An 88,839-nucleotide genomic window follows, 5' to 3' on the forward strand; every position below is an offset into this window, starting at 1 on the left:
GAGGTTCATGAATACCTTATTCCAAAATAAACAGGCAATGAATAAAACGAAACAAAAGAAAAGACCCTTCTTCACTATGTGGTCCCTAAAATCTCGGGGTTTTAAGGACCGATGCCATGGACAAAGACCCGCCCAACAACAGGCCTCGCCGGCCGTATTCAAAGGTATTCATAACGGACAAAGATTTTGGATGCTATGCAGGTTGACCGAACAAAGAAAAGGCCTATTTTCAAATTTAAATCTAACTTTTCAGATTGATCCAAAGGAGGCCATGAATATAAAAACCCCACAATAATGCGGGGTTCTATATACTGAAACCTATCCATAACGACAGGAATTTTATTTAAAACTTATATGTTCAACGCCTAAATTGCGCCTAGTTGTTCAGGGCCTCAGCTCCACCAACAATTTCAAGGATCTCGCCGGTGATGGCAGCTTGTCTTGCTTTGTTATAGGTAAGTTTCAACTGATTTCTCAACTCAGTTGCATTGTCCGTTGCCTTGTGCATGGCGGTCATTCGAGCACCATGTTCACTAGCAAACGAATCACGCACCCCTTTATACAACTGTGTCTTTAACGATTTTGGAATCAACTGTTCCACAATCTCTGCCTTTGATGGTTCAAAAATATAATCCGCAGCCGAATTGGCTTCACCTTCCACCGGAACAATTGGCAAAAACTGCTCTGTCATTACAATTTGCGTAGCCGCATTCTTGAACTTATTATATACAATATCAATCCTGTCATAGGCCCCAGTGGTAAATAGGTCCATTAGCTCCTCCGCAATAGCAGCAACATTATCAAAGTTCAAATCATCATAAACCGCACTATGGTTTGCAATAACCTTGTTCTTTTTCTTTAAAATATCATTGGCCTTTTTACCAATAGCAATAAAATCTACCTGTTTCCCTGCATAGGTCTCCTTTGACAACAATGCACTTTGCTTTAAAATATTGGTGTTAAAGGCCCCACATAAACCACGGTTAGAGGTTATGGCAACGATCAAAACCTTTTTTACTTCACGGTTATCCGCAAACTTGCTTCCGGAATCTGCATCGAGGCTAGCGCTAAGACTTTGTAAAAGCTCCGACAATTTATCGGAATATGGACGCATTGCAGTAATGGCATCCTGAGCCTTCTTCAATTTCGCGGCAGATACCATTTTCATGGCACTGGTAATCTGCATCGTTGAAGATACCGAGGCAATCCTATTACGTATTTCTTTTAAATTGGCCATAGGCTACACTTAAGCTCCCCAAAGAGAGGAATACTGTGTTAGACATTCATTTATGAAATTTCCTCTGCCCTTTTTGGTCCAAAAAGACAGAGGAAAATACTTTATTAATATTTCGCGGATAGATCTTTAGCTACTGTGCTTAAAACATCTATCACCTCATCTGTTAATTTTCCTGCCTTCAACTGATCCAATACGTCTCTGTGCTTGGCATTCAAATACTCGATATAATCCCTTTCAAACTCCTTAACCTTCTCAACAGGAACTTTGTTCAACAAGTTCTTAGAACCTGCATAAATAATAGCTACCTGATCTTCTACTGTAAAAGGATCATTCTGTGCCTGTTTAAGAATTTCAACGTTTCTACGTCCTTTTTCAATAACATTCAATGTAGCGGCGTCCAAATCTGAACCGAACTTGGCAAAGGCTTCCAATTCACGGAACTGTGCCTGGTCCAATTTTAAGGTACCTGCTACCTTTTTCATTGATTTTATCTGAGCATTACCTCCAACACGCGAAACCGAGATACCAACGTTGATTGCAGGACGAACCCCTTGGTTGAAAAGATCTTGTGTTAAGAAAATCTGACCGTCCGTAATAGAAATTACGTTGGTAGGAATATATGCCGATACATCCCCAGCTTGGGTTTCGATTATAGGCAAGGCTGTTAAAGATCCACCACCTTTTACCATAGGTTTCAAAGCCTCTGGCAAATCGTTCATATTTTTTGCAATAGTATCATCGGCGATTACCTTTGCAGCACGCTCCAATAATCTGGAGTGAAGGTAAAATACATCCCCAGGATATGCCTCACGTCCCGGTGGTCTTCTTAACAACAATGATATCTCGCGGTAGGCAACCGCTTGTTTTGACAAATCATCATAGATAATCAATGCTGGTCTACCAGTATCCCTAAAATACTCCCCTATAGCCGCTCCGGCAAAGGGTGCATAAACCTGCATAGAGGCAGGATCGGAAGCATTTGCAGCTACAATGGTAGTATAGGCCAAAGCTCCAGCATCTTCCAATGTTTTGGCAATGTTTGCCACCGTAGAGGCTTTTTGACCAATTGCAACATATATACAATATACAGGTTCCCCTGCATCATAGAATTCTTTTTGATTCAAAATGGTATCCACACAAACGGTAGTCTTACCCGTTTGACGGTCACCAATAACCAACTCACGCTGACCTCTACCTACCGGAATCATGGCATCGATAGCCTTGATACCCGTTTGTAGCGGCTCGTTTACCGGCTGACGGAAAACAACCCCAGGTGCCTTACGCTCCAACGGCAGCTCATATAAATCTCCCGTAATTGGTCCTTTACCGTCTATAGGAGTTCCCAATGTATCTACAACACGCCCTACAATACCTTCACCAACTTTAATGGAGGCAATGGTCTGGGTACGCTTTACAACTGATCCTTCCTTTACATTTCTGGACGGGCTCAACAATACCACACCAACGTTATCTTCTTCCAAGTTAAGAACGATCCCCTGAAGTCCACCTTCAAATTCAACTAATTCTCCGTATTGGACATTAGACAATCCATAAACCCTAGCGATACCATCACCTACTTGTAGAACGGTACCTACCTCGTTTAGTGAAGCTGATGCTTCAAACCCCGATAACTGCTTCTTTAATATTGCTGATACTTCAGCGGCTTTTACTCCTGCCATTTGTTATAGATATAAGATTAGGACCACATTGAAAACCAACATCGTCCAAAAAAATTATTTATAGACTATTTGTAAACTCTCTTTTCAAATTACTCAATTTGTTGGCTATACTTGCGTCGTACTGCAAATCCCCAACTCGCAAAATAAACCCTCCAATAATGCTCTCATCCACTTTATTCTCAATGGCAGATTCATTACCGGTAAGTTGAACTACTTTGCCCAATATTTTTTTCTCAAGATCGGCGCTAAGTGGTACCGCCGTAGTTACCAAGGCTACACCCTGACCTTTACGTGCTTCATTTAGAATGATGAACTTCTCGGCCACATCGTTCAAAATAGAAATACGCTTATTATCCACCAAGGTTGAAATAAGTCCCTCCGTAACAGAGCTGCTCCCCTTGAAGATTTCCGTCAACGCCTTCTTTTTTAGTTCGCCTTTTAAAACAGGGCTACCCAACATTTCCTGAAGTTCGGTACTATCGTTTATAGTAGATAGAATATTTCGAAAATCCTTTTCTACCTGTTCAGTAGCTTTATTTTCTACCGCCAGGTCCAATATGGCCTTTGCGTAACGTACGGCTGCTCTAGCTTCGTTCATATCCCAGTTCCTAATTTAGCTTTATGTCCCCGATCATTTCCTCGACCAACTTCATTTGTTTGGCTTTATCGGAAAATTGTCCTTTAATAACTTTTTCCGCAATCTCCAAGGATAGGGTAGCTACTTCGTTCTTTATATCGGCTACGGCAGCTTTCTTTTCGCTTTCGATAGCAACTTGTGCCTGCTTGATCATTTTATCTGCCTCCGCCTGTGCCAATTCCTTGGCATCGGTAACGATTTTCTCCTTCATTTCACGGGCCTCTTTAATCATTGATTCACGTTCAACACGTGCTTCCTGCAAAAGACGTTCGCTATCGGCAGTAACATTTTGCATTTCTTTTTTGGCGTTCTCAGCTGCGGCCAAGGCATCCTTAATTCCTGATTCACGATCTTCAACCGCATCAAGAATAGGCTTCCACGCAAATTTACGCAACAAAAGAAGCACTGCTATAAACAATAACAATTGCCAAAAAAACAATCCAAATGAAAACTGCTCTATTAATTTTTCCATGTCCTAATATATGAAATGTAAACGTTTAATTTTTAATTGTAAAAGAACAGCTATAACCAACCGTTATAGCCGTTCTTTATTTTGTTTGACTATGATGCGAAAAGCGCAGCAAAACCAATACCTTCAATAAGAGCCGCAGCAATCAACATTGCTGTTTGAATCTTACCTGAAGCCTCTGGCTGACGAGCGATGGCATCCATAGCAGAACCACCAATTTTACCAATACCTAAACCAGCACCGATAACGATCAAACCAGCTCCTACAATAGTTGGGATTTCCATAATATATATAATTAATTATTAAACATTCTACTCTTAGTGATCGTGATGTTCCTCAACGGCCGAACCAAAATACAGGGCGGACAACATCGTAAATATATACGCCTGTAAGGCAGCTACCAACAACTCCAACAAAGAAAGTGCAAATGCCAAACCAAATGACAACGGACTTCCTATCCAGTTTTTGAAGATAAACATCATTCCCAAAATACTCATCAAGACAACGTGACCGGCCGTAATGTTCGCATACAAACGAATCATTAGGGAGAAAGGCTTTATAAAGGTTCCCAAAAGCTCTATCGGCGCCAAAACAATCTTCATAAACACAGGCACATCGGGCATCCAAAAAATATGCTTCCAGTAATTCTTATTTGCGGTAAACGTAGTAATCAAATAGGTAAGTATGGCCAAAGCAAAAGTTACCGCTATGTTGTTGGTAACGTTTACCCCTAGCGGAGTAAGCCCTAAAAGGTTAATGATCCAAATAAAGAAAAACACCGTCAACAAATAACTCATGTATTTCTTGTAATGCTTCTCGCCTATATTTGGAATAGCAATATCATCCCTTATATACAGTATGATAGGCTCCAACAGGCGACCTATACCCTTTGGCATAGAACTGGTTTTGTACGATTTGGCCATTCTGCCAAATAAAAACAACATCAAGGCAGACACCAAAAATATAAAAACGACGTTTTTGGTAATGGAAAAATCCAATGGTTTTACATTGGTCACATGATGATCTTCATCATAGTTAATGGTTCCTTCAGCATCGGTCTTCACTATTTTACCATGATAAAGGGCATAATAATTACCATCTACCTCAGCTACAGATTCCCCATGGTGGAATTTGGAGGAAGAAAACACCTTTAAGCCGTTATCCCATAAAATTACTGGCAATGGAAAACCTACGTGTTCATTTTTTTCTTCATCTATAGTAAAAAGGGTAAAATCGTGGGAATCCAACAGGTGATGGTCAATAAATTCCTTGATTTCGGTTTTTAGGCTTCCTTTTTCTTCGCTGGACGAATGGTCCTTTTCTTGTGCGAAAGCATTGATACCCAGAAGAAGTGTAACAACTAAAAGAACTTTGACGTAAAATGGTTTTTGCATATCGCTTAAAATATCGGTCTCAAAAAATCCGTGCAAATGTACGCTTTTATCTCAAAAAGAAAAAAGCATTAAACGGTTTATTTTAAGCCACAACTTAAAAGTAATATGGAAAACAAAATTGAGGTTAACTATTTAGCATTCTGGCTGTAAAGAATGTCTCCAAAAGCAGGCACAACAAATAGGGAACAAAAAAAGTGGTAAACTCCAAGGTTTCCATGTTCCCATCCGCGTTGTAGAAAGGATAAAAAACAATAAAGAAAAATAGAAACTTGAGCATGCTTCCCCCTAGAAAAAGAAATCCGATCTGATCCCTCCATTTCTCTCGGAACCAATAAAGCACAGAAAATATGATCAAAGCCAGTACCACATTGAGCAAATAGGCCAAAACGATCATATGGTCCAATAAAGGAAACCCGAACAAATAAAGTATGAGGATATGAAGACAAAAAACCAATAGGCTCAGCAGTACTAGAGAAAGGTAAAAAGCAATTGGGAATTTTTGTTCGGACATTAAGAAACTGTTTAAGTTTTATACAATAGCATCAATAAACAACACTTAGACAGTTTCTAATACTTTATGCGTTTCAATTGCTGCAAAACCAAGTAAATTGCAACGGCCACTCCCAGCAATGTAAGCACAATAACAAAGGTTTTGGACTCCATTTCAAAATATTCATCCAACCACTTTCCTCCCTGGGCCGCCAAAAAAATAATCCCTCCCATTTCCAAGGCAATGCCGGAAAGTATGGCAGCATTTTTTAATCCATTATTATTTTTAGGAGGCTTTTGCTGGCTCATTAGTGGTTGCTGAATGTTTAGTTGGGCTATTTACAGCGCCTTTTCCTTCCTTGCCCTTCATGGTACAGGCAGCATTAAAGGTAGCGCCGGGTTCAACCGCTAATTTGGATACGATTACTGTTCCTTCGATAACAGCGGAAGATTTAAGGGACAAGAGGTCGGCCACGATCAACTCTCCATTAAAATTACCCTCTATATCGGCATTGACACACTCTACTTTCCCATGGATATAACCATCGCTTCCGATGACCACTTTTCCTGAAGTTTTTACGTTGCCGTCCAATTTTCCATCGATTCGAAAATCAGCTTCGGAGACGATGTCCCCTTTGATTTTTGTGTTTTTTTCAATTCTGTTGGGTTGTCCGCCTAATTCTGTCATAACACGAGGTTTTTTGTTATCTGAAAACATTTTGCTAAGGTTTTGGGGTTTATTGCTGAGCTTTATAATCTGCTATATTCTTATGTACTTGAATTATTTTATAGTTGTTGGATAAAATTACGAAATTCTCATCATCGATTCGGTAATCCTTATTGTTTTTTATCAGTTCTGCATAGCCTAAAGCATAGTCCTTGGATTTAAAGCCATGCACCACTACAAATTGATCCTCTAGATTATAGATGTCTTTGGACACCATATTCCTATACTTCAGATCCTTTATGGATTTTTCCAATAGTTCCTTGAGCCTAAGGGCCTTTTTATCGTCCCTAATTTTTAGTGGAAATACTACCTTCCAATTTCCAGAACCTGTAGATTCGGTTTCGGTGGAAAAAACCTTGGGCTCCAACTTAGGTAATTGTTCCGCTACCATGGTTTGTGCTTTTTTCCCTTCAGGATTATTGGGATAGTTTAGGGCTACATAATTCAATGCCTCCTTAAAATCCTCAAACCCCTGTAGTCTGCCAATGGCATTAGCTTTTAACATTTCAAATTTTGGAACAATGGGATCTCCGGTGTATTTGCTGATATTTTCCTCTGCCCCTGTAATCACCTGCAGAAATTCTTGATTTTGGAACATTTTATACAAGCGCTGATACTTGGCATCCGGACTATCTGCACTTCCTGTTAGCACGGCCTGTGGGTTTAAAAGAATTTCCGCATATCTGGATTCGGGATGATTCTTAATAATATCATATTTCATATCTGTTGCCAACGAACTTCCAGATGCTTCATAAATTTTATAAAGATTATATTTTGATGGAATTATGAGCCTTTCCTCAGGATTGGATTTTAGAACGCTTTCCAATTTACCAGCTGCCAAAAGATTTTCCTTAAATTTTTCCTTGTAGATCAGCCCCAATTGATAATTGGCAAAGTTCCGTTCAGTTTTTAAACTGTCTATCAGCTCTGGATCCGTGGGTATTTGACTTAAGTAAAACTCAACACTGTACTTTTCCTCTTCACCAACAGCAGCAACATTATTCGCTCCGGTATTGGCCGCATTTTCACCGCTTACCTCAAGATTTTGAGCTTTGGATTTATTGGACCATCGCCAATCGTCTTCTAGGCTTCGCTTGCCCCACCTAGTTTTAAAATCGTTCTTGCCATAACCCAAGGTAGTTATATTATAAAAATAAAACTTGCCTTTGTTTTCCTTTCCACCCTTTGTTTTACCAAAAGCTGCAAAACCGGCATTGGCCATATTTTCTTCCTTCTTTTTTACTTTCTCGGCAATCGCTTTTAATTCGGCAATATAATCCTCGAAATAGGTTACCCTATCATCAATAGAAAACTCATATAAAGTAATGACGCTATCCGTATACTGAACCACCTCCTCATACTTGATGACATCTTCCAAGTTATCCAGTTTTTTCTTGACCTCCCTATACTTTTTGGTATTTTCCTTTAAATTCTGTAGTACGCTGTCATAATATGCCCCGGAAGGTTTATACTTGTTCTGGTCAAAATTATAGATCGCCAAATTTTCATAGTTCAGGGCATTCAATTGAGGCATATTTTGGGTAGCCCTCAAGGATTTGTTATAATACAGCAAGGCCAAACTGTCGGATTCATTGGCCAAATGGAACTCCGCTACCTGACGGTATATTTTGTTCAAAAAGGGCCTATTTTCCCGATCTTCCTCCAATTCGGTAAGGTACTCGTACAACTCCTCCCTAATGTCATCGGTAAGTTCGGTATTCTGGATTTTTTGTAAATGCGCATTGATCATATATACCCTGGGCGATTTCCTATTTAAGTCGATCACCTTATCAAAGGCGTAATTGGCACTGTCCTTATGGCCTAATTGATTGTACAATTGACCAATAATATACAAGTAACGACCTTTTTCAGGATTTTTTTTGGTATATACCGATGCAATCTTCAACTGCTGAATGGCGGTATCTGGAATATTTAGGTTGATGTATGCCTGACCCATCATGGAACGGGCATCGGCATATTCCTGATCGCTTAAATACTCCAGTTTTATTAAACGCTTTAAGTTCCTAAGTGCTAGTTCTTCATTTTCCAGACGAATATTTACCTTCTCCCTCCAAATGGTTGCTTCATTAAGCTTATCGCTCTGAGTATATTTATTTAGGATATAATTAAAGGATTCCAAAGCGGGCATATAACGCTGGTCAAAATACCTGGCCTTCCCTAATAGCAAAAAAGCCTCATCGGTCTGGGGATTGCGCTCCTCATCCTTAATGTCCATACTGTGTTTCTGTATAGCCTTGGTAGCCTTTTCCTCGGCAATAAGAAAATTGGGGTTATTATCTTCAGAATCCAGCTTTATGTCTTCAGTGACCTCCAGTCTTTCCACTGGCAATATTTCCCAATAGTTATCCTGATATTCAGCATTGAGACCCTCCCGCCCTTCTTCAAAAGCGATATTACCGTTGTACAAGGTATTGAACTTGGTATTAAGTGCATGCCAATTACGGTTTAGCATGGCGTCTTTCTTGGTAGAACAGGCATTAAAAACCAATCCTCCTAAAACAACTGAAAATATAAGTCTATTGCGAAGCTTCAAAATTCTATGTATTCGTACGTATCCTTAACTGAAAAACAATAGGATTATTATGCAGTTGGTCGACAAAAACAGTATTATTTTTAGTTGATGGATTATTCCGAACCTGCCCAATGCAACGATTAGGGGGTAAACCCTTTTGAGAATAGATGGCGAAAATTGTTTAAATTGATTAGCCCGGCATGGGCCCCGGGAAAATTATCCTCCAAAAAAAACTTCCAACTCTTTCAAGGTTTCTGCAGAGGTCTGTATATCTTTTACCTGCTCTCCCTTGTTCAACACTACAATTCGCTCACAAACCTCTGTAACGTGCATAAGATCGTGACTGGATACCAAGACGGTAACTTCTTTACCGGCCGATAAACTCCGGATAATGGCTTTTAGCCTAATTTGTGTTGTTGGATCCAAGTTGGCAAAAGGTTCATCCAATATTATTACCTCTGGATTACCAATGAAAGAGGCCACAATACCTACCTTTTTCTGATTTCCCTTGGACAGATCCCTCAAGTATTTTTTCTGACCCAAAATTTCCCCGTGAAAAAAATCCTCGAATCCCTCCAAAAGCTTGTCTACATCGGCCTTGTTTTGGCCTCTTAGTTCCCCGATAAAATAGAAGTACTCCTCAGGTGTTAAATACCCGATCAAGAAAGTTTCATCTATAAATGCCGAGGTAAAAGGTTTCCAGGCCTCACTTGTATCTACCTGCACTCCGTTATTCATAATATGTCCAGTACTCGGCTGAATTAAATCGAGCATCAAACTAAAAAACGTGGTCTTTCCAGCGCCATTATTGCCTACCAAGCCAAAACTTTGACCCTTGGGGATTTCCAAATTTTCAATATTCAATACCATGGATCCACCGTATTTTTTTGTTAAATTTTGGACTGTAATCATAGCTGTTTTTTTAAGCTTTTTGTTTGTAGGCTGCAAGCGTCTTATACTTTTCCTTTTTGTAGATGCCCTCTATCATAGAAAAAACTTTATTTTTAAATGCAAAACCGATAACCCCCGCCATGCCAACAAAAATATAGCCTGTGGTTGGACTTATTAAATAGTGGCCTAGAGCATAGACCCCCAAAGGTAAAATTAACTTGGGCAAGGTTAACATTAGTGTTTTTGTGTTGAAAGCCTGCTTGTCTCCAAACGCCTTTTTGTTGGATGTAAGATCAATAGGTGTTTTAATATAAGCTCCGCCCCATAATACTAAGTAGGAGTTGACGCCAATATTATAAATGGCCCCTACAAGGACCGCCAAATAGGCATCCCATCCGAAATAAATATAAAAGGAAGCCAAAATCGTACTGAAAATGGTGGCTATGGTAATCAGATACCATTTGGAACTTAAATATTCCCTATACCTAATGTTCTGACTCATCATAAGGGGATAGTAAGAACTGTCCCAACTGGGCACGAACTGGCCAAAACTAAACAAGAACCCTCCAGAAATAAAAATACCTGCAAAAATCTTCCAAACAGGTCCGTCGTAAACCTCCACTGCGCCCGTAAAAAAGAACAGTCCATAAAAAATAAAGAAAAAACTCATGATTACGGAAGTCCTTGATCGCTTGTTCCTTCTAATCAATTTTATATCGTTCTTTAAAAAGGTGCCCAGATTCCCAAAACGGTTCAACCATGCATAGTCCTCAGTTTTGGCGGTGGATTTCTTTCCGGCAAGTCCGGCATCCAGATACATATGCTTTTTAAAATAGGCAAAGGCCCAAGTAATAATTGCCATCAACAATCCCCATGTCAAGAAGGCCATCCAAGGCAAGGCATAAAGAGTTTCAAAAAATGGCGAGGTGTAGTGCGTTATATTAAAAAGCTCGTAATACTGACAGATTCCAAGGACAGAAAAGAGGCCGAGTAGCGCATAAAAAACATTGTCTTTATTATTGACCAGTACATTTATGAAATTATTGCAAAAAAACAGCGCCATGATTCCCAAATGCCAACCAATGACACCCATAGGATCATAGCCCTCTTTTAATAAAACAATTGAAAAAGGAACAAAGAAAAAGGCATGTGACCAATTAAAAAAAGAAACCACCGTTTTCCCTAGGGAGTATCCTACTACCTTACTTTTACTCATTGGAAGGTAGAGCAAAGGTTTAATATTGGTTATCGGCATTTTCTGTAGCATGTACCTTATATATAGATCACCCACCAAGTAGTAGATCATAAACTGGTTGACAATTAAAAGTGGATCTCCCCAACCTTGTTTTTTGATGATATAAAAAGCCCCTATTCCAAGCCCTAGGAATACGGCCATAAAATAAAGAGCCCCAAAAACCATAAAAATCTTTATGGCAAGATTTGCTTTAAAAGAGGCGGATCTAAAAAAGGATTTCCATTCAAGCGTAAGAAAGTGCTTTAGCATTCTTTTGGATAGTTAAACCTGACAGATTAGTGCCTAATTTAGGGTATTTGTTACAAACAGCTGGTATTTTTTTAATTTCCCGTTTTAAATCCTCCCCGCTTTGCTTAATTTTGCACCAAAGATTTAATATGGCCCACTTTCATTCGCTTACCGTTCAAAAGATTAAACCGCTTACCCCTAACTCAGTTGCTATTACTTTTGCCATTCCCAAAGAACTGATCCAGACCTTTGCCTTTACCGCCGGTCAGTACATCACCATTAAAAAGGAAATAAAAGGCAAGGAGCTACGTAGGGCATACTCCATTAGTTCCTCTCCTAAATGTGAGGGCATTACCATTGGTGTCAAGAAAGTGGACAAGGGGGGCTTTTCAGATTTCGCGCATAACAAACTTAAGGTAGGGGATGTATTGGAAGTAATGCCTCCGGAAGGCCGATTTATTTTTAAACCCTCCTCCAATCCAAAAAATATAGTAGCCTTTGCTGCAGGTAGCGGAATTACCCCTATAATGAGTATTGCCAAAACTGTCTTGGAATCCAATTCCAAGAATAATTTTGTTTTAGTATATGGGAATAAATCCTATAAGGAAACCATGTTCTATACCGATTTAGTGAAGCTTCAACTGGAATATACCAATAGGTTTCATATCTATTTTATCTTGAGTCAGACCCAAGAGGACGAATCCATTTTTGGACGTATCGAAGCTTCCACGGTGAACTATGTCCTTAAAAACAAACATAAAAATCTAGAATTCAACGATTACTATCTATGTGGTCCCGAGGCCATGATAGAGTTGGTGACCGAAAATCTCAAAAACAAGGGTATTACTGAGGATAAGATACATTATGAACTTTTTACCTCAACGGAAATCAAGGACGAACTTCCCGAAAAGTTGGATGGAAAAACCCAGCTGAAGGTTATTGTAGATGATGAGGAATTCTCCCTATCTATGGATAAAAACAGTTTGGTACTCGATGCCGTTTTAAAAGAGAATATAGATGCCCCATATTCCTGTCAAGGAGGCGTTTGCAGTAGTTGTATAGCCCGTATCAAAGAAGGCAAGGCCGATATGGTAAAAAATCAAATTTTAACTGATGGTGAAATTGCCGAAGGTTTGATCCTAACTTGTCAGGCGCACCCTACAACCCCCACACTAACGGTGGATTATGACGATGTGTAAATGGAGGTTTTGATTCCTACTATTACCTTAGCAGTACACAGTAGGCAAAATTAAAAATTCTACATCCCTATTCGGAAATCAAGAAAAATTTGGACAACTGTGTCAAGTTTTAAGATACACTAAAAGTTTGTTCCATTAGCCTTACCGCATGTTCGTAACCAATGGAATAGGCTTTTTCGATTCCCTTTTTGTCCAGTATCCCAATAAGCTCCAAAGCTTTTGGTTCAAACAATAGATCGCATTTGTTTACTTTGTCCCTATTAATGGCGTATATCATTAAAGAAGTGGTTCTATTGGCCAGCTGTAAGGACGATTTTATCCCTTCCTTGGGAATTTCCCTGATTCCGGAAACATTACTCCCGATTACAAAATCTGATGTCGAGGCAACTTCATCATAGGGAAAATTGTTCATAATACCCCCATCAGCGTATAAGCGTCCCTGAATAGCAACGGGACTAAAAACAGGTGGTAAGGCCGCAGAGGCCAATAACGGTTTGATCAATTCCCCTTCAGAAAATATTTTTTCATCCCCCTTTTGCAAATCGGTAGCTACTACATAAAGTTTGCGCTTCAAGGACTCAAAGGTATTTCTCGGAAAATAATTTGAGAACAAATCGAAATACCTATCCGTGTCCAACAGGCCCGGTTTTAAAATAGTCATAAAATTATAGCGGAATAGCGGAGTTTCCTTAAAAAACTGAAGCATTTCGGAAACCGTGTTACCGTTGGCATACAAGGCTCCGATGAGGGCGCCTACACTAGTGCCCGAAACTGCATGGGTACTTATTCCAAATTCATTCAGCGCATGGATCATCCCTATATGAGCCATCCCTTTTACGCCTCCTCCGGATAAAACCAGCCCAACCGATTTTGATTCCAATTCCGATAAGTCCATTTCAATGGTTGTTTATAAAACCTGTTTACAGCATAAAATAATCGCCAAACATTGGATCAAAATTACCTATAACCCTTCGAACTTGAAAAAATTCAATCAAAATTGTACAATGTTTTACAAACTATCTGGTAGGTATCTTCCCTAAAGCCCGACCGTAATTTCCATTTAATTACTTTTCATCGATATCATATATCCCTAGATCCCATTTTCAGCACCCGAACCCCATCCTTAACCGACAATAAACCGACCAAGACGTATGTTCTGCCCTAATATAAGGAAATTCCAAAAAAGTAGTTTCTAAGGCGTAAAAGAATTGAAACCAGGGCTAATTATTCAAATTTATTCCATCGTTGCCCATTCCATTGAAAGACAGCACAATCAAAATCCAACACCAACATATCGGTGTTTAGGAATGTAGCAAAAACACTAGAAAAACAGCCGGCACAAAATAAATGGCTATGGTTCTTGCCCCATCGTAATCCTTTGCCATACGCTGCCCAAAAAGCAACATTAACAAAGCGAGACAAGACAGAATGGCTCCTACTTGGGCAATTGAGCCATCCCCCTCTGTGGTAAGTAAATAAAATCCTGTTGTGCAAAAAATAGCTGCCACCATTTCCGTTACCAGCACAGTCCCTAATAACAAGGGCACTATATTCTTAAAAGGTGTTTGGGAAAAATGCCCTGTTAACCATGATAAATTGCCCTTCCAATCCAAAATTTTATCCAATGCACTTTGAAAAAAAGTAATGATTAAAAAAAGAAGTAGAAGTAGTTCCGTAGGATAATTTAGTACGTTGGTCATACAATTAGTTTATAGTGATACCATTTATCTAGGCTGCTTTTTTGTGCAGCAATCGGGTTAATTTTATGGATAGATCCATCAGAATAAGTTTGGAATTACCATTTCTTTCAATGTGATAAATAGCGTCCTCCAATTCCTTCACAATGGAAAGAATATTATTTTCATGTACGAACGGCGCAAACTTTTCCAATTGAAATCCTTCGACATGAATCCTCATAAATGCCAATTCCCGGGTATTATAATTGATCAACAGCGCCTGCCTCATAACGGACATGCAGTAATTTAAAAACTTTTTTTGGGTTTCCCTACCCGTTTTGGCCACAACTTCGCTCCAAGAAATGAGATCATGGATCGCAGCTTTGTTGCCCTTGGCCTTAAAGGCGCTTCTAACCCATTGCACAAACCACTTCTCAAATACCAAATCCTCGGAATCGTTGTTCATGAAATCGAGGGCCTTATTGAAATTACCATTGGCTTCATGCGATATTCTATGGGCATCCTCCTTGGAAACTCCCCTGTCTATCAAGGCTTGTGAAATAGCCTCTTCTGCCAACCTAGGGAAATGTAATATTTGGCACCTAGATCGTATCGTCTGAATTATTTGTTCTTCATCCTCTGCGATTAAAATCAATACCGTTTTGTCCGGTGGCTCTTCTATCAATTTCAGAAGTTTGTTGGCTGTAGAGGTATTCATTTTCTCTGCCATCCAAATAATCAAAGCCTTATACCCACCTTCATAGGACTTAAGGGACAATTTTTTTACCACATCCTGGGCCTCATCTACACCGATCTGTCCCTGTTTATTTTCAATCCCTATTAATTTATACCAATCAAAGAGATTTCCATAGGGCTGTTCGGTTATGAATTGACGCCATTCCTCCAAATAATGGTCGCTTACAGCGTGACTTTTTACCTTGTCCGAATTTGACACTGGAAAGGCAAAATGCACATCCGGATGTGCCAAGGAGTTAAATTTGGCATTGCAGGCACTATTGCCATTATTATTTTCCCCCTCACTGTTGCCACAAAGTAAATACTGCACATAACACAAGGCCATAGGCAAGGTGCCACAGCCCTCTGGACCAACAAATAATTGGGCATGGGGAATGCGTCCTGCATCCGCGCTAGATACCAGATGATTTTTAATATGGGAAAGTCCTAAAATATCCTTGAATAGCATGGCCCAAATATAGCGGTTTTTTATCTGAAAATTAATTGTACGAGGTCTTTGGAAAATATAGGAATGCACGGCATTGATTTTTCGAAATGCAAGTTCAAATTTCCCCTGACCAGCAACCTGTTATAATTTTAAAACCAAAATTAGACCATTAGCCGGGCAAATAAATGGAATAGTCTCTTTAAACACTACCTATAAATCTTTACATTTGTCACTCTCTAAAAATAAGTGGCAAATGAAAACCATCAACGATTTTAATTTTAAAGGTAAAAAAGCATTAGTAAGGGTAGATTTTAATGTTCCATTGGACGCGGATTTTAATGTAACCGACGACAATAGAATTGAAGCTGCAAAACCCACTATAATCAAAATATTGGAAGATGGCGGAAGTGCCGTGTTAATGAGCCATTTAGGAAGGCCAAGCGGAAAAGTAAATCCGGATTTATCCCTTAAACATATCTGCAAAAAGGTATCTGAAGTGCTTGGGGTGACTGTAAAATTTTCAAAAGAAAGCACAGGTCCCGTAGCCGAAGCAGCTGTGGCTAATTTGAAGAGTGGCGAGGTCCTTTTGTTGGAAAACCTCAGATTTCATGCCGATGAAGAAAAAGGAGATAAGAATTTCGCACAGCAATTGTCCAAATTAGGTGATATATATGTAAATGATGCCTTTGGAACTGCGCATAGAGCCCATGCATCTACCACCATAATTGCCCAATTTTTTCCAGAAAAGAAATGTTTTGGATTCTTGTTGGCTAAAGAAATAGAAGCAATAGAAAAAGTAATGCGAACAGGTGAAAAACCGGTGACTGCTATTTTGGGAGGTGCCAAAGTATCCTCAAAAATTACGATTATCGAAAATATTCTGGATAAGGTAGACCATCTTATTATTGGCGGGGGAATGACCTATACCTTTGTTAAAGCCAAAGGCGGAAAGGTCGGGGATTCCATCTGTGAAGACGACAAAATGGAATTGGCCTTGGAAATACTTGAGCAAGCCAAGAAAAAAGGGGTAGAAGTTCATATCCCTGTAGATGTTTTGGCTGCGGACGACTTCAATAACAATGCCAATACTAAAATTGTAAATTCCAACGAAATTCCTGATGGTTGGCAAGGTTTGGATGCAGGACCTAAAACCTTGGAAATTTTTAAGGAAGTAATCCTAAAATCGAAAACAATTCTATGGAATGGGCCTATAGGAGTTTTTGAAATGGAAAGCTTCGCCAAGGGCACCATTGAAATCGGTAATTTTATTGATGAAGCCACTAAAAAAGGGGCCTTTTCATTGGTAGGCGGTGGAGATTCTGTTGCCGCTGTAAAACAATTTGGTTTTGAAGACAAGGTTAGTTATGTTTCTACTGGTGGAGGGGCCATGTTGGAAAGCCTTGAAGGTAAAACACTGCCGGGAATAGCAGCAATATTGGCCTAAATACACCGTTATATGGTATGGGTTAATCGATTTTTGATCTGCTTCTAAAAATTAAATTTTAAAGTTTAGAAAAAAATCACGATTTTAGTTTGCCCCGCTTAATAAAACAAACCTTATGAAAACATCCAGATATATTTTATTGGGCGTCTTGTCTATGGGTTTCTTGGTTACAGGCGTAGCACAGGAATTTGATTCGATCCCCAGCACCAAGCATGACCTTAAGGCCTTAAAGGCACAAGAAATTGCTGTGGATACCACAGCAATGGACATGGAAGGTGCCGAGCAAATGGAAACAATGGAAGCCAAGGATGATATCCAAGACAATCCCTTGCTTTTGGTTAAAGGTCAAAAAAAATACGATTTAAAAGACCGTCCTGAAACTGCCAGATTCGATAGCCTATGGATGAAGGAATTGTACGACAGTTCCTCTTTATTCGATTCCATTTATAATGAAATTACCTCCCTGGAAATAGATTCCGTATATCATTTTAACGTAGACACGGACACCTTAAAGGCCAGATTAAAAATCTTAAACCAAAAAACACCATTTAACATTGTTTACAATCCTTCTTTGGAAAATGTAATACGCTACTTTCTGACGCGTAAAAGGGATATGATGAGTAGGATGCTGACTATTAGCCAGTTCTATTTTCCCTTGTTCGAACAGGAATTGGACAATCAAAATGTGCCATTGGAACTTAAATATTTGGCCATTGTTGAATCGGCCTTAAATCCGAGGGCCCGCTCCAGGGTAGGCGCCACTGGGTTATGGCAATTTATGTACGGTACGGGTAAAATGTACGACTTGGATGTAAGCAGTTATGTTGATGAACGCAGCGACCCCATTAATTCTACCAAGGCGGCAAGCTTATATCTTAAAAAACTCCACGATATTTTTAATGATTGGGATTTGGCCCTAGCGGCTTATAATTCAGGGCCTGGTAACGTAAACAAGGCTATTAGAAGATCAGGAGGCTACAAGAATTACTGGAATATAAGAAGAAACCTTCCCAGGGAGACTGCCGGATATGTCCCTGCGTTTTTAGCTACCATGTATATTTTTGAATATGCCGAAGAACATGGATTTACAAGGCAAGTACCGGATCGTCCATATTTTGAGACCGATACAATACATGTGAAGAGCACGATCACCTTTAATCAAATTTCGGAATTGGTAGATGTGAGCGAAGAGGAATTGCTATTATTGAATCCCGCATACAAATTAAAGGTAATACCCTTTGTAAAGGGCAAGAATTATGCTCTTAGACTTCCTGTGGATGCGTTGGGGAAATTTGTAGCCAATGAGGAAGCAATCTATGCCCATGTCCAGAATCAACTCAAGTCCAAAGAAGAGCCCTTGCCACGAATAGTTCAATCCAAAGATCAAATAACATACAAGGTCCGCAGTGGTGATTTCCTAGGGAAAATTGCTGAAAGGTACGGAGTAGGAGTAAGTCAGATCAAAAATTGGAACGGCCTGCGCAGCAACAACCTTAGAATAGGACAAAGATTAACAATTTATCCAAGAAGAATTCCTTCAAACGTGAGTACTGCCAACACAGGCAAAAACTCAACAAATTCAGTGGCTGCGGCGGGTGCCAAGATACATACGGTTAAGAGCGGGGACTCCCTCTGGACCATTTCCAAAAAATATCCCGGAATTAGTATAGATAATTTACGAAAATGGAACGGTATTAGTGGTAATGACATAAAACCGGGCACAAAATTAAAATTGTGCGATTGTTCTTCGTAAATAAATAACTATATGAAAAAAATTGGCGCAGTAGTACTATTAATTTCTTTGATGATTGTCTCTTGTGGGGAAAGAGAAAAAAAGAAATATCTGCCAGAATCCATCGGTGCAATAAATTCCTTGGCCGTTGTAATGGAAAATGAGCTATGGGAAGGGAAAGTCGGAGACCGGGTAAGACAGCATTTTGCGGCGCCCGTTTTGGGTCTTTCTTGGGAGGAACCACTTTTTACCATTAATCAAATGCCCCCAAAAGTCTTTTCTGGATCTATATTACAAACCAGATCTGTACTATTTGTTGCCAAGGATACGTTGAGCCTTGGGCACATTAAAACTGATGTCTATTCAACTCCTCAAAAGGTAGGGGTCATAAAGGGAAGCACGGATGAAGAAATTATTTCGAATCTGGATGCCATGGCCGATGAGATCATTGAAGCCTTTAAAAAAGTTGAGATCCAGGAATCCCAAAAACGATTTTTAAAGTCGCTTAGCAAGGAAACGGTATTGAACGACAAGTTGGGCATAACATTATCCCTGCCCTCAATTTACACAGTAGGCAAACAGGAGAATAATTTTATTTGGATCGATAGACAGATTCAAAAAGGAAGTATGAACATCATAGCTTATGATATCCCCAATGATTATTTTAAGAACGACTCAACCTTTGTTAAAGATATAATATCAATGCGAGATTCTATAGGAAGGCAATATATTCCAGGCCCTGATGTGCCAGGTAAAATAACCTATATGATGACTGAAAAGGCTTTTGCCCCTTATGTCTTCCCTGTGGAGATTTCCGGTAGAAAGGCTGCTGAGGTTAGGGGAATATGGGAAATAAGCGGTTATCCTATGGCCGGACCTTTTCTAACCTATATTATCAACGATGATACAAATAATAGAAAAGTGATTATAGAAGGGTTTGTATTTGCTCCTGCTACTGAAAAAAGGGACGATATGTTCCAGCTTGAAGCCATTTTAAAAACAGTAAAGTTCTCGGACGTCAAATAATCCCAATTATCGACAATAGTATTACAGGGGCCTTATTAAGGCCCTTTTTTGCACCCAGTTTTCCCATTATATTGTTTGCATATAAAATTGATTGCTATACTCCACCTTTCCATGGAACACCATATTTAAGACGTGCCCCACTTTAACTTAAAAATGAACGATAAACATTCTAATGACCTTTAACCAAAAAACGCCCTCTCGGGCGTTTTCTGGTTTGGTTGGTTTGTATGGTTTTAATCGAAGGCGAAGCCCGTCGTAATTCTGAATATAAACGCATAGAGTACGATTAATAAACTCGCAAAACAAAACCAGCTCATTAGCTTAAAAAAGGATTTTGCAAAAGCATGACCTAGGTTTGTAAAGGCCTCTAAATAAATTTCTCGGATTAGTAGAACGTTTTTCATGATATTATGGTTTGGTTAAAAGGTTGGTTATTATACATATATAACTCAAAATCCGATAGTTAGGTATTTCATCGGACTTTTTTGTTGTAAATAGGTACTAAGACGTTGTGAAAATGGGTTTGACGATTGGATACACCCCTAATTGGGATGCCGCCACAAGCCTTACCAATTATCCAAAGTCCCACGAAAATGAACTAGTAGGATATTCTAGGTCCATAATGGGATAGAAAATCCAATGACCTAAGTAAAACAGTTAATCTGTTCAATGTCCACGATACAGGTTAGACTAACAGCTTGTCCTTTTTGCGAATCAGGATCAATTGTTGTCTTTGTGTAGCTTATCATTAGGCTAAAAGATAATTTCATAAGTTCCTTAAATAAATCATTAAATAATTTAAGATTATAGAAACCGACGAAGGAGGTCCATAAAATGTATATTCTTTGCTTGTCCAAAAAATGATCAGAACATAAAACGAATTACCCTGTGTTGTCATTTAGTCCAGACGCAACCTATGGGGAGAATCCCTATATAACGCGTTCGGGCGATCCATTAACAATACTTAATGGTATATTGGTAGGTTTTGTAAAAAACAAAAAGCCGCCTTTTCTAGATAGGAAAGGCGGCTATAGCTTAACTGATTAAGTCTAAGTCTCAAATTACATCTTTACTATTATAAACTCTGAACGCCTATTCAGTTCGTGTTTGTCCCTGCTACAGCGAACCCCATTTCCGCATTCATTGATTAAACGTTCCTCACCATACCCGATGGCGCTCTCAATACGGTCCGCAGAAATACCTTTGGAAATAAGATAGGCCCTTGTTGACTTGGCTCTTTTGTCCGATAGGTATTTATTGTAGACATCCGGACCTCTGGAATCGGTGTGGGATTCGATCTTTATCACCATATCCTTATACTCGGTCATGACGGCTACCAATTTATCAAGTTCCAAGGATGCGTCTTTTCTTATGTACGATTTATCAAAATCGAAGAAGATCATATCGGTTTTAAGCTTTTTAATACCGTCTTCAATTATTATTAGCTCTTTTAACTTCTTCATGGTCACCTCCACATTCACAACCTCATTCTCCTTAGTTTCGGCTGTTACCTCATTCTCAAAGAATTCGTTTTTGGTGGTTTTAATAGTGTACTTGGTATTTGAATCCAAATCCTCAAATACAAAGGAGCCGTCATCTTCAGTCACCATTTCTTTTAATTTTATATTATTCTCATCCAACAGGGTCACCAAGGCCTTGGGCATAAAATCGCCCGTAATCAATTCCGTAACTACACCAGAAATAGCATTCTTTACCACTTCTTCCAATACCAGTCTTTCAAAGGAATAAATATCATCGTCCCCTTTTCCGCCACGTCTATTGGAGGCAAAATATCCTTTTTGATCCTCTTCATTAACGATATATGAAAAATCATCCTTGTTACTGTTAATGGGCTGACCCATATTAATTACCTCTTTAAAACCTTCCTCATCATAAGCTACTTCGTATACATCCAGTCCTCCAAGTCCAACATGACCATTAGAGGCAAAGTATAACTTCTTATCATTGATAAAAGGAAACATTTCTTTCTGTTCAGTGTTAATTCCAGGTCCCAAATTCTTAGGTTCCGAATAACTCCCATTGTCCAAAACGTCTACCACAAATATATCCGTATCCCCAATGGTTCCCGGCATATCCGAAACGAAATATAGTTTTTTCCCATCTGGACTCAAAGCTGGATGTCCCGTAGAGTAGTCATCACTGTTAAAGGGTACTTCTTCAGCTTCCGTCCATTCCCCATCAATTTTCTTGGATACATATATTTTTAAATGGTTAACTCCGTTTTTGTCCCTTTTTAGTTTTTTACCATAATTATTTCTAGTGAAATACATGGTTGAATTATCCGGAGTAAAGGTTACTGATGCTTCGTGATACTTGGAATTTATTTTCTTTGAAAACCTAATCGCGGCCTTTAAATCCTGGGATTCCTTATTTACTTTAGAGACATATAGGTCCAAGTAAGGTTGGTTATTCCACTTATACCGTCTGGTACTAAAAATGGAGGAGTCTTTGGCCGATGCAAATACTATTTCGTCTTCATTGTAGAACATGGGCGAAAACTCTGAATACTTGGTATTTATGGCCAAGTTTTTAAGTCCAAATTTAAGTTCCATATTTAGAATTTTGTCCAAGACGGCTTCTTTTTTGCCCGCCTTAAAATCCAATTTAGAACCCACATTACCTTGCTCCACCTGCTTGTCGTAAAGACGCATCATTCTCTTGGATTTGGAATATTTACCGGTACCCTTTAAGGTATGGGCATATTTAAAAATTTGATCAGGAGACACTTCCTCTTCATATCTTTCAAATATGATATTGTAATAATAATAGGCCCGCTCCATATTCGTATTGTAATAATGGGAGTCTCCAGCCTTTTGAAGAATTTCCAGGGAATAATTGTTGGCGTCTTTATTAAGTGCCTCCTCATATAGTTCGGCAGCTTCTGCATACCACATTTTGTTAAAGTATTCATCCGCTTTTTTAATTAACCTTGCCGAATTGGCATTTATTTTATTCTTTGAATTAGCTTCCTTACCCTTCATATTCACTATATCACCTTCCTCAACTGGACTCAGCATATCATAAGTCACTTCTTCTAAGGATAATTCCTCTTTGGGCGTAGTATTATTGGTTTTCGGCTCGGGTTTTTCATCTTGATCTGGAGTTTTAACCCCTTTGGGATAATCCTTTACCTCTTGATCTGAGTTATTATCCATTGCTGTTTTGGGTAAAGGCAAATTTGAAACAATGCCATTCCCATTTATCTCAAGTTTCTTGGATTTTCCACCATTATCCACGTTCATTAACCAAAATGGATCGGTATAAGTACCATCCAACTTGGAATTACAAGCCGCTATAGCGCTATCCAATGTATCATATCTACTCAAATAAACATAGTTGAGACCATTACTAGGATTACTAATATATCCTGCAGCAAAACCCTTAACCTTTAATTTCTGTGCCAGATTTTGAACATTTCCCAAATCGGAGAATACTCCAGATACAATATAAAAGCCTTCATCCGCTCCATTTATATTTTTAAATGTTCTGCTTTTTATGTGGTTTGCCACAGCCCTCTTTCTAAACATTTCAGGGGTAACCCGAGCATTAGAAGACTTAGGTACTTTACTGGTGCTTAGATCTATATCCGAAAACCGTTTATCCATATCGGAGGCAACGTTATTCCTAATTCCTTGGGCACTGCCAATAAGAGCAAGAAAGAGCAAGCAGGCTGTTAGAAGTTGTTTCATGTTTATTCTATTAAAAATCTTGGGGGTCTAATATTCTAAAAATATAATGGCATATGTAATATTCATCATTAACTTCACTAGGAAACTACAAATACCTTATATTTTATTACCAACGCTAAAACTAGAGCGGTTAGTGCCGCGAAAAAATTATTTGTTGTGAATCCACTGTTTTCAATGGTGTAACATGCTTTTAATGGGATTTATTGGGCATTTAGTAGAATAGTATTGTAGTGCATTGAAAAGGAAATGACCTAAGGAAATACGCATTTAAATATATCCCAAAACTCAAAGATTAGGTTTATAATGTCTACTTCTTTGGTAGATGAACACACAAAAAAATGGATTGCTTGTACAAAATGGATTAAAATTCCAAATGGTATTTTATGGTTTTGTGTAAAAATGAAGAACGAACTCTTTATACACAAGAAATGCCATGCATCGAAAAAAGAAACAGGGAATTAAACTATATTATAATTCCGGTGAAGAGAACTTATTTAATAAGAATATTTAATTTGGACATATGTATAAACAAAAAAACATCTACACAGCGGTAGATGTCCTTTGTATAAGTAAAATATAATCTATTTTTCTTTTTTCTCTTCCAATTTATCGTCGTCTTTGGAAGCATCTTTAAATTCCTTAATGCCGCTTCCCAATCCACGCATCAATTCCGGAATTTTTTTCCCTCCAAATAATAATAAGACGATGGCCACTACCAAAGCTATTTGCATTGGTCCTATGGCTAAAAATGTGTTTAAAGTTATCATGGTATAATAATTTAAGAACAACAAAGGTACTAAAAAAGATGTTAGAATGCTGTTAATTTTAACGCCTATAATATATTTTAATTATTCTAAATTAGAATATATTTCTTAATAGATACTTTTGCAGAGCAATAATTGTTTAAAATCAAATTCAAAAATAAAGGATTTAAAGTTAAATAGTAACCTTATCTTTGTTCATTATGGCCAAAAAGGTAAAGAAAAGAAAGGAAATTAAGCAGAAACTTTTGCATAAGTATCGTCTGGTAATTTTGAATGAAAGTACCTTTGAGGAAAAAATTTCATTTAAGCTAAGCAGAATGAATGTTTTTGTGACCGGATCCCTGTTCATCATTGGGTTGATCGGCTTCACCATTTTACTAATAGCCTTTACTCCATTAAGGGAATATATACCAGGATACTCTTCCACTAAATTGAAGCGGCAAGCTACAGAGCTTACTTATAGGACGGATTCCTTGGTGGCAACCTTAAACTATACCAATAGGTATTTAGATAATATTAGAAAAGTACTTAGAGGTGATGTAGAGAATAACGAAATCAACAGGGATTCGTTATTTGAGCAATACAAATTGGATCCATCCACCATAGATTTAACCCCTATAAAAGAAGATTCTTTATTAAGGGAGCAGGTAGCTTTGGAAGATAAATACAATTTGTTCGAAAGAAACATTAACAATTCCGGGCAGGTTCTGTTTTCTCCCCTTAGTGGAACTGTATCCCAGGGTTTTGATGCTGAAAACAAACATTTTGCCGTGGATGTAGTTGCCCCAAAGGACAGTCCAATTAAAGCTGTGGCCAATGGTACGGTAGTTTTTGCCGAATGGACAGCGCAAACGGGTTATGTGATCATACTAGAGCATGTGGACGGACTTTTAAGTGTTTATAAACATAATGGTGCATTAAATAAAGGACAGGGAGATGTAGTAAGGTCAGGAGAGGTTATTGCTTCGGTAGGAAATACAGGGGAGTTGACCACAGGACCACACCTTCACTTTGAACTTTGGAGTAATGGCAGCCCAATCAATCCATTAGATTTTATAGATTTTAAATAAAATTAAATGAGTTTAAAATCAATTGCAGCAAAAATATTTGCCAAGAATATCGCAAAGAAAACTGCCAAATGGGTAAATAATCCCATTGAAACCCAAGAAAAAGTATTTAAGTCACTCATTAGGGAAGCAAAAAATACCGACTTTGGTAAGGATCACAATTTTTCACAGATAAAATCGCATTCCGACTTCGCCAACAACGTTCCCATAAGGGATTATGAGGAATTAAAGGGTTATGTGGAAAAAGTGGTTGCCGGGCAATTGGATATACTATGGCCAGGCAAACCGGCTTATTTTGCCAAGACCTCTGGAACCACCTCAGGAGTAAAATACATCCCCATTACCCACGAATCCATAAAATATCAAATTGAAGCTTCGCGAAATGCCATTTTAAACTACATCCATGAAACTGGAAATGCGGATTTCGTAGACGGCAAAATGATATTTCTTCAAGGAAGTCCGGAAATGAAGGAAAAAAATGGGATTAAGATTGGTAGATTATCCGGAATATCTGCCCACTATGTTCCCAATTATCTGCAAAAAAACAGATTGCCAAGTTGGGAGACGAATTGTATTGAAGATTGGGATACCAAAGTGAATAAAATTGTAGGGGAAACAGTGAACCAAAACATGACGGTGATTGCGGGGATACCTTCCTGGGTTCAAATGTATTTTGAAAAGCTGAATGCAAAGACGGACAAAAAAATAGGAGATCTCTTCAAAAATTTTCAGCTCTTCATTTACGGCGGGGTAAACTATGAGCCTTATCGCGCAAAATTTGAAAATCTCATCGGCCGTCGAGTGGACAGCATAGAACTATTCCCTGCCAGTGAGGGATTCTTCGCCTACCAAAATTCGCAAAAGGAACAAGGAATGCTTCTGTTATTGAATTCGGGTATTTTTTACGAGTTTGTTAAGGCTGATGAATTCTTTGTTGAAAACCCTAAAAGAATTACCCTAAACGATGTTGAATTGGGCGTTAACTATGTGATGATCATCTCTACCAATGCCGGTCTCTGGGGATACAATTTAGGGGATACCATTCAGTTTATTTCTGTAAAACCCTTTAAAATAGTAGTTTCCGGAAGAATTAAACATTTTATATCCGCCTTTGGGGAGCATGTTATAGGTAAGGAGGTTGAAGAGGCAATGAAACAAGCTATAGCAGCAACCGATGCCCGGATAAACGAATTTACAGTAGCACCACAAATCAATCCGGAAGAAAAGGAACTTCCCTATCATGAATGGCTGATCGAATTTGAACACCCCCCATCAGACATCAAAAAATTCATCAGTATATTGGATTCCGCCCTACAAAAACAGAACAGTTATTATTTTGATCTAATTGAAGGGAAAATTCTTCAAACTTTAAAAATTACCCAAATAAAAAAAGACGGATTTCAAGAATATATGAAGTCTATTGGAAAGTTGGGAGGACAGAATAAAGTGCAGCGTTTATCCAACGATAGAAAAGTAGCCGATGGATTAAGAAGCTGGTCAATAATTAAAAACTCACAATAATACCGACTATTATTTTTCAATATTTATAATTATTGATTGTCTAAAAGTCTAAATTTATAATTTTAGTACCAGGTAGAAACTGAGAAAAGCTCCACAGGAAAAAAAATAAACAATATAAATTGTAGTTTTGCACGAAATCTGCTTATGAGTAAATCCGTTAACACTACTAGGGCACAAGATTCCACCAATGCCATTGAGCGCTTGTATATTACAATGCGACATCTCTTCAATCGTGGATTTTACAAGCCTTCAGGTATCTCCGGGGCTACTCTTAGACAATCCCTTTTACAGTTGCGCCCAGAAATATACGGTTCCATTGCCGAGGAAAAAGCCGAGCTAAACGGCCTTATGTACGTTTTAGAAAGGTTACCGGAAGGCATAGAACAGTGTCGGTTTATAAACCTAACATCCGATGAAGGATATGCCGGTTCTCAATTCAAACCTATTATTCCCCCAAAAAGGCGAAGAAACTGTTACAGGATAGATGACGAACAGATGAATATCGAGATTACCCGTGGCAGATCGGACATTTACGATATACTAACCCATCTCACCTTTTTGTTCATCGAATCCGAGAAAATTAGCAAAAAGGTCCTTATAGAGGACACGGATAAGACCATAAGGGACTGGGTAAAATTGGAACAGGCTGCGAATAAAGATGAACTTAGCCAAAGGGAAAGGGAAGTAGCCTTAATACATATGGCCAATATTTTGGGAAGACCCTTTATTGAGGTAATGGCCATTCACAAAAAACTTTCTACGACAGCCAATCCGGAACGATTTTTAAAAATTATCTATTGGCTGGGCAAGCTGGCTATTGAGGAGGAAACAACTGGAAACAAAAGGGCCATCACTTTTAGTCCTATGTTACGGGAGCGCCTGGGACACCATATTCATGGGGAACGTTGGGCCAATAGGATTAAAGAAGCCTTACAGAATCAGGGATTATTGGAGCGACCTATTCACATAATAAGTGCCAATATGCACAGCGTTATGAATTCTTTGTTTGCCTCCAAGGCCTTATCCAATACCTTTAAAGGAAAGACAAAATTGGAAATCTTTGAAGCCTTAAGCATTCCCAAAAATTCAGCATTACGGGAAAAAGTCATTGACTACGCTCAAAAGAACGGCATGATTTCTATAGACGATGTTTCCGGTACCAATATAGATGTACAAATATTTGACATGGCCAAGTTGGGAAAAGGGGCTTGCTGTTATGAATTACCCGCAAACTGTCCGGACATTGAAAAACCAGTTATATTTGTAATGGACTATGCCTTTGGGGAACAGGCCTATGAAACGATAGATGAATTATTAAAGCCATATAAATCTAAAAAACACCAAAAGGTATTTTTAAATGTGGCTTCCATAACCATAATGGGAAAAGCAGGTATTCTGGAAGGAGGAAAAGGGGACATTATGATTCCTGATGCCCATATTTTTGAGGGAACCGCAGATAATTACCCCTTTAAAAATGAATTACGTAAAGAAGATTTTGAAGGTAACGGACTTAAGGTTTTACAGGGAGCCATGGTAACCGTATTGGGAACTTCCTTGCAAAATAGGGACATCCTAAAATTCTTCCATGAATCTACATGGAACGTAATTGGGTTGGAAATGGAAGGTGTGCATTATCAGAAGGCCATACAATCGGCTTCCAAAATTAGAAAAAGTATAAAGGAAGATGTTAAAGTGCGTTATGCCTATTATGCCTCCGATAATCCTTTGGAAACGGGGAGCACCTTAGCATCTGGCGGTTTGGGGACCACAGGAGTTAAGCCCACCTATTTAATAACCGACAAAATACTAACACAAATATTTAATTCCTAGTTTATGGCTAATCAACAACCGACAAATAGTAGCTCATCCTCTTCCGATGAAGTAGATTTGGGGCAACTGTTTCAATTAATTGGAAACGGATTCAAGAAATTTTTCCGTTTTATAGGTAATATTTTCAAAGGTATTTTCCATACGATTATCCTATTCCTACTTTTTTTACAGAAGCATTTTATAAAATTTGTGGTTGCGGCTGTTATAGGTTTGGCATTGGGCATCTATTTGGACATGATTAAAAAGCCGAAATTTATTTCCACTATGGTAGTGGAACCTAATTTTAATAGTGTGCAACAATTGTACAACAACGTAAATTTTTACAACGAGTTGGCGCAGGCAGAGGACTCCACCGCCTTGGCAGAAGCCTTGGATGTTGGAGTCTCCGAGGCTTCAAAATTAAAGAAGTTTGTAGTGGAGTCCTATTCGGATGAAAACCAAAAGGTACAATTGTTCGATAAGTTTGTACGCAGTTTGGATTCGACCACCAAAAAAGCCATCGATATGGAGAATTATTTGAAAAATTTCAACTCCATGGATGCCAGATTCCACACTATCTCAGTAACCGCAACGAACAATACTGTCGCCAAAAAGATTCAACCCTCCATTATTAAATCCATTTCCAGAAACGAATATTTTCAATTGCAACAGAGCATAAGTGACCAAAATATAAGCTTACAAGACAGCCTTTACAAGAAGCAATTAATGGAAGTGGATTCCCTTCAACATTTGTATAAACGTGTTATGGAAAAGGAAGCGGAGAAACCACAGCAGGGCACTAACATTAGTTTGGGAGAAAATGGAGGTCAAGAAAATAAAGAATTGGCCCTGATCAACCAAGTAGATAAGTTAAAAGAGAATTTGGTATTGCTCAATGAGGAAAGAGCCAATAAGTCCAGTATCCTAAATGTAATCTCTGCCTTCCCTAGACGTGGAGTAGAGGTTAAGGGAATACTGAATAGCTATAAATTTTGGATTCCGCTTGGATTCATTGGAATTACCTTGTTATTTTTAAGTCTTTTGGACCTAAACAGCTATTTAAAAAACTATAAAAAAGAATAGTTTATGAACATCTTGGTTACCGGTGGGGCAGGTTTTATCGGCTCCCATGTGGTTAGGAGATTGCTCACCAACTATCCAAATTATCACATCTATAATTTGGATGCTCTTACCTATGCCGGTAATCTTGAAAACTTAAAGGATATAGAATCTGCCCCCAATTATACTTTTATAAAAGGGGATATAACGGAGTCCAGTTTTATTCATACTATTTTTAAGAAACATAAGTTTGATGCGGTCATTCATTTAGCTGCCGAGTCGCACGTAGACCGGTCTATATACGACCCAATGGCCTTTGTAAAAACCAACGTTCTGGGAACAGTACATCTTTTAAACGCGGCCAAATCCACTTGGGAAACGGATTATACGGGAAAACGCTTTTATCACATCAGCACGGACGAAGTATATGGAACCTTAGAAGATACCGGCTTGTTTACCGAAACAACGGCTTATGATCCCAGTTCTCCTTATTCAGCCTCCAAGGCTAGTTCGGATCATTTTGTCAGGGCCTATGGAGAAACTTATGGGCTTCCCTATGTAATCAGTAATTGTTCCAACAATTACGGCCCCAATCAGTTCCCGGAAAAACTGATTCCCTTGTTTATAAACAACATAATTAAAAATAAACCATTGCCTGTTTATGGAGATGGCAATTATACCAGGGATTGGCTATATGTATTGGATCATGCCTTAGCGATCGATTTAGTGCTCCACAACGGAAAAAATGCTGAAACCTATAATATTGGAGGCTTTAATGAATGGAAGAACCTTAAATTGGTAAAATTGCTCTGCAAACAAATGGATAAAAGACTGGGAAGAGCAGTTGGTGAAAGTGAAAGTCTTATTAAATATATAAAGGACAGACCTGGGCACGACCTGCGCTATGCCATAGATGCATCAAAAATTAAGAATGAATTAGGCTGGGAGCCCTCGGTTACTTTTGAAGAAGGGCTGGAAAAAACTATTGACTGGTACTTAGCTAATGAAGAATGGTTAAAGAATGTTACCTCTGGGGAATACCGTGAATATTATGGGAGGCAATACAAATAATGATATGATGGATGAATCAGTTATGAATTATCCAACAAAATTGTTGCATACAAATCCCCCTTTGAAGGGGGATATAGGGGGATGTAAAAAACTTACTATTTGAAAAACAGAATTATTCCATACAACCGTAAACTTAAAGCATTCGCTAGAGAGCTAAGGAAAAATAGTACCTTATCCGAAAAACTGTTGTGGAACCAAATCAAGCGAAATGCTTTAGGGGTTGGGTTTCATCGACAGGTACCGATGTTAAATTATATTCTTGATTTTTATTCACATGAGATCAGGTTGCCCATTGAAATTGATGGAAATAGCCATAATCACAAACAACATTATGACAACAAAAGACAATATGAACTAGAACAATATGGTGTAACCTTTCTTAGGATTTCCGATATTGACATAAAGCAACAAATGTTTAGCGTTTTATTGGTGTTGAAAGCTAAAATAGATGAACTAAATATGATGGATAAATAACATCCCCCTTGCCCCCTTCAAAGGGGGAATAATTTGTGACAAACAGATAACTAGATAACTCCATAACTACAACCCCATGAAAGGTATCATATTGGCAGGCGGCTCCGGAACAAGATTATACCCAATCACCTTGGTGATGAGCAAACAGCTAATGCCCATATATGACAAACCAATGATCTACTACCCCCTGGCCACCTTGATGTCTGCCGGTATTCGCGAAATACTGATTATAACCACTCCGAAAGACCTTGACCAATTTAAAGCCCTTTTAGGCGACGGTTCGCAATTGGGGTGCACCTTTACATTTGCTTCCCAAGAAAACCCTAACGGACTGGCGGAAGCCTTTATTATTGGCGAAGAATTTATTGGTGGCGACAAAGTGGCCTTGATCTTGGGTGATAATATTTTTTACGGCTCAGGACTCGCAGCCCTATTACAAGCCAATAACGACCCCGACGGCGGTATTATATACGGATATCACGTACAGGATCCGGAACGCTACGGGGTGGTGGAATTTAATGAGGGGGGAAAGGCCATTAGTATAGAGGAAAAACCATCAGAGCCTAAATCGAACTACGCAGTACCCGGCATCTATTTTTACGATAATGAGGTAGTGGCCATTGCCAAAAATATTAAACCCAGTAAAAGAGGGGAACTGGAAATAACCGATATAAATAAAGCTTATTTGGCAAAGGGAAAATTACAGGTTAGCATTTTGGATCGGGGAACGGCCTGGTTGGATACCGGTACCTTTGCTTCCCTAATGCAGGCCTCACAATTTGTTGAAGTTATAGAGGACAGGCAGGGTCTTAAAATAGGATCTATAGAAGAAGTGGCTTATACCATGGGGTATATTTCCAAAGAACAGTTAAAAAAGCTAGCAAGTCCATTATTAAAAAGTGGGTATGGGGAATACCTAATTGGCCTCATTGGAGAATAATTAGATAGTCAAAGTATAACTGCTGGCGTTGTTATGCTAAGAAAAAGACATTATTTAACTAGATAATAAAAAATAAATATTGAAAATCACAGAAACACAGCTAAAAGGCTGTTTTATTTTAGAGCCAACGGTATATGAAGATGAGAGGGGAATTTTTTTTGAATCCTACCATAAAACAAACTTGGAGAAAGCCCTTGGGGAGACAATAAACTTTGTTCAAGACAATATTTCGGTTTCAAAAAAGAGGGTTTTACGCGGCTTACACTTTCAGGCAGGAAAGCATGCCCAAGCAAAACTGGTACAAGTGGTGCAAGGTGAGGTTTTGGATGTGGTGGTAGACCTGCGTAGGCAGAGCAATACTTACGGACAGCATTTTAAACTTAAGCTGTCTTCTAAAAACAGAAAATCCCTTTTTATACCTAAAGGTATGGCGCATGGATTCTTGGCACTGACACCAGAAGTGATTTTTTCCTATAAGTGCGATTCCCATTACCAAAAAGAATCGGAAAGAGGGATCAGATACAACGACCCTGAACTGGATATCGATTGGGAATTGAAAGGCATGCATGTCATCCTATCCCCCAAAGACTTACAACTACCCCTATGGCAAGATCTACAACTATAAAGCGTGTCCTGGTCACAGGGGCATCGGGGCAATTGGGGCGAAGCCTTCAAGATTTGGCTCATGAATACCCTAAGTTGGAATTCGTTTTTATGGATTCCAAGGACCTGGATATAACCGATTCAAAAAAAGTGAACAAAACTATTGAATTGGGCGCCTTTGATCACTGTATAAACTGTGCGGCCTACACCAACGTGGAACAGGCCGAGAAAAGTCCGGAAATGGCCTTTAAAGTAAATGCAGAGGCTGTAAAGAATTTGGCTTTGGTCTGCAAGAAATATCATGTAACACTAACACACATCTCTACGGACTACGTCTTTGATGGGAAAAAAGGGTCTCCGTATACCGTTTATGACCGACCCAACCCCATCAACGAATACGGAAAAACAAAATGGGAAGGTGAAAAATATATTCAAGAAATAATGGACCAATATTATATTGTACGCACTTCCTGGCTATACCATAAAAAATATGGCAAGAACTTTTACAGGACCATATTGGAAAAGGCCAATAAGGGAGAGGAATTACGCATAACGGACGCGCAGTTAGGCTGCCCTACCAATGCAGTCAACCTTGCCAAATATCTATTGAACCTAATAGCCAATAGCAATCAGCAATATGGCACTTACCATTTTACGGACGGTAAAGCCATGAGCTGGTACGGGTTTGCCCTCAACATCCTGGAAGAAAATGGGTTGAAAAATACTACAACTATTGTGAAGGACAATAATTATCGTAGTTTTGCCAACCGACCTAAATTTAGTGTGTTGCAAAAAATGTAACATTAATATTAGAAGAATGAAAATTAAAAACCTAATAATTTTTGGAACCCGTCCAGAAGCCATAAAGATGGCGCCATTAGTAAAGGAATTTCTTAAATTTCCTGATAATTTTGACACAAAGGTCTGTATTACTGCACAGCATAGGGAAATGTTAGACCAAGTCCTAGATTTTTTTGAGATTAGACCGGACTTTGACTTAAATCTAATGAAGCCCAATCAAAACTTATATACCCTTACTGCTGATATTATCACCAATTTAAAATCGGTTTTGGAAGAATTCAAGCCAGATTATGTTTATGTACATGGAGATACCACAACTACTATGGCTGCCAGTTTGGCTTCATTTTATGCCGGAGCTCAAGTCTGCCATATAGAAGCTGGTTTAAGAACCTTCAATATGCAGTCGCCATTTCCAGAGGAAATGAACAGAACTGTAACCGGAGTAATAAGTAACTTACATTATGCTCCAACGCCTACCTCCAGGGACAATTTACTACGAGAGAATAAAAAGAAAGAAAACATTGTAATAACTGGTAATACGGTTATTGATGCCCTTTTGTTTAGTGTAAATAAAGTAAATAGTCAAGAATTTGAAGATAAAGAAGTATCTCAATTAAGGTCACTTATAGATACTGACAAAAAATTAATATTAGTAACTGGACACAGAAGGGAGAATCACGGTCAAGGCTTTATTAATATATGTGGTGCTTTAAAGCAGATAGCATTGGACAATGCAGATGTACAAATTGTATACCCGGTTCATCTCAACCCAAATGTACAAAAACCAGTTTACGAACTTCTTGGGGACATCGCTAATATTTCCCTTATTTCACCACTTTCCTACCCCGCCTTTGTTTGGCTCATGGAAAAGTCTTATATGATCATCACGGATAGCGGTGGTGTTCAGGAAGAAGCACCTAGTCTGGGTAAGCCTGTTTTAGTGATGCGGGACACCACGGAGCGTCCTGAAGCCGTAGATGCTGGTACGGTAGTACTGGTCGGCACCAGTTTGACTAAAATTGTTTCGGAAGCTTCGAAACTTCTAAACAATCCCGAGGCTTATGAGCAGATGGAAAAACTTCACAACCCGTATGGAGATGGAACAGCATGTACCAGAATTGTGAACCATATTCTGGAAATAAATTCCTAACAAAAACAGAACATAGCGCTCACAACCAATAATACCAAGTATTTACCCAGCTGAGTTAAGAACTATGGAGCGTTGGGCCTGATAATAAGAATCATTCAATTGAAGAAATACGATTAAAAATGAATAAACCAGAAGTAGTAATGATAGGCTTGGGCTATATTGGTCTTCCTACTGCCGCATTAATAGCACAAAACCAAACCCATGTCCATGGTGTAGACATTAACCCAGTGGTAGTAGAAACGATTAATGCAGGAAAAATTCATATCGTTGAACCTGAATTAGATAAAGCTGTAGCAAATGCAGTAAAAGATGGTTTTTTAACGGCATCCACTACACCTGTGGTGGGCGGCACCTACTTAATTGTAGTGCCTACACCCTTCAAGGGAAAAAACGAACCGGATATTTCATTTGTTGAAGCAGCTACAAATGCAATATTACCTTTGTTAAAGGAAGGTGACCTATATATTATTGAATCCACATCCCCAATTGGAACAACGGAAAAGATGATGGATCTAATATATAATGAACGGCCTGAGCTAAAAGGGAAAATCTATATAGCGTATTGTCCTGAACGTGTCCTGCCCGGTAATGTCATGTATGAATTAGTGCATAATGATAGAGTAATTGGCGGTGTGGATCAAAAATCAACTGATAAGGCTATGGCATTTTATGCCAACTATATAAAAGGAGAATTACATAGCACCAATGCGCGTACGGCAGAGATGTGTAAATTGGTAGAAAATTCCTCTAGGGATGTACAGATTGCTTTTGCCAACGAACTATCACTTATCTGTGATAAAGCGGACATCAATGTTTGGGAATTAATTGCTTTGGCCAACAAACACCCTAGGGTTAATATTTTACAGCCCGGTTGTGGGGTAGGTGGACATTGTATAGCGGTAGATCCTTATTTTATAGTTGCTGATTACCCTATGGAATCCCAAATTATTGGTAAGGCTAGGGAAATAAATAATTACAAATCCTTTTGGTGTGCAGAAAAAGTTCAAACCGCTAAACTACAATTTGAACTAAAGCACGGTCGTAAGCCTAGCATTGCCATAATGGGCTTGGCCTTCAAGCCCAATATTGATGATCTTAGAGAGTCTCCTGCAAAATACATTGCGCAAAAGGTGCTACAAAATGCCAATAATGAAGAGTATTATATTGTAGAACCCAATATTCACGAACATAAGGTGTTTAAATTAACCCCATACCAAGAGGCCGCAGAGAAAGCGGATATCCTTGTGTTTTTAGTGGCTCACAAGGAATTTAAAACATTAAAATTGAAAAAGGATCACATTGTATTGGATTTTTGCGGGATACGTTAAATCATGGCTGATTGAAGAAAATAAAGGAACTTATTGGAAAAGTTAACAAATCGGAAGATTTAAGGGAGTTCTCCGTTAATTCCTTTTGGTCATTCTTGGGCTCTGCAATTTCAAAAGGATTGCTTTTTGTGGCTTGGTTAATGGTCGCGAAAATATTGGGGAAAGAAGGCAATGGTGAAGTAGGAATTGTACGTTCCACCATCAATGTATTTGTTATTTTCGTAGGATCTGGAATAGCACTAACAACTACTAAGTTCATTCCGGAATTATTGGAGAAAAACAAAGAAAGGGTGGGTAAAATTATTAGCCTAACCTTAACTGTTTCTACACTTATTGGTTTTATTTTAAGCTTACTTTTGTTCATAGGGGCCTCGTTCATTGCCAATCATATTTTAAGTGCTCCTGACTTATTGGTTACATTACAAATAAGCTCTTTCCTTTTATTTTTAAGTGCCCTGAGTAGCCTTTTATCTGGTTGTTTAAGGGGTTTTAAGGACTTCAAGTCATTGATGGTTATTAACTTTTTCTACGGTATAAGCTTGCTTGGACTTTTGTATTTTGGGACTATTGAATACGGGGTAGAAGGAACTTTTGCAGGGTTTACAATTAGCACCTTAATCTTGGTAATATTTGGAGTTTTTTATTTAAGAAAAAACCTTGTTCATAAGGAGATAGCACTTTCTTTTAATTTTAAGGGAGAATATCCAATACTCAGACAATTCACCCTACCAGCCATTCTCACTGGTATTATGGTCATGCCCTTTAAATGGGGCATTGACACCATCATGGTAAACCACCAAAATGGCTTTAAGGAACTAGGCCTATTTACCGCACTAATATTGTTTCAGAATTTGGTAATGATGGTCACAACAACTCTAGATGCACCTTTGATCACTATCATGGTTAAAGAGAAAATCAATAAAAAAATAGAACGGTTAAACCTTATAATCCCCTGGGCCATTGGCATATTTATGGTCTTGCCCGTATTCTTTTTCCCAAATATCTATGGAGTTTTATTAGGAAAGGAGTATATGGAGGACGCGAATTATAAAGGCACTTTGTTCCTAATACTTATAACCACCACCATAATGCTGTATAAACAAGGCATAGCCCGGATTATGATCGTAAATAATCTTATGTGGTTAAGTTTTTTAAGTAATTTAATTTGGGGGATAATACTACTATCCGTATTCTATTTCACAAAAATCAAGGACGCCGAGTCAATGGCTTTTGCATATTTTATTGCTTATATAGTTAATACGGTAATTATCATACCCATATATGTAAAGAGAAAGATAATTCCGTTGTCATTGATCAAATCCAAATTATCCATCCTAATTTGGATTATTTTTTCTATCCTTGTGGTTACACTTTACCAATTTAATGTTGTCAATGTTGAAATTAGAATTTTGGGCCTAATAACGGCATTAGGGATCTTTACATCTTTATTTTATAAATTATTGTTCACGGATTAATGAGAAAATACAACAATGTAGTTAAAAATGTAGTCGACAACAATTTGTGTGTTGGTTGTGGGATTTGTGAACCGGTCTGCCCCACAGACAGCCTTAAAATTAAATTGAACCAAGAAGGAACCTATGAACCTTATATGGAAAACAATGAGTGTGATGAAACCGGTAATTGCCTCAAAGTTTGTCCATTTAATCCATTCCCGGATAAAGAAGTAAGAACAGAGGACGAAATCTCTGATAAGATAAATATTCAGGAGGATAATTTTAATCATTCCAAAGCCTTTGGAAAATATCATTCCCTCCATGTAGGTTATGCCAGTGATTATCGCGAAGAAGCTTCCTCAGGAGGAATTGCAACTTGGTTATTAAAAAAAATGCTCCGCGAGAAAATTGTAGATGCGGTTATTACCACCGTTGAAGAAACATCGGACAACAATAGGTATTTTAAATATGTTATAATCGACAAACCTGAGCAATTAGACTTATCTTCTAAAACCAAATACTACCCGATTGAACTAAGCGAAGTATTAAGACTATCCCAAAAGAAATCCGGTAATTTTGCCTTGATAGGTTTACCGTGTTCCATTAAGGCGATACGTCTGGCCCAAATAAATGACCCAAGCAATTGGCATCATATAAAATTTACGATTAGCATTTTTTGCGGGGGATTAAAAAGTTCATTTTTTACGGAATATTTGGCTTCCAAAATTGGGGTTGGACCTAACCAAATCACCAAACCGCAGTATAGGGTCAAAAATGTAAACTCCAACGCAGGTGATTATTCCTTTTCTTGTGTTAAAAAAGGAGAACAAACTCCTCGTGTATTGCCGATGAAACAAGTTGGGGATATGTGGGGAACCGGTTACTTTAAGCCAAACCCCTGTGATTTTTGTGAAGATTTATCAGGAGAATTGGCCGATATCTCATTAGGTGACGCCTGGATACCACCATATAATCAAGATGGTCGAGGAAATAGCCTCATAATTACAAGAACCATTTTAGCCAAACAACTAATAGCAGATGGCATTGGGGATAAACAATTATTATGTGATGTAATCAGTAAAAAGCAAGCATTTCTTTCTCAAGAAGGAAACTATAACCATAGAAGAAAAGGGTTGTCATATCGCCTCAAATGGGCCGACAGAGATAACCAAATAGTTCCTCCCAAAAGAACAAAAAAGGTTTTTATAGAAAACCCAATTAAAGCTAAAATTTTTAGGCTAAGACAAAAGATTCAAATTGAAAGTACGATTTTTTGGGGAATGGAAAGAAATAAAATGGAATCCAATTTTGAAAAGAACATTTCAGCAACTAAAAATAAGCTTATGTTTTATACTAAATTGGATCATTTATATCGAAAAAAATATTGGATAAGAAAACTGAAAGGAAAATGAAAAATATATTATTGTACGGTATTTGGGGAGTATATAATTACGGTTGTGAAGCAATTGTTAGGGGCACGGTAAATAGTCTTCGAACAATGTTTCCTGATGCGACAATTACTTACGCTTCATTTGATGTTGAAGATGACAAAAAAAGGTTGAAAGGATGCGATATTAAAATAATTGAAAGACCTTTCCACAATAGTCTAATAAAACGCATTATAAGGAAACTGTTATCATATGTAAATATTGATTATCCAGTGTATATTGATTCATTTGATCTTGTAAACGATTATGACCTCATCGTATCCATTGGTGGAGACATGTATACTATTAGTTCTACCGGATATTATCCTTACTCTTTAATGAAATTTGGTGATGTGGCTATTCAAAAAGGCAAAAAATATATTCTTTGGGGTTGCTCTATTGGACCATTTGACGATCACCCTAAAATTTTAAGGAAATTCCAACAACATTTAGGAAATGTATCCTTGATTGTTAGCAGGGAACATGAAACTGTGGAATACCTTGAAAAAATTGGGGTATCAAACAATGTATTTTTCGCCCCCGATCCAGCTTATAATGTTGCCACGGATAATATAAAAATTGATGACAATAGTACCGAGATATCTGCTATTGGCATTAATTTGAGTCCATTATCCACTCTTTACTTCACCGATAATTTGGAGGAAGCAATTAAAAATCAATCCAAGACCATATCTGATATTATAAAAGAATTAAATTGTAAAGTTATTCTATTGCCACATGTTCTATCCAAGGACATCAAGGATGATGACTATAGATATCTTTTAAAAATAAAAAATATAGTTTCTAAAATACACGGAAATAGAATAGAAATTGTTGAAAATGACCCAGGTTTTATAGGAATTAAAGAGCATATTAAAAGGTGTGACGTTGTAGTTGCGGCTAGAATGCATTGTGCCGTAAATGCAGTGGCGACCCATATACCAGCTATATTTCTTTCCTATAGCAAAAAATCCTTGGGAATGGCCAACTTAATTTATAAAAGTACCGATTTTGTAATGGATCTCGAAGAGTTCAACAACTCAGGTGCTATTATTGCTAAAATTCGGGAAATTTTGAAAATTGACAAACCGAATTTTTACTCCAAGGTTAATGAACTTAGGAGAACAAGTTATCTTGGTGAAGTGAAAAAACATATTTTAACGTCCACTCAGAGGTCTGCCATAAATGATTAATTATGCGATATGAAATATTTTGAAATATAAACTATGTCGCAATGAGAAGTAAAGTGCTATTTTATCTAACCAAGTATAAATCTGTAAATGATGCGGTTCAGTATTACTTACAAATAATTAGTGAAGCCCTCACCGGCCAGACCAATTTTCATGTCTATGAGAATTTGAAGGAGGCTAAATCTGCTGATATAATTGTAACCTATTTTGTTAAAGACTACTTTGTAGCGCGTATAATGCACCCGCGAAGCACTATAATTAATTGGTTTCAAGGGATTCTTCCGGAGGAATCTTACATGTGGCAAAAAAGTAAATTGCGTTACTACATGTATAGTTTTATGGAGTGGTTTTGCCTAAAGACATCGGACTATAATTTTTTTGTTTCCGAGGCAATGTTGGATCATTATCAAAGAAAATACAATTACAAAGGCAATAAGTACTTTATCATGCCCTGTTTTAATGCTCAAATGAAGGATGACTTTGAGATGAAAGTTGATAGGCCCTCATTTGTATACATTGGTTCCCTTTCCAAGTGGCAATGCTTAGACGAGACTTTAGAGGTTTTTAAAGAATTAAACAAGCAAATTCCTACTGCTTCCATTGAAATCTTGACCAACAAGCAGGAGGAGGCTAGACAGTTATTAAAAAAATACCAAATAGTAAATGGGAGTGTAAATTATGTGCCCTTGGAAGAACTGTCGGAATATTTGGTTAAATTTAAATTCGGCTTTTTGATCAGAGAGGACATTAATATCAATAATGTGGCAACCCCCAACAAGTTATGTACCTACATGGCATCTGGGGTGATACCCGTTTATTCTGATGTAATTGATTCTTTTAAAATTCACATGAAGGGTGTGAAACACAAAATAACATTAGCAACACAGTTTGATTTGGAAGAGGCTAAAAATCAAATTGTTGAATATGAAAGGAGCACAGTTATAGATTACACAGAATTACATAGCGATTACACCAAACTTTTTAATGTGTTTTACAATAAAGATCAATATGTAGGTAAGATAAGATTAGCTCTAAACGAACTGGACATAAAGGAAAAAGTTTAACTTCAAAAATAATATTTTTTGCGAGTCTCGATTAAAAATACAGCCGTGGTTCTTCCATTGGTTCTAATTTTCGTTTCGGAGTATTTTAGATTTACCAGTCCCGCATTAGGGCTCTATCTAAAATTATTTGCAGCACTCTTGATGGTCCTGATTTCCATTCTTTTTCGCAAATTTGACAAAAACCTTGTTTTTTTTTCAACATTGTTCTTGCCTTTTTTGATTCTCCATTTTTTTTTATCCTTCAACTACAATGCTGCTACTGAAGAATTAATTAGATATCTTTTCCCTATTATAGTGCTGTTTTACGGTTATGCCATCAAGGAAAATTATAAGTTTCTGTTCAAGTTTTTACTGGTATTTCTGATTTTGAATTATATAGCCCAAATTTTTAACTATTATTTTTGGTCACAAGGTATAAACCAATGGTTCTATGTCTATACATCGACAGGGCGCGTTAATATTCCCGCAGTTGCCGGTATCCTCAGGGCTACTGGCCTAATGGGCTTTTTTAGCACATTTGGTTTCTTTAACCTCATTATGTATTTCCTAATTGACTTTTTTTATGAAGGAAAATTTAAGAAAACCCTTATGGTTCTTACGGTGGTATTTTTATTCCTTAGTTTGTCCTTTAAAGGTATAGGTACATTTTTGTTCCTATTATTCTTATTCTCCAATAAAAAAATAAAAATTATAGGGATAGCGCTCTTTGTTTCTTTTGTGACCTTTGTATTCTTCCCTTCCAAGGTAGCTTTCATGGCTGACAATGCAAAAATTAGAATTGAAGCTTATATATCGGAAGGTAATTCAGCACGATCCGAATCGTACAGGGTTATGTTTCAAAACACTGATTTCTTGTTCGGAGAGGGCCTTGGTTCATTTGGAGGACCTGCATCTACGAAATATAAGTCCCCATACTATGATGAAGTAAATTTTAATTGGTACGGCCTGCCAAATTTACCTACCACGGATACCTTTTATCCACATTTGTTTATAGAAATAGGTTTTATTGGCACTTTGTTATACCTATTTCTTTTCTTAGTTCCATTATTAAGGGCAAAGAAATTAAGTGTAGTATACTTTAAAGCCATATTAATAATTTACTTTGCCCTTTTCGTGGATGCACTCTTTACATATTCGCTTAATAATTTGGTTTATTTATCTGTTTCATTATTATTAATCCCCGCCATATTACACTATGAAAAAGAAAACAAAGGTCCTGTTTCTAGCCAATATTCCCCAAGCAGATAAAAGGTCGGTAGGCGGTGCTACCATGTTGTCAAAAAAAATATTGGACTTCCTTCAAACGAAAGAAGAAATAGATTTGACGCATTATCAATTCAGAAAAAACTGGAAACCGAAATTTCAAATAGTGGATTTTATTCTGCTTTCCCTAAAATTGCCCTTTATAATCCGGAAATATGATGTTGTGAGCATTCATTCCACTCCAGATATGAATTTAGTATTAGGCCCAGTTTTGGTTACAATTGCCAAAACATTTAATAAAAAAATTGTATATCATTTTTTTGGCGGCAATTTTTATAATCAATACACTTCCGCCCCAAAATTTATTAGAAGGATAGTAGACAATACAACCTTTAAAGCGGACTTCGTATTTTTTGAAACCAAACAACTCCTTAATTTCTTTACTACAAACAGAACTACCAATATGATATGGTTGCCCAATTCCAGGGATAAAATTATAAACAAGTTTCCAAAAAGATCGTTCAACAAAAAATTTGTTTTTATATCAAGGGTTATTAAAGAAAAGGGTATTGATTTAATATTGGAGGCCTTTGAAAAACTGGATAACTCCTATACCGTTTCCATTTATGGGCCAATACCCCCCAACACCTATAGCGTTGAGGAACTAACAAAGCGTAATTGCTCTTATAAAGGGATTTTATCAGAAAAGGAAGTAACAGAGGTATTAAACGAAAATGATGTACTTTTGCTACCAACCTATTTTGACGGTGAAGGTTATCCTGGCATCATCATTGAATCTTTATCAATGGCAATGCCAGTTATATCAAGTGATTGGAAGGCTATAAATGAAATAATATCTACTGGCTATAATGGCCTTTTATGTATACCTAAAAATCCAGACTCCCTATTGAAGCAAATTCTTCATCTAAACCAAGAAAACTACCCCTTGTTTTCCAAGAATGCATGGGAAAGTTTTGAAAGATTTAATGCTGATAAGGTCTTTAAAAAATTGCTAAACAGTTACTTAAGTTAAATACAAAAAACACTAGTGAATCCTGTTCCAAACAAAATTATTTATACATTATCTTTTTTAGCTATTTCCATTTATATGCTAATAGATTTTGATTTAAAGGGACATAGGGAATTTCCCCAATTGAATTTTGATTGGAACAGAATAGAATTAATCAAGGATTATGGCAGTTACGAGTTAATCTCCTTGGCCCACAATTCGGTCAGCTTAAAGCATAGAAAAGACCTCAACGGTTTAAGCAGCAACAATACCTTGAAAATTAAAACCAACAAAGGCAAGATCTATTATTTCAGGTATGAATATAAACTAGTAAAGGATGCCAACATTCAGCTTCGGGGAGGAGTATGGCTAACCCAACAACCTAAAAACTTTAAGAAATCCATTATCTCAATTAGCGAGGTACATTTACCGATGGTTAAAAATGGTGATATCAATATTTGTTTCCTAGGTTATTCTGACAATAAATGGGGTGGGTATAGATCAATAATGAAGGATTTAAAACAAAAAAATCAGGACATAAATTTTATAGGCCCCAAGCAAGATGTATATGGTTATCCATATATGCCCATCAATGTCAAAAAAGGGCTTGGGGCCGTTGTAGAAAATTTAAATCAGTTACCAAAAACCGACATTTACATTGTTTTTATTGAATCTATAGCAACATACAAGAATAGGGAAGTTTGGATTCAATTTGTTGAAGAAATTACTAAAATGGGGCAAATAATATATCTTAACACCTGGCCCGAACTAGAGGAAAATCCCAAAAATGTAGAAATTCGAAAAATAAATAAACTTCTTCGTGACATCTCCGAATCCAATGAGAATATAAAAATTTTGGAATTAAACGGCCACAATGGTGCCACCGCAACCATGCTGGAGAATGGCCAATATTTTATGGATAATTCTGGTTATAAATTGTATAAAAAGAAAATACTTGAACAAATTGAACGTAAAAGAGACTAAGGTTAAAATATTTTATTGGCTACTATCCTTGGTACTTGTTACATTGCCGTTTCCCAAGTACAACTTAAATTCCCAATGCATAATCGCCTTGGCCGTTTTCTGGTTGTTCTTCAACTCCTTTACAGAAAAGAAAAATAATTTAAAAAAGAACATGGGAAGCTTTTTCACAATCTCAAGTCTTTTCATAATTTCCCTCCTTGGGTTAACATATTCTTCAGATTTCGACACAGCAATAGGCAACCTAAAAATTCCATTTTTAATATTTCCGCTTATTATATTTTCAATTGATGAACTAACCAAAAAAACCACGCAGAAATTATTGGATTTATTTTCAATTGCTACTATCCTAGCAGCCCTCCTTGGTTTAGGCAAAGCGTTTTGGCTCTCCTATAACGATTTGGGAGATTATTTTTATTATCTTGATTTTTCAAAGGTATTGGATAAACACACCACTTATTTTTCACTATTTGTCTGTATATCTATTATTAATATCGCCTTTGGTTTATCACTTAAATCCGGATATTTTATATGGTGTAGAGTAATTGCCATCGCCTTTCTACTATTCGTATTATATTTATTGAGTTCAAAGATCAGTTTAATTTATCTTATCATTGCTACAATACTGTCTACTATCAGAGCCTTTTTGAAAAAAGATTCTGAATCGTTTAAAATAAAAGTACTCAGATTATTAGTTTTGGTTATTTTGCCAATAATGTTTTTGACCCCAAATTTAAAAGCGCGTATTTCAAAAGAAAAAGCCTCCAATATAAGCGAAAGAGTACAACTCTGGGGTGCTGTACTAGACAATTATCTGGAAAAAAATATAATCTTTGGAGCTGGCACTGGAGATGGCCATCAAGGTCTTGTAGAGCGTTATAAGGAAATACATTATGAGGTCGCGGCCAAAGATGAATATAATGCGCATAATCAGTATTTGGAACAATTACTTTTTTATGGTGTAATTGGTCTAATCTTATTAATTGTTTTACTATTTCATACACTTCGTATTTTATATACAAAAGACCAACCGCTTTATTTAGTGATTTTTATATCATTTTTAATTTATATGTGTTCAGAATCTATTTTAGAAAGACATAGTGGCCTAATCGCGTTCTCGTTTCTTACCACAATATTTTTATCCACTTCCAACCAAAAAAATGCAGATGCAGAAAATTAATATCCTCAATACAAGCATTCACAACCTTAGCATGCAAGAAACTTTGGAAATTGTAGACAATAGCATATCACAAGGCAAACAATTACATCATGTGGTTGTTAATGCCGGAAAAATTGTGGCTATGCAAAAGGATTTACAATTGCGAAAAAGTGTAAATGAAAGCGATCTGATCAATGCCGATGGACAAGCGGTAGTTTGGGCATCAAAGGTATTGGGAAAACCATTGAAAGAGCGAGTAGCGGGAATTGACTTGATGGAAAACTTGGTAAAATTAGCACATCAAAAAAATTATAAAATATTCTTCTTTGGCGCACAGGAAGAGGTTGTTAAAAAGGTAGTGGACACCTATACAAATCAATTTTCCCCAAATATTATTGCTGGCTACAGAAATGGATATTTTAAAAAGAATGACGAACAATCCATAGCACAAGAAATTGGAAAAAGTGGTGCCAATATTTTATTTGTGGCGATAAGTTCCCCTACGAAGGAAAATTTCCTTTATGAAAATAAAGCCTTGTTACAAAAAATCAATTTTGTAATGGGGGTAGGTGGAAGTTTTGATGTAATAGCGGGAAAGGTGAAACGTGCCCCACTTTGGATGCAAAAATCAGGACTTGAATGGTTCTTTCGTTTTTCCCAAGAACCCAAACGAATGTGGAAAAGATATTTAGTAGGTAACAGTAAGTTTGTTAGATTGGTAATAAGAGAAGCTCTCTTCAAAAATTAAACTAACAAATTACCTTAATGAAGGCTATAAAATTAATTAGGACTTAATCTTTACTCAGTTTATAAGTTTTAAAATTTATCTTTATGGCCGGTTAATAATTCAAAGTTCGGCTTAAAATTAATGTTTTCCAAAAAACACCGTTATTCTAGTCTCATAACTCCAGTATCCTATGGGGTGGATTTATTGGTTATAAATCTTTTTGCGTATATCCTGCCCATAAATTTTCAATACCCCATACTTTTTCACAGTTATCTAACCTTGGCCTGGGTTATACTTTCCTTCAAAAACAACTTTTATGTAGTATATAGATATACCAAGGTATCTTACATTTTAAAACTTCTATTTAACCAGTTTGTATTATTCTTTTTAATACTTTATGCCTTCATCGGTTTTTTTAAACAACCCAATATTAGTCGTTTGGCACTTGGGGAATATTTCATTTCGGCAGGCTTGACCATATTCACTATTAAGTTCTTGAATTATATTTTTTTAATGAAATACCGCGAAAGGGTAAAAGGAAATATGAGAAATGTCGTTGTTATTGGAAAGAACAAAAAAACAGATCAGTTGATTGACGTTTTTAATGACCGACGTGAGTATGGATACCATTTCATGAAACAATTCTGTCCTGAGGACCCTTCATTTGATATCTATAAGTCCTTTGTATACATCGTTGAAAACAATGTGGATGAAATTTATTGTTCTGTTTCAGAACTTAAGAACAATCAGTTAACCGAATTCATCAACTTTGCAGACAATAATTTAAAAACCCTGAAGTTTATTCCGGATAATAAAAACATCTTTTCCAAAAAACTAACCTTCGAGTATTACGATTACATTCCAATTTTGTCCCTTAGGGATATCCCCCTGCACAACCCATTGAATTCTGCTTTAAAAAGAGGTTTCGATATTGTATTTGCATTAATTGTAGTGGTTGGAATTCTATCTTGGTTGGCTCCCATAATTGCACTAATTATAAGATTGGAAACCAAAGGGCCAGTATATTTTAGACAAAAAAGAAATGGAATAGACAATAAGGAATTCTATTGTTATAAATTTAGGTCCATGGCTCCCAACGAACATGCCGACAGCCTTATGGCTGTTAAAAATGACATGCGTACCACCAAAGTGGGCAAATTTATCCGTAGAACGAGCATCGACGAACTTCCTCAGTTTTATAATGTCCTCTTTGGAAATATGTCCGTTGTAGGTCCCCGTCCCCATATGGTTAAACATACGAATGAATTTGCCAACAAGGTGGACAAGTATATGCTACGCCACTTTGTTAAACCTGGGATTACCGGTTTGGCTCAGGTAAGAGGATATAGAGGTGAGATCGAAACCGATATTGATATTTTAAATAGAACAAAATTTGATATTTTTTATATTGAAAACTGGTCGTTGTTCATGGATCTTAAAATAATAGTTCAAACAGTCTTAAATGCTATTTCCGGAGAGAAAAAAGCCTACTGAATAAAAGTTTTATCAAAAAGGTGCGCATATATATATTTAGTACCTTAACTTAAACAACAAATGAAAAAAGTACTTATCACCGGGGCAGCCGGATTTTTGGGATCGCATTTATGCGATCGCTTTATAAAAGAAGGTTATTACGTTATTGCCATGGATAACCTGATTACCGGTGACCTTAAGAACATAGAACATCTTTTTCCCTTGGAACAATTTGAGTTTCAACACCACGATGTATCCAAATTTGTACATATTCCTGGTAAGCTCGACTATATCCTGCATTTTGCCTCCCCAGCAAGTCCTATAGATTACTTAAAGATCCCCATTGAAACCCTAAAGGTTGGTTCCCTTGGCACCTTAAACTTGTTGGGCCTTGCCAAAGAAAAAAAAGCTAGGATATTGGTTGCCTCTACTTCGGAGGTGTACGGTGATCCCCTAGTGCACCCACAAAGTGAGGACTATTACGGCAACGTTAGTCCAATTGGGCCACGTGGGGTTTATGATGAGGCCAAAAGATTTATGGAATCCATTACCATGGCCTACCATCGTTTTCACGGTGTGGATACGAGAATCGTTCGCATTTTCAACACCTACGGTTCCAGAATGCGACTCAACGACGGACGAGTGGTACCTGCCTTTATGGGACAGGCCCTAAGAGGAGAGGATCTTACCGTTTTTGGGGATGGTTCCCAAACAAGATCTTTCTGCTATATAGACGATCAGGTGGAGGGTATCTACCGCTTATTGATGAGCGACTATACCGATCCCATAAATATTGGCAATCCACATGAAACAACGATCAAGCAGTTTGCAGAGGAAATTATTAAACTTACTGGAACGGACCAAAAAATAATATACAAACCCTTGCCACAAGATGATCCCATGCAGCGTGAACCAGATATTACCAGGGCCAAGGAAATATTAGGATGGGAGCCTAAAGTGAACAGGGCCGAGGGTCTTAAGAAAGTCTACGATTACTTTAAGTCTCTATCCCCGGAAGAATTACAGAAAAAAGAACACCGGGAATTCTCGGCCAAATAAAAAATTTCAAGGAATACAAAAATAAGCGAACAATTGCAGTAGCAAGTGGTCAGAAGGCGTAGGATTCAAGGTTGACCTACCATTTTTTTCCTTTTTACCCTTTCCCAAGTGTTCTTTAACATTTTGTTATAGCATACAGCTTAAAGCCTATTGCTAATCCCTTTAAAAACTTCCAGAAAGACAAAAATCCAACGGATTTATTTTTACCCAAGTAGGCACATATTCCATTTCAAACCGTATTTTTGGGGAAATTTTTTAAGAATGAACATCCTGATCCTTGGTGCCGGAGGGCGCGAACATACCTTAGCCTGGAAGCTAAAACAAAGTCCAAAACTTAAAAATCTTTTTGTAGCTCCCGGTAATGCGGGTACCGCTGTCATAGCCAAAAATGTACCCATTGGTGTAAACGATTTTGAGGCCATTAAGAAATGTGTGCTATCAGAAAATATCGAAATGGTCATTGTAGGGCCAGAGGATCCCTTGGTTAATGGGGTGCACGATTTTTTCCTCAATGATGCCGACTTAAAAAATATTCCAGTCATTGGCCCACAAAAAGCAGCGGCTACCCTGGAAGGCAGCAAGCAGTTTGCCAAGGAGTTCATGATGCGCCATAACATCCCTACCGCTGCCTATGAAAGTTTCACCGCCCAAACTTTGGAAAAAGGCTATGCTTTTCTGGAAACCCTTAAACCACCCTACGTATTAAAAGCGGACGGACTGGCTGCAGGGAAAGGGGTTTTGATACTAAATAACCTACAAGAAGCCAAGGATGAACTTAAAACTATGCTGATCGACTCCAAATTTGGAGCCGCAAGCACCACCGTGGTCATTGAGGAATTTTTGGATGGGATTGAACTGAGTTGTTTTGTGCTTACCGATGGAAAAGGCTTTAAGGTCCTACCCACCGCAAAAGATTATAAAAGAATTGGTGAGGGTGATACCGGATTGAATACAGGCGGTATGGGGGCCATTTCCCCAGTTCCTTTCGCTGATAAGGTTTTCATGGATAAAGTACTTGATCGAATCGTAAAACCTACCGTAGAGGGCTTTAAATTGGACAATCTACCTTATAAGGGATTTGTGTTCATAGGTTTGATAAAAGTAGGCGACGAACCCAAAGTAATCGAATACAACGTACGCATGGGCGATCCCGAGACCGAAGTGGTCATACCAAGGATAAAGAATGATCTGGTAGAAGTTTTTGAAGCCGTTGCAAACCAAAGCTTGGATAACATCGACTTGGAAATAGATGAACGTGCTGCCACCACAGTAATGGCTGTATCCGGAGGTTATCCGGAACCTTATGGGAAAGGAATGGAAATAACCGGTTTTGAGAATATAGAAGATGCCGTTGTATTCCATGCCGGAACCGAATTAAAAGAAGGAAGGGTGTTGACCAATGGAGGTAGGGTTATGGCGGTTACCGCCTATGGTGCCGATTACAAGGAAGCACTAAAGAAATCCTATAAAAACATGGAGAAACTACAATTCGATAAAATGTACTATCGCAAAGACCTTGGATTCGATCTTTAAAAATCAACCACATATAGAAATACTATATTTTAGTATAAGAAAGGGGATAGCGTTTGCTATCCCCTTTCTTATATACTTTTTTGTTCTTAAGTTTTACTCAGGAACAACCACAGCTTTAAAAAGAAGCCATGTTTCTAACGGAAATACAACTAATATTTATAGGTAGGAGTGTGCGGTTGCGTCTTTATTCTCCTCACCACTATCATTGTATTTTTTCAACTCCAACATCCAATAAACAAAGGCTGCAGCGCCAATCAGCATAAAAATCCAGTTCAATGTATTTGCTCCCCACCAATTCTCCATAGCGCGTAATGCGTCTAAAGGCGCAAAAAGCACATTTACAAATAAATCCTCTATACCGTAAAAAAATGAATCCATCTTAATTATATTTACCATGCAAAAATATAAAAACCTAGGATGATTTCAAGCATTTTTGGAAGAACAAAACCAATAAATTATATAATACTTCTGGTATTTCTATTTTTCTTCTATTGGTTTGTGCACTTTTTCGTATTCCAAAAATCGTATTCACCTGAACAATTATTGGGGAGAACGGCCATTTTGGGGTTTTTATCGTTTAGTATTTTTGTGGTCAATTTCATTGCACTAAGGAACAAAATAACGGGAGGAAATTCACTGGCTATCCTTTTTTATACCTTGTTGATCGTGCTTTTTCCGGAAGTGCTCATAGATTCCAATGCCATTCTATGTAGTTTTTTTTTATTGCTCTCCATCCGTAGAATCCTGAGTATCCGAAGTCTTAAGGACATTAAATTAAAAATTTTCGACGCCACCTTTTGGATACTGATAGCCAGTTTATTCTACGATTGGGCCATACTGTATCTCATTGTAGTATTGGTGGCCATTTATTTTTACGATCCGAAAAATTTGAAAAATTGGTTGGTCCCATTTTCTGCCATTATCGCCATGGTACTTATTTTACTAGCAGTATTGGCTTTGAGCAACAATATGGAATTTTTATGGAGCCACTTTTTTTTTGATTTTAAGTTTAATGCCGTTTATTTCTACGACTGGAGCAATAGTACCCTTTTATTTCTTTATGTGTCCATAGTTTTGCTCTGTGGCTTTTTGGCATTTGTAAAATTGGGCAATGTGGGAGTAGGAAAATTGGTGACGATGCGACTCATTGTCCTTCTATTTTTTATTGGATTGCTGGTAAAAGTTTTAAAATCCTCCCCGGACACCCACCCCATTTTAATTACTTTTTTCCCCGCAGTAGTTTTTATTACCACCTATGTTCAATCCATTAAAAAAGATAGCGTCAGGGAAATTGTACTCATGGTATCGGTTATAGTTCCCTTTATCGTATTTCTTACCAACCTGATAATGAAGTAATAAATAAGCCGTCCCAAACAATGGTCTTTAGCAAATTACTATTCGAGCGTTATTATATTTCTCCCTATAATTGAAAAACTAGACAGAAGAAAAAAACGAGAAAATAGCCCATTAATAAATAGAATCCGTTTTTTAAATAAACGGTATCTTTGCCTTAAAATATTGTCATTATGTTCAGTGATTTTGCCTTTAAAATATTTGAAGAAAGTATTAAAAAATACCATTTAAAAGATGAGGTATCCCAAGTGTTTATCAATCCATATCCAAAAGACGATATATCCCATCTCCTATATCGCAAAAATTGGATAGACACGGTGCAATGGCATTATGAGGACATTATTCGCGACCCCAATATTGAGCCAGTGTCGGCGTTAAAATTAAAAAGACAGATTGATGCCAGCAATCAGGATAGGACAGACCTGGTGGAATTTATTGATAGTTATTTTCTAAATAAATACCAATCGGTAGAAAAAAAAGCAGATGCCACCATAAATACGGAAAGTCCGGCTTGGGCCATTGACCGACTATCCATTTTAGCTCTGAAAATATATCATATGCAGCAAGAAGTGGATAGGAAGGACGCTTCCCAAGACCATATCCAAAAATGTCAATTAAAGCTCAACGTCCTATTGGAACAAAAAAAGGATCTGTGTTCCGCAATAGATCAATTATTAGAGGATATTGAATCTGGGCAAAAATACATGAAGGTCTATAAGCAGATGAAAATGTACAACGACAATGAACTAAATCCGGTACTTCGCAAAGCCCCTTAACATCAAAAAGTTGAAATCGCTTATTTTGGGAAATCAACCCATATATAAATGGAAAGAGAGCATAATTCTTCCCTAAACACTACTGGGACAACTACAAGTAGCATTGGAAAACCTTCTTCAGTGATCGGGGAAGAACTACATATTTTGGTAATTCGTTTATCGGCCATGGGTGATGTAGCCATGACCGTTCCTGTTATCTCAGCCTTGGTGGAACAGCATCCAAAAATAAAAGTTACACTGCTAACCCGAGGATTTTTTAAACCTATTTTTGCCGAAATCAAGAATGTCAGCGTTTACGGGGCAGATGTGAAGGGTAAACACAAGGGCATATTTGGACTTTGGAAGCTCTACAAGGAACTTAAAGGCCTGAACATAGATATGGTTGCCGATCTGCACAATGTACTCCGTAGCAACGTCCTTAAAGCTTATTTTATGCTAGGATCCATTCCATTTGTCCAGGTAGACAAAGGTCGAGCAGAGAAAAAGGCTTTGACCTCCTTGTCCAAAAAAATTTTTAAGCCTCTAAAAACCACCCACCAGCGCTATGCGGATGTTTTTGGTAAATTGGGATTACCTATAGATGTGGAAACGGCCAGGCTACTTCCCAAAAGGTCCATTAACCCCTCTGCAAGGAAATTGGTAAATGAAAAGAGAAAAAAAATGATCGGTATAGCTCCGTTTGCAGCCTTTGATGGTAAAATGTATCCCTTGGATTTGATGGAAAAGGTCGTCACTGCACTAAACGCAACTGATCATTACAAAATTTTGTTTTTTGGTGGTGGGGAAAAGGAAAAGGGCCTGTTGGATAAATGGGCCGATAAATTCCGCAATAGTACAAATCTGGTAGGCAAATTGGCCTTTGAAGAGGAATTGGCCTTAATATCACAGTTGAATCTTATGTTGGCCATGGATAGTGGCAATGCCCATTTGGCAGCATTATTTGGAATCCCTACCATAACGTTGTGGGGTGTTACCCACCCCTATGCGGGATTCTATCCGTTTAAACAAGATCCCCAAAATGCATTGTTGGCGGATAGGGAGGAATTTCCATTGATCCCAACCTCGGTCTATGGAAACAAATACCCCTCTGGATACGAAAATGCGATGCGCTCCATTGCTCCTGAGGATGTTATTTCCAAAATTGAGGAAATCCTAAACAAGAATATATTACCGTAGGCAGTCGGGTGATTTTGCGAAGTGTGAAAATTATGTAGCTGGGTTGACTGGCCTAGTCACTTCGACAGAGCGTAACATGAACGGCAAAAAGTCGCACAAGTAGCCTTTTAATCCAAAGACCTTGGGCAGCGTGGGAATTCTATCCTAGATGAATTGAGCCACAAGTGTGATTTCTCCCTCTGGTCGAAATGACAACGATACCCACTTCAATCTAATTATTAAATTATGCCGGCTCTTTGTACTCTATTAATTTAAAGTACTGCCGCAGTTGCTGTATGTATTTATAGCGCAAGATTTTACTATTGCCCTCGACCATTAAAGTCCGTATCCCGATATAGGACGAAATGAGGTAGGTAGCCACAGCTTCACTATCTACATGCCTGTCTACATATCCGTCGGTTTTTCCTTTTTGAAGGGCCGTTACCAAATTAACTTCCCATACCTTCAAAATATCCTGTAGGTAGTTCATTATGTCCGGGTTCTTCCCGTTAAATTCAGTAATGAAGTTGCTCAAAACGAATCCATAATCCAGGAAATTATGCTCTGCAGTTTCCAATGCATTATCAAAACAAACAAGTATATTGTTTAATGGATCTTCCTGTCCCTCGATAGGCGCTATAAGATCGCTGTATACCTTTCTAAATAGAAGGTTCTGAACAATGCTAATAAAAAATTCCTCCTTGGACTGAAAATGGTAATAAAACGCCCCTTTGGAGAGGGACAGTTCCTTCAAAATATCATCAATACTGGTATTGTAGTAGCCCTTTTGGTAAAATACCTCTAAGCCGGTAGTTTGTATTCGCTGCATGGTGGCCATGCGCTTCAATTGTTTGTCCATAAGATTTGGTTTTCTATAAACAGACCTATTAGTCTTTTACTCTAACTCCAATTTTGGCCTTTTATTTAATAACCAAAGCTAAAATTAACTTTAAATCGATAAAATACACTAAAAAACTAAAATTAAGTCAAATCTTGAACCGCAACAAACCAATTGGTCCTTTCATATGCCGATTTCAAATCTCCTTTTTAGCACAAAAAAGGCAACCATTTAGGTCACCGACCCCTGGCAACTACTCCCTGCTCCAGCGGTACATCCATAACAATGTTGGGATACTATTATGTTTCTATCGTTTAGAACATCTTCGTTATAGTCCTTTATGTGCTTAATTTTACTAGCCACTTTAAGGCCTAACATCTGATTAAAGTCACAGTCATACAACCATCCGTCCCAACTCACCGAGATGGTATTGGTACACATAACATTGGCCACTGCAGAAGGGTTATAGGCTTCTACGAGGGAATACATATAATCTTCATAATTGTCTGAAGCTATCAAATAATCCAAAAAACGGGCTATTGGCAAATTAGTAATGGCAAAGAGATTGTGGAATTGTATTTCAAAATCCTCTATTAGCGCCTTTTTAAAATCGCGCTCCAAGGCAGACTGGTCTCCTGGTAAAAAAGCCCCGGACGGATTATAGACCAAATCTAGACGCAAGGAACTACCGGGCATACCATATCCTACGGCATTTAGCTCCTGAAGAGCTTTGATCGACTTATCAAACACCCCTTCTCCCCTCTGTTTATCAGTTTTTCCACGGGTGTAGTGTGGCATAGATGAAATAACGTGAATATTATGTTTCTTAAAAAATTGAGGAAGGTCATAATATTTTTTGTTGGCCCTTATGATCGTAAGATTGGAACGCACTATAAAATCCTTTACCCCTGCTTTCGCTGCCTCTTCTACAAACCACCTAAAATCTGGGTTCATCTCTGGGGCACCTCCTGTTAGATCCAAGGTGTGGGCACCGGTATTGCGAATAACTTCCAAACATTGCTCCATGGTTTCCCGAGTCATTATTTCTTTTCTATCCGGACCTGCATCCACATGGCAATGTTCACAGACCTGGTTGCACATATAGCCGACATTGATCTGTAAAATTTCCAATTTTTTTGGACGTAAAGGAAACTGCCCTATCTGGGCAATTTTATCCTTAAAATAGGGAAGTTCCCCCTCTTCAAAAATCCCACCATTAAGGATCTCCATTTGTTTATTGCCCATTACAAGAGCTTCATCCCTTGCCTTTAAAGATTTTGTCGCCATTATATTTTATTAAGTTTTAATATAGAATAAGCTTGAAAGATTACAGGAAGTCGAGCATTTCTACCACTACCTTCCCGGAAAACCCTCATAGGACATTAGCCGTATTATTCCCTTACAACGCTATCGGTATTACATGGATAGCTTATTGTACTTATTCATCATTTGAACCCCATGTACCAAGGTGGCACCGCTTTCGATAGCCGCACCTGCATGTACCGCCTCCATCATTTCCTCCTTGGTTATCCCTCTTTGCAGACCATCTTTGGTATAGGCATCTATGCAATAGGGACATTTTACCACATGGGCCACTGCCAAGGCTATTAGTGATTTTTCCCTAGCACTCAATGCTCCTTCTTCAAATACCTTTCCATAATAATCAAAGAATTTAGTGCCTAATTCCTCGCTCCATTCGGTTATCTTTCCAAATTTGCGCAAATCTGCCGGGTCGTAATATGAATCTGCCATTGTATGTATTTTTATAGTTATATTTTGGAAAACCTTAATTAGTTGGGGTTTCCATAATTATTGATTAGGTTAGAACACGATATCCCTTGCATGAAAATATTGGTAGGAACAATAGAATTGCATTGTACCAATTCCATAGTTTTGAAGTATATAAGCTTAAAGTGTTATAAAAAATGAATTTCTGCTTAAGACAGAATAGTTGATCCAAAAGGAGAGCCCTTATTGAAATATTTATTTTCAAAATTAATTCTTACTAAAATGCACTGATGATGAAAGTTCCACTTCATCGGGGCCAGTAAGGAAATGATTAGTTGAATTATTTTTTTAAAACCGGTCCTATATGCGTTTAGCACCTTCTTTAAATCGGATGGATGATCCAAATCTTGAAGGATATGCAAGCGAATTACCTGAACATTATGTGCTTCAATTAGTCCCGCAATTTTTTTGGAAAGAGAAGTGGTCTGCCAGGGCAACTTCCTAAAATTGCCCTCATGAAATTGGGATTTATGGAGGCCCATCAAATAGAATCCACCATCCGTCGACGGTCCTAAAACAAACTTTTTAGCATTAATAGATTTTGAAGCCTTCAGTATATCATTGGACTTTAGATGAGGGGTATCATTACCTATCGTTATAACACTTTCAAATCCCTTGTCGAAAACAGAATTGATAGCATTAACAAACCGCTCACCAAAGGAATTTCCATACTGCTCTTTTTCCGTTAGCAAATAAAAGGGAAGCCCGGTTTTCTTTACCGTATTTAGAGCATGCTCTGTTAGGGAACCGAAGAGTATATTGCCTTTGGAAATGGCCTTATTTCTCAATTCTTCCGTTGAAGAATTGGCAAATATCAAAATAGCCGTTCTATGTTTATTTATAAGTTCTGGCATTACTCTATTGAATTCACAAACATGCTCCCTATCTTGGTCGTTGGCCTAAGCATTTCATTACAAAATAAAGGAATTCCATTCCCTCACAAAGTCAAAATTAAACTAAATAGATGGCAATACTATTAAAAGTTAGTTGGGCCAGGAAGAAAGATGGCCAAAATCCTCTGATAAAATGACTAGGGAGCTATACGTTCAGTTAATGCCATCCATAAACCAGTGCCCGACCAACCGGTAGAACATTCCGATTACTATTGTTTTGTTAAAGTCGATTACAAACTGAATGAACATTCATTTTTATTTATCTTTGCACTGAAATCACCGAATGTTCAATTTTATAAATTCAAATATGAATAATTTTAAATATAAAAATCCGACAAAAATATTGTTTGGTAAAGGACAAATGGAAAATTTGGCCGAAGAGATTCCGGAAAAGGCAAAAGTTCTACTGCTTTATGGCGGAGGTAGCATTAAAAAAAATGGTATTTATGACCAAGTAAAAAGGGCCACTCAAGAATTTGATGTCATAGAATTTGGAGGTATCCCCGCCAATCCTGAATATGAGATTCTCCTTCGTGCCCTTGAAGTTATAAGAACAGAAAAAATCACCTTTATGTTGGCGGTTGGTGGTGGTTCTGTTCTTGATGGAGCAAAGTTTTTATCGGCTGCCGCATTATACCATGGCGATACTCCCTGGGACTTGTTAACCCAAAAAACACCAACAACAAAAGGCTTACCCTTTGGAACGGTCCTGACCCTGCCTGCCACAGGATCCGAAATGAATTCCGGAGCAGTAATCACAAGAGAGGAAACCAAAGAAAAATTGGCCATGGGAGGACCTGGATTGTTCCCGGTATTCTCCGTTTTAGATCCACAGGTTATAGTCTCCCTTCCACAAAGACAATTGGCCAATGGTATAGCCGATGCCTTTAACCACGTATTGGAACAATATATCACTTACCCGGTTGGAGCTTCCCTACAAGACCGCATGGCCGAGAGTGTCTTACAAACTTTGATAGAAGTGGCTCCAGCCATAATGAAAGATCCAACCAACTATACTGCAGCATCCAATTTTATGTGGAGCTGTACTATGGCGCTTAATGGTATATTGCCTGTGGGTGTGCCAACAGATTGGGCCGTACACGCCATAGGTCATGAACTAACCGCCCTTTATGGAATAGACCACGCTAGAACTTTGGCCGTTATTGCTCCAAGTCATTATCGTTATAATTTAGCTAGTAAAAAAGAAAAACTGGCACAATATGCCGAGCGGGTTTGGAACATTACCGACGGTACCTTGGAGGAAAGAGCCAAATTGGGTATTGAACATACCGAGCAATTCTTTCATGAACTAGGAATAAAAACCAAACTCTCCGAATACACAAAGGAATTCCAAGGAACCGCTCAAGTTCTTTCCAAACGATTTACCGATAGGGGTTGGTTGGGTTTAGGTGAACATAGATCACTATCACCCTCAGATGTTGGGAAGATTGTGGAGATGGCCTATTAGATTAGGAAACCTAATTTCATATCATTTAATCAGATGGCCAAGAATATCTTACGAACGCTTTTTGTGCCATAAAAAAACCTCCGAATTATTCTTCGGAGGTTTTTTCAATGAGCCCTATTTCAAGAGCTATCTATGCAATATTATTTCTTATAATTATCGTTCAAAATTTTAACGATGGCATCGGTTACATTATGGGCTTCTTTTCCATATAGAACACTACCTCCATCGCCGCCAGTTAAAATAAAGGAATACCCATTTGACTCCCCATAAGCTTTGATTTCTTCTTTTACCTTAGACACCAAGCTATCCATTTCAGTTTGACCCTGCATCTGTAATTGCTGTTCCTCCTGTTGTAACTGCTGTCCAATAACCTGACTACGCTGCTGTAATTGACTATATTCCTCTTGTGCCTTAGCCTGCGCCATTTTTTGGGCCTTAGCTTGGAATGCCTGGGCCTCCATTTGAAAAGCTTGGGAAATACTATCCCTCTTTTTACCAAAAGCTTCGGTTCTTGTCTTGAAGTTAGCCTCAATATCCACTTTCTCTTGATAAGTGTCCATTAGCTTCACATTATCCACAAATGCTATTTTCTCTTGCTGGCAAGATATTGTACCTATAAATACCAACGCCAAAACTAATTTTTTCATTTTCTCTTTGGTTTAAATTTGGGCAAAAATAGAAAAGCTTTTTTAGAATAGGGGAAAAATCATTATTATTCATCATAGTCACATGTATTAAGTAAGTTATCTTCTATAATCAACTTTAGAAGCAAAAAGGATGATAATTTAGTAAAATAGATAAAATTGATAACCAACTAAATCCAAATAGATTTATCTTATTTATAACTGTGCATTAAGATGGCCACATAAAGCCCTTCCCGTTCACTAAATACAATTAGTCGCTTCACTCGAGAAAATCCCCTTAAAGGCTCTTAAAACAGATATTACGCCTTCTTTAAAACATAAATCAACGAAGAATACTCCTTAGACCTTAAAGCACGTAAATTAGACTTCAAACCAATCCAAAATGCCTTCGCAAATTTTTGCTTTCCTCTCTTATACTTCTCGGACAGTAGGGAAACATAAAAGGCATCAAAAATCATCGGCTTCGTCTTTACCAATTTCATTCCGTGTTCTGCAAAAATATTTTGAATGCTATTTCTAGAAAAATGCCATAAGTGTCTAGGTACATCAAATGCCGCCCAAAATTTTTTGTAGTGATATGCATCATAAGATTTAAAATTTGGTACGGCCACAACCAGGGTTCCCTTTTCTGATAGGAGTCCTACCAATTTTGAAATCTGCCTATCCAAATCTGGTACATGCTCCAATACATGCCACAGGGTAATAACATCATATTTTTGCTGAGGTAGTAAATTCAAATCGGAGTAAAGTTCTATTCCCTTCTCAGAAGCCTTTCGTTTTGCCAGTTCATTAGGTTCTACCCCAAAAACCTCCCACCCCTGCTTTTCAGCAACCGACAAAAAATCCCCCGTGCCAGCTCCCACATCCAAAAGTTTTTTACCAGTATCAGAATAGGCATTAATAAGAGCCAACTTCCTTTTTAAATTGTACACCTTAACCGTTTGATAGATTTTGTCCAACAAAGAACTTTTAGCATCGGTATGGGAAATATAATTCTCACTTTCATAATACCTTGCCAAATATTCCGGTTGTGGGGTGGTCACCAACATATCTAAAACTGGATCATGCAATAACTTAAATGACTCCCCAGTGAGCGTAAAATCTTTAGTCTCCAAATAAAGTTTCATGGTTTTGATAAGCGGATCTTTATAATTTCTCCAAGCTACGAAGATACTTTAAAACAGGTATCCTTGAAAGAGAAATTAAACGAAGATTTTATTTTTGACATTGGTACTACTACCCCAACAAGAAAATGAAAAGATTGTTGAAACCAACAAATTCCCACCTCATTCTTCTACAGTAATATTCAATCCTAAAATCCAAAATATTTAGTGTCTGCCGAATAATTATTCATTCAAATATCCATCCGCATCACACAAAGAAAACAACCATCAATTAAACCTTTCCCAACAGCAAAACTGATAAGAAAAAAACTGCCATAAAAATTCAAAAAATATAAAATAAAAAACTATCTCGGGGCAAGTGCCCGAGTCTTTTAATCTGGATTATAGCTTAAAATTCCCAACAAACGAATCTCCGACTTAAGTCCAAAAACTAAATTTTACCTCTAGCAATTTACCTTCCTCTTAAGCAACTACCGGACAAAAAAACACGACACAAAAAAAGGTATTTGCATATCCTTTAATGCAAATACCTTTTTTTATAATTAAATACATAAACCCTAAACAGCCTCAATAAAACCATTGCGCACATGTATGTTCCACGTGGAACATAAGCACCCGTATCTAAATTTAACGACCCATATAGACCAGTAAAACGCTAATATCACTAGGGGAAACTCCACTTATTCTTGAGGCCTGTGAGATGGTCACTGGCTGTATGGCTTTAAGTTTTTCCCTTGCTTCAAATGAAAGGGATTTCAGTTGACTATAATCAAATCCCTTTGGGATCTTTATATTCTCCAAGCGTTGCAATTTATCGGCATTGTTCTTTTCCTTGGCGATATAACCAGAATATTTCACCTGAATCTCTGCCTGTTCCAAAATCTCCCTGTCCAGATTATTATCAGCAACAAAGGCAGAAACCTCCTCCAATTGTAACATATGATCCATAGTGACCCTTGGTCTAGAAAACACCTTAAACATCTTATCCGGTTGTCTTACTCTGGAAGAATCAACACTCTCCAATATAGGGTTAATATCATCAGGCTTAAAACTGGTCTCCCTAAAAAAATCTATAAAGGCATTCGACTTTCTCTCCTTTTCTTCCATCTTCTCCAGACGATCCTTCTTCGCCAATCCCATTTGGAAACTCTTGGGCGTAAGCCTTAAATCGGCATTATCCTGCCGCAAAAGCGTCCTATATTCTGCTCTGGATGTAAACATCCTATATGGCTCTTCTGTACCCTTGGTAATAAGGTCATCCACCAAAACTCCAATATAAGCTTCATCCCTATTAAGAATAAAGGCCTCCTTTTCATTGATTTTTAAATGTGCATTTATACCTGCCATTAAACCTTGGGACGCGGCCTCTTCATAGCCGGTAGTTCCATTAATCTGACCTGCAAAATAGAGGTTATCTATCAACTTAGTTTCTAAGGTATGCTTTAATTGAGTAGGTGGAAAATAATCGTATTCTATAGCATAACCAGGTCTAAAAAACTTCACATTTTCAAAACCCTTTACAGATTTTAAGGCCTTATACTGAACATCCTCTGGCAAGGAAGTTGAAAAACCATTAACATAAACCTCAACCGTATTCCAGCCCTCCGGTTCAACAAATAACTGATGACTATCCTTATCAGCAAAACGATTGATCTTATCTTCTATAGATGGACAATACCGAGGACCCAAACTTTTAATTCTTCCATTAAACATTGGGGAACGATCAAAACCTTCTCTAAGCAAATCGTGCACCAAAAGACTGGTATGCGTCATATAACAATCTCGCTGATGAGTCAATGCCTTAGTATCGGAATATGAAAATTTCTCCGGTATATCATCTCCAGGTTGAGGTATCATTATAGAATAATCCAATGATCTACCATCCACCCTTGGTGGGGTACCAGTCTTCATTCTGCCGCTTTCAAAACCCAATTGAACCAACTGTTCGGTAATACCAGTGGCCGCTTTTTCACCAGCCCTTCCTCCACCAAACTGCTTATCCCCTATATGAATTAAACCATTTAAAAAAGTACCGTTAGTTAATACTACAGATTTTGCTCTTATATCCAACCCCAAGGAAGTCTTTACCCCTACAGCTTGACCCTTTTCCACCAACAGCCCAGACACCATTTCCTGATAAAAATCCACATTGGGAGTATTCTCCAAAGCCATCCGCCACTCCTCCGCAAACCTCATTCTATCGTTTTGAGTCCTAGGACTCCACATAGCAGGACCCTTGCTTTTATTAAGCATTTTAAACTGTATAGCGCTTTTATCACTTACAATACCACTATACCCGCCAAGAGCATCTATCTCACGAACAATCTGACCTTTTGCAATTCCGCCCATCGCAGGATTACAGGACATTTGCCCTATAGTCTGCAAATTCATGGTCACCAATAAGGTCTTAGAACCCAAATTGGCAGCGGCAGCGGCAGCCTCAGCCCCAGCGTGACCGGCTCCTACAATTATAACATCGTATTCCTTTTCAAACATAATTTTCAATGTTCCACGTGGAACAATTTAATTTTTTCATCTTCCTTATTCCTCATTAACAAGGATTCGTCTTCACTCTTATCGCCAAAACCCAAAAGGTGTAGCACCCCGTGAGCCATTACCCTTTTCAACTCCAAGTCAAAATCCACACCAAAATCCGAGGCATTCTCCCTAACACGATCAACAGATATAAAAATATCACCAGCTATTCCACTAAAATCTTCATAAGGAAAAGTAATAATATCCGTATAGGTGTCGTGGTCCAAATACTCCTGATTAATCCTAAGCAGATACTCGTCATCACAAAAAATAAAGTCCAACTGACCGTAGCCCCTATTTTCAGAAACAACTATCCTACTAACCCAATCGGCAAACTTGGTTTCGTCTTGAATACTAAAATCTGCCTCGTAATGAAAATCAATCATCTATTTTAAAATAATCCTTAACCTTCATCTGATAATTTTGCTGCAAAGGTAACGCTTGTCGATTTAAAATCTCTACATCATAACGATAATTATCTAATATTGAGGGTCTAGAAAGGATAGGGTTTTGAAATGAATCATTCCCTGTATTACTCTTCCTTTCCTTCCTCTCCCCTTGTTTCATAACCGCATTGTCCAATTTCAACATTTCCCTATTTATATTGTTCATCTTATTTATGCTTTCTTGGGTAACCCCACTTCTCAACAACTCATTCTGGAAATCTTCCATCTGCCGAATCAATTTCTCTCCCAACTTACGATCATCATTATTAATAAGGTTCCGTAACTGATCCTCCAATTGTTCACGCAACGCCTGTTGTTCCTTATAAATTTCATAAACTTCCTTCAATTCTTCTTCTGAAGCCCCGGTCCCCTGACCACCAGTACCCAACTCATTGCCAACACCTCCCCCTTCACCATTACTATTGCCAGAACCGTCCTTAGAGCCCTTTCCTTTACCATCTTTCCCTTCCCTACCATCTTTCCCTTCCCTACCATTATCCCCTCCATCACCATCTTTCCCTTCCTTTCCACTATTCGCAGGCTTATTACCTTCGCCACCACCTTCATTACCTTCACCAGGTTTCTTTCCCTCAGAACCCTTTTGGCCGATTTCACCCAACTTCTTTCCCAATTCTTCTTGGCCCTTGATAATATCCGGAAGCTGAAAACTATCCTTATCTCCCTTACCAGAACCCATACTCATATTTTCCTGCATATTCTCCAAAACATTTGCCAGAAAATCCGAAAGACTATTTGATGCCGATAAAACATATTTTTGATAAGAAGCTCCCTGGTACATCTCACTCTCCGCCATACTTTCCAAGGCCTTATCCAAATTATAGTAAACTTCACTTATCTGCTCATTTACAAATTCAGAAATTTCAGCCTGCCTCAATGAAAGAGCAAACAAACTGTCATCAACATGACTGAATAGCTCCCGTAACTCCTGCTGCCTTTTTATACTACCAACGCCCATAGCTACGGACATATCAGATTCACCAAGACTTTTATACAATCCCTCCTGCTTAAACGAAAAAGTGATCAAATTGTCCAACAATTGCCTTAACATTTCAGCGTCCTCAGCGGTGGAAGAACCTCCACCAGAACCGGAAACAGATTGCTTTAAACCCTCTGATAGTTCCTTCATCTTTTTAGCAGCAGATTTTTGCTTGGCCCTAGCCTTCTCAGAGGATTCCTTATCCTCCCCAGACTCTTTATCTTCTTTGGAATACTTCCCAATCTCCTCCAAAGCCTCCTCAAGATCCCCTAAAGTCGCATCTATATTTTTCTGATCCAAGTTTAAACCCAACGGCTTTTTCAAACTAGAATCGTCCTTTTTCAATTCATCCAACTCCTTGGACACCTTTAAAAATTCTGAACCTACCTTCTCCTGCTCTTTTTTAAGAAAATCACCTCTTCTTTCAAACTCATCACCCATCAAAGACAACTGCTTCCCAACCAATTTATCCAACTTAATGGATAACTGATGAGCCTTCTGCTGAACGTAATAGCGTTTTGTCAATTCCAACAACTGTTCCAAGTTCCTATCCGAATTCTTTTGTTTTTTACCCAATTCTTCCAAGCGTCTGGCCAATTCATCCTTGTCCAACTTCTCGGCTAACTTGTTTAATTCATCCAACAACTTCTCATTTTTCTTCGCCTCCAATTCCTGACGATCAAGTCGCTCTTCCAGTAACCTTTTCAATTTTCCGTCATCTTCAGACTTCTCAAGATTATACTTTAACTGCCCACTAAACTTCCTCATAAGGTCTTCTTGAAGTTTTTGTTGTTTTAAAAAATCCTTAATCCTATTCTGATCAGAAAAACTTAAACTACTATTTTCCCTTTCCTTTTTATTAATTTCCTTTAAGCTTTTCTCCTGTTCCTTTGACATTTGCAAAGACCTGTCCAAACTATTTACAATAGACTTATGATACTCCAACTCCTTCTCCTTCAGCTCATTAGAATCTAACAAAACAGAGCTAAACACCTGGCTCTTAGTTGCTTTGCCTCTGTGAATAGCATCATTGTCCACCACCTCAAAATAAAAATCATACGACACACCCTCCACCAAATCCAAGCCTGAAGGAAAAGTATAATAAAACTTATCATAGTTCACTTTAGGTTCGGACAAGACCAAGACCTTCTTATCCTTTTCCCCCTTCTTATAATAAATCAACCTTACAGTACTTAACTGATAATCATCGGTTGCCTCGCCAACATAATAGGATAAATTAGGATTTAAGGAATCCAAGACCTGATCTACCCGTAAACTGGGATAAGCATCCCTAACAACCTTTAAACGATACCCCAACCTCTCATAACTACTGACGTTGCCATTTGAAATTGACAACTCATAGTCCAAATCAGAAAAAACTCGTTTACCAAAATCGAAGATTTCATCCTTCTTGTTAAAATATTCAATACTATCCCCTACATGAAAAAGAACCTCATCCGTATCCTTGGTATCCATCCTCCACAATACCCTAGTGCCCTCAGGAAAAACCGCGCTGCCAGTACTTTTTATAACCTCATCACTCTTATTGGTATAATCAGGATAATCTAAAATCAAATCAAAATCAATAATAGAAGGGGTAGCCAAAACATTCAAAAAATAGTCCTTAGACCTAACATCGTTGGCAACAAAGTAAAAAGGAACACTCTTCAAGGGAGGGGTAAAGATATACTGATAAAAACCCTCTTTAAACTGTAAAACAAACTCTTCCCCATCTACCACAATAGAAATCCCTTCTGGCTTAACCTGACCTTCCGTTGTCACTAGTATAGTGAAAGAACTGTTCTCCAAGACATCCAATTCCGAAGAAACCAACTTAAAAGTAAAGGGAGCAGGAGGCTCATAAGCCAAATCATAATTAATTACTCTTTTATAAGAACTGAAATACGAAACAACATCCCCAGAAACCCATATTACAACCACAACAATCAAGGGCAAAAGCAGATATTTAGCATATCCTACATTCTCCTTAATATCTATAGCCCTCACAAAAGGCACAACACTAAGCTCAGTAGATCGTTGTTCTATACTGGCTAATAACAACTCCGACTTGGATTTACTATCGGCAAGGTCCAACAAATTGTAGAGTTTGTCATCTACCTCCGGAAAATGCTTACCTATAAGGACGGAAGCTTCCTTGTTACTTAAACCACGTTTCCATTTTAATAGGAAAAACAAAGGTGTGATAATAAACTTCCATACCAAGAACAACTCTACAGCCATAAAAAGAATCAACAGCAGCAACCTACCGGTAGAATTCAACCATAAAAAATACTCTATCCCCAAGACAATCAAAAAGAAAAGCAGTCCCAAGGCCAAAAACAGCAGCACTCCCTTAAGCAACATCTTGGTATAGAATTTAGCTATAAAGGCATTAAGCTTCTCTAGAATATCATTATAATTGTTCACAACAGATGATTTTATAACCAAGATACAAAAAAGGCCACTAGTCCCAAAGGCGCATAAACGCCTTAACCAAATAGAACACTTTGTGTATCTTTGCGCAAAAATAATACTTCATGACCAAAAAAGTACGTGTTCGCTTTGCTCCTAGTCCTACAGGGCCATTACATATTGGCGGTGTTAGAACTGCCCTATTTAACTATTTGTTTGCGAAAAAGCACAAGGGCGACTTCATTCTAAGAATAGAGGACACAGATCAAAATCGCTATGTTGAAGGTGCAGAACAGTACATCATTGATGCCCTAAACTGGTGCAATATTCCTTTCGATGAAGGCCCAGGAAAAGAAGGTAACTACGGCCCCTACAGACAAAGTAATAGAAAAGACTTATATAAAAAATACGCAGAGACCCTTATTGCAAGCGGTCATGCCTATTACGCTTTCGATGCCAGTGAAAGATTGGATTTTCATAGACAAGCCCATGAAGAAAAAGGCAAAACCTTTATCTATAATTATCACAACCGCCTAAAACTATACAACTCCTTGTCTTTAACACCAGAGGAAACCAAAGAAAAACTGGATTCCGGTGAAGATTTTGTTATCAGATTTAAAACACCACAAGACACCGAACTTCATCTCACCGATATGATCCGGGGAGATATTAAAATTGATACCAATACCCTAGACGATAAGGTACTGTTCAAGAGTGATGGAATGCCCACCTACCATTTGGCCAATATTGTTGATGACCACTTAATGGAAATTACCCATGTTATCCGCGGAGAAGAGTGGTTGCCCTCCTTGGCACTTCACCAACAACTATACGAGGCCTTTGGATGGGACGCCCCAAAATTCGCCCACTTACCATTAATAATGAAACCTGTGGGCAAAGGTAAGCTGAGCAAAAGGGATGGCGAAAAAATGGGATTTCCTGTATTTCCTCTTACATGGAAAGAATCCGTTGGCTATAGGGAAGCAGGTTATTTTCCGGAAGCCGTTATCAACTTCTTGGCATTGCTGGGGTGGAATCCAGGTACAGAGCGGGAAATATTTTCACTAGACGAACTGGTTACTGCCTTTAGTTTGGAGAGAGTCAACAAATCCGGAGCCCGATTTGACCCCGATAAAACCAAATGGTATAATCAGCAATATATGCAAGCCAAGGACAACAGTCTTCTCGTAAATGCATTTATGTTGGACTTAAAAACCAAAGGCGTTGACCTACCCAAGGACAAGAACAATGCCGAATATGTGCAACAAGTTGTTTCTTTAATCAAGGAGCGAGCCACCTTTGTACATGAATTTTGGGAACTGGGTAACTATTTCTTCTTTACACCTGAAACCTATGATGACAAGGCAGTAAAAAAACAGTGGAAAGAAGATACTGCAGGCATAATGACACAATTGTTATCCCGTTTGGAAGGTATCACAGACTTTAGTTCCGAAAACCTTGAAACCCAAGTAAAACAATGGATTACAGAAAAGGAACTCTCTTTTGGTAAGGTAATGCCTCCATTACGATTGGTTATTGTTGGTGAGATGAAAGGTCCCCATATATTCCACATAATGGCCCTAATCGGACAAACGGATTGTATTGATAGAATAAAAAAGGCTATCTCAATCCTATAATAAATCCATTAAACACATTATATAATCCTTCACCGTTTATAAGGAGAACACCATTCTGGTGCCAGGATAAAAGATTTGCAACTTATAAGCACAAATTGCGACAAATTTGCAAAGACTTTTGTAAATTCATTAACTAATCTAAACACTTAATCATGGGTTCATTTTTACTTATACCATTATTACTTTTCGGTTTTGTTATTCTTTTTTCCTCCTTCTTTACCGTAAAGCAACAAACAGCTGTTATTATCGAGCGTTTTGGTAAATTCAGTAGCGTAAGGACATCCGGTCTCCAGATAAAAATTCCATTGGTAGATCGTATTGTAGCCCGTGTTGGGCTTAAAATTCAGCAATTGGATGTAATTGTTGAAACAAAAACTCTAGACGATGTTTTTGTAAAACTTAAAATATCTGTACAGTACGTTGTTCTTAAGAACAAGGTTTACGAAGCCTTTTATCAATTGGAGTATCCCCATGATCAAATTACTTCCTACGTTTTCGATGTCGTACGGGCGGAAGTGCCAAAAATGAAATTGGATGACGTTTTCGTAAAAAAAGACGATATAGCCATTGCCGTTAAGACCGAACTTCAAGACGCCATGCTGGACTATGGGTATGATATTATTAAAACCCTTGTAACGGATATTGACCCGGATGCACAAGTAAAAGAGGCCATGAACCGTATTAATGCCTCTGAAAGGGAAAAAATTGCAGCCCAGTTTGAGGGAGATGCCGCACGTATTCTAATCGTTGAAAAAGCCAAAGCCGAAGCCGAAAGTAAACGACTGCAGGGGCAGGGTATTGCTGATCAGCGTAGGGAAATAGCCCGTGGATTGGAGGAATCTGTAGAAGTATTGAATAAGGTCGGCATAAACTCGCAAGAGGCCTCTGCCCTAATTGTAGTTACACAACACTATGATACACTACAATCTATAGGAGAAGAAACCAACACCAATTTAATCCTGTTACCCAACTCGCCACAAGCCGGAAGTGATATGTTAAACAATATGGTAGCCTCCTTTACGGCAAGTAATATGATAGGGGAGTCTATGAAAAAACAAAGTATAAAAAAGAAAGATCCCAAATAGTCACGGAACTTATACTAAAAAAACCTTTTACCTCTTGCTGCTACAAGTTGTAAAAGGTTTTTCTATTATATTCAAAAAAGATAACTAACTAAATTTTCGAAGCAACTTCTTGACCACAAAGGAAATAATTAATTTCTGAGCTATACCACTAGCCCCTCCCAACAAATTTGTCGGATAAAAGGTCGTCTTTACATTATTAATATGAAGCTTTAACTGTTCCTTATCAATTTCTCTCTGCAACTTTAGGATTTTGAGCTTTTGATCTATTTCATCAAAAGAATTAAACGAAGGCTTTACCATAACTTGTCAATCAAAATAATATTCAGAAAACTTTTTCAACAGGGACCCGTCCAGTCTGTGTCGGTACAAGTAACAAATTATACCAATAATAATATAAAACAAACCCACAAACATAAACCCCAAAAAAGTGTTCTCCAACCAGAGACCTATGCCATAAGCTGCCGCAAACGACAACATAAATAATGAAAGTAAAGCAACACTACCTACCAACATCATTTTGGCAAAAGAAGTAATGCTGCGCATTACTATCTTAAAAACCTGAAGCTTATAATACTCGCCGGTATTTTCTAGGTAAGACCTAGTATCCTTATCGATATCCGCAAAATTATCCCTTAATTCCTCTAGAGCCATTTAAATAAGTCTTACTTCTGGTGTTCGGCATTTTTGCTCTTTAAATCGGACAACTTTTTCTCCAATGCAGTTATAATATCATCTGCCTTGTAACTCATATTGGAAATTGTCTCTTCCAATTTCTGCTCAAAATCCACTTTCTTTTCCTCTGCGGTCTTGGTAAGCTCTTCCTTTGCCTGGGTAATTCTACTAGAGATATCGTCCGAAGTTTCTATAGCCTTCTTTTTAATACGTTTTCTTGTTTTGGTTCCTTTATCGGGAGCATATAAAATTCCTATACCGGCTCCTATTGCCGCTCCAGTTAATAATGCCAATAAAGTATTTCCACTGTCGTTTGTCATAATGCTTAAATTTATAATTAATACTTCCCATTTAAATTAAATCCTCCCTAATCAAAATTAGGCCATTTTTAATCCAGGGATAAACCAATAATTTAATCCTCGAATTGAAACCCACTAAATAAAAATTTCAATATTGGAGTATCATGATTTAAAATGATGGTATTGATGTTCAATTTCAAAATTAAGGGGAAAGCAGAAGATTCCTTGCCACTATCGGACAAACTTTTGACCTAAATCGATATTAGCAGCAAATTTCAACACAAAAACTCATTTAAGGCCGTATAGCGAGCAAAAATACCGTTCGTTTAAGAATCATATTCGAATAAAAAAAAGTCACAGTACAAGAGAGCTGTGACCTTTGATTTTTATAGAAAACACCAATTGTTATGTTAGAATCTATAAGTTAAATTTATGCTAGTTTTTTTCCTGAATTTTGGCCCAAGTATCCCTTAAGCCCACCGTTCTGTTAAAAACCAATTTTTCAGGTTTGCTATCGCGATCAATATTGAAATATCCCATACGTTGAAACTGAAACCTATCCCCAACTTCGGCATCCGCCAAACTAGGTTCAACAAAAGCAGAGATTATCTGTAAAGAATTCGGATTAATGAATTCCAGGAAATTCTTATCCTTATGTGCATCTGGAGTTTCATCAGTAAAAAGACGATCATACAACCTTACTTCCGCAGTAAGGGCATGTCTTGCCGAAACCCAATGTAGCGTTCCCTTTACTTTTCTCAGGCTTTCCTCCGTACCACTTCCACTTTTACTCTTCGGATCATAGGTACATTGTACCTCAACAATATTCCCATCGGTATCTTTGGTACAGGACTCGGCCTTTATAATATACCCATTCTTTAAACGTACCTCACCTCCCAGTTTAAGTCTAAAGAATTTTCTATTTGCCTCCTCCTTAAAATCTTCCTGTTCAATATATAATTCCTTGGAAAACGGAAGCTGTCTAAAGCCTGCTCTCTCATCCTCCGGATTATTTTCCGCTTCCAGCCATTCTTCCTCACCTTCAGGGTAATTGGTCAAAACCACTTTCAACGGATTTAGCACACCCATTACCCTAGGTGCAATCTTATTCAGATGTTCCCGTACATGAAATTCCAACAAGGAAACATCCACTACATTATCTCTTTTGGCAATACCAATAGTGTCGGCAAAATTTCTAATAGACTCAGGGGTATAGCCCCTTCGTCTTAATCCAGAAATTGTTGGCATTCTAGGGTCATCCCAGCCTGTTACATATCCTTGTTCCACCAATTGAAGCAACTTGCGTTTGCTCACTACGGTATGACTAAAATTCCTGCGTGCAAACTCCCTTTGTTTAGGACGAACTAAATCCTTATCCACTACCTGATCTAAAAACCAGTCGTACAGCTCCCTATGCATAGCAAATTCCAGCGTACACAATGAATGTGAAACCTGCTCTATATAGTCGCTCTCGCCATGTGTCCAATCGTACATCGGGTAAATACACCAATCGGTATTTGTTCTATGGTGTGCCCTATAAAGTATTCGGTACATTATGGGATCACGCATCAGCATATTGGACGACGCCATATCCACTTTAGCTCTTAAAACATGCTCCCCCTCCTTGAACTTACCTTCCTTCATACCCTGAAAAAGCCTTAAATTCTCTTCTACAGACCGGTCTCTGAATGGGCTTGGTATCCCAGCTTCGGTAGGTGTTCCTTTTTGGGAGGCAATATCTTCTGAAGACTGACTATCAACATACGCCTTTCCATTTTTTATAAGTTCTATAGCCCAATCGTACAACTGTTGAAAATAATCGGAAGCAAAACATTCCGTATCCCATTCATAACCCAGCCATTTCACATCCTCCTTAATGGCATCAACATATTCCTGTTCCTCCTTGGCAGGGTTGGTATCATCAAAACGCAAATTAACAGGAGCCCCGTACCTCAAGCCCAAACCGAAATTAAGGCAAATTGAGCTTGCATGTCCTATATGCAGATACCCATTTGGCTCTGGTGGAAATCTAAATCTCAGCTTATCATGGGGAAAGCCCTTCCCTAAATCCTCCTCCACGATATGCTCAATAAAATTCAGCGATTTTAATGCTTCACTCATATTCTCATTTTTGATGCGCAAATGTACGGAAAATGCAGGTAAAGCAGACTATAAAATCCGTATACCATACAATAAAGAGGGTTTCACAACAGATTTAAATACCCTTACAACTTTAAATTTCCAGTATAATAATTATATGACATATTTGTTGTTGGATACTTTGTAATTCAATGTGTTGCCGATTTTTAATAAAAGTTATCTGATAATTATCAACAATAAAAGCTGGTAGTAACCCCTAACTACAACATCTTATGAGCCCGAACAAAAAAAATCACCTACTAATTTTCGTTCTAACATGGATACTGTTGGGTGCAAACTCAATTTCAGCTCAGACTTTGAACAAACCTACACCTGCGGACAACCCAAATCTAGCAGGAAATTCGGTTTGGACCGCTGCCTGTGCTTCTGCGACCTTTAACGAATATTTCATAAATTTCACTTGGTTACCTTCCGTAAACAGCGACAATCAATTTGTATTGGAATTATCCGATGCCAGTGGTTCCTTCGCAAGCCCCACAGAACTGGCAAGAGCTACTGATAAAAATTCGGACTTTGACTTTGAATTTTCATTTGCCTTACCAACAGATACAAGGGGTGATGCCTACAGATTTAGGGTAAGAAGTACCAGTCCTGCCAAAACAAGTCCCGTATCGGATGCCTTTGAAATGTATTATATAGACTTCAATTCCACACTGGCTATCAGGGAATTGGGCGACACCGGAGCACCTCCAGCGCAGAAAATACAATTGTGCAATGGGGGAACAACCACCTTGGAAGTATACAATGTACCCAATCCAGAAACCTATCGGTATAATTGGTATAAGAATACATCACCCTTTACCAGTAGCGGAAGCGGTTCTTCCATAGAAGTTTCCGAAAGTGGTTATTACGTTGTAGAATTGGATTACGGGTCCACCTGTTCAGGATCGGCCAATACCCAATCGCTTTCCATTGAGGTTGAAATAGGAACCAGTGTAGGCTTGGCCCTAAACCCACCGGCCGAAACTGCAATGTGTTCAGGTCAAAGTTACGCGCCACTTGAGGCAAACATGAATTATCCAGACCTTGCCTACACCTGGTATAAGGGATCAACAATTGTACAACCAAGTACCTTAGGAGCATATACCTATAACATAGATACCAATGATGCCAATTTTCCTGGCGATTATTCTGTAAAGATACAGGGAGATGGCATTTGTACAGAAACTTCCAATACCGTAACCATTACCAATGCCGGACTTTTTACCGTTTCTAGGGACAACCCGGCCAACATGGTTATCTTGCCAGGAGCGACTGCAAATTTATCCGCATCCTCCGATGCCTCATCCGTAACCTACCAATGGTATAGGGATAACACCATCATTACCGGTGCCACAAACAGTTCCTATACAGCAAATGCAGTAGGCAATTATTATGCGGAAGTAACTCTAAGCGGAGGTGCCTGTACCTCAGCCACCAAGAACACGGAAACTACCACATTGGTAAATCCTGATTCCTTTGAATTGATCACGAACTATACTACAGAATATACCAATTGTATTAATACAAGTGTAGCCATAGAGGTCAGTAGAATCAACGCCGTCCTATCAGATGGTACCAAAACCGATGTCACCGCAGACTTAAAAAGCAATTTCTCTTACCAATGGACGAGGGACGGAGCCAATATAACAGCTGCCAACGGAAGTAATATAAGTTTAACGAATTCCGATGAAAACGGCGAATATACGGTTCAGGGCAGCTTGGACAGTTTTATTTCAACTTCCAATACATTACCCGTCCGTTTGTTGACCAACGAAACCTTGACCATATCTGCCACTGGTACCGTAATCTGTAATTCCAGCGATACAATAGACATTTCAACAACCACAACATTAACAGGGGAAAGCTTTGATTGGTTTAAAGATGGTGTAAACTTAAATACCGCCAGTGAATCACTTTCGGTCAGCACTCCGGGTACGTATCAATTAGTAGTGCAGAAAAACGGATGTGCTCTTAGATCCAACGAGATTATTATATCTCCCTTGGACGATTCCCTGATAGCCCTTAGCACAGCCAATAACGAAGTGGTCTTTCCCGAAGGAGGTAGCAAAATGATATCAGCCAGTGGGGCCACAAGTTATAAATGGTACGATCAAAACAGTGTTTTGCTGAGTGATACGGACACCGTTTCCATTACACAGGAAGGTAATTATATGGTAACTGCTACGATAAACAATTGCGAGGTTTCCAAATCATTTTCTGCCTCCTATCAAGACACCTTTGGTATTCCAAATGTCATAACTGCCAACGGGGACGGGTATAACGACCAATGGATTATTCCCAATACATATACTAAAGACCCCAATATTTCAGTTATTATCTATAATGACAAAGGAGAGGAAGTACTTAGCCAGAAACAATACCAGAACAATTGGCCAGAAGCTACCATGAAATTCCCAAAGCAAAATATGGTGTTTTATTACACCATTAAAAATGCCAAGGAAACCTTGAAGAAAGGTACTATTACAGTAATACGTTAATGCACCATGTTTAAGAAAAACTATTTATATATACTCTTTTTATTACTCTGCCTTACCAAGGTCACAGGGCAAGAAGAAAGTCCGTTTGTTTCTTATGATGTTCCCTCACAGAACCTCTTAAAATTCAATAGATTTCTTATTAACCCTACTTTTTCTACGGTACGGGAAGACAAGTCCTATATAAATCTATTACACAGAAACCAATCGGTATCTTTCAATGATAACAACCAAGACTATTTCCTTAGTTACAGTGGTCGTGTTAATGACCGTAGCGGTTTGGGACTTAGCCTATATACTCAAAGGGAAGGATTAATATCCAATTACGGGGTTATGGCCAACTATGCCTATGGCATCAAATTAAGCGACAAGAGTAATTTTACTTTTGGGGCCAACCTCGCCTACTACAACAGTGGATTTGATAGGAACCGCGCCAATGCTTTGGATCCAAATGATCCAGCTCTGAACGGACTACAGGATTCCAATCTCTTATCCTTTCAACCTGGATTTAATCTTTCCTATGGAAAATTTGATTTTGGAATATTTGCTGAAAATTTATTCGACTACAACCTAAAGACTAGTGAAACAATAACTGAATTTGGCGACAAAACCTTCTCGGGTCATTTACAATATACCCATCAGTTTGAAAACGGTGCCGGCATTTTTGAAGCAGGTCGGTTAATGCCTTTGGCAAGGGTTCGAAAAATAGGGAACGAAGAGGTTGTATTGGGAGGAAGTTTAATCCTTGACCTACCTAAATTAGGCTGGTTACAAGGTGGTTATGATAGCTTTTATGGAGCTTCTGCCGGAATTGGATTTAACATTAACCGCAGGCTTTCTCTAGGGTATACTATGGAAAAAGGGTTGTCCAACAATTTTGACAATTTTGGGTTGACCCACGAAATATCCTTTGCCTATTCCATAACCCCAACACTTACAGAAGATCGTGTAATGTTGGAAGAAGGTTACGAGGAATTGGCAGAAAACGAAGAAGAACAGGAAGATACCCTTACTGCACAACAATTGGAAATTGAAAAACTGAAGAAGGCATTGGCAGAAAATGATGCTATTTTAGCAGAGTTAATGTTCCGTCAGGATTCATCGGAAACCAACCGTCAAAAAGATTTGGAACGCAGATTTGAAATGGTAATGAAAATGGTCCGCGAAGAAACGCAGGGCAAGCGTCCGGACATTGAGGAAAAAGCCAAAAAGATGTATCTCGTAAACAATGAAAATGGTGGTCTGGTCAATAATTCCAAGCCCAATCCAAAAGAAAATAAACCGAACGTTATAAAACCCGTGGACAAAACCAAGGATGCCATAGTCACTAAGGAGGTTGAAACCAAAATCACCCCCAAAGCGAAGGCTGAAGAAGCTGAACAAGATGAGTTTACACGAGTAGCACAACAAAACAATATTAAGAGTAGAAAATTCAGGAATTTGGATGGCGTAGCAGACGGTTACTATGTAGTAGCCAATGTTTACAAAGGAGAAAAATATCTTAATAAGTTCGTAACGCAACTTGCGAATGACGGAGTTAGGGCAGATTATTTTGAAAATTCCAACAATGGTCTTAAATATGTTTATCTGGAGAGGTATGATACCTGGCAGGAGGCTTTAGCCGCCCATAAATCCAACATCAATGGAACTTATTCCAAGGACATGTGGATTATGAATGTGGACAACACCCGTTATACGGACGCTGATAAGGCTTATGTACAAAACGTAAACAAAATCAAGGAAAAATCATCACAATATGCCTTGGACAAACTTCAGAAAAATGTGGTGGTTAAAGACAATGTAACCGCAAATGATCCTACGGCGAAAGTGTACAAAATAAATGGTCTGGGTACAGGCTACTATATCATTGCCAATGTATTTGCCAATGCCAACAATGCGAACCGATTCGTAAAAATGCTGAATGCCCAAGGACTTAGTGCCAGCTATTTTATAAACCCAGAAAATAACTACAGATATGTTTATTTAAAAAGACATGAATCTTGGAACAATGCATTAGTATCCTATTACTCTAAGATCAATGACACTTATACCGATAAAATGTGGATCATGAGGGTAACCCCAAATCAAATGACATAATTGGGCGCTTCAAAAAAAAATTGAATCACCAATCTATTCAAGTGTCTATCTTCATAAAATTAATATTGCAAATTTGATAATCGAAATACCGTTGTGCTCAATATTCCAAAATCCTGGCCTAAGAGTGGAAAAACAATAAAATGGGGCCCTATTGCTATTAACCAAACTAGAGTATCAATCTTCCTATATACTGATAAATGTTATATTCAATAGTTCCATATTAATCATAAAGCCAAAGAGGCATTTGAAGTATGTCACTCAATATTCGCAGTACCTTTACCCTGCCTAACCCAATTAAGGTGAAAATATTGATATTGCGTTTGTTGCCTTTGACAACAAATTGATTATTAAAAATATACTCCTTTAAGGTAAGTCTATCATCTCTGCTCTATACTGCGGTATCTAAAAGATCCTATTTTATCCCAACTAAGCAAGGGTTTAACTAGCAATAATACATAGTTCCTTCAAAATTAAATTCTTACAAGCTGCTTTTAAAAAAATGCCTAACCATACAATAAAAGCATTTCACAACATATTAGAACACCCCTACAACATTAAATTCCACAGCTCACTATTAAGGTTAATATTTGTTATGAATGTTAGGTTTTTGGAAACTTATCAAGAATGTTTTTAACAATTGCAGTCTAAAATTCCAAATCCCTCCCATTCCAAGTAGACCTATTTGGGGGCGAAAAGGTCTAAATGATGAATACCGTACCAAACTAATTTACCTGATGGGATCAAAAACTACCAAAAAATTACTACTTACCTGTTTTTTGCTATTAGGCGCCTTCTCTGCCTATTCTCAGGTAAAAAACCCTTTTGATGTTCGTTATGAAAATGAACTGCGTGGTGATATAACCTTTATAGCCAATAATATTGTTAATAGACAAGCCAATGGATATTGGGAATACCAATGTGTTAGAGAAAGAAGAGGGGAATGTAGAAGGTGGGACTATGTTTGGGTAAACTCTTATGTTTCCCCAAATGATCCCTACAATGAAACAGGAAATTCCTCGGAATACAATGACGACCTGGATATGCAATACATAGATATTGATGGTGATGCGTCTACCTTTAGTTCCAGTAGTGCCATATTAACAGTGGCAAATCCAGACTGTGCAAAAGTCCGTTATGCCGGACTATACTGGTCGGCCGTATTCAATGCCAGCGATAGAACGGGGTTCGACCAACTTAAATTTAAGATTCCAGGAGGTACTTATCAAGACTTAACGGCAGATGAAATATTATTCGACGGTGCAGGAGATGCCGATTTTGGCTATTACAGCCCATATGCCTGTTATAAGGATGTTACTTCCATCGTTGCCGGTATGGCAAACCCCAATGGGGAATACTTTGCTGCCAACATAAGGGCAAGTTCAGGAAGCAGTATCTCCGGGGGCGTATCCGGAGGTTGGAAAATGGTCGTAGTTTATGAAGACCCCAATTTACCTGGTAAATATATCACCACTTTTGACGGTTACGCAGGAATAAAATCTGGGCAAACTGTTGACATCCCAGTCAACGGATTTACTACGCTACCTGCTCCCTTTCCGGTAATTGCCCAACTTGGGGTAGCAACCCTTGAAGGGGATAACAGGATTGGTGGCGACGGACTTTCCATAAAGGCAAATAGCAACTTTACCTATACGCCATTAGGGAATACGGTAAACCCGACCAATAATTTTTTTAATAGTAATATTACGAGGGCCAATGCCATAGTTATGGATAGAACCCCCAATTCCATAAATACGCTGGGTTGGGACGTTGACTTTTTTAATATCAACAATCCCTTAAACGGTGTTATCCCCAACAATGAAACAGGGGCCATATTAAGGGCAAGCTCCTCCCAAGATAAATACGACATTTTCTTCACCTCTTTCGACGTTGAAATTATTGAACCTATTATAAATTTAACGAAAACAGTTGAAGATATTGCCGGAAATGATATAACCGGACAAGGGGTAAATCTGGGGCAGACCTTGGATTATGTATTGGAATTCCAAAACGTAGGAAATGATGATGGAGACAGCTATACCATCAAAGATATTCTTCCTGTTAATGTAACCTTGGATGAAACAAACTTTACCCTGCCAACGGGGGTGACCTATACCTATGACCAGCCCAGTAGGACCGTCCTGTTCAGTATTCCCAATGCATTAGTGGAAAAAAATGATCCCAGTTACGCCATACGCATGAGAGTCAAAGTGGCTGAAAACTGCTTCGATTTTGTGGATGCCTGTTCCGATCTTATTCAAAACCTGGCTTATTCTACTTATCGTGGAGTGCTAAACAGCAACCAAATAAGTGATGACCCTAGTGTAACCGACTTCGATAATTGTGGATTTGTTGTACCAGGTGCCACCAACTTTCTTTTGGATGATTTGGCAGATTGTAACTTTATCAGAACAGTAAAACTATGTGGAGATCAAGCATTATTGGATGCCGGTGATGGTTTTGATGATTATATATGGTATAAGGATGAAAACGGAAACCAAGAATTGGATGCCGCCGATACCCTAATAACCGATGGCGATTCCGACAACGATCCGAGTACTTTCGTGGTTAGCGCCATAGGCACCTATATCGTAGATAAAATTGTTGCCGATCCCTGTAAGGGATTTAAAGAAATATTGGTTGTGGAACGTTTTGGTGCCACACAAACAAACCCTATTGTTGATTTTTTCAATAACAGTAACAATGATGCCGACCCTACCAACGATGTACAGGGGGAAATTGTAAGCTGTTCCGTAGATGGAAGTCCCTTACCAAAAATTTTCCTGTGTGGGGTAAATGACACCCAACTAATACAGGTCAATATTGCCGATGCCCAAAGTATGGTTTGGGAACAATTGGTAGAAGGAAGTTGTACTGATTCAGGGGACGATTGTGGCAATAAAAATGCCACCTGTACCTGGAACCAAGTGTCTATCGGTCCAAGTTTTACAGCAAATAGTGCCGGTAAATTCCGTTTGGTTGTCAATTACCAAAATGGTTGTTTTAGCCGTTTTTATTTCAACGTCTTCCAGAACAATTTGGATATACAGTACAATGCCAACGATATTATTTGTAATACCCCGGGAAATATTACCATTACAAATCTAGGTTTGGGCTACGGCTATCAACTTTATGATGTTGCCAACGGCACCATTGTAGTGCCTTATAGCGCCAATAATGGCCCAAGCTTTGATATTAGTACCAATGGTGCCTACAGAGTGGGCATTACACAATTGGATAATACAACCGGTGAACCTATAGATGGATCCTGCGAATTTACCACCCCGGATATTGGCATTAGAAATCGAAATTTCCAACTCAACATTACAACAACTGCAGCCACATGTAGCACCTTGGGCAGCATAAACATTCAAGCAATGAATGTTGAGGCCAATTACGAATATGAGATTAGAATAGATGACGGTAGTAACGGTGGAAATGGTACACTGTTGGACAACGAAACAGCCCAACCAGATAATAACTATACTTTTCAAAATTTAAATGCTGGTAACTATATAATCCGTGTACGCACCGATGATGGTTGTTTCCTAGAGGAAAAGGTCACTGTTCTCAGCGAGGCCGACTTGGACTTAACGGCAAGGATTTCCCAACATATTAGTTGTAAGGAAGGCAATATCCTTATGGATTCCAGTGGTGGAAAAACACCTCATACCTATGCCATTTGGTCTTACGTGGATGAAGGTGGCAATACTGTTACCTCCTATCCAAATGTAACCTCAATACCCCCTGGTAACTTTCAAACTAGCCAAATATTCGATATTCTAGACCCCGGAGATTATACCTTTGTGGTAGTAGATCGGAATAATTGCTATTCCTTTTCCAACACCGTTACCATAAATTTGGTTCCGGCAGTGGAATTCACCACCTCGATCACTGATGAAAGTTGCTTCGGAGCTGAAGACGGTAGTATAGTTTATAATATGACTAATACCAACGGCTATAAGGTTGAGTATACCTTAATCTACCCAGATCCCGACACTGATGACGTAATCAATTCCTCTGGAACCTTTACTGGACTGCCACAAGGTAATTACACCGTAATCCTAACTCAATCCAAAGGAGGGGCAAGTTGCGATTTCATACAAGATTTCACCATAGGCGGTCCCGCAGACGGCGTATCAGGTGATGCCGCCTTAATACAGGATTATACCTGTCTACAGGACGGTATTATAGAAGCACAAAATGTTACTGGAGGAACGGCACCATATTCTTATAGTATTGATGGGGTAAACTTTGTTTCGGGCCCTGGTGCGGAAACTTTTTCCAATCTTACAAGTGGAAGCTATAGTATTACGATTAGGGACGCAACGCTTTGTACCTTTGTTACAAATTCCGTTGTAATTGACCCGCTTGATGAGCCAACGGACCTCACCTTTACTTCAACAGCACCAAACTGTCCAACACAAACATCCAATGTTACTGTAACAGCGGTAAACGGCATTGACCCATTGAACATAGAGATCATAGCCCCGTCAGCTATTGCATCTAATTCCATAGCTGGGAAAACGGCCTCGTTCAATAACCTAGCGCCTGATACTTATACGTTTAGGGTTACGGACAGCAAGGGTTGTTCCTATGACGAAACCTACACCATTACTCCAGTTGATCCAATCCAGGTTGTTGGTACTTTGGTCAACAACGTGAGTTGTATAGGAAATGCCGATGGAGCCATAGACTTTGAAATAAACGATTTTAGCACTACCTATAGTTATACTGTTAACGGCGCAACCGCCATTACTGGACAGTCTGCCAACACAATTAATTTAACCGGTCTGGTAGCTGGTGATTATACCATAGTAGTTACCGATGAAACCACCAACTGTACCGACACCAACACGATTACTGTAAGTGAACCGGCAACCGCCTTGGGAATTACCTTTAGCACAACCCCCTTAACTTGTAGCGCCGATGGATCGGTTACCATTACTGCAACCAATGGTTGGGGAGGATACTCCTATGAACTAGAACAGCCCGATAATAGCATTTTAGGCCCTCAGGGAAGCAATGTATTTTCCGGTCTTAGTCAAACAGGCACCTATACCATTAGCGTTACCGATGCAGGTGGATGTACCGCTACCGATACCTTTGATATATTAGCCCCAGCAAATCCTACTGCAACTTTAGATGCCACAACAGACCTATGTTATGTTCCCGGTACGGGAGTTAGCCTTACTGCTACTGCAGCTGGTGGTGTTGGCCCATATACGTATAGCCTTAACGGTGCCCCAGCACAGAATGGCAATGTATTCAACAACCTTGCCCCAGATTCTTATTCAGTATTGGTAAGGGATGCCTATGGATGTAGTGTTACCACAAATACTATTACCATAGAGCCACAGCTAACCGTATCCGATGCTATTACCAAAGAATTGGATTGTTCCGCTTCTCCTGAAGCGATAATAGATATTACCATAAATGGTGGATATGCCGCCTATAGCTATCAAATAAATGGAGGTGCAAGTACCGCTATTGTAGGTAATACCATTACTTATACCACGGCAATCGACGGCAGTTACACCTTCCTAATTACCGATAGTGAAGGCTGTACAGCGCAAACCACTGTTGTTGTGGACCCCATTACCAATCCCGTAGCAACAAATAATATTACGGGTCCAAATTGTGATAGTGCCACCAACGGCAGTGTTGAAATTGTAATAGATCCAAACTTTGGAACCGCCCCATACCAAGTAAACTTCAATGGTGCAGGACTTAGTAATCAAACCACATACTCCGGCCTTGCTTCTGGAACCTATACTTATGTAGTACAAGACAGTAAAGGTTGTACTTTCAATGGTAGCGCAACCTTGACAGCGCCAAATGCCATTACTGCGGATGCCGTATTAACACAAGCCTATACCTGTCTACAAACAGCAAGCATACAAGCCCAAAATATAACTGGGGGAACACCTGGATATACCTTTAGTATAGACGGAATAAATTTTGTTGCCGGGGATACCTTCACCGGGCTTACTGACGGAGATTATACAATTACCGTGCGTGACGCGAGTGGATGTACATTCGCAACGGTTCCCGTAAATGTACCGGCACTAGATCCGCCAACAGATATTACCTTTAACAGTACAGCGGCCAACTGTCCGGCCGAGACATCAAATGTAACCTTAACAGCCATAGGTGGAAGTGGAGCAATAACTTATGAAATAATTGCACCCGCGGCCGACGTGTCCACCAATGCAACAGGAATATTCAATAATCTTGCCCCAAATACATATACCTTCAGAGTTACCGACAACAAAGGGTGCTCCTATGACGAAAACTATACCGTAAACCCAGTTGTAAAAATAGATGCCTTGGGCACTTTGACCCAGAACGTATCCTGTCAGGGAAGTGCAGATGGTGCCATACAATACAATGTCTCCGGATTTAGTGGCAATTACAGCTTTACCGTAACAGGACCAACGGCCATTGCCCCACAATCAGGAATAAATACCAACCCATTAAACTTTAGCGGTCTATTGGCCGGTGATTATACCATCACCGTTACCGACGATACTACCAATTGTACCGATACGGCCACTGTGACCGTAAATGAGCCTGCAGATCCATTGGCCTTTACCTTTACAGTAAGCCCATTGACGTGTACTACTGATGGATCGGTAACCATTACAGCAACAGACGGTTGGGGAGGTTATATCTATCAGGTTACCGAACCCGATGCGAATATTCTAGGACCTCAGGGAAGCAATGTTTTTTCGGGTCTTAGCCAAACAGGCACCTATACCATCAGTGTAACCGATGCCGGAGGATGTACGGTTACCGATACCTTTGATATAACTACACCGGCCAACCCTACGGCTACTTTAGCCGCAACAACAGACCTTTGTTACGTTCCTGGAACAGGTGTCAGCCTTACCACAACAGCAGCTGGAGGAGTAGCTCCTTATACCTATAGCCTTAACAGCGCACCGGCACAAAACGGAAATGTATTTAACAACCTTGCGCCAGGGATCTATTCCGTTGAAGTACGGGATGCCTACGGATGTAACGTTACCACGAATACTATAGCCATTGAGCCACAGCTTACCGCTTCCAATGTATTGACAAAGGAACTGGATTGTACCGCTTCTCCAGATGCGGTGATAGATATTACCATCAACAATGGATATGCCGATTACAGCTATAAAGTGGACGTGGATGGAGCAGGATACGGAGCTTCCACCGCATTGGGCGCAGGAGTGACAACCTTTAGCTATACCGCTGCAAGCGCAGGAACCTATAGGTTTGAGATTACGGACAGTGAAGGCTGTATTGCACAAACAACAGTTATTACCGTAGACCCGATCAGCAACCCACAGGCTTCCGAAACAGTTACCGATGTAAGCTGTAACGGAGGAAGTGACGGAGTTGTAGAAATTGTGTTCGACACTAATTTTGGAACTGCTCCTTACCGAGTAAATTTTGACGGCGGCGGACTGAGCAACAACACTACTTATTCTGGATTGGCCGCCGGAACCTATTCCTATACAGTCCAGGATGATAAGGGATGTACAGTAACCAATTCCGTCAACGTGGGAGAACCTGCAGCAATCACTTTCGATGCAGCAATCGTCCAAGAATATACCTGTCTACAGGATGCAACAGTGGAAGCCCAGAACGTAATTGGAGGCACTTCTCCATATACCTATAGTATTGACGGCATTAATTTTGGTGCCAACAGCTTTACAGGTCTTAAGGACGGGAATTACACACTTGCCGTAAAGGATGCCAATGGTTGTATCGCCACTAGGCCCATCACCATTGATCCGTTAACACCACCGACCGACATATCATTTAGTGCCACGGCAGCCAACTGTCCAGCGGAGACTTCGGATATCACCTTAACTCCAACCGGAGGTAGCGGTGCTATCACTTATGAAATTATAGCACCCGCCGTCGCAGTGCCTTCCAATGCCACGGGAATTTTTACAGGACTTGATCCCGACACCTATACGTTCAGAATTACCGACGCCAAAGGATGCTCCTATGACGAAAACTATACCCTGAACCCTGTTACCAAGATAAATGTGCTGGGTACTTTGACACAGAACGTTTCCTGTCAGGGAAGTGCGGATGGAGCCATACAATACAATATAACCGGATTTAGTGGCAATTATAGCTTTACCGTAGCTGGGCCAACGGCCATTGCCCCACAATCTGGAATAAACACCAACCCATTAAACTTTAGCGGTCTTTTGGCCGGGGATTACACCATTACCGTTACGGACGATACCACTAACTGTACCGATACGGCCACTGTGACCGTAAATGAGCCTGCAGACCCCTTGGCCTTTACCTTTGCGTTGAGCCCATTGACCTGTGCCGCAGACGGATCGGTGACCATTACCGCAACAGACGGATGGGGAGGTTATAGTTATCAACTTACAGAACCCGACACCAATATAGTCGGACCTCAGGCCAGCAACGTCTTTAACGGACTAAACAAATTGGGAACCTATACCATAAGTGTTACCGATGCTGGTGGATGTACCGTTACAGATACCTTTGATATTGTTACCCCTACCAATCCAGTAGCGAGTATTGATATAGCAGCCTCTAGCTTATGCTATACCTCAACTGGACTAGCAACAATTGTAGTAGACGCCACAGGTGGATTGGCCCCATATTACTATAGTGTGAATGCAGGTCCCACCCAGACTTCCAATACCTTTGTCGGTTTAACACCTGCTACCTATGACTTTAATGTAATGGATAGCAATGGATGTACAGATACCGTACAGTTCACCATTGAACCAGAACTTACGGCCAATGCAGTTTTAACCAAAGACCTGGATTGCACGGTTAGTCCAGATGCCGAAATCAACTTGAACGTTAGCGGAGGATATCCTGCCTATACTTATGAAGTAGCCTTTAACGGCGGAGCCTATGCGGCCTATGCCGGTGGATTTCCTTACACCACCCCAACCGCTGGTACTTATAGGTTCAGAATAACCGATTCCCAAGGTTGTATTAGCGAGAGTAATATAGTTACCGTTACTCCAGCCGAAACGCCTGTTATTACAAGTGTAACCCCTACACATGTCCTGTGCTTTGGGGACAACTCTGGATCGCTGGATATTGCAGTAGATACTAGTGTAGGAATTGCTCCATACACCATTACCATAGTGGAAACCGGTTCAGGAACCAATTATGGCAGTCAGGCCACAGGATTACCGGCCGGGGTTTATGAAATAACATTAACCGATGACAAAGGGTGTTATGTAACAGCTACCGAAACCATCACAGAACCCACTGCCATAAATCCTAATATTACCAAAACGGATTATTCTTGTACTAGCGGTGTAGGGAACAATTTGGGAACAATTACTGTTGATGCGTCTGGAGGTACAGCAACCTATACTTATGAGGTCTTTAATAATGATTATTCCTATTCCGGGACCTATGATACATCTACCGGTACCAACGACCATACCTTTACCGGATTGACTTTTGGTGATTATACCATACGAATTATTGATAGTAATGGCTGCGAAACTCAAAATACTGTAACCATAACCACAGGACCAGATATCCTGATTACAACCCAAGGTGTCGCTGGTTGTACACCTGGTAGCGGGGAAATGTTGGTTACAGCTGACGCTTCCAATGGATACCTTGGAGCAGGGAATTTCTATTTTGCTATTTATCCAGCACCAGTATTTAACGCAGCCGACCCACTTTGGTTCCCTGAAGATGCACTTCCTGCCCCTGCAAATAGTCATAATTTTACGGGCTTGACCCCAGGGGTTACCTATACCTTTGTGGTATACGATACCGATACTGGTTGTGAGTTTACTCAGGAGGCCACCGTACCTGTATCAACAAGTTCTACACTATTATCAACTATTGATGCTATAACCAACGTAAGTTGTTTTGGTGCAGTAGACGGTGCAGTGGACTTTACAATTAGTGGATATACAGCAACCCAAGTAGATTATGAGATATATACTTTTGTTAACAATACTACCACAGGTATTACTGGAAGCGCCACTGGACTAACAGGAACACCATATTCAGATTCATTAGCGGGATTGTCCCCAGGTGAATACTACATACTCTTTACGGAAGTAGACGGAAGCAATCCAGGATGTGTCAACGCATCGGATAGTTTTGTGATAGAGCAGTCTCCAGCCTTATTGGAGATTACGGCTACCTCCACCAATGACAATTGTACCCTGAATGCAGGTACCATAACCGCCAATGCACGTTACGGTAAGGCACCTTACCAATTCCAGTTGGAATTGGCATCCGCAGGAGCACCTACTGTAGGTACTTGGACAGGAACCAATACTAGTGGTTTCTTTAATGCCGAGGCAGAGGATTATATTGTATATGTTAAGGACGCCAATGACTGTATCCGATCTATTGCAGTAACTATTGCGGAAGATCCTAGTCCAGTCATTAGCCTTCTTGTGCCAGATCAGTGCGCCACTACGGAAGGTAATTTTACTATCCAAGTTACCTTGGACACCCCTGGTGTGCAACCCTATTTCCTAAGTTTGGACGGAGGTGCATTTCAGGCAGTGACTTTTTCAGGTGCCCCAGCAACTTATGATTTCACAGGATTAAGTTCAGGAAACCATACCGTAGAAATAAGGGATTCCAATGGTTGCGGCAATATCGATAATATAGATATTTATACCCCAACTTCTTTATCGGCTGAGGTAACGGTAACCCCATCATGTAATGCCCTATTGCAGGATGATGGCGAGATTAAGGTGAATGCTTATGGCGGATCACTATTCAATTACAGGTATGAACTTAGGGATACCTCGGACAATATCATTAGACCAAAGCAGATACCGGATACTTTCTCTGGCCTTACCCCAGGAACTTATAGAATATATGTTTATGACAATTTAGCTACTGGATGTGATGCCTTTATAGACATCACCTTGGATGTACCAACGGCTGTAGTTGCCGCCATTGGGGATATCAAAGATATTAGTTGCCATGGTGCCAGTGACGGTTCCATAGTGGTTAACCTGGACCCTAGTATGGATAATCCACCTTACAATTATCAATTATTTGATAATACCGGAACTATTGCAGTAACGTTGTTACCACAAGCCTCCAATGTCTTTACCGGAATAGATCAAGGCGATTATATTGTAAGGATCAGATCGGCAAGGTTCTGTAAAATAGATATTCCATTTACTATCAATGAGCCCAGTGCTTTAGTGGCCAATGCAACTGCCACCGATTTTGCCTGTGCCGCAGATAATTCTGTAGCCCAAGCCGTAATAACAGCAGATATTCCAACCACAGGAACTGCTCCTTATATGTACAGTATAGATGGCATAAACTTCTTTACTACCAATACCTTTAACATTAACGATACCGGTGCAGTTCAAAATTTCACCGTAACTGTGCGTGATGCCAACGGTTGTTCCGATACCGATAATGTAACCATAAACCCTTTACCCACCATTACGGATGTAACTGTTGGCCAACAGACCGCCATTACCTGTAACAATGACGAGGTGGCCAGGGTGACAGTAACGGGTGGATCGGGCGACTTCACTTTTGAACTTTTACCCGGAGGTCCTTCCCAGAGTCTGATAAGCCAAACGGCCGACTTTACATTGACCGCCCC

The 88,839-nt window shown here is 38.7% G+C and carries 69 protein-coding genes; 37 read left to right on the plus strand and 32 right to left on the minus strand.

Annotation, left to right across the window (positions count from 1 at the left end; translation table 11 throughout):
• A partial coding sequence (locus MWU84_RS16695) for a hypothetical protein (protein ID WP_246903810.1) occupies positions 1-295 on the plus strand: 295 nt, incomplete at its 5' end.
• An 81-nt stretch (positions 296-376) separates the two neighbouring features.
• On the opposite strand, the gene atpG is transcribed toward MWU84_RS16695, so the two are convergent.
• From atpG to MWU84_RS16755, 12 genes are all read right to left on the minus strand, one after another.
• Positions 377-1,237, minus strand: a complete 861-nt coding sequence (atpG, locus tag MWU84_RS16700) for an ATP synthase F1 subunit gamma (protein WP_246903812.1) — start codon at positions 1,235-1,237, stop codon at positions 377-379.
• A 104-nt stretch (positions 1,238-1,341) separates the two neighbouring features.
• Positions 1,342-2,916: a F0F1 ATP synthase subunit alpha gene (gene atpA, locus MWU84_RS16705; protein WP_246903814.1), complete on the minus strand. Its 1,575-nt coding sequence runs from the start codon at positions 2,914-2,916 to the stop codon at positions 1,342-1,344.
• 58 nt (positions 2,917-2,974) lie between these two features.
• Complete coding sequence (atpH, locus tag MWU84_RS16710) at positions 2,975-3,514, minus strand: ATP synthase F1 subunit delta (RefSeq protein WP_246903818.1); 540 nt, start codon at positions 3,512-3,514, stop codon at positions 2,975-2,977.
• Positions 3,515-3,524: 10 nt separating this feature from the next.
• The gene (locus MWU84_RS16715; protein WP_246903820.1) at positions 3,525-4,025 is read right to left on the minus strand and encodes a F0F1 ATP synthase subunit B; all 501 of its coding nucleotides are present in this window, start codon (positions 4,023-4,025) and stop codon (positions 3,525-3,527) included.
• An 89-nt stretch (positions 4,026-4,114) separates the two neighbouring features.
• Positions 4,115-4,306, minus strand: a complete 192-nt coding sequence (gene atpE / locus MWU84_RS16720) for an ATP synthase F0 subunit C (RefSeq protein WP_031446173.1) — start codon at positions 4,304-4,306, stop codon at positions 4,115-4,117.
• A gap of 33 nt (positions 4,307-4,339) precedes the next feature.
• Complete coding sequence (gene atpB, locus MWU84_RS16725) at positions 4,340-5,416, minus strand: F0F1 ATP synthase subunit A (protein WP_246903970.1); 1,077 nt, start codon at positions 5,414-5,416, stop codon at positions 4,340-4,342.
• A gap of 124 nt (positions 5,417-5,540) precedes the next feature.
• The gene (locus MWU84_RS16730) at positions 5,541-5,927 is read right to left on the minus strand and encodes a DUF6168 family protein (RefSeq protein ID WP_246903822.1); all 387 of its coding nucleotides are present in this window, start codon (positions 5,925-5,927) and stop codon (positions 5,541-5,543) included.
• A gap of 56 nt (positions 5,928-5,983) precedes the next feature.
• Entirely contained in the window at positions 5,984-6,214 is a 231-nt protein-coding gene (locus MWU84_RS16735) for an AtpZ/AtpI family protein (RefSeq protein ID WP_246903824.1), read from the minus strand.
• The gene (locus MWU84_RS16740; RefSeq protein ID WP_246903826.1) at positions 6,192-6,623 is read right to left on the minus strand and encodes a polymer-forming cytoskeletal protein; all 432 of its coding nucleotides are present in this window, start codon (positions 6,621-6,623) and stop codon (positions 6,192-6,194) included. Before MWU84_RS16740 ends, MWU84_RS16735 begins: the two co-directional genes overlap by 23 nt.
• 19 nt (positions 6,624-6,642) lie before the next feature.
• Positions 6,643-9,186 carry a hypothetical protein gene (locus MWU84_RS16745; protein ID WP_246903828.1) on the minus strand — a complete coding sequence of 848 codons (2,544 nt, stop codon included), beginning with the start codon at positions 9,184-9,186 and terminating at the stop codon, positions 6,643-6,645.
• Positions 9,187-9,381: 195 nt separating this feature from the next.
• Positions 9,382-10,077, minus strand: coding sequence for an ABC transporter ATP-binding protein (locus MWU84_RS16750; RefSeq protein ID WP_246903830.1), 696 nt, complete (start codon positions 10,075-10,077; stop codon positions 9,382-9,384).
• A gap of 10 nt (positions 10,078-10,087) precedes the next feature.
• Positions 10,088-11,560, minus strand: coding sequence for a DUF5687 family protein (locus tag MWU84_RS16755; RefSeq protein WP_246903832.1), 1,473 nt, complete (start codon positions 11,558-11,560; stop codon positions 10,088-10,090).
• A gap of 128 nt (positions 11,561-11,688) precedes the next feature.
• On the opposite strand from MWU84_RS16755, the gene MWU84_RS16760 reads away from it, so the two are divergent.
• Positions 11,689-12,738: a ferredoxin--NADP reductase gene (locus MWU84_RS16760; RefSeq protein WP_246903840.1), complete on the plus strand. Its 1,050-nt coding sequence runs from the start codon at positions 11,689-11,691 to the stop codon at positions 12,736-12,738.
• Positions 12,739-12,847: 109 nt separating this feature from the next.
• Here the strand turns inward: MWU84_RS16760 and MWU84_RS16765 are convergent, their stop codons facing one another.
• From MWU84_RS16765 to MWU84_RS16775, 3 genes are all read right to left on the minus strand, one after another.
• Entirely contained in the window at positions 12,848-13,633 is a 786-nt protein-coding gene (locus MWU84_RS16765; protein WP_246903843.1) for a patatin-like phospholipase family protein, read from the minus strand.
• A 406-nt stretch (positions 13,634-14,039) separates the two neighbouring features.
• The gene (locus MWU84_RS16770) at positions 14,040-14,438 is read right to left on the minus strand and encodes a DoxX family protein (RefSeq protein WP_246903845.1); all 399 of its coding nucleotides are present in this window, start codon (positions 14,436-14,438) and stop codon (positions 14,040-14,042) included.
• A 28-nt stretch (positions 14,439-14,466) separates the two neighbouring features.
• A complete protein-coding gene (locus MWU84_RS16775; protein WP_246903972.1) occupies positions 14,467-15,618 on the minus strand; it encodes a DNA polymerase III subunit delta' in 1,152 nt (383 codons plus the stop codon).
• 232 nt (positions 15,619-15,850) lie between these two features.
• Between MWU84_RS16775 and MWU84_RS16780 the strand changes: the two genes are divergently transcribed.
• The 3 genes from MWU84_RS16780 to MWU84_RS16790 all read left to right on the plus strand — a co-directional run bounded on the left by MWU84_RS16780 (position 15,851) and on the right by MWU84_RS16790 (position 19,799).
• Positions 15,851-17,041 carry a phosphoglycerate kinase gene (locus MWU84_RS16780; RefSeq protein ID WP_246903847.1) on the plus strand — a complete coding sequence of 397 codons (1,191 nt, stop codon included), beginning with the start codon at positions 15,851-15,853 and terminating at the stop codon, positions 17,039-17,041.
• Positions 17,042-17,156: 115 nt separating this feature from the next.
• Positions 17,157-18,794, plus strand: a complete 1,638-nt coding sequence (locus MWU84_RS16785; protein ID WP_246903849.1) for a LysM peptidoglycan-binding domain-containing protein — start codon at positions 17,157-17,159, stop codon at positions 18,792-18,794.
• Between the two features lie 12 nt (positions 18,795-18,806).
• Positions 18,807-19,799 (plus strand): DUF4837 family protein, encoded by a 993-nt coding sequence (locus tag MWU84_RS16790; RefSeq protein ID WP_246903851.1) that lies wholly within the window; start codon positions 18,807-18,809, stop codon positions 19,797-19,799.
• Between the two features lie 233 nt (positions 19,800-20,032).
• Here the strand turns inward: MWU84_RS16790 and MWU84_RS24440 are convergent, their stop codons facing one another.
• The 3 genes from MWU84_RS24440 to MWU84_RS16800 all read right to left on the minus strand — a co-directional run bounded on the left by MWU84_RS24440 (position 20,033) and on the right by MWU84_RS16800 (position 24,276).
• Complete coding sequence (locus tag MWU84_RS24440; protein WP_348647879.1) at positions 20,033-20,203, minus strand: DUF6747 family protein; 171 nt, start codon at positions 20,201-20,203, stop codon at positions 20,033-20,035.
• Between the two features lie 657 nt (positions 20,204-20,860).
• Positions 20,861-23,509: an OmpA family protein gene (locus MWU84_RS16795; protein ID WP_246903853.1), complete on the minus strand. Its 2,649-nt coding sequence runs from the start codon at positions 23,507-23,509 to the stop codon at positions 20,861-20,863.
• Between the two features lie 581 nt (positions 23,510-24,090).
• Positions 24,091-24,276, minus strand: a complete 186-nt coding sequence (locus MWU84_RS16800) for a twin-arginine translocase TatA/TatE family subunit (protein WP_246903856.1) — start codon at positions 24,274-24,276, stop codon at positions 24,091-24,093.
• 197 nt (positions 24,277-24,473) lie between these two features.
• Between MWU84_RS16800 and MWU84_RS16805 the strand changes: the two genes are divergently transcribed.
• The 23 genes from MWU84_RS16805 to purD all read left to right on the plus strand — a co-directional run bounded on the left by MWU84_RS16805 (position 24,474) and on the right by purD (position 50,375).
• Positions 24,474-25,343: a M23 family metallopeptidase gene (locus MWU84_RS16805; RefSeq protein ID WP_246903865.1), complete on the plus strand. Its 870-nt coding sequence runs from the start codon at positions 24,474-24,476 to the stop codon at positions 25,341-25,343.
• Between the two features lie 6 nt (positions 25,344-25,349).
• A complete protein-coding gene (locus tag MWU84_RS16810) occupies positions 25,350-26,861 on the plus strand; it encodes a GH3 auxin-responsive promoter family protein (protein WP_246903867.1) in 1,512 nt (503 codons plus the stop codon).
• Between the two features lie 144 nt (positions 26,862-27,005).
• Complete coding sequence (locus tag MWU84_RS16815; protein WP_246903869.1) at positions 27,006-28,691, plus strand: hypothetical protein; 1,686 nt, start codon at positions 27,006-27,008, stop codon at positions 28,689-28,691.
• A 3-nt stretch (positions 28,692-28,694) separates the two neighbouring features.
• Positions 28,695-29,753: a hypothetical protein gene (locus tag MWU84_RS16820; RefSeq protein WP_246903871.1), complete on the plus strand. Its 1,059-nt coding sequence runs from the start codon at positions 28,695-28,697 to the stop codon at positions 29,751-29,753.
• Between the two features lie 3 nt (positions 29,754-29,756).
• The gene (rfbB, locus tag MWU84_RS16825; protein ID WP_246903873.1) at positions 29,757-30,800 is read left to right on the plus strand and encodes a dTDP-glucose 4,6-dehydratase; all 1,044 of its coding nucleotides are present in this window, start codon (positions 29,757-29,759) and stop codon (positions 30,798-30,800) included.
• Positions 30,801-30,899: 99 nt separating this feature from the next.
• Positions 30,900-31,274 carry a DUF559 domain-containing protein gene (locus MWU84_RS16830; RefSeq protein WP_246903875.1) on the plus strand — a complete coding sequence of 125 codons (375 nt, stop codon included), beginning with the start codon at positions 30,900-30,902 and terminating at the stop codon, positions 31,272-31,274.
• A gap of 76 nt (positions 31,275-31,350) precedes the next feature.
• Positions 31,351-32,214 carry a glucose-1-phosphate thymidylyltransferase RfbA gene (gene rfbA / locus MWU84_RS16835; RefSeq protein WP_246903877.1) on the plus strand — a complete coding sequence of 288 codons (864 nt, stop codon included), beginning with the start codon at positions 31,351-31,353 and terminating at the stop codon, positions 32,212-32,214.
• Positions 32,215-32,293: 79 nt separating this feature from the next.
• Positions 32,294-32,839: a dTDP-4-dehydrorhamnose 3,5-epimerase gene (gene rfbC / locus MWU84_RS16840; RefSeq protein WP_246903879.1), complete on the plus strand. Its 546-nt coding sequence runs from the start codon at positions 32,294-32,296 to the stop codon at positions 32,837-32,839.
• On the plus strand, positions 32,818-33,618 hold the full coding sequence (gene rfbD, locus MWU84_RS16845; RefSeq protein WP_246903880.1) for a dTDP-4-dehydrorhamnose reductase: 801 nt from the start codon (positions 32,818-32,820) through the stop codon (positions 33,616-33,618). Before rfbC ends, rfbD begins: the two co-directional genes overlap by 22 nt.
• A 16-nt stretch (positions 33,619-33,634) precedes the next feature.
• Complete coding sequence (wecB, locus tag MWU84_RS16850) at positions 33,635-34,768, plus strand: UDP-N-acetylglucosamine 2-epimerase (non-hydrolyzing) (protein ID WP_246903882.1); 1,134 nt, start codon at positions 33,635-33,637, stop codon at positions 34,766-34,768.
• 119 nt (positions 34,769-34,887) lie between these two features.
• A complete protein-coding gene (wecC, locus tag MWU84_RS16855) occupies positions 34,888-36,096 on the plus strand; it encodes a UDP-N-acetyl-D-mannosamine dehydrogenase (protein ID WP_246903884.1) in 1,209 nt (402 codons plus the stop codon).
• 11 nt (positions 36,097-36,107) lie between these two features.
• Positions 36,108-37,571 (plus strand): oligosaccharide flippase family protein, encoded by a 1,464-nt coding sequence (locus MWU84_RS16860; protein WP_246903886.1) that lies wholly within the window; start codon positions 36,108-36,110, stop codon positions 37,569-37,571.
• Positions 37,571-38,962, plus strand: coding sequence for a Coenzyme F420 hydrogenase/dehydrogenase, beta subunit C-terminal domain (locus MWU84_RS16865; protein WP_246903888.1), 1,392 nt, complete (start codon positions 37,571-37,573; stop codon positions 38,960-38,962). Before MWU84_RS16860 ends, MWU84_RS16865 begins: the two co-directional genes overlap by 1 nt.
• Positions 38,959-40,170, plus strand: a complete 1,212-nt coding sequence (locus MWU84_RS16870) for a polysaccharide pyruvyl transferase family protein (RefSeq protein ID WP_246903890.1) — start codon at positions 38,959-38,961, stop codon at positions 40,168-40,170. The genes MWU84_RS16865 and MWU84_RS16870 overlap by 4 nt, the downstream gene beginning before the upstream one ends.
• A gap of 41 nt (positions 40,171-40,211) precedes the next feature.
• A complete protein-coding gene (locus MWU84_RS16875; protein ID WP_246903892.1) occupies positions 40,212-41,231 on the plus strand; it encodes a hypothetical protein in 1,020 nt (339 codons plus the stop codon).
• Between the two features lie 45 nt (positions 41,232-41,276).
• Positions 41,277-42,479 carry a hypothetical protein gene (locus MWU84_RS16880; protein WP_246903894.1) on the plus strand — a complete coding sequence of 401 codons (1,203 nt, stop codon included), beginning with the start codon at positions 41,277-41,279 and terminating at the stop codon, positions 42,477-42,479.
• Entirely contained in the window at positions 42,427-43,467 is a 1,041-nt protein-coding gene (locus MWU84_RS16885; RefSeq protein ID WP_246903896.1) for a glycosyltransferase, read from the plus strand. The genes MWU84_RS16880 and MWU84_RS16885 overlap by 53 nt, the downstream gene beginning before the upstream one ends.
• A 75-nt stretch (positions 43,468-43,542) precedes the next feature.
• Entirely contained in the window at positions 43,543-44,427 is an 885-nt protein-coding gene (locus MWU84_RS16890) for a hypothetical protein (protein ID WP_246903898.1), read from the plus strand.
• Positions 44,399-45,604, plus strand: a complete 1,206-nt coding sequence (locus MWU84_RS16895; protein ID WP_246903900.1) for an O-antigen ligase family protein — start codon at positions 44,399-44,401, stop codon at positions 45,602-45,604. The genes MWU84_RS16890 and MWU84_RS16895 overlap by 29 nt, the downstream gene beginning before the upstream one ends.
• Positions 45,591-46,331 carry a WecB/TagA/CpsF family glycosyltransferase gene (locus MWU84_RS16900; RefSeq protein ID WP_246903902.1) on the plus strand — a complete coding sequence of 247 codons (741 nt, stop codon included), beginning with the start codon at positions 45,591-45,593 and terminating at the stop codon, positions 46,329-46,331. Before MWU84_RS16895 ends, MWU84_RS16900 begins: the two co-directional genes overlap by 14 nt.
• Positions 46,332-46,451: 120 nt before the next feature.
• Positions 46,452-47,804, plus strand: a complete 1,353-nt coding sequence (locus MWU84_RS16905) for an exopolysaccharide biosynthesis polyprenyl glycosylphosphotransferase (protein WP_246903911.1) — start codon at positions 46,452-46,454, stop codon at positions 47,802-47,804.
• Between the two features lie 60 nt (positions 47,805-47,864).
• A complete protein-coding gene (locus tag MWU84_RS16910) occupies positions 47,865-48,842 on the plus strand; it encodes a UDP-glucuronic acid decarboxylase family protein (RefSeq protein ID WP_246903913.1) in 978 nt (325 codons plus the stop codon).
• A 261-nt stretch (positions 48,843-49,103) separates the two neighbouring features.
• A complete protein-coding gene (gene purD / locus MWU84_RS16915; protein WP_246903915.1) occupies positions 49,104-50,375 on the plus strand; it encodes a phosphoribosylamine--glycine ligase in 1,272 nt (423 codons plus the stop codon).
• Positions 50,376-50,531: 156 nt separating this feature from the next.
• Here the strand turns inward: purD and MWU84_RS16920 are convergent, their stop codons facing one another.
• Complete coding sequence (locus MWU84_RS16920) at positions 50,532-50,753, minus strand: uracil phosphoribosyltransferase (protein WP_246903917.1); 222 nt, start codon at positions 50,751-50,753, stop codon at positions 50,532-50,534.
• Between the two features lie 39 nt (positions 50,754-50,792).
• Between MWU84_RS16920 and MWU84_RS16925 the strand changes: the two genes are divergently transcribed.
• The 3 genes from MWU84_RS16925 (at position 50,793) to MWU84_RS16935 (ending at position 53,680) form a co-directional block, all read left to right on the plus strand.
• On the plus strand, positions 50,793-51,731 hold the full coding sequence (locus MWU84_RS16925; protein ID WP_246903919.1) for a hypothetical protein: 939 nt from the start codon (positions 50,793-50,795) through the stop codon (positions 51,729-51,731).
• A 170-nt stretch (positions 51,732-51,901) separates the two neighbouring features.
• Positions 51,902-52,504, plus strand: coding sequence for a DUF4254 domain-containing protein (locus tag MWU84_RS16930; RefSeq protein WP_246903921.1), 603 nt, complete (start codon positions 51,902-51,904; stop codon positions 52,502-52,504).
• A gap of 48 nt (positions 52,505-52,552) precedes the next feature.
• Positions 52,553-53,680 carry a glycosyltransferase family 9 protein gene (locus MWU84_RS16935; RefSeq protein ID WP_348647880.1) on the plus strand — a complete coding sequence of 376 codons (1,128 nt, stop codon included), beginning with the start codon at positions 52,553-52,555 and terminating at the stop codon, positions 53,678-53,680.
• 223 nt (positions 53,681-53,903) lie between these two features.
• On the opposite strand, the gene MWU84_RS16940 is transcribed toward MWU84_RS16935, so the two are convergent.
• From MWU84_RS16940 to MWU84_RS16955, 4 genes are all read right to left on the minus strand, one after another.
• On the minus strand, positions 53,904-54,518 hold the full coding sequence (locus MWU84_RS16940; RefSeq protein WP_246903923.1) for a TetR/AcrR family transcriptional regulator: 615 nt from the start codon (positions 54,516-54,518) through the stop codon (positions 53,904-53,906).
• Between the two features lie 210 nt (positions 54,519-54,728).
• Positions 54,729-55,784: an arsenosugar biosynthesis radical SAM (seleno)protein ArsS gene (gene arsS, locus MWU84_RS16945; protein WP_246903925.1), complete on the minus strand. Its 1,056-nt coding sequence runs from the start codon at positions 55,782-55,784 to the stop codon at positions 54,729-54,731.
• Between the two features lie 129 nt (positions 55,785-55,913).
• Positions 55,914-56,249, minus strand: a complete 336-nt coding sequence (locus MWU84_RS16950; RefSeq protein WP_246903927.1) for an arsenosugar biosynthesis-associated peroxidase-like protein — start codon at positions 56,247-56,249, stop codon at positions 55,914-55,916.
• A gap of 185 nt (positions 56,250-56,434) precedes the next feature.
• The gene (locus tag MWU84_RS16955; RefSeq protein ID WP_246903928.1) at positions 56,435-57,139 is read right to left on the minus strand and encodes a DUF2064 domain-containing protein; all 705 of its coding nucleotides are present in this window, start codon (positions 57,137-57,139) and stop codon (positions 56,435-56,437) included.
• A 346-nt stretch (positions 57,140-57,485) separates the two neighbouring features.
• On the opposite strand from MWU84_RS16955, the gene MWU84_RS16960 reads away from it, so the two are divergent.
• Positions 57,486-58,646, plus strand: coding sequence for an iron-containing alcohol dehydrogenase (locus MWU84_RS16960; RefSeq protein WP_246903930.1), 1,161 nt, complete (start codon positions 57,486-57,488; stop codon positions 58,644-58,646).
• 140 nt (positions 58,647-58,786) lie between these two features.
• On the opposite strand, the gene MWU84_RS16965 is transcribed toward MWU84_RS16960, so the two are convergent.
• The 5 genes from MWU84_RS16965 to MWU84_RS16985 form a co-directional block, all read right to left on the minus strand.
• A complete protein-coding gene (locus MWU84_RS16965; RefSeq protein ID WP_246903933.1) occupies positions 58,787-59,293 on the minus strand; it encodes an OmpH family outer membrane protein in 507 nt (168 codons plus the stop codon).
• Positions 59,294-59,589: 296 nt separating this feature from the next.
• Positions 59,590-60,417 (minus strand): class I SAM-dependent methyltransferase, encoded by an 828-nt coding sequence (locus MWU84_RS16970; RefSeq protein ID WP_246903935.1) that lies wholly within the window; start codon positions 60,415-60,417, stop codon positions 59,590-59,592.
• A 624-nt stretch (positions 60,418-61,041) separates the two neighbouring features.
• Entirely contained in the window at positions 61,042-62,910 is a 1,869-nt protein-coding gene (gene mnmG, locus MWU84_RS16975) for a tRNA uridine-5-carboxymethylaminomethyl(34) synthesis enzyme MnmG (protein ID WP_246903937.1), read from the minus strand.
• 5 nt (positions 62,911-62,915) lie between these two features.
• The gene (ybeY, locus tag MWU84_RS16980; protein WP_246903943.1) at positions 62,916-63,335 is read right to left on the minus strand and encodes an rRNA maturation RNase YbeY; all 420 of its coding nucleotides are present in this window, start codon (positions 63,333-63,335) and stop codon (positions 62,916-62,918) included.
• The gene (locus MWU84_RS16985) at positions 63,328-66,819 is read right to left on the minus strand and encodes a hypothetical protein (protein ID WP_246903945.1); all 3,492 of its coding nucleotides are present in this window, start codon (positions 66,817-66,819) and stop codon (positions 63,328-63,330) included. The genes ybeY and MWU84_RS16985 overlap by 8 nt, the downstream gene beginning before the upstream one ends.
• Positions 66,820-66,929: 110 nt before the next feature.
• On the opposite strand from MWU84_RS16985, the gene gltX reads away from it, so the two are divergent.
• Both gltX and MWU84_RS16995 read left to right on the plus strand, forming a co-directional pair.
• The gene (gene gltX / locus MWU84_RS16990; RefSeq protein ID WP_246903947.1) at positions 66,930-68,441 is read left to right on the plus strand and encodes a glutamate--tRNA ligase; all 1,512 of its coding nucleotides are present in this window, start codon (positions 66,930-66,932) and stop codon (positions 68,439-68,441) included.
• A gap of 152 nt (positions 68,442-68,593) precedes the next feature.
• The gene (locus MWU84_RS16995; protein ID WP_246903949.1) at positions 68,594-69,526 is read left to right on the plus strand and encodes an SPFH domain-containing protein; all 933 of its coding nucleotides are present in this window, start codon (positions 68,594-68,596) and stop codon (positions 69,524-69,526) included.
• An 84-nt stretch (positions 69,527-69,610) separates the two neighbouring features.
• On the opposite strand, the gene MWU84_RS17000 is transcribed toward MWU84_RS16995, so the two are convergent.
• From MWU84_RS17000 to MWU84_RS17015, 4 genes are all read right to left on the minus strand, one after another.
• Positions 69,611-69,826, minus strand: coding sequence for a DUF6327 family protein (locus tag MWU84_RS17000; RefSeq protein WP_246903952.1), 216 nt, complete (start codon positions 69,824-69,826; stop codon positions 69,611-69,613).
• 6 nt (positions 69,827-69,832) lie between these two features.
• On the minus strand, positions 69,833-70,177 hold the full coding sequence (locus tag MWU84_RS17005) for a phage holin family protein (RefSeq protein ID WP_246903954.1): 345 nt from the start codon (positions 70,175-70,177) through the stop codon (positions 69,833-69,835).
• Between the two features lie 11 nt (positions 70,178-70,188).
• On the minus strand, positions 70,189-70,518 hold the full coding sequence (locus tag MWU84_RS17010) for a YtxH domain-containing protein (protein ID WP_246903956.1): 330 nt from the start codon (positions 70,516-70,518) through the stop codon (positions 70,189-70,191).
• 414 nt (positions 70,519-70,932) lie between these two features.
• Complete coding sequence (locus tag MWU84_RS17015; RefSeq protein WP_246903958.1) at positions 70,933-72,618, minus strand: glutamine--tRNA ligase/YqeY domain fusion protein; 1,686 nt, start codon at positions 72,616-72,618, stop codon at positions 70,933-70,935.
• Positions 72,619-72,869: 251 nt separating this feature from the next.
• Between MWU84_RS17015 and MWU84_RS17020 the strand changes: the two genes are divergently transcribed.
• The 3 genes from MWU84_RS17020 to MWU84_RS17030 all read left to right on the plus strand — a co-directional run.
• Entirely contained in the window at positions 72,870-75,137 is a 2,268-nt protein-coding gene (locus MWU84_RS17020; protein ID WP_246903960.1) for a gliding motility-associated C-terminal domain-containing protein, read from the plus strand.
• 6 nt (positions 75,138-75,143) lie between these two features.
• Positions 75,144-77,231, plus strand: a complete 2,088-nt coding sequence (locus tag MWU84_RS17025) for a type IX secretion system membrane protein PorP/SprF (RefSeq protein WP_246903966.1) — start codon at positions 75,144-75,146, stop codon at positions 77,229-77,231.
• A 734-nt stretch (positions 77,232-77,965) separates the two neighbouring features.
• On the plus strand, positions 77,966-88,839 hold a 10,874-nt coding region (locus MWU84_RS17030; protein WP_246903968.1), incomplete at its 3' end, for a hypothetical protein.

The sequence above is a fragment of the Arenibacter sp. F20364 genome (assembly GCF_023015905.1).
In the GTDB taxonomy this organism is placed as follows: domain Bacteria; phylum Bacteroidota; class Bacteroidia; order Flavobacteriales; family Flavobacteriaceae; genus Arenibacter.

Excerpts from the sequence above, each read along its gene's own strand:
- atpG (WP_246903812.1), bottom strand. The coding sequence starts at position 1,237 with ATGGCCAATTTAAAAGAAATACGTAATAGGATTGCCTCGGTATCTTCA.
- atpA (WP_246903814.1), bottom strand. The coding sequence starts at position 2,916 with ATGGCAGGAGTAAAAGCCGCTGAAGTATCAGCAATATTAAAGAAGCAG.
- atpH (WP_246903818.1), bottom strand. The coding sequence starts at position 3,514 with ATGAACGAAGCTAGAGCAGCCGTACGTTACGCAAAGGCCATATTGGAC.
- MWU84_RS16715 (WP_246903820.1), bottom strand. The coding sequence starts at position 4,025 with ATGGAAAAATTAATAGAGCAGTTTTCATTTGGATTGTTTTTTTGGCAA.
- atpE (WP_031446173.1), bottom strand. The coding sequence starts at position 4,306 with ATGGAAATCCCAACTATTGTAGGAGCTGGTTTGATCGTTATCGGTGCT.
- atpB (WP_246903970.1), bottom strand. The coding sequence starts at position 5,416 with ATGCAAAAACCATTTTACGTCAAAGTTCTTTTAGTTGTTACACTTCTT.
- MWU84_RS16730 (WP_246903822.1), bottom strand. The coding sequence starts at position 5,927 with ATGTCCGAACAAAAATTCCCAATTGCTTTTTACCTTTCTCTAGTACTG.
- MWU84_RS16735 (WP_246903824.1), bottom strand. The coding sequence starts at position 6,214 with ATGAGCCAGCAAAAGCCTCCTAAAAATAATAATGGATTAAAAAATGCT.
- MWU84_RS16740 (WP_246903826.1), bottom strand. The coding sequence starts at position 6,623 with ATGTTTTCAGATAACAAAAAACCTCGTGTTATGACAGAATTAGGCGGA.
- MWU84_RS16750 (WP_246903830.1), bottom strand. The coding sequence starts at position 10,077 with ATGATTACAGTCCAAAATTTAACAAAAAAATACGGTGGATCCATGGTA.
- MWU84_RS16755 (WP_246903832.1), bottom strand. The coding sequence starts at position 11,560 with ATGCTAAAGCACTTTCTTACGCTTGAATGGAAATCCTTTTTTAGATCC.
- MWU84_RS16760 (WP_246903840.1), top strand. The coding sequence starts at position 11,689 with ATGGCCCACTTTCATTCGCTTACCGTTCAAAAGATTAAACCGCTTACC.
- MWU84_RS16765 (WP_246903843.1), bottom strand. The coding sequence starts at position 13,633 with ATGGACTTATCGGAATTGGAATCAAAATCGGTTGGGCTGGTTTTATCC.
- MWU84_RS16770 (WP_246903845.1), bottom strand. The coding sequence starts at position 14,438 with ATGACCAACGTACTAAATTATCCTACGGAACTACTTCTACTTCTTTTT.
- MWU84_RS16775 (WP_246903972.1), bottom strand. The coding sequence starts at position 15,618 with ATGCTATTCAAGGATATTTTAGGACTTTCCCATATTAAAAATCATCTG.
- MWU84_RS16780 (WP_246903847.1), top strand. The coding sequence starts at position 15,851 with ATGAAAACCATCAACGATTTTAATTTTAAAGGTAAAAAAGCATTAGTA.
- MWU84_RS16785 (WP_246903849.1), top strand. The coding sequence starts at position 17,157 with ATGAAAACATCCAGATATATTTTATTGGGCGTCTTGTCTATGGGTTTC.
- MWU84_RS16790 (WP_246903851.1), top strand. The coding sequence starts at position 18,807 with ATGAAAAAAATTGGCGCAGTAGTACTATTAATTTCTTTGATGATTGTC.
- MWU84_RS24440 (WP_348647879.1), bottom strand. The coding sequence starts at position 20,203 with ATGAAAAACGTTCTACTAATCCGAGAAATTTATTTAGAGGCCTTTACA.
- MWU84_RS16795 (WP_246903853.1), bottom strand. The coding sequence starts at position 23,509 with ATGAAACAACTTCTAACAGCCTGCTTGCTCTTTCTTGCTCTTATTGGC.
- MWU84_RS16800 (WP_246903856.1), bottom strand. The coding sequence starts at position 24,276 with ATGATAACTTTAAACACATTTTTAGCCATAGGACCAATGCAAATAGCT.
- MWU84_RS16805 (WP_246903865.1), top strand. The coding sequence starts at position 24,474 with ATGGCCAAAAAGGTAAAGAAAAGAAAGGAAATTAAGCAGAAACTTTTG.
- MWU84_RS16810 (WP_246903867.1), top strand. The coding sequence starts at position 25,350 with ATGAGTTTAAAATCAATTGCAGCAAAAATATTTGCCAAGAATATCGCA.
- MWU84_RS16815 (WP_246903869.1), top strand. The coding sequence starts at position 27,006 with ATGAGTAAATCCGTTAACACTACTAGGGCACAAGATTCCACCAATGCC.
- MWU84_RS16820 (WP_246903871.1), top strand. The coding sequence starts at position 28,695 with ATGGCTAATCAACAACCGACAAATAGTAGCTCATCCTCTTCCGATGAA.
- rfbB (WP_246903873.1), top strand. The coding sequence starts at position 29,757 with ATGAACATCTTGGTTACCGGTGGGGCAGGTTTTATCGGCTCCCATGTG.
- rfbA (WP_246903877.1), top strand. The coding sequence starts at position 31,351 with ATGAAAGGTATCATATTGGCAGGCGGCTCCGGAACAAGATTATACCCA.
- rfbD (WP_246903880.1), top strand. The coding sequence starts at position 32,818 with ATGGCAAGATCTACAACTATAAAGCGTGTCCTGGTCACAGGGGCATCG.
- wecB (WP_246903882.1), top strand. The coding sequence starts at position 33,635 with ATGAAAATTAAAAACCTAATAATTTTTGGAACCCGTCCAGAAGCCATA.
- wecC (WP_246903884.1), top strand. The coding sequence starts at position 34,888 with ATGAATAAACCAGAAGTAGTAATGATAGGCTTGGGCTATATTGGTCTT.
- MWU84_RS16865 (WP_246903888.1), top strand. The coding sequence starts at position 37,571 with ATGAGAAAATACAACAATGTAGTTAAAAATGTAGTCGACAACAATTTG.
- MWU84_RS16870 (WP_246903890.1), top strand. The coding sequence starts at position 38,959 with ATGAAAAATATATTATTGTACGGTATTTGGGGAGTATATAATTACGGT.
- MWU84_RS16875 (WP_246903892.1), top strand. The coding sequence starts at position 40,212 with ATGAGAAGTAAAGTGCTATTTTATCTAACCAAGTATAAATCTGTAAAT.
- MWU84_RS16885 (WP_246903896.1), top strand. The coding sequence starts at position 42,427 with ATGAAAAAGAAAACAAAGGTCCTGTTTCTAGCCAATATTCCCCAAGCA.
- MWU84_RS16890 (WP_246903898.1), top strand. The coding sequence starts at position 43,543 with ATGCTAATAGATTTTGATTTAAAGGGACATAGGGAATTTCCCCAATTG.
- MWU84_RS16900 (WP_246903902.1), top strand. The coding sequence starts at position 45,591 with ATGCAGAAAATTAATATCCTCAATACAAGCATTCACAACCTTAGCATG.
- MWU84_RS16905 (WP_246903911.1), top strand. The coding sequence starts at position 46,452 with ATGTTTTCCAAAAAACACCGTTATTCTAGTCTCATAACTCCAGTATCC.
- MWU84_RS16910 (WP_246903913.1), top strand. The coding sequence starts at position 47,865 with ATGAAAAAAGTACTTATCACCGGGGCAGCCGGATTTTTGGGATCGCAT.
- purD (WP_246903915.1), top strand. The coding sequence starts at position 49,104 with ATGAACATCCTGATCCTTGGTGCCGGAGGGCGCGAACATACCTTAGCC.
- MWU84_RS16920 (WP_246903917.1), bottom strand. The coding sequence starts at position 50,753 with ATGGATTCATTTTTTTACGGTATAGAGGATTTATTTGTAAATGTGCTT.
- MWU84_RS16925 (WP_246903919.1), top strand. The coding sequence starts at position 50,793 with ATGATTTCAAGCATTTTTGGAAGAACAAAACCAATAAATTATATAATA.
- MWU84_RS16930 (WP_246903921.1), top strand. The coding sequence starts at position 51,902 with ATGTTCAGTGATTTTGCCTTTAAAATATTTGAAGAAAGTATTAAAAAA.
- MWU84_RS16935 (WP_348647880.1), top strand. The coding sequence starts at position 52,553 with ATGGAAAGAGAGCATAATTCTTCCCTAAACACTACTGGGACAACTACA.
- MWU84_RS16940 (WP_246903923.1), bottom strand. The coding sequence starts at position 54,518 with ATGGACAAACAATTGAAGCGCATGGCCACCATGCAGCGAATACAAACT.
- arsS (WP_246903925.1), bottom strand. The coding sequence starts at position 55,784 with ATGGCGACAAAATCTTTAAAGGCAAGGGATGAAGCTCTTGTAATGGGC.
- MWU84_RS16950 (WP_246903927.1), bottom strand. The coding sequence starts at position 56,249 with ATGGCAGATTCATATTACGACCCGGCAGATTTGCGCAAATTTGGAAAG.
- MWU84_RS16955 (WP_246903928.1), bottom strand. The coding sequence starts at position 57,139 with ATGCCAGAACTTATAAATAAACATAGAACGGCTATTTTGATATTTGCC.
- MWU84_RS16960 (WP_246903930.1), top strand. The coding sequence starts at position 57,486 with ATGAATAATTTTAAATATAAAAATCCGACAAAAATATTGTTTGGTAAA.
- MWU84_RS16965 (WP_246903933.1), bottom strand. The coding sequence starts at position 59,293 with ATGAAAAAATTAGTTTTGGCGTTGGTATTTATAGGTACAATATCTTGC.
- MWU84_RS16970 (WP_246903935.1), bottom strand. The coding sequence starts at position 60,417 with ATGAAACTTTATTTGGAGACTAAAGATTTTACGCTCACTGGGGAGTCA.
- mnmG (WP_246903937.1), bottom strand. The coding sequence starts at position 62,910 with ATGTTTGAAAAGGAATACGATGTTATAATTGTAGGAGCCGGTCACGCT.
- ybeY (WP_246903943.1), bottom strand. The coding sequence starts at position 63,335 with ATGATTGATTTTCATTACGAGGCAGATTTTAGTATTCAAGACGAAACC.
- gltX (WP_246903947.1), top strand. The coding sequence starts at position 66,930 with ATGACCAAAAAAGTACGTGTTCGCTTTGCTCCTAGTCCTACAGGGCCA.
- MWU84_RS16995 (WP_246903949.1), top strand. The coding sequence starts at position 68,594 with ATGGGTTCATTTTTACTTATACCATTATTACTTTTCGGTTTTGTTATT.
- MWU84_RS17000 (WP_246903952.1), bottom strand. The coding sequence starts at position 69,826 with ATGGTAAAGCCTTCGTTTAATTCTTTTGATGAAATAGATCAAAAGCTC.
- MWU84_RS17005 (WP_246903954.1), bottom strand. The coding sequence starts at position 70,177 with ATGGCTCTAGAGGAATTAAGGGATAATTTTGCGGATATCGATAAGGAT.
- MWU84_RS17010 (WP_246903956.1), bottom strand. The coding sequence starts at position 70,518 with ATGACAAACGACAGTGGAAATACTTTATTGGCATTATTAACTGGAGCG.
- MWU84_RS17015 (WP_246903958.1), bottom strand. The coding sequence starts at position 72,618 with ATGAGTGAAGCATTAAAATCGCTGAATTTTATTGAGCATATCGTGGAG.
- MWU84_RS17020 (WP_246903960.1), top strand. The coding sequence starts at position 72,870 with ATGAGCCCGAACAAAAAAAATCACCTACTAATTTTCGTTCTAACATGG.
- MWU84_RS17025 (WP_246903966.1), top strand. The coding sequence starts at position 75,144 with ATGTTTAAGAAAAACTATTTATATATACTCTTTTTATTACTCTGCCTT.